The sequence below is a fragment of the Flavobacterium sp. C3NV genome (assembly GCF_046825355.2).
GTDB lineage: Bacteria > Bacteroidota > Bacteroidia > Flavobacteriales > Flavobacteriaceae > Flavobacterium.
This window is the reverse complement of sequence record NZ_JBKQBJ020000002.1, coordinates 1-115,343: the sequence shown is the minus strand read 5'-3', so window position 1 is coordinate 115,343 and position 115,343 is coordinate 1. Positions and strand designations below refer to the sequence as shown.

Sequence of the window (115,343 nt, the reverse complement as noted above, 5' to 3'; positions counted from 1 at the left end):
ATGCTATTAAAAAAGACAGAACTGTAATTATTATTTCGCACAGTATTTCTCAAATTATCGATGCGGCAAATATCATTGTGTTAGAACAAGGAAGGTGTGTCGAAAAAGGAACTCATGACGAATTGTATGATAATAAATCAGTCTATTATCAAATATTTACGGCAATGGCAAATAGTTTGAATATTGATAAAATCACGCAAACGCTGGATTAAAGTTTGTTTTTTAAAGCGATTCTTTCAATTAAAAAAGCTGTAAAAGTTCCAAAAGTATAAGCGAGAATATCACTCCATAAAAAACCTTGACCAAGAACATATCTTCCAAATAGTGTTTTTCTAAGCTCATTAATCCAATCAGCCTGATAGAGTTGGGAAAACTCAATTGTATAGCAAATCAATAATGCGAAAATCAGAATTTGCGTCGCTTTTTTTTCGATCAATAGTATTCTAATAAAGGTATACATCATCACAGCGTAAAGAAAATCTCCTGTACATAATGGTATCTCATCAAATTCTCTGGAAAAGATTCCAAGAAAAATAATCAATAAGAGAATGATGAAATAATAGAGTCGTTTTCTTTTCAAGTGAAATTATATTTAGAGCAAATTTATATTAAATCTTTTATTTGTAGAGACTCTTGATTTTCTCTTTGTCAAAGTTTTGAACTTTGACAAAGAGGAAAGAGAAGAGAAACTATTTGATTTAATATGTTATGTTTTGAAAATCTAGAAAATCTTTGTCAAAGTTTGAAACTTTGACAAAGAGCAACTAAGAAAAAAGGGCCCGGATAGTACAATATTAGGGCACGAAAAATACAAACCTTCAAATAAGTCTGCTTTATTTTATAAATTTATCGATTCCAAAAAAAAAACTAATAATTTTTCTATCTAATTAAATAACCACATGAATACAAGATTTACAGCTTTGATTTTGACCTTATTTTTATTTGTTAGTAACGGTTACTCCCAAAAAAGCAACTCGTTTAATGTAAAAAAACAACTCGAATATTGTGCAGAACAAGCTTCGAAAACTCTAAAGGTAATTCCGAATGATGGAACTTCGCCAAGAACAGTTCCTAACGGAAACAAAGATTGGAAATTTGTTAATTACAAAGACTGGACAAGCGGATTCTGGCCAGGGGAATTATGGTATTTGTACGAAGCAACGGGAGATAAAAAATGGGAAAAAGAAGCAGATAAATTTAGTCAGTTTTTGAAGCCTTTGTCTGTTAGTAAAGCTGCGGATCATGATTTAGGATTTCAGATTTTTAATAGTTTCGGAAACGGTTATCGTTTAACTAAAAACAAAGAATATAAAGAAATTGTTTTAAAAACCGCTGATACATTAGCAACACTGTTTAATCCAAAAGTAGGTACGATTCAGTCTTGGCCACATAATAAAATGGGTGGTCATAATACGATCATCGATAATATGATGAATTTAGAATTGCTTTTTTGGGCTTCTAAAAACGGAGGCAATAAAAAGCTGTATGATATTGCAGTAAAACATGCCGAAACTACGATGAACAATCATTTTAGACCAGATTACAGTTCGTATCATGTTATTATTTATGATTATGAAACTGGTAAAAAAATAAAAGGCAGAACCGCGCAAGGTTATAGCGATGATAGTATGTGGGCGAGAGGTCAGGCTTGGGCGATTTATGGTTTTACAATGGTTTACAGAGAAACAAAGGATCCTAAATTTTTAGATTTTTCGCATAAATTAACCCGAGTTTATTTAGACAGATTAACGACGGAAGATTTAATTCCGTATTGGGATTTTAATGCGCCCGGCATCCCGAATGAGCCAAGAGATGCTTCGGCTGCAGCCATCGTTTCTTCGGCACTTATTGAGTTAAGTTCGTATACAAAAGATGCAAATCTTAAGAAAGAATACTTAACAAAGTCTAAAAAAATGATTGTATCACTTTCAGACCATTATCAGAGTCATGATGTAAATTCGGCATTTTTGCTTCATTCTACAGGACATAAACCTGCCGGAAGTGAAATAGATTGTTCGATAAATTATGCAGATTATTATTATCTTGAAGCGCTTTTAAGACTTCAAAAATTAAAAAAATAATGTTATGATCAAAAGAATTATTCAAATTTCGTGTACGATTGCGCTTGTTCTATTATTGGTAAGCTGTAAAAATGCAAAACAAAAACTGCAGGAATATGTCACCACTTATAATAGTACAGCTGCAGGTTTTAAGGCCGATGATGTTACGCTTACAACGGCGAGAGGTTATATCAATGATGACAAAATCGAATTGCGTTTTGAAACTAATTTAGAGCAAAATGAATCTAATAAAGTAAAAGCCAATACATCGTTTCCTAAGTTGCTGAAAGAAATGATCAGTAAAAACGAAATTCCTAAAGAACTCGTTGAAGAAGGGATTCAGTTTGATGCTTATTTTTTGGCCAATGATAATACGGTTCTTGTAAAAGAGATCATAAACAAAGAATCTATAAAGGAATTATTGCAGTAATAATTGATTGTATAATAGTAAAAAAGCCGCTTTAATCGTTTTAAAGCGGCTTTTTTATTTGCTCCGAATAGTCGGTTTGATAATATTGGGTTTCAATTTTTATTGTAAATGTTTATTTATTTTATGATAATTTATTTGTAGTCAAATAATTACATACTTTATTTTTGCGAAATGATGTTGTTTTTGTTTGAAAAGTTCATTATGTTTGAGTTAAAAAATAACCTAAAACCTAAAAATTTATGAAAAAAATTACCCAAATCGCATTTGCTGTTATGATTGTTTTAGTATTGGTAAGTTGTAAAAATACCAAACAAAAAATTCAGGAACATGTAAGTACTTATAACAATTCGTCATCAATAAAAGGAAGTGGTATTACCAGTACAACGGCAAAAGCATTTTTGAATGACAATAAAATTGAAATTAGAATTGAAACCAATTTAGAGGAAAACGACACCAATAAATTAACTTACAAAGAGTCCTTTCCTGATTTGCTGAAAGAAATGATCAAAAACGATCAAATTTCAAAAGCATTAATCGAAGAAGGAGTAAAATTTGATGTCTACTTTTTAGCTTATAATAATGCTATTCTTGCGCAAAGAGTAGTCGATAAAGAAGAATTGGCTGTTTTAGAAAACGGAGATGCTAAAGAAAAGGTAACAGCAAAACTCTAGTTAAAAAAAAATAATAAAAATAAAGCCTCTTTGTATGATTGCAAAGAGGCTTTATTTTTTTATCGTTTAGTAACATTCGTTAAAATATCCGGAAAATAAGAATCTGATAAATGACTAAACTCATCACCTCGCATAAAGATATTACTATCAACATCAGCAAAACTATTTTTGCCGGCTGCTGCTAAAAGTTCATTCGCGGCATGTAAGGTATTTTTATGAAAATGATATACACGATCTGATTTATCGGTGACAACCAAACCTTTCATCAACATTTTGTTTTGGGTAGCAACTCCGGTAGGGCATTCGTTATTATGACAACGCAATGCCTGAATACAACCTAATGAGAACATAAAACCGCGAGCGCTGTTACACATGTCTGCACCTAGCGCAATGGCGTGTAAGATAGAATAACCTGAAATAATTTTTCCGCTACCAATAATGCGTATTTTATCACGGATATTTAAGCCTACTAAAGTTTTATTTACAAATATTAGGGCAGGTTCAAAAGGCATTCCAACACCATCAGCAAATTCTAACGGAGCAGCTCCGGTTCCGCCTTCAGCACCATCAATGGTGATGAAATCAGGATAAGTATCCTCCGCAATCATTTCATGGCAAATCGCTTCAAATTCGGCAGTGTTTCCTATACATAATTTAAAACCAATAGGTTTTCCGTTTGATAATTCACGTAGTTGTGCAACAAAATGAATAAGTCCTTTTACGTCTGAAAAAGCATGATGACCCGGAGGAGAAAGTATCATCGTATGTGGTTCGACTCCTCTTATTTTAGCGATTTGTACGGTATTTTTAGCTGCCGGAAGTACACCTCCGTGACCTGGTTTTGCTCCTTGCGATAGCTTAATCTCAATCATTTTAACGTTAGGAAGATTGGCTTTTTCTGAAAATTTTTCAGGACTAAAATTTCCTTCAGCATCACGACATCCAAAATATCCGGTACCAATTTGCCAGGTAATATCTCCGCCGCCTTCGAGATGATAATCTGTCAGACCGCCTTCTCCTGTATTTTGGTAAAAGTTTCCTTTTTTCGCACCTATATTAATAGCGCGAACCGCATTTTCGCTTAATGAACCAAAACTCATTGCCGAAACATTAAATAAAGAAGCTAAATAAGGTTGTTTGCAATCTTTTCCTCCAACCATTACACGAGGTAATTCTTCGTTGACTTTTGCCGGAAAAATAGAATGTTTTATCCCTTCATAACTATCATGATTTAGGTTTTGCTGTGTTCCAAAAGGCGTATTCGAATCGATATTTTTAGCTCTTTGGTATACTAAAGAACGCTGATTTCTTGAAAATGGTTTTCCGTCAGTAGATCTTTCGATAAAATATTGCTGAATTTCTGGCGCAATCATTTCAAATAAATACCTGAAATAACCTAAAACAGGAAAGTTTCTTAAAATAGCATGCTTTTTTTGTAGCGTATTGTAAACACCAATAACTAATAATATCGGAATAATAATAACAAGTAAAAAACCGCGCTTGGTGTAAAAATAAATTGTAACAACAATTATAAACAATAAGAATCCGTAAATAAAGAATTTTTTTCTCATGTTCGTAAAAAATTAATGGGTAATAGTTTAATAATTAATTGAATCGCAGACGCACATAAACGTGTTTTATGCCTTTTTTATCTGATTCTCTTTCGTCTATTTCAAGAATATCGGTAAGCGATTTTAACATTGGTGTAAGTTTAGAAAAGCCATAATTTCTTGGGTCAAATTCTGGTTTTTTCTTTACAATTAAATTTCCAACATCTCCTAAAAATGCCCAGCCATCATCATCTTCGATATCTTCGATCGTAGCTTCGATAAGTTCGATAGTGGGAGCATCAATTTTATGTAATGCTTTTTCAGCAGGTTTTTCTACCGGTTTTTTTGCGTCGGCAGCAGCTGTTGTTTTTGGTTTTTTCTTCTGGATCGCACCGTCAAGAACTTCAATATAAATAAATCTGTCGCAGGCAACAATAAAGGAATTTGGAGTCTTTTTTTCTCCAATACCAATTACTTTCATCCCGGATTCTCTTAATCTTATGGCCAAACGCGTAAAATCGCTATCGCTGGAAACAATGCAAAAACCATCAAGTTTTCCTGAATAGAGCAAATCCATGGCATCGATAATCAAGGCAGAATCTGATGAATTTTTACCTACCGTATAACTATATTGTTGGATAGGCGTAATGGCATGTTCTAATAAAACTGCTTTCCAGCCATTAGAATTTGGCTTGGTCCAATCAGCATAAATACGTTTTGTGGTTGGTGTGCCAAATTTTGTTATTTCTTCCATCATGCCTTTTACATTACTGTAAGGCACGTTATCGGCATCAATAAGAACGGCTAATTTGAGATCTTTTGAGTTGCTTAAAGCCATTTTTTAGGTGTTAGAAAAATTAGTACTTCCAAAGGTAAAACTAAAATTGGTTTTTATTAGAATTTGGTCCCGAATTAGTGTTTTGTTTCATATTAATTATTTTGGTTATAAATAAGAGTTTTTTATAATTAAAACTATTAAAGATAAACTTGTCTTTTATATGGATTTTGAATATATTTGTAGTTCAATCAACAAATTTGCCTATGTTTTCAAAAGCCTGCGAGTACGGAATCAGAGCTTCTATATTTATTGCCACTAAATCCTCAAAAGGAATTAGGGTGGGAATAAAAGATGTTGCAAAAGAAATTGATTCTCCGGAACCTTTTACAGCCAAAATAATGCAAATTTTGACTAAAAACGGAATCATAGAATCATCAAAAGGAGTAGGAGGAGGATTTGAAGTTTCTGATAATGCCGTAAAATCGATTAAATTAATTCAGATTGTTGATGCGATAGATGGCGATACTATATATAAAGGTTGTGGTATAGGATTAAAAGAATGTTCAGAAACAAAACCCTGTCCCGTGCACAAAGAGTTTAAAAAAGTACGCGAATTGCTTTTAGAAATGCTTACTAATACCACACTAGAGCAACTTGCATCAGGAGTAAAAACGGGTGATTTTTTTCTTAGAATAAATGATAGAGAATAATATAAAAAATTTAAAATAGTTAGAAATGAATAAAAAAATTAAAATTTCGATTGTATTGCTAATGGGATGTTTGGCAATAACTTCTTGCGGAAAAAAAGATGCTGCAACCACAGACGAACCAACAGAAATAAATGAAACTACATCTGATGAAGGACATCCTGCAGCAGCAAGCAATGTTTTGGTTATTACCGGAAACGATGAAATGCAGTTTAGTACAAATGAATTAAGAGCCGAAACCGGAAAACCAATTACTTTAACCCTAAAACATACTGGAAAAATACCTAAACAGGCAATGGGACACAATGTAGTGATCTTAAAAGAAGGTATTAATGAAGCGGCTTTTGCTGTTAAAGCGGCAGCTGCCCAGGAAACAGATTATATCCCGGAATCAGAAAAAGCTTCGATTATTGCGCACACGAAATTACTTGGCGGAGGAGAACAAGATACAATCGAATTTACTATTGATAAAAAAGGAACATATAATTTTTTATGTTCGTTTCCAGGGCACTTTGCTATGATGAAAGGTGTTTTGATTGTAGAATAAATAAAGGAACTCTAATTCTCTTTTGGGTTAGGGTTTTTTCTTAAACTAATAAAAGATTAATTTGTCTTTTATTAAAAAAGTAGAGATATCAAAGAAAAAAAATATAATGATTATGGAAAATTTAAGAGATAAAACAGTTGGGGCTTTTGTTACAGAGGATTTTAGAACAGCAGCAGTATTTTCAAAATATAAAATTGATTTTTGCTGTAAAGGACACAAGACAATTAATGAAGTTTGCATAAAGCAAAATATAGATACAAGGGTTTTGCTTAAAAAGATCAACGAAGTCTTACTTGCAGAAGATTCAAATACGATCGATTTTAACTCATGGCCTTTGGATCTGTTGGCAGATTATATCGAAAAAACGCATCATCGCTATGTGGTAGATAAATCGGTTATTATAATACAGTTTTTAAACAAACTTTGTAATGTTCATGGAGGCAGACATCCAGAATTGTTTAAGATAAATGAATTGTTTAACCAATGTGTTACTGAATTATCACAGCACATGCATAAAGAAGAAGCCATTTTGTTTCCTTTTATAAAAAACATGGTAAAAGCGAAAGAAAGAGACGAAGCTGTTCTTCAGCCTGGTTTTGGATCAGTGGCTAACCCAATTGCCATGATGACACATGAGCATGAAGTAGAAGGGGAACGATTTAATGAAATTTCTAACCTGACAAATAATTATACAGCACCAACCGACGGCTGTACAACTTATAAAGTGACATTTGCAATGCTAAGAGAGTTTGAGGAAAACCTGCATACACATATTCATTTAGAAAATAATATATTGTTTCCTAAAGCAATTATTTTAGAAAAAGAATTTTCTTAAAAATAAAAAAAATGCGCTGACAGGTTGTTACAACTTATTAGCGCATTTTTTTACTAATTAAAAAGTTGATTACGTTTTCCTGAAATATTTAATCTCATTAAAAAATGAAATTCCTAACTAAAATGAGCCAACAAAAAAGCTGGATAATAGTTTGTTTTTTAAATTTTCTGATAGCTTCACTTATGGGGTTATTAATGCGGTTTTTTTATTTATTTCCTGTAAAGAATGTCAATTACAGCTTCTTGCTTCATGGGCATTCTCATGTAGCGATGTTAGGTTGGACTTATTTGATGATCTATGTTTTAATTGTTTCCTTTTTTATACCCAAACACAAAAGCAGTAAACCAATTTACAATCAATTATTTTGGCTTACTGAATTTTCTGTAATAGGTATGATGATCGCATTTCCTGTTCAGGGATATGCTTTGTTTTCTATTATATTTTCGACATTACATATTATATTAAGTTATATTTTTTGTTGGCTCGTTTGGCGGGATTGCTGTAAAGGCAAAAGAATGGACAAAAAGTTATTGTTAGGTGCCATTTTGTTCATGCTATTTTCTACTATCGGAATTTGGTGTTTAGGGGCGATAATAAGCTTACTGGGTAAACAAAGTATTTTGTATCAAATTGCGATTCAGTTTTTTCTTCACTTTCAATTTAATGGATGGTTTTTATTCGCTGTTTTGGCTTTGTTTTTAAAACAATTTAAAAATGAAATCGAAATAAGCCACTTCAAAGTGTTTTTTACTTTGCTTATCTTTTCAACGATAGCTACAGTAGCATTTCCGGTAAGTTGGTATGTCAAAAATAATGTAATAAGTGTTATAAATGGTATTGGTGTAGTATTGCAGCTTCTTGCTTTTATATATTTTTATAAAATGCTAAAACCACAAATTTCCTGGTTTAAAACTACTTTAAACACTACGGCAAAAAGGGTTTATAGTTTAGCGATTTGTTCCTTAGTCCTTAAAGTGATGGTTCAGTTGCTGCTTCTTTTTCCTGATATAGTTTCATCTTCGCACCAAATTAGAGGTTTTGTGATAGGTTTTATTCATTTAACTACTTTAGGAATTATTACAGGATTTTTACTTGGAATCCTGTTTCAGAACAACTTGCTTTCTGGTAGATCTTCTCTGGTTCGGTCGGGAGTACAATGTTTTGTTTTTGGATATGTTTTTACAGAAATCATATTGTTTTTTCAGGGAGGGCTTTTTTACTTCGGTAAAGGATTGTTGCCGGCGTATTATGAATCTATTTTTGGCGCAAGTGTATTAATTGTTTTAGGTTTGGTTTTGATTATTGCATCAGAAATTAAAATAAAAAAAATAAGGGTAGATTAATTAAAATCACCCTTATCTCTTACTAATGAATCAATCTATTTAAAAAGTATTTTCTGGTTTGTTGTTAATTGTTTTAATGAATAATAAATAGACTTCAAAAATAAGGGATGACTTTGTCTTTTATAATGATAAAAATCATGTTGTAAAATATTAAGATGTTAAATTTAAATTTTTCCTCTTTTCAAATTTTATTTATAGTCGGGAAGCGTTAGAGGCAAATGGATTTCGATGGTTTTATTCTGATTTTTTTAATAAAAATAAGGGGCAAACTCGATTTTAGAATAATAATCATTATTTTTGCACCCTGTTAAATGAAAATTATTACTTCAAAATATATTTATGGTAAAAGATTTATTCGAAAGAATTCAGAACAATAAAGGACCATTAGGAAAATGGGCTTCACAAGCTGAGGGATATTTTGTATTCCCTAAGTTAGAAGGAGAACTTGGTCCAAGAATGAAATTTGGTGGAAAAGATATTTTAAATTGGAGTTTGAATGACTATTTAGGTCTTGCGAATCATCCAGAGGTTCGTCAGGCAGATATTGATGCTGCAACTCAGTTTGGAGCAGCTTACCCAATGGGAGCTCGTATGATGTCAGGACATACTAAATATCATGAGCAATTAGAAAATGAATTAGCTGAGTTTGTAATGAAGCCAGCTGCATATTTATTGAATTTTGGTTATCAGGGAATGGTGTCTACTATTGATGCTTTGGTAACAAAAAATGATATTATAGTTTACGATGTAGATTCTCACGCTTGTATCATTGATGGTGTTCGTTTGCATATGGGTAAACGTTTTACTTACAAGCACAATGATCTTGAAAGTATGGAGAAAAATCTTCAGCGTGCTACTAAAATGGCAACAGAAACAGGCGGAGGTATTTTATTTATTACCGAAGGTGTTTTTGGAATGCGAGGACAACAAGGTAAACTAAAAGAAATTGTTGCTTTAAAAGAAAAATATAATTTCCGTTTATTAGTAGATGATGCACACGGTTTTGGTACACTTGGTAAAACAGGAGCCGGAGCAGGTGAGGAGCAGGGAGTTCAGGATGGTATCGATGTTTACTTTTCGACTTTTGCAAAATCAATGGCAAACATTGGAGCTTTTGTAGCTGCAGATCAGGATATTATTGATTATTTAAAATACAATTTACGTTCTCAAATGTTTGCAAAAGCATTACCAATGATTCAAACTATTGGTTCATTGAAACGTTTAGAATTATTACGTAATCACCCTGAGTTGAAAGACAAACTTTGGGAAAACGTAAATGCATTACAAAACGGATTACGTACAAGAAACTTCAATATTGGAGATACAAATACTTGTGTAACACCAGTTTATTTAGAAGGAAGTGTTCCTGAGGCAATGGTAATGGTAAACGATTTAAGAGAAAACTACGGTATTTTCTTGTCGATTGTAATTTATCCGGTAATTCCAAAAGGAATTATTTTGTTAAGAATGATTCCAACAACTTCACATACTTTGGCTGATATCGATGAAACGTTAACAGCATTTGAAGCAATTCGTGAAAAATTAGAAAACGGTACTTATAAAGAAATCGCAAGCAGAACTACAGTAGATTTAGACGCTTAAATTTCTTGAAATAAATTCCTAATATGGGAATTATGTAAAAAAATCCATTCGTTATGCGAATGGATTTTTTTTATTTGGAGTAATTTTATATTAACTAATTATAAAACAAAAGAACATGAAGAAAATACTAGCCGTTACAATTATTACTTTAAGTGTTTTTGCTTCTTGTAAAAAAGATCAAGTTGCAGAACCAGTAGAAATTACACCAAAAGCACCAAAAGAAGCTCAAATTGTTGAGCCATCAGGAGATCAATGTTATGCGTCGACAGGTGCCAGTAAAATTGAATTGAGTTATAATGTAAACTCACATCAGGAAGTAAATGGAAAATTAAGCTATAATATAGCCGGTAAAGATAAAAATGAAGGAACTTTGATAGGGAATATGAAAGGCGATACTTTGATTGCTGATTATACCTTTATGTCAGAAGGAGTTTCATCTATTAGAGAGGTTGCTTTTATTTCAAGAGAAGGAATTCTTTATGAAGGTTATGGAGATGTTGTAGAAGCAAATGGTAAAGTTTCTTTTAAAGATAAAAAACTACTGAAATTTGATCAAAAAAATACATTAACGAAAGTTGATTGTAAAGCAGAATAAGCTTTTTATTTTGCTATAATTAAAAAATCCATTCTTTGGGGAGAATGGATTTTTTTTAGTTTTTATATTATTTCTGCGATTTTATTTTATCTACATAATCGCTTGAATTTCCGTTCCAGTAACATTTTTTACATCGGTGATTTTCAAATTCATGCTGGCAATTATTATATCCGTATAAAGCACTTGCGCATTCAGGACACAAATTTTCCATTAAAGAAGATGGTTTATAAAACTCACTTTTGCATTCATCGCATATTTTTATGGTTAACATGTAATATTTTTAATGTTTAAACTGAAAACTGAAAACTGAGACTGAAAACTGAGACTGAAAAACGGTATGCTAAAGATATTTTAAATATGTTTTTCTCTGACAATGTATTTTTGGATCAAAGTTTTTCCAAAGTAAATGAATCGCTGTATTCTCGGCTAATTCAGGAGTTCTAATACAATTTTGAATTCCTTTTTCTGAGAACGTTTTATAATATTCATCAAAAATGATAGCAGTAACTCCTTTGTTTTGGTAATCAGGATGAACTCCGATAAGGTAAAAAACAACGTCTTTACTTTGTTTTCTTGCTTTTAGCAAATGAATAAATCCAAACGGAAATAATTTTCCTTTTGCTTTTTGTAAGGCCTCAGAAAAACTTGGCATTACAATACTAAAAGCAACTAATTTATCGTCTTTATCTACCACAAATTTGATGTATTCCGGATTGATAAAACTAATGTATTTCTTCTTAAAATATTCTTTCTGAACATCTGAGATTGCTACAAACGAAGCCAGTTTAGCATAAGATTCATTAAACAAATCAAACATTTTATCCACGTGTGGCATAATGTCTTTTGTTTTGGTGAAAGTTAGAGATCTTAAACCGTATCTTTTTTTGATTAATTCCTGTGCTTTCACAAAAAACTCAGGTTTAACATTCGAAAACGGAAAAATACTTTCGATATATTCCTTTTCTATCTGAAACCCTAGTTGTTCGAAATGAGTAACATAATACGGATTGTTATACCATGTAATCATGGTTCCCATTTGGTCGTAACCTTCTGTAAGAACACCAACTTTATCCAGGTTAGAAAATCCCATTGGACCCTCAACATGTTCCAGACTATGTTGTCTTCCTAATTCGTATACTTTTTCTAATAAAGCTTTTGTTACTTCGATATCATCGATAACATCAAACCATCCAAAACGTACTTTTCTTTTGTGTTGATTGTTTACCTCAGACCAATTGATGATGGCTGTAATTCTTCCAACAATTTGATTGTCTTTGTACGCCAGATAAAAATAAGCTTCGGCGTTATCAAAAGCAGGATTTTTTGTTTTGTCAAAAGACTCTAATTCATCTGCAATAATAGGCGGAACCCAATACGGATTGTCTTTATAGAGAGAAAACGGAAATTTGACATAGTCGGTTAATTCCTTTTTGGTTTTGGCTTCTTTAATTGTAATCATTAAGATTCAGTATGTAAATTGTCTCTTTATGCAGAGAGTTAAAAATTATTCGTATTTCGCTTTACGCTTTCTTTCTTTTGCCTGATAATCGATTTCTCTTTGTTCCATCTGGTTATCCTTGTTCTTTTTTGCTTTTTCCTTGCCCTTAAACTCCATTTGTTTTTCTTTATAACTTCCGTCATAACGCCATGAAACTCCAACTCCTCCATATAAAACCGAAGGTGTGTTTTTGAAATTGGTACTAACAGAAGCGTCAACCTGAAGATTAGAATTGATTAAATAAGCTGCTCCGCCACGAACAATGGCATCGCTGTAGAAATCGCTTTTGTAGCCTTGATTTTCAACAAAACCAGACCATTTATCATTAAATCCGTGGGTTAATGTTAATACATAACCATAACTAGGATAATCTGTTGTAATATAATCGGCAATAATATTGGTTACAAATACCCATTTCCCTCCTCCAAATAAATTTTGCGTAATCAAAGCTACTTTAGGCGATATCGCAGATTGTGGGGAAAAGTAGTAAGGGTTATCAGCACCGGTAAAATTGGCTCCTGCAAATATAGAAACCGCAGGAATTAATTCGTGCCAGTTAAAACTACGATTGGCTTTATAGCTGTATATGTTAGCTTCTTTTTTGTAGTTTTTATAAGGATCGTAAATTAAATATTTCGCTCCTAAAACGGTTTGTCTAAAATTATTCTTTTTATAGCTGGTGTATGGAGTATCAAAATTTTCCATTTGGTATTGTATGTCCAGAATCAATTCTAGTTTTTCTAAAAATGCACCATAGCGAAGGGTTAAATCTGTACCAAAACCGCTTGCATCATAATCTAATAAATCGTGTTTTTCTTTGATGCCGTAAACACCCAATTCTGCCTGAATTACAGATTTTCCAACTGCATAAGCAGACATTGTTTCACCCGGACGATTAGAGTTGATAACGTCAGTATATTGCGCGAAAAATAATTGAGGAACTAAACAAAGAGTTGCAATAAATAAGTTTTTATTTTTTAACATAAACGTTTTTTTTGATTAAAAAGTAATAACGCATTTCAAATGTACTATATTTTATTATTTATTTAAGATTGATATTTTAATTTTAAACAATGGATTTATTAATTTTGGAAAAAAATTATATGATCATGCAAGAAGCATCTTTTACAAATTTGTTTAAAACGATAATGTGGATTATTGCGTTTTATTATATTTTTAAGTTTTTAGCTAAAATCTTTTTACCGGTATTGGTAAAGAAAGCGGTTGAAAAAGCAGGGGAGAATTTTCAGAGACAACAACAATATAGTCAGAGTACTACATGGCAAAAAACACGTACAAATAATGATGAAATCATCATTGATACAGCCAATGCAAAAAAACCGCGCGAAACCAAAAAGGTGGGCGATTATGTTGATTACGAAGAAATAGATTAAGTTTGCGTCCTAGAATTATAGGATTCATCATTTAACCCAAACCAGTCTAAATTGAAAATAGTAAATAAGTTCTATCCGCATGCCCTTGTTATATTGGGCTTTATTATCGTTTCTTTAATTTATTTTTACCCGGTTTTACAGGGAAAACAAATCTTCCAGTCGGATATTGCTCAATATACCGGAATGGCCAAAGAGCAAAATGATTTTAGAGCAACAGAGCATTCTGAGCCTTATTGGACCAATTCAGCATTTGGCGGTATGCCAACCTATCAGTTAGGGGCAAATTATCCTAACGATTTTATAGGACATTTAGATGATATTTTACGTTTTTTACCTCGTCCAGCAGATTACCTGTTTTTATATTTCTTAGGTTTTTACGGGCTATTATTAGTCTTAAAAACAGATCCTTTAAAAGCTTTTATCGGGGCAATTGCTTTCGGTTTTTCTACTTATTTAATCATTATTCTTGGAGTTGGTCATAATGCAAAAGCGCATGCAATTGCTTATATGCCACTTGTTATAGCCGGATTTATACTGGTTTTTCAGAAAAAATATATTTGGGGAGGTTTGCTCACCATGTTTGCGGTTGCATTAGAAATTAATGCCAACCACTTTCAAATGACCTATTATTTATTGATTTTCTTACTGATATTATCAGGCTATTTTGCTTTTAATTTTATTAAGAAAAAAGAATATAAACCACTTTTAACTGCTATTGGAGTTTTGGCTGTGGCAGGAATTTTTGCCATTGGTGCCAATTCTACCAATTTAATGGCAACAAGTGAGTATGCCAAATTTAGTACACGTAGCAACAGCGAATTGACTTTTAATCCTGACGGATCTAAAAAGACAAACGAAAATGCTTTAAGCCGCGAATATATTACAGAATACAGCTACGGAATTCCTGAAAGTTTTAACCTGATTGCGCCTCGACTTTTTGGAGGTTCTAATCATGAAAATGTAGGAACCGACAGCCGTATGTATTCGTTTATGATCGAACAGGGAGTTCCTTCAGAGCAAGCTCAGGATTTTGTGTCAGGAATGCCAACGTATTGGGGAGATCAGCCAATTGTTGCGGCTCCGGCATATATTGGGGTTGTTGTTTTCTTTTTAGGAGTTTTGGCATTATTTATTGATGATAGAAAAATAAAATACGTATTCCTTTCCGGAGCATTAGTAGCATTGGTACTTTCATGGGGTAAAAACTTCTCTTTGTTGACAGACTTTTTTATCGATTACGTGCCTATGTACGATAAGTTTAGAGCAGTTTCGTCGATTCAGGTTATTCTTGAATTGTGTTTTCCTGTTCTGGCTATTATGGGATTACAGTCTTTCTTTAAAGCCAAAGATGAACCTAAATTACAACAGAAAGCCCTTGTTCAAACAGGTGTTTTTGGTATTGGGATAATTATAATTTTAGTATTTGCTAAAGGGATGTTCCATTTTACAGGAAGCAGTGATAATTATTTCTTAGAAAGTTACGGACCCGCTTTTGTCGATGCTTTAAAAGAAGACAGAATGACGTTGTATTCTGCAGATTTATTGCGTTCAGGCTTTTTTATAGTATTGACTTTTGGAATTTTATGGTTGTTCATTAAAAACAAATTAGCTCAAAATACGACATTGATTATCGTTGGACTTTTAATGATTTTCGATTTGTTTTTTGTCGATAAAAAGTATGTTTCGGCCAAAGATTTTGTGAGTCCTGCTCAAATTGCAGCTCCTTTTCAGGAAACGCCATCTGATGCTCAGATTTTAAAAGATACAACGCATTACAGGGTTTTTGAAGTAAACGGCAATATGTCTAGCGCACGTGCCTCTTATTTCCACCATTCTTTAGGAGGATATCATGCTGCAAAGCCTAGAAGAATGCAACAGTTATTCGACTATCAGATTGCAAAAAACAATATGGAAGTTTTGGATATGCTAAATGTAAAATACATTATCCAAACAGATAAAGAAGGAAAAGAATTTCCAACGATAAACCCAAATACAAACGGAAATGCCTGGTTTGTTAGTACCGTAAAATTGGTAAATAAACCAGACGATGTGATGAAAGCTCTTGATCATATTGATACTAAAAAAGTAGCTGTTTTTAATGTTCGTGAACACGAAGGTAAATTTAAAAGCGCCCGATTAAAGAAACAATGGGATACTACAGGAACAATTAAAGTTGTACAATACAAGCCGAATTATATTAAATATCAGTCTGATAATAAAAAAGATGGTTTAGCTGTTTTCTCTGAGATATATTATAAAAATGGCTGGAACGCTTATATTGATGGTGAGCTAACAACGCATTTTCCTGTTGATTATGTTTTAAGAGCTATGGAAATTCCTGGCGGAAAACATACTATCGAATTTAAATTTGAACCTCAGGTTGTTAAAACCGGAAGTATAATAACTTTGGCCAGTTCAATTGGAATGTTATTATTGTTGATTGGCGGATTTTACTTCGAAAGAAAGAAAGCGAAAACAGAAAAATAAAACTCTGGTTTGTTTTAACTAATGAATATGAGATGATTTAGTATCTTTACTGTTGTATTTTAAAAACTAGACAATGAAAAAGAACGTGTTAAGTTTTGGTACTCCACAAGAGTTGGACGCTAAGAGAATAGCTGAAATAAAATCACTTTCTTATTTAGAAAGATTAGAAAGATTAATGGTTCTAATTGAAGTTTCTTATACGCTTAAAACAGCTAAAGTAATCCAATCTAAAAAACGATGAATGAGCAAATAATTGCTATTTGGAATAGTTTTTTTGAAAACAAAGTTAAATACATAACTATTGGTGGATTTGCTGTAAATATCTATGGCTACAATAGAAGTACCGGTGATATTGATATTTACTTAGAGGATACAATTGAAAATAGGATTAATCTAAGAAAAGCTTTAAAGTCAATTAATTTAGGAGATTTTGAAACTATAGAAACAATGCAGTTTATTCCGGGTTGGACAGATTTTAGTTTAAGCTATGGTTTGAGATTAGATGTAATGACTGCTGTAAAAGGTCTGGAAGATAAATCTTTTTCATCATTGTTAGAAGATGCTACAATCGTAATGATAGGCGAAACTCCAGTTTATTTTATTGATTACGATAATTTAATAATTGCTAAAAAAGCATCAAACAGACCGAAGGATATTTTAGATATCGAAGAACTTAGAAAAGCAAATAATAATTCAGAATAACATTCGTAATCTGCATAAACTGATATTTTCAGAAATTAAATAAAATTGGAACAAAAAAAACTCTTAATCATTACTTATTATTTCCCCCCTGCCGGAGGTCCGGGAGTACAGCGTTGGTTAAAATTTGTAAAATATTTACCTGAATTTGATATTCAGCCCATTGTTTACATTCCTGAAAATCCAACATATCCAATAATTGATGAAGGTTTAGTGAGTCAAATCTCTGATAAAGCTACTGTTCTAAAAAATAAAATTTGGGAGCCTTATCAATTGGCTTCCATTTTTTCGAAGAATAAAACCAAGAAAATTAGTTCAGGAATTTTTCCGCATAAGAAAAAACAAACTTTCTTAGATAAAACATTTCTTTGGATTCGTGGGAATCTTTTTATTCCTGATGCGCGTGTTTTTTGGGTAAAACCTTCAGTAGCTTATCTTGAAAAGTATATTAAAGAAAACAATATTGATACCATTGTAACTTCGGGACCGCCGCACAGTTTGCATTTGATTGGTTTAGAATTAAAAGAAAAACTTAATGTAAAATGGTTTGCAGATTTTCGTGATCCGTGGACTACAATCGGTTATCATAAAGCGTTACGCTTATCATCTTATGCAGCTAAAAAACATAAAAGTTTAGAGCATAAAGTACTCAATGCTGCGGATACGATTATTGTAACAAGTAAAACTACAAAAACCGAATTTCAGGCAATTACCAATAAGCCAATTTCGGTAATTACGAATGGTTATGATATCGAAAACGTAGAAAAACAAACTCTGGATACCAAATTTACTCTGGCACATATCGGCTCATTTTTGTCAGATAGAAATCCGAAGTTTTTATGGGAATGTCTCGTAGAGTTGCTTCAGGAAATACCTGATTTTAAACAACATTTAGAAATTAAACTGATAGGAGCAGTAAGTCAGGAAGTTTTAGATGCTATTAGCGAATTTAATTTGAATGATTATTTGAATCTCTTAGGATATGTTTCGCATCACGAAGCCATTGCCCATCAAAAAAAATCGCAGGTTTTACTTTTAATCGAGATTAATTCTGAAGATACTAAAAGTATTATTCCGGGTAAATTGTTTGAATATATGGTGTCTAATCGCCCTATAATTGCGATTGGTCCAAACGGATCAGATTTTGCCGATATCATTAAAGAGACCAATACAGGAGTATTTTTTGATTATTCTGAAAAAGCGAAGTTAAAAAGTGTAATTTTGGACTTTTATAATCAATTTTTGGAAGGGAAATTACAATCTCATGGCGTTGGTTTACAACAATATTCAAGAAAAAGCCTGACTAAACAATTGGCACAATTGATCAATTAAAAAAGCAAAAACAATTTTAAAAATCTATAGAGAGTAGAAATTAGAAATCTAAACTCTACTATCTAAACTCTGCAATCAAAACATGGGTATTGTTTTAAATCAGTCTTTCAAAAATACAATCATTACTTATATAGGTTTCGCTATTGGAGCCATTAATACACTTTATTTATATCCTATTTATCTGGGTGCTACTTATTACGCGTTAACCAATTATATTCTTTCGGCAGCGAATGTTATTATGCCTTTGTTTGCTATCGGAATGCAAAATACGTTAGTCAAATTTTATTCTCAATATAAAACAGAAGAAGAAAGAGAGCAGTTTTTATCATTTACAGCCTTATTTCCAATATTAATGTGTATTCCGTTAGGGATAATCGGAATCTTTTTCTTTGATGATATTACGGCATTTGTAACAAAGAAAAACCCTGTTGTAAAAGAGTTTATGTTTTTAATTCCATTTATTGGGATTTGTATGGCCTATTTCGAAATATTCTATGCCTGGGCGAGAGTTCATATGCATTCTGTTTTTGGAAATTTTATTAAAGAAGTTGGGTTGAGACTGTTTTCGACTTTTGCTTTGGTAGGTTTATATTTTAATTGGATGACACTTATTCAATTTGTATATGTGACGGCAGGAATTTATTTTGTGGCTTTTATAGTAACGATGTTTTATGCTTTCTATGTCAAAAAGCCTAAATTTCAGATCAATATACCTCAAAATGTAAAAGACGTAATGGAATATACCTTTTTCATTATTCTTTCAGGAAGTGTTGCCAATTTACTTTTAGACGGTGATAAATTGATGCTGAATCAATACATGAAAATTGAGAACATCGCTTATTATTCTGTGGCAACCTATATTGCTTTGGTAATCTCGGTTCCGAGTCGTGCCATGCATCAGATTGTATATCCGATTACGGCAAAATTGATGCACGATAACAAACATGATGAATTGAATCAATTGTATAAAAAAACCTCTATCAATCTGCAAATGGTTGGCGGATTTGTAATGTTATGTATTTTTGTCAATATCAATCAATTGTATGAATTAGTTCCAAAAGAATACAGTGGCGGAATCTCTGTTGTATTTATGATTGGATTATCGAAGTATTTCGATTTGATTTTAGGAAACAATAATGCTATCATTTTTAATACAAAATACTACCGAATGGTATTGTATTTAGGATTGCTTTTGGTCTTTTTGACTGTGATCTTAAATATGATTTTTATTCCAATTTTTGGAATTAAAGGTTCTGCGTTTGCGACTTTATTATCGATTACACTATACAGTTTGGCAAAATTGCTTTTTGTTGTCAAAAAGCTTGATTTATATCCTTTTTCTAAAGAAACAATCTATTCAATGCTGTTAACTTTTGCGTTGTTTCTACTGTTTTACTTTTGGGAATTTCCGTTTTATCAATTGATAAGTATTGCGTTAAAATCTATTTTAGTAACGATTTTATACGTTTACTTAAATTATAAGTTTAATATCTCTCCTGATATTAATAAAGTAATTGATATGCTTTTTCGAAAAATAGGAATTAAAATTTAGTACGATTTTATTGAAAAAAGAGAAAGTAATTTAAATTCTAATCTATTTTGTTTTTATATTTGTTAGAAGGATAACCAACTTATTGCTAACAAGATATGAAAAAGAAATTACTTTGTTTTTTAGCGCTCTTTATTGTTTTATCTTCCTCATTGGCTTTTGCTCAAAATGATAGTTTACAAACTTCCAAAAAAGTTGCAACTGAAATAAAACCAAAAGGATATCCTGTAAGCCCATTCAAGGACACGCTTTTTTATGTTTATAATAAAGTAGGTTCTTTTTCTGCCGAAAACAGAGCAAATGCCATTACCGAAAAAATCAGAAAACTATATGAAGATTCTTTTTTTGAAGAAGATTCTATTCTCGTTGTTCCTTCTGATATTTCTCAGGATATCATTTATAAGAATGATTTGATTATCATGTCAGTCCTTGGTGTTGATGCAAAAGCTGAAAATCAAACTAGTGCTTTTATTGCCAAAAGAAATTTGAACGCCATAAAAAAAGCTGTCATTTATCAAAACGAAAATTATTCGATGCTTCCTAAAAGATTGGGATATACTGCATTGCTAATCCTTATCATTGGCATCGTTTTGTATTTTGTAGGTAGGCTTTTCAATAGAATAAGATTGCATATTCTTAAAAACAGCGATAAATACTTTAAAGGTTTTACTTATAATAACATCAGTATTCTTTCGCCACAAAAACAACAAGGACTATTAATGCGATTGTATAGCTTTGTAAAAGGTTTTACTTTGGTTTTGATTGTTTATTTTTCGTTGCCTTTATTATTTAGTATTTTTCCGGCTACAGAAGCTTACACGACAACATTATTACGATGGATTCTTACGCCTGCAAAATCAGCTGTTATGGGATTTGTTGACTTTTTACCAAGTTTTGTTACCATAGTAGTTATTGTTTTCATTTTTAAATACACTATAAAAATAATCCGGTTCTTTTTTGATGAGATAAAAAAAGAGAATATAAAAATTGATGGCTTTTACAGTGATTGGGCGATGCCTACATTTAATATCATTAGGTTTCTATTGTTGGCCTTCATGGTGGTTATTATATTTCCGTATTTGCCGGGATCAGATTCTCCAATTTTCAAAGGTGTTTCTGTTTTTGTGGGGATTTTGTTTTCTTTAGGTTCGTCAAATGCTATTGCCAACATGGTTGCAGGATTGGTTATTACTTATATGCGTCCGTTTAAAATTGGTGATTTTATAAAAATAGGAGATGTAAGCGGAGAAGTGATTGAAAAAACAGCCTTGGTAACCCGAATCAGAACGCCGAAATTTGAAGATATTACGATACCCAATGCCACAGTTTTATCCAGCACTTCTACAAATTATTCTTCGAATACAAAGCATGTTAATAATGGATTACTAATTCATACTGTTGTTTCAATTGGTTATGATGTGCCCTGGAAAGACATTCATAAGGCTTTGATTGAAGCAGCATTAAAAACGGAGATGATCGAGCAGACTCCATCGCCTTTTGTGTTGCAAACCAGCCTGGATGATTTTTATGTTTCATATCAAATTAATGTATATACGAAACACCCTACAAATCAACCAATGATCTATTCCTCATTGCATCAAAATATTCAGGATTCATTTAATGCAGCCGGAATCGAAATTATGTCACCGCATTATAATGCCGTACGCGACGGAAATAATACTACTATTCCGGAGAGTTATTTGAAAAATGATTACGAAGCTCCTTCTTTTAATATTAAGAATAAGAGCTAACAAATTGATAATGTGCTACTAACCTTAAAATTTTAACACTAATTTATTTTGAAGTTAATTTTATAAAAATTAACTTTAGCTAAGAATTTAGCAACACTTTCCTTAATAGGATAAAAAAGATCTCATTTAAGACAATAAAAGTGTGTGTTATTATGTTTATTAAGTTGGATTACTACGCTGAAAATGTTAAAAAGCGTGGAGTAATTTTTGCAGTATTTGGATTAATTTTTTTACGTAATGATTATGAAGAACAATGGACTTAGTCAGGAGCAGAGCTTACAGGTGTTTTCTAATATGATATCAAACAAAGTTCATAACGGATTTACATTAGAAGAGAGAAATGATGAATTCCTTTTTGCAGTCCTTTCCAAGGGCGGGAAAGTAGTAAATCATGGTTTAAATTTCATTATTTTTTGTCTAACCTTAGGATTGTGGTCATTTGCATGGCTTTATCTCACAATTGAGGCATCAAAACAGAAAAAAGTATTAGTTGCCATCGACGAAGATGGTTTCCCCTTTGAAGAACGATGTTTAGTCGCTTAACAAATTTAAATCGCAAAATTTAAAAAAAATCCAAATTCCAATATGATTAATAAGATCATTGGAATTTGGATTTTTTATTTGAAATTTTCTTAACCTTAGAACCTTAGCAACTCAGTCCCTCAGAATCTTTCTCCTATAATTTGTCCTTTAAATAAATACCCGTAACAGATTTCTTTTCTTTTACAACATCTTCCGGAGTTCCTGTGGCTAATAAATAACCTCCGTTTTCTCCTCCTTCAGGACCTAAATCAATAATCCAGTCGGCGCATTTTATAAGATCCAGATTATGTTCGATGACAATGATCGAATGTCCTTTGTCTATTAAAGCATCAAAAGAAGCTAATAGTTTTTTGATATCGTGAAAATGCAAACCGGTTGTAGGCTCATCAAAAACAAATAAAGCTTTGTCTTTTGTAGCCCCTTTTACTAAAAACGAAGCCAGTTTAATACGTTGTGCTTCTCCACCGGAAAGAGTAGAAGAAGACTGACCTAATTGCACATAGCCTAAACCAACATCTTGTAGCGGCTGAAGTTTCTGTGTAATTTTGGTTTGTTTATTTTTATCGAAAAAGGCAATAGCATCATCAATAGTCATCGTTAGAATATCATTGATGTTTTTATCGTCGAAATTGATTTCTAAAATTTCCTTTTTAAAACGTTTGCCACCACAAGTTTCACAAGGTAAAGAAACATCGGCCATAAAGACCATCTCGACGTTTATAGAGCCTTCTCCTTTACAGGTTTCACAGCGGCCACCATCTACGTTAAAAGAAAAATGTTTAGCCTGATAACCTCTTATTTTAGATAATTTCTCTTTGGCATATAAATCCCTGATATCATCATAAGCTTTGATATACGTTACAGGATTTGATCTTGAACTTCTTCCAATAGGGTTTTGATCAACATATTCGATATGTTTTATCTGAGAAAATGAACCTTTAATATCGCTAAACTGACCTGCTTTTTCAGATGCGTTTTCCAGTTTTTTCTGCATGGCCGGAAACAAAATCTTCTTGATCAAAGTACTTTTTCCACTTCCTGAAACTCCGGTAATTACCGTTAGGACATCCAGAGGAAAAGTAACATTAATATTTTTTAAGTTATTTTCTCTCGCCCCAACAATATCAATATGATTTTTGAATTTTCGTCTCTTTTTAGGAACAGAGATTTCTAAATCTCCATTAAGGTATTTAGCCGTTAAGGAATCTGATTTTAAAATTTCATCGTAAGTGCCCTGAGCAACAAGATTACCTCCAAAAGTTCCTGCTTCAGGACCAATGTCAATAATCATATCAGCAGCTTTCATGATATCTTCATCATGCTCAACTACAATTACGGTATTTCCTAAATCACGAAGCGACAATAAAACTTTGATCAATCTTTCAGAATCTTTTGGGTGTAAACCAATACTTGGCTCATCAAGAATATACATCGATCCTACCAAACTGCTTCCTAATGAAGTGGCCAGGTTAATACGCTGTGATTCTCCACCGGAAAGTGTGGCAGAATTTCTGTTTAAAGTCAGATAATCTAAACCAACTTCTGTCAAAAATGATAAACGATTGTTGATTTCGACCATCAAACGTTTTGCAATTTGCTGCTCGTAAACATTTAGATCAATGTTTTTGAAAAAAGTGACCAAATGCTTAATTGGTAAATCGACTAAATCAGAAACCGTTTTACCATTAATTTTTACATATGAAGCTTCTTCGCGTAAACGTTTTCCGCGACACGCGTGACATTTTGTTTTTCCGCGGTAACGCGATAACATTACGCGATTTTGAATTTTATAATTTTTTTCTTCAAGTTCTTTAAAGAAACCGTTTAGACCTTGAAAATAATTGTTTCCTTTCCAGATCAGGTCTTTTTGCTCTTCAGTAAGTTCGAAATACGGTTTATGAATTGGGAAATCAAATTTATAAGCGTGTTTTACCAGTTCGTCTTTATACCAGCTCATACTATCTCCTCGCCACGGATAAATAGCATTTTCAAAAACCGATAAAGAAGTATTTGGCACTACTAAATCAGCATCAATACCAATAATATTTCCGTAACCTTCGCAAACCGGACAAGCTCCGTAAGGATTATTAAAACTGAATAAATGAACGTTTGGTTCTAAGAACGTAATGCCGTCTAATTCAAAATTATTCGAATACGTAAATCTTTTATCTGAGCCTACTTCCTGAAGGTAACAAATTCCTTTTCCTTCAAAAAAAGCGGTTTGTACAGCATCGGCCAAACGATTATAAAACTCTTCTTCGTCTTTAACTACAATCCTGTCAATAATCAATAAAATATCTTTATTGTCTAATTTATGAATTTCTGTAGGCGTAAATTCATCTAAACGTACCATTTCGTTATCGACCAAAATACGTGCAAAACCTTGTTGCAGCAATACTTTTAGCTTGTCTTCGAGTTTCCTTCCTTCTTCAAGATGAATAGGAGACAGAAGCATCCATTTGCTGTCTAATGGCATATTTTTTACATCGGCAACAACATCGGTAACGGTATTTTTTTTGACTTCAAGTCCTGAAATTGGCGAATAAGTACGGCCAATTCTTGCGAATAAAAGCTTTACGTAATCATAGATTTCGGTCGAAGTTCCTACAGTCGAACGCGCGTTCGTTGTATTTACTTTTTGTTCAATGGCAATTGCAGGAGCAATACCTTTTATATATTCTACTTTTGGCTTGTCTAATCGTCCAAGAAACTGACGCGCGTAGGAGGATAAACTCTCTACATAACGGCGTTGTCCTTCGGCATATAAAGTATCAAAAGCCAAACTGGATTTACCTGATCCTGAAAGACCTGTAATTACAACAAGTTTGTTTCTGGGAATAGCCACATCTACATTTTTTAAATTATGTACCTGTGCTCCTTTAATTATAATATTATGTTTTGGGTCGAGTGTAGAAAGATCAATCTGCATACAAAAAGTCAATTTTTACAAAAGTAATCAATTTTGAATTGAGTTTTGTTAATGGGATTGTTCCAAATTTTAACATAATTCCCATTGATATAAAACTTAAGCAATAGCTAAAAGGTGAATTAAATCTGTTTCCAAAGATTAAAACCTTGCGCTATATTTGAGATTCTTTGTTAAACATAGCCAGTGGTTTCAACCAAGGGGATGTAATATGATCACGTCCGAAACCATTGGCTAATTGAGTTACGGTGAAATCAAATCTAATATCTTACATCATATTTATTAAAAATTTGCAGTTTCAATATAAAATAAGCTATTTTAGAACTGTTTTAGTAACAATTCATACCACGGCTCAATTTGAAAACTAAATTTACTTTTCTGCTTTTTTCAATCAGTTTTCTCTTGTTTTCGCAGGAGTTTCCGCCCATTATCAAATATTCATCTTCTGTTTATGGTGCAGGAAATCAAAGTTGGATGATCGCTCAGGACGATCAGAACTATTTGTATTTTGCCAACAATGAAGGTCTCTTAGAATATAACGGCACAAATTGGCAATTGTATCCTACGCCCAATGAAACCATAATGCGATCTGTAAAAGTAATTGGAAATAAAATTTATACTGGTTGCTATATGAATTTTGGCTACTGGACAAGGCAAACAAATGGTAAACTAAAGTATACTTCGCTCAGCGATACCATCAAAAATAAAATTTTGGATGATGAGCAATTCTGGAATATTCTTAAATACGATCAGTGGATTTTATTTCAATCCTTAAACCGAATTTATATTTATGATACCAAAACCGGGAAATTTAAAATCATTGCACCAAAAAATGGCGTGGTTAAATCATTCGCAAATAAAAATGCCATTTATTTTCAAACCATAAAAGAGGGTCTTTTTGAAATAGAAAGCGGCAAAGCCAAATTAGTTTCGGATCATCCCATTCTTAAAAAATTCACGATGGTAAACCTATTTACCACAGAAGATGGTTTACTAATTCAGACACAATTAGACGGTATTTATAAATTATCAGGAAATACTCTAACGCGTTTTGTAACAGATGTTGACGCCGAACTAAAATCGAGTTTTGTATATAGCAGTCAGCTTCTCGAAGACGGAAGTTTTGCCTTGGGCACAGTTTCGAACGGGATTTTTATTTTATCAGATACAGGAAAGATGAAATATCATATTTCGCAAAGCAAAGGACTGAGCAATAATACCGCTTTATCTCTTTTTGAAGATAAGGACCGCAATTTATGGGCAGGACTCGATAACGGAATCAATTGCATCAATATCAACTCGCCTGTGCATAGTTTTACAGATGATACTGGAGTTCTGGGAACAGTTTATGCTTCGGCTACTTTTAATGGTTTGCTGTATGTAGGAACCAATCAGGGATTATTTTACAAAAATATTCAAAGCAATTCTGAGTTTAAATTTATAAACGGAACAAAAGGTCAGGTTTGGTCTCTTTTTGTTTATGATAACACGCTTTTTTGCGGTCACGACTCAGGAACTTTTATTATCACAAACGATTCGGCAAGAAATATCTTTTCTGCTTCAGGAACCTGGAAATTTGAACCTGTCCCAAATGCCAAGAACCAATTACTTCAGGGAAATTATTACGGAATTTCGGTTTTAGAAAAAGTAAACAATCAGTGGATTTTTAAAAATAAAATTCAGGGTTTTGATTATTCTTCACGTTATTTTGAAATTACCAAGAATTTTGATGTTTATGTAAGCCATGAATACAAAGGAATTTTTAGATTAAAACTAGATCAGACTTTATCAAAAACAAATGGATTTTATACTTATAAGTCTCCTAAAAAAGGTAAAAACGCCAGTTTAGTCAAATTTAATAATGTTATTTATTATGCGTACAAAGACGGAATTTTCAAATTAAATCCAACTACAAAACTGTTTGAAAAAGATAATGTATTAAGTTCTATTTTCGAAAAAGACGAATATACATCCGGGAAATTAATCGTAGACAATTCGAACAAAATCTGGTTATTTTCTAAAAATTACATCCATTATTTTTCTGCCAGTAAATTAAGCAATCAGTTAAAGCAGAATGTAATTCCTATTCCGTCTTCTTTGACCAATTCGATGCTGGGTTTTGAGAACATTACTCAAATTTCGAAATCGACTTACTTAATAGGTACTACAGATGGTTATTATACTTTGAATATTGAGGATTTAAGTTTTAAAAACTATACCGTTTTCATAACTGATATTACCATTAATAAACAAAATGAAACCTTAAAGAATGTTGCGATTCAGAACGAAGGAGAATTTAAATCGAATGAAAACAACATCACTTTAAACTACACAGTTCCGGAATATAATAAATACATCAACTCAGAATATCAGTATTTGCTAGAGGGTTTCCAGAACGATTGGAGCGAATGGAGCACAAAAGCTACGGTGAATTTTAAAAACTTAGCGCCGGGAAAATATACCTTTAAGGTAAGGGCGAAATATGCCAATACCATTTTACAAAATACGGCCACCTATACATTTGTGGTTTTAAAACCCTGGTATTTGACGAATTTGGCGTGGTTTATTTATTTTCTTTTAATGATGGTTCTGGCGTATTTTGTAAACAAAGCGTATCTCAATTATTATCGCAAGCAAAAAGAAAAACTAATAGAAGAAAATAATCTTTTACTGGAGATTAAAGAGCTTGAAAATGAACAGCAATTAATGAAGCTTAGAAACGAACAGCTCTCTCAGGATGTTGACAATAAAAATAGAGAATTGGCAGTTTCGACCATGAGTTTAAACAGTAAAAATGAATTGTTGGCTTTTATAAAAGAAGATTTAAAAAAGACCAGTCAAAACGATAGCAGTAATATAAAATCGGTTATAAGCACGATAAACAAAAACATTACCGAAGAAGATTCCTGGAATGTATTCAAAGAAGCTTTTGATAATGCCGATAAAGATTTTCTAAAAAGAATCAAGCAGCTTCATCCCGTACTTACTCCAAACGATTTGCGTCTTTGTGCTTATTTGCGATTGAACCTTTCATCAAAAGAAATTGCTCCTTTATTTAATATTTCGGTTCGAAGTGTTGAGATAAAAAGGTATCGTTTGCGTAAAAAAATGGATTTACAGCACGAAAACGGTTTAGTCGAATATATTTTGGCTGTATAGTACATCAAAAAACGCTTCTAAAAAACTATACATTACCTCAACATTAACGATTTGTTGTGATTTTGTAGTGTTTATGTTAAAGAAATTAACATTCCTAATTTATAGTTAAATAGGGGTGTATTTTGAGATATATTAAATTTACCTGTTATTTTTTTATGATGTATGTTTTTTGTTGAGGTTAAAATTGTCGTTTTCCTAAATGGATAAGATAAATTTATCTTTCAATAAAAACTAACTAATTATGAAATCTAGATTATTACTAACCGTACTAATGCTGTTTACATCTTATGCGTTCTCGCAGTCTTTTGATGTAAGCGGTACAGTATTAGATGGCTCGGGTTTATCACTACCGGGCGTAAATGTAAAAGTTAAAAATTCGTCACAAAGTACAACCACAGACTTCGACGGATCTTTTAAGTTATCAGGAGTTCCTAAAGGAACTGTAATTGTTTTAAGTTATATAGGTTTTAAAACGCAGGAAGTTGCGGTTTCAGGAACCAAAATAACAGTTAAAATGGTTGACGATGCCAGATCGCTTGATGAAGTTGTTGTATTAGGATACAGCAGCAAAAAGAAGAGAGATGTTACCGGAGCAGTTACGGTTGTGTCCAGCAAAACCATCGAAGATCTTCATCCTCTTAAAGTAGAGCAAGCCTTGCAGGGAACCGTTGCGGGTGTTAGCGTTACAGCGCAATCGGGTTCTCCGGGAGCACCAATGAATATAAACATTAGAGGTATTGCAACAAACGGAAATAATGCCGCAACTGTATTTATAGATGGCTATCAGGGAGATTTGAGTATTTTAAATCCAAGTGATATCGAGTCGATAACAGTACTTAAAGATGCGCAGGCAGCAGTTTATGGAGTTTTAGGAGCCAACGGAATCGTATTGGTAACAACAAAAACAGGTAAAAAGAATTCTAAAACCAAAGTTTCTTTCAACTCTTCTTTTGGTACACAGGAAACAAGCAGAAAAATGTCGGTGCTAAATGCTACGGAATATGCTTTATTACTGAACGAAAGTTACGCTAATGGCGGACAAGCATTGCCTTATCCTAATGTTTCAGGATTAGGGAAAGGAACAGATTGGCAAAAAGAAATCTTCAACCCGGCTCCGGTTATTAATAATGATATAGCCATCTCCGGAGGTTCAGATAAAATCACCTATTTATTAAGCGGATCAGATTTAAGTCAGCAAGGTATTATTGGAGGATCAAAATCTGATTTTAAAAGAAATACTGCAAGGCTATCTTTAGGGGCAGATTTAGCCAGTAATATGAAACTGCAAACAAATATTATTTATACGTATCTCGACAGAGATTCATTGAATGAAAATGGTTTGGGTTCGGTACTTTTTAATGCGATCAATACGCCATCGACTTTGCCGGTTCGTGATCAAAACGGAAATTATACTTTAGTTCCTAGTGCACCGGGTTATGGAGTTGAAATTATCAATCCTTTGGCACAAATAGAAAATACTTATAATGATTATAAGCTAAGAAAACTAAACGGAAATGTTAGTTTTATTTATGACATTACAAAAGAGTTTAAATTTACATCTCGTATTGGTTTTAATACAGGAAATAGCATTAGCAGAAACTTTTCTAAACAAGTAAGCTACGGCGGAAAAGTGTTTGATATTACAAGAAGCAGTGTAACTCAAAATACTGTAAACGATAATGATTACACACTTGATCTTATTGCAGAATATAAAAAGACACTTTTTGGAAATCATAATCTTAAAGCAATCCTAGTATCTACAGTTTATAAATCCTGGGGATCCGGACTTGGAGCTACAGGTTATGATGTTCCTAATAATTCATGGAAATATGCCGATATAAACCTTGCAAAAGGAACAAGTCCGGCTGGTGGTCGTGATGTATCGTCGTATGGTTATGATGAAAGAAGGGTTTCTTATGCCGGAATTTTAGAATATGATTTTAAAGGAAAATATCTTTTAAGCGGAGTAATCAGAAGGGATTCATCAACGAAATTTGGCCCGGAGAACAGAGTTGCTTTCTTTCCGTCATTTACGGCAGGATGGGTAGTTTCTGAAGAATCATTTTTAAAAGATAATAGTGTGTTAAACTTCTTAAAATTCAGATTAAGTTATGGAGTTTTAGGAAATGACCAAATACGCCCTAATGGTTATACAGGATTATTAAACGGAGAAGCAACGTATGTATATAATGGCGCTCTGATAAACGGAACAGCAATTGGAGGATTACCAAACCCAAAATTGCAATGGGAAGAAGCCAAAAAGTTTGACGTAGGGATTGATTTTCGTTTATTGAATGATAAACTGGACTTTACAGCTGATTATTTTATTGATACACGAGATAAATTACTGATACCAAAAATTCCGGTTTCGGGAATAACAGGAGTTTATGCTCCGGGAGCTTCTTCACCAACTATGAATGCAGGTTCTGTACGTAACAAAGGATTCGAGTTTGCAGTTAATTATAAAGACAAAATATCAGATAATTTTAATTTTAATATCGGATATAACATTACCACAATCGATAACGAAGTTCTAGAAGTAGCCAATAGTACCGGTTATACAGATGCAGGTGGTTTTGGTGTTGGACAGCCGCTTCTTCCGTCAAGAATGGAAAAAGGACGACCTATTGGATATTTTTACGGATATAAAACAGACGGAATTTTCCAGAACCAGGCCGAAATTGCAGCACATCCATCGCAGGCAGCTTTGGGAGCAGCGACAGCTCCGGGAGATATTCGTTTTAAAGATGTAAATGGTGATGGTGTAATTGATAGTAAAGACAGAGCGTATATTGGAGACCCGATTGCAAGCGTAATAATGGGATTAAATGTAACTCTTAACTACAAAAATCTTGATTTTCTTGCCTATGCCTATGCTTCTATAGGAAATGATATGGTGAGAAATTACGAGCGTACACTTACAGATGTAAACAAATCCAATTATGTTTTAGGAAGATGGACCGGAGAAGGAACGAGTAACACAGTTCCAAGAGTGACAACCGGAGCTACAAACAACAATCTTTTTTCTGATTATTACGTAGAAGATGCCTCTTTCGTAAGAATTCAAAACGTACAATTGGGGTACACATTAAACAAAACATTCTCGGATAAAATCGGGATTTCAAAATTACGTTTGTATGTAGGAGTAAACAATTTGTACACTTTTACCAAATACAAAGGTTTTGATCCGGCCGCTATTACAGGGCCAACAAATGATGATAATATTTCGCAATCGTCTGTAGGATCAGGGATCGATAACGGATTTTATCCAACACCAAGGATTTATACAATGGGACTAAATCTAAATTTTTAAAAACCAAGAAAATGAAAAAGTATATTATAAATATAGGATTAGGAATCGTGCTTTTAGGAGCTTTGAGCGTTTCTTGTTCAGATAATTTTGTAGAACGTGAGCCTGTATATTCAATAGATTCTGAGAACTATTTTAATTCAGAATCAGATTATAACAATGCCTTAATTGGTGCATATGATTTGCTGCAATCTACTTATATAAATGTTTTGTTAGGCGAAATAGCTTCAGATAATACAGCGGCAGGAGGAGAAAGCGCGAGTGACGTAGTTGGTTTTCAGCAAGTAGACGAAATGACGCACACGGCTGTAAACAGCAATATAAAAGATGTCTGGAACTGGATGTTTGCAGGAGTCAACAGAGCAAGTTATATCCTGGAGTTTAAAGATAAAACAGACTTTCCGGGTAAAAACCAAATATTGGCCGAAGCACATTTTTTAAGAGCATATTATCATTTTGAGTTAGTCAAATGGTTTGGTGGCATTCCGTTAAATGGAGATAAGAGGTTTAAATTAGATGACGAGAAAAAAATTCCCCGTTCATCAGTTGCTGAAGTTTACGCTTCTATCGAAGCCGATTTGCTTTATGCTGTCGATAATTTAAACCCTAATGCCCCACAAGTAGGTAGAGCTACAAAAGGAGCCGCACAGGCATTATTAGGAAAAGTGTATTTGTATCAGGATAAATTTGCAGATGCCTCTAAAGTTTTAGATAAAGTAATTGAATCAGGAAAATATTCATTGATAACAGATTATAATACCATTTTTGAAAACGCAGAAGAAAACGGAAAAGAATCAGTATTCGAAGTACAATACAGTGATGCAGAAGGAGCAGGTTTTACTTGTTTACAATGTAGTGAAGGTAACGTAGCAGTAGGTTTTAATGGAATAAGAAATTATGTAGGCCCTATTTTCGATTCAGGATATAGTTTTAATGTACCAACGTCAAAAATTGCCAATGCATTTGAAGTAGGTGATAATCGTAAAAATGTTGCAATTCTGGATATTGTTGCCTGGGCAGCAGCCAATAATGCAACTTACGGTACAGGATATAAACACACGGGATATTTTAACAGAAAATATTTACCACGTCAGGGAGATTCTAATATTGGAGATCAAAACCTGACAAACCCTAATAATTACAGAGCGATTCGTTATGCCGATGTATTATTGATGGCTGCCGAAGCTTATAACAGAGGAGGATTAGGCGATGCTAAAGCAAGAACGTATTTGAATGAGGTAAGACGACGTGCATTTGGAGATACAAATCATGACATCTCAGCTTCAGGACCAGCCCTAACCGATTTTATTTGGTCAGAAAGAAGGTTTGAATTTGTTGGAGAAGGAATTCGCTTTTTCGATTTAGTGCGTACAGGTAAAGCAGCACAGGAAATTGCTGGTTTTAAGGCAGGAAAAAATGAAATATTCCCAGTTCCTATCGAAGAGATTCAATTCGCAAACGGAAACTGGCAGCAAAATCCCCAATATTAAAAAATAGTATTATGAAAAAATTACATTTTATTATAAGTCTGTTCGTTTTGGCAATCGCAACAGGTTGCTCTAATGACAGTAATGGCAGCGATGTCGATATCGATTCGATAGGAGCGCCAAAAAACATATCGGCACTCACAACTATTACTCAGGATAATTCAGGTAAAGTAACTTTTTTACCTAAAGGAGAAGGCGTGACGCAATATCAAATTAATTTTGGAGATGGAAGCCCGGTATCGAGTTATCTTTCGGCAGGAGCAACTGTAGCGCATACTTACAAAGAAGGTATTTACCAGGCTAAGATTATGGCAATGGGAATAAATGGAAAAATTACAGAAGTTACTCAGGAAGTTACAGTTTCATTTTTAGCACCAAGCAATTTGCAGGTTACATTAGCACATGTAGTTGGTGATAATTTATCAGCATCTGTAAGTGCAAAAGCGAGTTTTGAGACCTATTTTCAGGTTTATTTTGGAGAAAATCCAAATGAAATTCCGGTCGACTTTATGGAAGGCGAAACTATTAAACACACCTATGCTAATATTGGAACCTACGAAGTAAAAGTGGTCGCTTTAAGCGGAGGAAAAGCAACAACGGTACATACAGAATCGATTACCATTTCGAACCCAATTTTATTACCGGTCGATTTTGAATCGGCTACATTAAATTATGCCTTTAGTACTTTTGGAGGTGTAGCAACAGTTGTAGCCAATAATCCTAGTGTAGACGCCAGTAATGTTAGTGCAAAAGTGGCTAAATTAACCAAACCGGCAGGTGCAGAGGTATGGGCAGGTTCTTTCTTAGAATTAGGAGAACCAATTAATTTTGCTACTCTGAAAAAAATTAAAATAAAAGCATGGTCGCCAAAAGCAGGAATTGTGGTTAAAATGAAATTAGAAAATTTAGCCAATCCTGATATTAATGCCGAAGTAGATGTTACCAATACAGTAGCAAACAATTGGGAAGAATTGGTATTTGACTTTTCAGCTGTCGATAACGCCAATAAATATCAGAGAGTTGTACTTTTCTTTGACTTTGGTAATGCAGGTACAGGTGTCGATTATTACTATGACGATATTCAGTTAACCTCAGGAGCAGAATCTTTGGTATTGCCATTAACATTCGAATCGACAGCCTTAACTTATGCTTACGGAAATTTTGGTGGTGCCGCAGCGGCCGTAGTGGCAAATCCTGACAAATCAGGAATCAATACATCATCAACGGTAAGTGCTTTAACAAAAAACAATGGTGCCGAAGTTTGGGCAGGTTCATCACTAGCGCTTGAAACGGCGATTAATTTCTCAACATTTAAAAAACTAAAAATGAAAGTCTGGTCACCTCAGGCCGGAATTATTGTAAAATTTAAGTTAGAGAATCTAAATGATGCCTCTATAAATAAAGAGGTAGATGCTACCACAACAATTGCAAATGGTTGGGAAGAGCTAACTTTTGATTTTGATGGAATTGTGAATGCCAATAATTATCAAAGAGTAGTGCTTTTCTTTGATTTTGGAAACAATGGCACAGGCAAAACATACTATTTTGATGATATTAAACAATCCAATTAAAAATATAAGTAATCATGCGTAAAATAATTATAAATATCGTGTCCGTACTTACGATTCTGCTTATGGTAGGTTGTCAGGAAGACGATTTAAAATTCGGGAACTTACAAGCGCCGACAAACCTTGTAATTAAAGCCGAGATTGTAGGTAAAACCGATGCAGATCCTAATGGAGATGGTTCGGGATTAGTAAAACTTGTCGCTACGGCAAATAATGCAATATCGTATAAATATGCATTTAGCGACGGAACCTCAGTAAATGCGCCAGCAGGTACAATTGATAAAAGATTTACCAAACCGGGACTTAATACCTATACCGTAATTGTTATTGCAACAGGAACTGGAGGAGTAGAAACAAATACCTCAATAGATGTTACTGTTCAAAGTGATTTTAGCGATCCTGAAGCAGTAACGTTCTTAACAGGCGGAACGTCTAAAAAATGGTATTGGTCAGCTTCAGAACCAGGACATTTGGGTGTTGGACAAAATGATGGTGATGCAACCAAGAATTATTTTGCTAATTATTATATGGCAGCACCGTTCGAAAAAGCAGCCTCACCGGCAAGTAGTTGTTTGTATGATAATGTACTAACATTCTCTCTGGATGGCGATGTGGTGAAATATCAATTAGATAATGGTGGTTCAACATTCTTTAATGCAGCTTTTGCGAGTGTAGCAGGTGGAAGCTCACCAGACGATGCATGTTTGGCATATGATGCAAGCGGAACAAAAATCGTATCACTAAGCCCTTCAGAATCAGTTGTAATGAACAACCCGGATCATCTTACACAAACCCGAGGAACAGCAATAAACTTCTCTGACGGTGGATTTATGGGCTATTATATAGGACAAAGTACCTACGAAATCATTTCGATAACAGCCAACAGAATGGTAGTAAGAGCCGTTATGGGCGGTAATCCGGCATTGGCATGGTATCATATATTTACCACTACAAAACCTACTCAGGCACCACCGGCTGATTATACAAAGTTAGTTTGGTTTGATGAGTTTAATACAGACGGTGCGCCTGATGCTACAAAGTGGAATTACGATCTTGGCAGAGGAGACAGTGGTTGGGGAAATAACGAAGAACAAAACTATACCAACTCAGCAACAAACGTAATCGTTCAGGGCGGAAACCTGAAAATTACGGCTAAAAAAGAAGCTTCAGGAGGTGCCAACTATTCTTCGACCCGACTAAAAACCGATGGTAAATTTAAATTCACCTATGGTAAAGTCGAGATAAAAGCCAAACTTCCAACAGGAGTAGGAACCTGGCCGGCAATCTGGATGCTGGGTTCAAATTATACCACAAAACCATGGCCGGCTTGTGGCGAAATAGATATTATGGAACATGTTGGTAAAAATCAAAATGTTATTTTGAGTACCCTTCATTATCCGGGACATTCAGGAGGACAAGGCAATACAGGTTCTAAAACGATACCAAATGTCTCAACAGAATTTCATGTTTACAAAACAGTCTGGAGTCCTGCATCAGTAACTACTTTTGTAGATGATGTGCAGATTCATTCTGTTCCTAACGACGGTACTTTACCTTTTAATAGTGACTTCTTCTTAATTTTGAATGTTGCAATGGGAGGTAATCTGGGCGGCAATATTGATCCTGCTTTTACACAATCTTCTATGGAGATTGACTATGTAAGAGTATATCAATAGATTATAAATTAATTAGTAAGAATGAGGTGAGAAGGTCAGTTAAGGCTGGCCTTCTTATTTTGTTAATTTTAAAATGATTGTATGAAAAAAGTAATAATATTATTGATGATAACCAGTTTTAGTTTTGCACAAGAAGTAAAAAGAAAACTAGTTTGGGAAGAAAATTTCAATAAAAAAGAAGTGAATGAAACCTTTTGGAATTTCGAACTTGGCGATGGATGTCCAAATCTATGCGGTTACGGAAATAACGAAAGACAGATTTACACCAAAACAAATCACGAATTCAAGGATGGAAATCTTATTATAGAAGCCAGAAAAGAAGGAGCTAAATACACCTCGACAAAAATAACGACAAAAGGCAAAAAAGAATTTAAATATGGCCGAATCGAAGCCAGGGCAAAACTACCAGTAGGACACGGTTTATGGCCAGCGTTCTGGATGCTTGGTGCGAATATAGATGAGGTAAAATGGCCAAAAACGGGAGAAATCGATATTCTCGAATACATAGGCAGAGATCCACATATGGTGTATACTACTTTGCATACGCAAGCCAGTCACGGAAATACCATCAATACAAAAAGAACCCCTTTTCCTACTATTGAAGAAGGATATCATGTTTACGCAATTGAATGGACAAAAGATAAAATCGACTTTTTTGTAGATCAAACACTAGTCTATACATTTAATCCTGAAGTAAAAAATGAAGATACCTGGCCTTTTGATAAACCATTTTATATTATCCTAAATTTGGCCATAGGAGGAAATTTTGGAGGTCCTGAAGTAGATGATAATGTACTTCCTCAAAAATTTTATATCGACTACGTTCGCGTTTATCAATAGTAAGCACTAACAGGACAAAAGTTTAGTATTAATCAGATGTAAATGAGTTAATCGTTTAGTGTTGAGTTGTTTATGTCTGATTTTTTATGTTAAAAAAAGAGCTTATTTGTGTTTTTTTTGATCATATAATGCCTGAAATTAAGTTTGTTCTGCAAAAATTAACGATTTATTGTTAATTATTCTTCATTTTGTTTGCTTTTTAAAATTATAATTTGTTAAATTTGGTCAGAATATTAACATAACATCATAACCCAAAAGATTCGCCTATTATATAAAACTACTTTTTAGAAAAAATTACTCCAAATTTTAAAACAGAACTAAAAAAAAGTAGTATTATGGCTGATCTGCATATTCCAGACGCTCTATTAGTGAAAAATTATGTCGAAGGCAACGAAACAGCCCTGTCGACATTAATTAAAAGACACGAGTCTAAGATATATGGATTTATATATTCTAAGATTGCTGATAGAGATATTTCAAACGATATTTTTCAAGACACTTTTATTAAGGTAATTAAAACCTTAAAAAGTAATTCCTATAATGAAGAAGGTAAATTTTTACCTTGGGTAATGCGTATATCTCACAATTTAATTGTTGATCACTTTCGTAAAACCAAAAAAATGCCAATGTACAGAGAAACCGAAGAGTTTTCGATTTTTTCTGTAATGTCTGATGATTCCCTGACGATTGAGAACAAAATGATCTTTGATCAGGTCGAAGTAGACTTAAAAAAGATCATAGAAGAGCTTCCCGAAGATCAAAAAGAAGTATTGGTTATGCGTATGTATCAGGATATGAGTTTTAAGGAAATATCTGAAATTACGGGAGTTAGCATCAATACCGCACTGGGCAGAATGCGTTATGCACTAATGAATTTAAGAAAAATAATTGATAAACATCAAATTATTTTAACCAACTAATACTATTTTGAGTAATAGTCCGTTATACTATAATAAAACATTTTGATAGTATGGCGAAAATTTACTCTAAAAAGGCATTAGCTTCTAAAGATTTAAAACCTAAAAAAGAAGTCGTTTCTTTTTTACTAAATTACTCACAAGCATTAACAGTTGTGAAAATTGAAGATAAAAGTTTTGAAATTATAGCTAATTAAACAGCCCACTACATTTGTCGGATGTTTATTTCGAAAGAAAAACCAACTGGTCGTTTGGTTGAAAGCTCACTATTTGTATGCAAATACAGGTAGTGAGTTTTTTTATTTCTACTAATAATTGAATCGCATTAAAAACTTCAATAGATAAGACACAGCCAACCGTTTCAACCGTTGGGACGCAATCTATTCACAATGAATTCCACAATACATTTTTCCATCAGCACTAATTAATAGAATCAATAAATTCTCCTAAAATACGTTTCTTATCATCCGTTCCCCAAGGTTGAAACCTTGGGCTATGTTTGCAATATGGTCATGTAGATAATTTTAAATAATAAAAAATATTCTCAATGAGAGAACATAGCCAACGGTTTCAACCGTTGGGACGTAATCCATCCATAATACATTTCCATAATCCATTCTCAATCCATTTATAATATATTCCACAATCTATTTCCATCATACATACCACAATAATAATCTATTCATTATTGAAGATAGCACCTATTATTGATAATAAATTCACTATAACTTTACAGCCGGTTTGTTAAAATTCTATATTTTAACCGAATATCAAATTTTTATTTTATATTTAGCTTTGTTTTAGTTAAAAACCAGTTTTTTATTTAACAAAAACACTATATAAAAGAAGTTTATGTATTAAAAACCTTTCAATATATAGAAAAATTCAATTTTTAATAATAACCAAAATTAAGTATAACCAAAACCAAATCATCTATGGCCAAAAATTACCCTAATCATGTTTCGTTTGTTGTTCATTTTAATATCTCGTAAAGAATATTAAAAAAATGAGGCTTTGTTGCATATTGATTAAGGCAAGAGTAAAAACTTTTAGCCTTTAAAATCAATGTTTGTGATCAACTCATCATAAGTAGTGCCCGCAATCTATTTAACAACCAAACCTAACCGAAAATGAAAAAGAACTTTAAGATCTTATTACTGCTACTATCAATAAGTATAGGCGCATACGCTCAAAAAGAAGAAATAAAAGAAGCGCAATCTTATTACAGCAAAGGAAAAACACAGGAAGCATTAGCAATTTTAAAGAAAATAGAATACCTAATAATAAATGCACCGGTTGATGTAAAATCAGACTTTTATTTTACAAAAGGAAATGTCTACAAAGACCTGGCAAGCAAAAATGTAGATGCCGCGGCCAATTTTGCTTTAGCAGTAGGAGCTTATCAGGATGTACTGTTATACGAAAATGATTCTCAAATTTACAAATATGCTTTCAAGGCAAGTTTGGCCCTAAAAGAAATGAAATCCAAACTCGTAGACGGAGCGTACAACGATTTCAAAGCAGAAAAATACAAAGAAAGTGCCGATAAAAGTTACGAAGTTTATTTGTTTGATAAAAAAGATATCAGAAACCTGTTCAATGCGGCTTCGGCCTCTTTTGCAGCAAAAGATTACAAGTCAGCCATTAAGTATTTCGAAGAACTTAAAAGGCTAAACTACACAGGCGAGACAGTTATTTTTTATGCGACGAACAAAAAAACAAAACAAGAAGAAGCCTTTATTTCCATGAGTGCCAGAGAAGCAAGTATTCAGGAAGGAATTTATGAAAAACCAAGAAATGTAAATCCGCCATCAAAAAAAGAAGAAATCCTGATCTCTTTAGCCTTCTCTTATATGGAAACCAACGATTATTGTAGTGCCGAAAAATATTATGAAGACGCTTTACAAATCAATCAAAATTGCATGACCTGCTATATCAATCTGGCCTATGTCAAAATACAATTCAAAAAAGAATTACAGGATCTTATGGGCACCTTAGGAAACAGCCCTGCCGACATGCAGCAATATGATAAACTGGATGCCCAAAAAGACGATATTGTAAAAAGTGCAATTCCGTACCTAAAAAAGGCATTGAATATAGAACCAAAAAACGAAAGTGCTACAAAATCACTTCTCGGTATCTACAGATCGCTAAATATGACAGGCGAATATAATGCCCTTAAAAGCAGTATGTAAAAACAGTATTTAAAAAATAGAGAAGAAGCTACTTAACGATCTTTTTAGTAGCTTCTTCCTTTTTCATAGCTTCCTCTATCAGCGATTTTTTGCCAACAGTCCTTGTAATGATATCTTTCTCTAAACTCCAGCCCCTTGCAGGAGAATATTCGCGGCCGTACCAAATAATCTGAAGATGAAGATCATTCCATAAATCTCTCGGAAATAATCTTTTAGCATCTTTTTCCGTTTGCACCACATTTTTTCCGTTCGAAAGATTCCATCTTAGCATCAGCCTGTGAATATGCGTATCAACCGGAAACGCCGGAACACCAAAAGCCTGAGACATTACCACACTTGCTGTTTTATGCCCCACAGCAGGCAATTCTTCAAGAGCCTCAAAACTCTGCGGCACTTTCCCGTCATATTTATCAATCAAAATATGCGATAAACCATAAATTCCTTTCGATTTCATTGGCGACAAACCACACGGGCGAATAATTTCCTTAATTTCCTCAACCGACATTTTTACCATATCATACGGATTATCAGCCTTCGCAAAAAGAATAGGCGTAATCTGGTTCACACGAACATCCGTACATTGTGCCGAAAGCAAAACAGCAATCAATAAAGTATAAGGATCCTTATGATCAAGCGGGACAGGTATAGTAGGGTAGAGTTCTTTTAACGTATTTATAACAAATTGTACGCGAGCTTCTTTATTCATTTCCGTATTTTTAATCCCGTAAAAATAGCATAATTTTCATGATGTGCCTAATCCAGCTTTCCGTTACAACTCCTCATTGTGGCAATAACATTTTTAAGCATTCGCAAGAGCTTCCTCCAGTCGCTTTGCCAATGCAAAAAATGTAAATTACCACAACTCCGGGGTTTTCACTTCAATCTGGGGCATGAAGAAAAGTAATGAGTTTTCAGTCGCAGTTTTCAGCACAAAGCTTTGCGAACTTTACACTAAAAATGTATCTCCAATTAAGAAAGCTTTGTATAAAAACTTTGCGAACTTTACGGTTAAAATTATACAGCATAATACGAAAATCTAAAATCTAAAATCAGAAATCTAAAATAAAAAAATATGACAACATTAAAAGCCGGTGACAAAGCACCAAACTTCTCAGGAGTTGATCAGGACGGAAAAACACATAAACTGGCAGATTACGGCGGAAAAAAATTAGTCGTTTTCTTTTATCCAAAAGCAAGTACACCAGGTTGTACAGCTGAAGCTTGTGACCTAAGAGATAATTTCGAACGTTTTAAAGCCAATAATTACGAACTTCTTGGAGTAAGTGCCGACAGTCAAAAAGCACAGCTAAAATTCAAAGACAAATACGAATTTCCTTTCCCGTTATTAGCCGATGAAGATAAATCAGTAATCAACGCATTCGGCGTTTGGGGACCAAAGAAATTCATGGGGAAAGAATACGACGGAATCCACAGAACCACTTTCGTAATCAACGAAAACGGAATTATTGATGAGGTAATCGAAAAAGTAAAAACAAAAGAGCACGCAGCACAAATTTTGAAATAAAAATTTTTGTTTCAGGTTGTAATCTTGATGCAGAATTTTTTACCGCAAAGGTCGCAAGGTTTTTTTTATAGATTGCATTTACAATGTGCAAAGTTCGCAAAGCTAAAATGAAAAAATGTTTCAACAACTTTGTCAAAGTTTAAAACTTTGACAAAGTTTCACGTCCAGCAAAAATAAGTTAAGTTCGCAAAGCTTAATTTAGATAAAGCTTTACGAACTTAAATTTTGCAAAAAAAGATATAAAAAAAACTTAGCGTGTTTTGCGGTAAAATTCCCATTCCTTCAAAACCTGAAACAAAAAAAAGTCCCAAAAAGAAAAACTTTCTTTTTAGGACCTTTTTGATATTACATATTATTTTGTTCCAATTCAGTTTCCGGATGATATCCAAAAAGATGATGTTCCTTGATAATTTCGGCAACACCAGACGGAAGCATTGGTTCCCAGCCCGTTTTTCCCTGACTGATCATTTTTAAAACTTCTCGGGAGAATACATTTAAGATATTCGGGTTATAATCTACGATATCAACCACTTTTCCGTTGAATTTAAAGAATTTATACAATTCCTTCATTCTAGGATGTACTTTAAGGTTTTCAGAAGTAATAATTTCTCCGTTATCGCCCAACATTGGATACAAGAATACCTTCATGTCACGGTAGAATAATTTTCCAAAAGCTTCAAGAATTCCACCACTTAAATGACGATAGTATTTCTCATCAAAAATATCTACTAAGTTATTTACACCCATGGCCAATCCCATTCTGGCTTTGGTATAATTAGCAAAATATTCAACCACTTTATAATATTCCTGGAAATTAGAAATCATTACAGTCTGACCTAACGAACAAAGCAATTCGGCTCTGTCCATGAAATCGCGTTCATCAATTTCACCATCAGAACGCAAATTCGAAAGTGTAATTTCAAAAACGACCAAAGTATTGTCTTTTTCAACCTTATTTTCTTCAAGAAACATCTTAAGAGACTTCTCGTACATATCAAGGTTTACATTCGTAACCGGGCGAAAACTTCCTCTAAAAGCAAGAAGGTTCTTTTTGTATAAAACGGCAGCCGGTAATACGTTTTTCCCTTCAGGGTTAAACATTACCGCATCAGTCATTCCGTTTTTAACCAGTTGCAAACTCATCAAACGATTATCAACATCAGCAAAACGAGGTCCTGAGAAGTTAATAGTATCAATTTCGAGTTGATCTTTGTCTAAGTGATCGTATAAGTAACGAAGTAATCTTTTTGGATCGTTGTATTTATAAAAAGCACCGTAAATAAGGTTTACCCCTAAAATTCCCAGTGTTTCCTGTTGTAGTCGGGCATCAGTTTCCTTAAAACGAATATGAAGAATAATTTCGTTATAAGCTTCGTCAGGTTCAATTTGGTATCGAATTCCAACCCAACCGTGACCTTTAAACTGTTTGGCAAAATCTATTGTGGCAACAGTGTTCGCGTAACTAAAGAAAAGCTTTGTAGGATGTTTTTCGCGGCTTAATCGTTCTTCGATTATTTGCCCTTCAAGAGTCAGCATTTTCTTTAAACGCTCTTCGGTTACATATCGGCCATCCCTTTCAATTCCATAAACGGCGTCACTGAAATCTTTGTCGTAGGCAGACATTGCTTTTGCAATTGTTCCCGATGAACCTCCGGATCTGAAAAAATGCCTAACGGTTTCTTGTCCAGCACCAATTTCAGCAAAAGTTCCGTAAATATTCTCGTTTAAATTAATGCGTAACGCTTTGTCTTTTATGGAAGGAATCTGTTCGATGACCTTGTCACCCTTGAGTTTTATTTCTGTACCCATTTTATTTTAAATAGATTTGTTACAAAGTTAGCAAATTAGGCTTCTAATGAAAGAGAAATAATCCTATTTTTGTAAAAAAATTAAGTTCAATTGAAGGTATATTTTTTAGGTACTGGTACTTCACAAGGCATTCCGATAATCGGAGTCGATCATCCTGTTTGTAAAAGCACTGATGCTAAGGACAAAAGGCTCCGCGTATCCATATGGATTACATGGGGCGAGCATTCGTACGTTATCGATTGCGGTCCTGATTTCAGGCAGCAAATGCTTTCGTGCGGCTGCAGACATCTCGACGCCATTTTGTTTACACACGAACATGCAGATCATACTGCCGGTTTAGATGATATTCGCCCGTTTAATTTCAGACAAGGGGAAATTCCTGTTTATGCACACCAACGTGTTATTGACAATCTCAAACGCCGTTTCGATTATGTTTTCGAAACCGTAAACAAATATCCGGGCGCTCCAAGCGTTAAAACTATTGAGGTTATCAATAATCAACCTTTTGCTATTGGTGACAAAACCGCAATTCCGGTAAATGTTATGCACGGCGATTTACAGGTTTTTGGATATCGTATAGATGATTTTGCCTATTTAACCGATGTTAAAACAGTTCACGAAACAGAAGTCGAAAAACTAAAAAATCTTAAAGTTTTAGTCGTAAATGCTTTGCGCGTAGAACCACACGACACACACTTTAATTTGCAGGAAGCACTCGATTTTATAAATTTGGTAAAACCTGAAAAAGCTTATTTAACGCACATTAGCCACGTTCTGGGCTTTCATGAAGAAGTGCAAAAACAACTGCCTGAAAACGTTTTTCTGGCTTACGATAACTTAGAAATTACAATTTAATTATACCACAACAATGAAAAAATCCTTAATGCTTTATCTTTTTATCCTTGCGATATTAATGAATGTTTTTACTTATATGTTTTACAGCAGAGAAGTAAAATTTGGTGAGGAAAGATATGATAAAACAACTAAGAAACTAAGAGACAGTATTAATCTGGTAACAACAAAATTAGCTGATGCCGATTATTTCTCTCTGGAACATAATGAGAATGCACAAAACTATTTTGATAATAGCGCTTCTGGAGGAAAAGTAATTTTGTACGAAAAACTGATTCCGGTTGTAACAGAGAAATTATTAGATCTAAATGCAAACCCAAACGGAAATCCTTATACAGGGCAGGATAAAATTGGTCCGAACAAGTTTATCATCAATAAAATTAAAATTTTAAACCACAGATGGATCATTGCAGATTACAGTAATGGAGAATTATGGGGAGAAGTCTTGTTAAAATATTTTGTTGATAACGATGATAATATTACTTTTGAGGTAAATCAAACCTGGTTGTATCAAAAATAGAAACTAATGATCCTATTTTTTGCAATCTAAAATTATAGGACATATGAAAAAGATATTTTTATTTTCAGTTATTATTGGTCTTTCATTTTCTTGCGCTAAAAAAGTGGTACAGGAAAATAATACACCAAAAGAAGAAACAAAAAAAGTTGTTGGCGGAGATGTCGATACTCACGGATGTAAACCTTCTGCAGGTTATACCTGGTCATCACTTAAAAAAGAATGCGTACGTCTTTTTGAGGTGGGAACAAAATTAGCTCATGCCGAAGACGGAAAAACATATTCAACAGTTTCCTATGTTATTTTTGAAGGAAACCAAGCCGAACTTTTTCTTGATACTCAAAAAGATCCAATCCTTTTAGAAAGAAAATCTGAAGGTGATTCCTGGACAAAAGGCGATTATCAATTGATTCCCTGGAAGGGTTATGTGCTGAAAAAAGCAGGTAAAATTATCTATACAGGAGAGTAAAAGTTTACAGTATACAGTCGCAGTTTTCAGTTTGAAAGCTGCGACTTTTTTATTTTAAGAAAAATGCATTGTCATAAAAATGATTACATAAATCCAAAAGTTATATAGAATTGTAAAACCAATACCATATAAGATACTATTTAAGTAATTGCCTTTGCACTTGCCTGATTTTTTAAAGACTAGCCTTAATGCTCTGAAGAATATCCAATAAAGCATTGCGATAAAAGTTAAGATAGAAAACCATACTATGGCACCAAACGCCCAGCATAAGTAACTAATTACAACTGCCATAATAAACCATAAAATTAGGCTTATTATAATTCCAAAAATTCCTTCGCCAACATCTGGTGCATCCTCAATACTGCGGTCTGTAACAGCTTCCTTTATAAAATCAATTTTTGAAGGATCAAAACGATCTGTTATTTCGCCTAGATTATCTCTAAGTTTAATTCCTTTAAATAATCCAATAGATATAAATAAAAAGAATGCTATAGATAAAATTGTTGTTGATAATAGCGAATTTTCAAAAAAAGATCTGTGATCTCCTAGTCCAAAAAGCCAAACAGTAATAATGGTTAGTGTTATAACAATAAGTGTAATGATAAATATATTCCTTGAGTTTAGGATTTTATAGTTACTCGTCAATTTTAATTTACTTCCGTTATTATTCTTTTTTGCCATTAAAAAAATACTTAATCATTTGAGAACATTCTTCAGGATTTCTTTAATGATATTCAAGTATATAAACTATATCTTTTGAGGTATCTAACATAGCTAATATATTGCATCCTCCATTTATAGACATGAATCTTTCTCCCGCAACTCCTGAAATGAACATTTCTTTATTTATATCATATTTGTTTGCTAAGTTGTATTTTAAATTTTTAAAGAATTCTTCCAGAATTGATAATGCATCTTTTTTATCAATTATTAAAGGCTCTGTATTTTTAGCAAAACCTTCTGTTATGACAGATACGTGACTATGTTTAGCATATTTCTCATAGTAAGATTTAGTGAATTCATAACTATAAAAAGCTTCAGCGTAATATATTGCATTTGAAAAATCTTCGAAATTTGAAATTTCTTGTAATTCAAATTCTATATCGCTTAAGTATTTAGCAACACTTGTTTTATTATTAAGATATAAGTCGGAGTTTTTTAGGAAATCCTTTTTTAAAAAAGTATAAAGTTCAGGAACCTTGTCGTATTCATTGAAAACTCTAATATCTCCTAAAAAATCATACGTTCCATTATTGTATTTAAAACCAAAGAAATTGTTTTCAGAATATTTAAATTTTGTTTCGCAAAAAAGACCATCAGTTCCAAGTAAATGAATTTGGTATTTTTTACCTGACACAGATGTATGATACGTTAGTAATGGTTTAAAATATATGGCTAACTCAGGATTGCTAAAAACCTTATCGGCTTTTGGATAGAGTATTATAGTATTTTCTTCCATTTTGTATTACTTTTAATTGATATTTGTAATCACAAATATAGCTAAATGATTAGAGTAGAATTTTCGTACTTATAATGTTTTTTTTTCCGTTTTTCAAACTGAAATTTTGTTTTTAAACTTTATCGCTTACTAAAAAAATCCTTAATCATTTTAGAGCTTTCTTCCGGGCTTCTTAATGAAACTCCTTCACCATTCTCATCTATTGTAAAATGTCCTTTAAAGGCATCGGGCATTGCATTATATTGTGCATTTACCTGATTTAATGTTTCTTTAAAACAATTGTAATTGTATTTTTCGACTAAATAAGACAAAGAATTCTGTCCTCTTAAAAGTTCATATTCCTGATAATTATAAGGCGTTGTTTCCTGTCTTTTAAGTAATGTCAGATTGAATTTCTGTAATAGTTTTTCAATTTCCTTCTCATTTGTAAACTGAGAAAGTCCACGCAGCGCATAGATTTTCATGTCGAGATATCTTTCCTTTTTATATGCATTATCAAAGAAATCCTTTAATTCAGGAAAATCAAAATCATATAATAATCTTAAGACTTTATTTCTAAGATCAAGTTGCTTTGTAGTAGAATAAATCCTTGCTAAGTGAACGAAATTATCCTTATCGATACTGTTTTTGTCTAAAGAAAACAGCGCAGATCTAAAGTCTTTATTGCTGTCCTTTATTTTTTCATCAGTTAGTATACTTGGAAAATTACTCATTGTTAGAATTTAAATGACTGAAAACTGAGCCCGAGACTGAGAACGGCGACTGAATACTGAAAACTACTCCGCCAGCCAATTCTTAAAATCGAAGAAATTCTGAGGTGCCACACCGTGACCAACAGGATATTCTTTGTACGTAACCGGAATATTTAATTTCTCTAAAATAGCAGGTGTTTTTCTAGCCCAATCAATCGGAATTACCTGATCTACAGTTCCATGAGAAGCGAATATTTTCAGGTTTTTGAAGTCGTTTTTCTCGAAACCTTCTTTGATAATTTCTTCGTTGAAATAACCGCTCATTGCTACAACTCTCTGAATTTTTTCAGGATACGAAAGCGCAACTGAATAGCTTAAAATAGAACCCTGGCTAAAACCAACCAAAGTAACATTATTAGCATCAATAGGATAATTTGCAACCAATTCATCAACAAACTTAGCGATCAAATCACGAGAAGTTTTAGCTTGTTCGTTATCTGAAAATTTATTCTGATCAGCATCAAAATTAATAGCGTACCAGGCATATGCGCCGTATTGTAAATCATAAGGCGCGCGGGCTGAAATGATATAATAATTATCAGGAAGTTCTGTGGCAAACGAAAATAAATCGGCTTCGTTACTTCCGTATCCGTGTAATAAAAGTAAAACAGGATTTTTATCTAAAATTACTTTTGGTTCTTGTATTTTATATTCTAAAGATAGATTCATTTTCTTTGGAAGTTATGAGTTATAAGTTTTGAATTATGAGTTTCTTTCGAAGTTGATCTTTGTCAAAGTTTCAAGCTTTGACAAAGTTTTTCAAGTTTGGAATTTGGAATTTGGAATTTTTAAAAATTTGGAATTTTATTAACCTATCGATTTAAACCATTTTTGAAACAAATTACCAACCAACGGAATTGGTCTTGTTTGCCCTTGTATAGCGCTAAAAATACCATATGTCCATAATATCGAAATACAAATCCACATGGGGAAAGTAATCATAAAGCTGTCGAAATTGCTGATAATGGCTCCAAAAGAAATAAAGGCAAGCGATAATCCTAAAGCCTGACGAATATGAAAAGAGGCAAAACTATTTTTATTTTCAGAGTTCATAGACATCGCGATCAAAACACCAATAATTAAAATATAACTGGTAATGGCGATTGATTTTCCCTCTTCGATTGAATTATTCATTGTAATTATTTAGTGATAACAAGTTGATTTTGATTTAAGATTCCGTACACAGAACCTTTAATTTCAGTTCCTAAAAAAGCAGAATTTTTAGATTTTGAAAGGATGTTGGCTTTCGTAAAAGTGGATGTTCCTTCCGGATTGAAGAAAGTAAAATTAGCTTTTGAACCTTCCGCGATTGTACTGCTTTCAATTCCAAAAATAGCTCTACCGGATGTTAGTTTTTCAATTACAGTTTCCAGATGTAATTCAGATAATAAAGCTCCAAAAGCACTTTCTAAACCGATTGTTCCGTTTTTAGCCGTATCAAATTCCATTTTCTTAAATTCAATATCAATCGGGTTGTGGTCTGAAGTAATAATGTCGATTGTTCCGTCTGTAACGCCTTTTAATAAAGCTTGTCTGTCAGCTTCAGTTCTTAAAGGCGGCGTAACTTTAAAACGCGTATCAAAACCTTCCAGTTTTTCATCGGTCAAAACCAAATGATGTACGGCAACGCTGCAAGTTACCTGTAAACCTTTTGCTTTAGCTTCTTTTATCAATTCAACCGATTTTGCTGTAGAAATGGTAGGAATGTGAAGTTTTCCTCCGGTATATTCCAGTAGAAATAAATTTCTTGAAATTTGAAGTTCTTCTGCCAGATTTGGGATTCCTTTCAAACCTAATTTAGTAGAAACAATTCCTTCATTTGCCACTCCATTTCCTTTTATGTTTGGATCCTGTGAGTAGGTAATAACCAATCCGTCAAAATCCTGAACATATTGTAACGCAATTTTCAGTAAGTTGGCATTGTCGATACTTTTATTGTAATCTCCAAAAGCAACAGCTCCGGATTTTTTCATATCAAACAATTCGGCCATATCTTTTCCTTCGCTCGCTTTGGTTAAAGCACCAATTGGGAAAAGTTCTGTAGCAAAACCATTCGCTTTATTTTTTACAAAATTTACCTGTGACTGATTGTCGATAACAGGGAAGGAGTTGGGTTGCAGAGCAATGCCGGTAAAACCACTTTTTGCAGCAACATTCAATCCGTTTGCAATGGTTTCTCTGTCTTCGTAACCCGGTTCTCCAAAAGAAACACTGCTGTCGAACCAACCTTGAGAAAGATGCAGATTATCCAATTTAACTTCGGTTGTATCCTCGATATCCAGAATCGAAGTTCCTATTTTTTCTATAATACCATCTGCAATTAAAAGATCAACGGTCTGATTGTGAAACGGACTTTTTGAATCGATAATTTTGGCGCTTCTGATGATTATTTTCATATGTAGATATTTATTTTGTACTGAAACAATTAAATTATTTTGAAACATGAATGCTTAATATTTCTGAACCATTAAGGAATTAAGTTAATAAAGGAAAAACTCAATATTCTTAATGAACAAAAATATTACTTAAGTCTCTTTTACTATTTAAAATTTAAGACGAAGCTTATTCTTCTTAATCTCTTAATGGTTCAAAAAAAAGTAAAACTTTAAGTTTTACTTTACGAATTTGATGATGGCCATTTCTAATGCTAAAAATAACAGTGCAAAGATAACAAACCATTTCCAAATTTGGCTGTCAGTTCGTTCAGTTTGTAGTGTATTAAAAATGGTCGAAATCGTATCAGCAGTTTTAAAATCAGAAACCACATTGGTGTTTACCTGACTCAAATCGCTTTCGGTTCGTTTATAATTGAAGCTCAGGTTTTCTACCCATTCTTTTTTATCAAAAACACTGTAGTTTCCTGCTGTTTCCGGGAAATCATTAAAGGTTAGTTTTACTTTATTATTTAATATCTGCTGAATCGGAATAAAAGAATCTTCAGTTCCTTTTACTTCCAGAATAGCATCTTTGGTCAATAAAACATCGACAAAATAGGGTTGATTATTGCCAATGGTCAAGGCATTGACACCAGTTTTTTGATTGTTTTGCCCCATTTTATAAAATAACGGAACAATTAAAGGCGATTGTTGAAAGTTTGAATTTGTCGCATTAATTGGCGCTGAAAAAACAGTAATTCCCGAAATCGGATTCTGAATTGCGGTTACAAATACACTTTGATCTTCATACGATAAAACGGCTGGATATGGGCTCGAAATAGCAAATGAACTGTTTGTTTTTGGATATTGGAAATTTGTGATTTTATTCTCGAAAACCCCAGAGAATAAAGGGTGATCAAAATTGATTTTAGTAATTAATTTGCTTTTGCTTTCAAGAGTATTAAACTGAATTTTTCCGAAATTACCCAGAAATGAATTTAGATTTGAAACTGAACTTTTTTCAGAAGGAATCACCACTAAATTTCCGCCTTTAGCAACAAATGCTTTTAAAGTCGTTTGCAAGGCCTGAGGAACTTCGATTAACTCATTTAGAATAATCGTATTCTGTTTGTCTAAACTATTATAATCTAAATTATTAATCGAATAATTGTTATAATTGAATTCTGCAGAAGTATAAATTCTTGATAGAAAATTGCTTTTTTCAGGTTCGCCGATACTAATAACATTTGTTTTTTTATTTTTCGAAATACTAAAATAAAGCTTGTTATCATAAGTAAGGCCGTTATCTTCAATAGTTACGTATCCATGAAAAGCTTCTTTTGGAATCGTAAAATTGACTTTCTTTTTCTTCGCATCAAAATTGATAATGGTTTTGGCAATCAGTTTATTTTGATTGTACAATGCCATCGAAACCGGTTTGAAATCTTCTCCGTAAGCCGAAAGATTTACGCTGATTTCATAGAAATTTTCTAAAGTCTGATTGATGTAAACGCTGTCAATAGCAATGTTGTTTTTTTGTTCCGCCGACGGAATTATAAAATACGGTTTTTCTTCGGTATCAATAGTTGCAACGTCTTTTTCTGCCAGACCTACAGCATCTGTAATAATAACAATGTCTTTTTTATAAGCCGATTTATGGGCTTTTATCTTCGCCATAATCGACGGAAGTTCAAAAGGTGTTGCGCTGTATTTTAGGTTTTGTAAAGCGCTTTTGGATGATTTAATATCCGTATTCCAGTAATTCTCGGTATTGGTTAATAACGAAAATTGAGTGGTTTCAGGAGTATTTTCTAATAATTCCTGAACAGCACGTTTTAGCAATTCGCCTTTTTTGCCCTTGGCTTGCATACTAAACGAATTGTCCAGAATAATATACATTTCGTTAGTGGCATTTTTACTGTCTTTTGCTTCAAAAAAAGGTTGGGCGAAAGCCAAAATAATGCATGTAAGCAATAGCAAACGAGTCGCGAGTAAAAGTCTTTTCTTGATTTTAGAACTTTTTCGGGTTTGAATCGAAAGCTCTTTTAAGAAACGTACATTAGTAAAGTAGGAAGTTTTAAAACGTCGTAATTGAAATAAATGAACCAAAATTGGAACAATCAATAAAAACAGAAAGTATAGAATTTCGGGATGTTTAAAATGCATTCTGGCTTAGATTTATTTCACTACTTATTGTAGATGCTGGTCAAAAATACAAATTTTTAGTCAAACCATATAGTATATTAATTAAACCGTATAAGTAATATAAGTTCATTTAATTTTTACTAAATAAAGTCTTTCTTATAATCTCTTATATCACTTAAATGGTTAAAAATGGTAATGAGTGAGTTTGAATAATGTAACTTTTGTAATTTCTTTTGTAACAAAAAATGACTTTCCGAATGATATTATTGAGTATTTTAGCGTATTCAAAAAACAAATAAACAACTATGAAAAGATTATATATGCTGCTTTTTTCTGCTGTGGCTTTTACAACTTCGCAAGCTCAGAGTAAATTCAATTTATTGGTAGGAACCTATACCAATACTTGCGATAGTAAAGGAATTTACGTTTACGAATTTGATGCAGCTTCAGGTGATTTTAAATTAAAGAATTCTACAGAAAAAGTTGTGAGTCCTAGTTATGTATCAGTTTCAGCAAATAACAAATTTGTTTATGCCGTAAATGAAAACGGAAATCAAAGTGCTGTAACTGCCTTAACTTATGATGCGCTAACAGGTAAACTTAAAGTATTGAATACAAATTCGTCTTTAGGCGCAGATCCTTGTCATTTAATTAATGATGATAAAAATGTAATTGTTGCGAATTATTCAGGAGGAAGTATTGCTGTATTTAAGAAAAATGCTGACGGAAGTATAACTGAAGGTCAACAATTGATTCAGCATGAAGGAAAAGGGCCAAATGTGGCACGTCAGGAAAAAGCGCATGTACATCAGGTTGTTTTTTCTCCGGACAAAAAGTTTGTTTTATCGAATGATCTGGGTCAGGATAAAGTTTTTATCTATAAATACAATCCAGGTGCGAGCCATGAAGTGCTAACTTTAAAAGGATCTGTAGATGTGAAAAAAGGAAGCGGTCCAAGACACTTAACGTTTAGTAAAGACGGCAAATTTGTGTATTTGGTTCAGGAATTAGATGCTACTCTTACTACTTTTAGTTATGATAAATCGGGAAGTTTAAAGTTACTTGCTGAAACCAGTATTCTAGCAAAAGGTTTTACCGGAGGAACAGGTGCAGCAGCAATTAAACTTTCGCCTGACGGAAAATTTTTATACGTAACAGATCGTGTTGATGCCAATAATATTTCGGTTTATCAAATTCAGAAAGACGGAAAAATTAAATTTATAGAACAGCAAAGCACTTTAGGAAAAGGTCCTAGAGATTTTGCGATTGATCCAACAGGGAATTACCTTTTGGTTGGTCATCAATACACAAATGATATTATTATATTCAAAAGAGATAAAGCTACAGGAAAACTTAAAGCTACAGGTAAAAAAATCGAATTGTGTTCGCCTGTGGGATTGGTTTTTACTAAAATTTAGTTGAAAGATTCTAAGATTCTAAGTTGCTAAGGTTCTAAGCTTTTGTTAGATCGTATAATAAAAAAATGGCTTAAAGTTTTAATCTTTAAGCCATTTTTTATATTTTTTACTTAGTGTCTTAGCAACTTAGAATCTTAGAACCTTAAAAAAAACTATTTATTCTTATCTTTTCTCTTCTTGTCTCTCGTTTTCAACATGTTTCGATTGACAGAACCGTGGGTTTTCTTTTTGGTTTTAGAAGGTCCTCCAAGATTGACTTTTTTATTCTTTTTATCTTTTTCATGAAAAGCACCATCACCTTTTAAGCTTTGTTTTTTCATTAAAAACTTAATCGGTTGTTTGTCCTTTTCAGGTTCGATTAATTTAGATGAAATTTCCACTTCTTCAGGGAAATCTGCTATTGCAAGTTCCTGATTCATTAATACTTCAACTTCCACTTTAAATTCTTCTTCACGAGGCGTGATAAAACTAATCGCAGTTCCTGTAGCATCGGCACGACCTGTACGACCAATTCTGTGCATATACAATTCAGGAAATTCAGGAAGTTCGAAGTTGATAACGTGAGAGATATTCGAAATATCCAAACCTCTCGCCATAATATCTGTAGTGATCAAACCACGTAGATTTCCTTCCTGGAATTCGGCCATCGTACTTAAACGATAATTCTGAGATTTATTCGAGTGAATTACACCAAACTGACCTTCAAAATCTTCTTCGATTCTGGTATGAAGCATATCCGAAATCTTTTTATTATTCACAAAAACCAAAACACGTTCCATGCTTTCGTTTGTTTCTAATAAATGTTTTAGCAGATTTACTTTTGTATTAAAGTTAGGTACGTTATACGTAACTTGAGTAATGTTTTCAAGCGGAGTTCCTGAAGCAGCAAGTGTAACTTCTTCCGGGAAATCAAAAAAGTCATTCAAAACAGCATCAACTTCATCCGTCATTGTTGCAGAGAAAAGAATGTTCTGACGTTTGGTTTTCATCATCGCCAAAAGCGCTGTCAATTGTGTGCGGAAACCAAGATTCAGCATTTCGTCAAACTCATCAATTACCAATTTTTGAGTTTCATCAAAACGAATAACGGCATCCAACGCTAAGTCCATTGTACGACCTGGTGTTCCCACTAAAATGTCGACACCTTCGTAAACGGCTTTTTTTTGTGTATTGATGTTTACTCCACCAAAAATACCAAGCGTACTAACCGACATGTATTTAGTTAATTTCTCAACTTCTTCTACAACCTGAACAACTAATTCACGAGTTGGAACCAGAATTACAATTTTAGGTGTATTGGTGGGTGTAAATTTGTATAATTTTAAAAGAGGTAATAAGTAGGCAAATGTTTTACCGGTACCGGTTTGCGCAATTCCCATCATATCGCGGCCAGACATAATCACGGCAAAGGATTTTTCCTGAATAGGAGTAGGCGTAACAAAGCCTAATTCGTCGATTGCTTTTTGTACTGATTTTGGAAGATTGAATTTTTCGAAAGTGCTCATTTACATTAAATTTTGTGCAAAGGTACATTAAAATGGCGGTTAGATTGCTAAAATTTTCGAATCATCTCATAATCAAGTGATTTAAATCCTTGATTGTTAGGTATAAAACTCTTCAAAAACTATATTTATTGATGAATTTAAAGCTTAAATGAAAAAATAAGTTTTGAAAAATAAAAAGTGTCCATTAAATGATTGGTAATTTCTTTTTGAATATTTTTGAAAAAAAATGGAACAAAATCTTCTTATATAAAATACAATGGCAACATTTTCGCAAACAAATATAAAATGCAAAAACGTAGAAACGGTATTGGCAGAGTTAAAAAAGTACTTGCCGACAGGCAGAGAGATCTGGCTTGACACAAGAAAGGAATGGTTTTATAATTTGCCACACGATGAAAATTTATCTGAAGAGAAAAATATAACTCTTGTAATTTCAAAAAATCTGAGTAAAGACTGGGTTGAAGTTGAGTTTGACTTTCAGGGTAATTTATATTTATATGACGAAATTTTAAGACGTATTTCAAAAAATCTGGAGACGGATATTTTGTTAGCTTATTACCAGTCTACATCTGGAGATGGAAGGCTGGCAAAATTTAAAAACGGACAATTGGAATTGTCTTTCTATGAAAAATCATTTTATTATAAATTTCATAGTGATGATTCTCCCCCTATAGACAGACTTTATCTTGCAGACAATTTTGGAGTTATGAACTCTAATATTGAAATGATTAAAAATGCAAAAGTGGGAGAAGATTCCGGATTGATTGAATACGATCTTATAAATGAGTTTTATAAATCAGGAGGTTGGGTACCTGATTTACATGGAGATTTTTCAAATGAAGATTATTTACATGTAGAACAATTAAAATAATTTTCGGTTTAAAAATTAAAACCCTTCAAAAACCCCCAAACCAAATAATGCAAAATCATATTTTACAGGATCTTGCATATCCATTTTGCGGAGTTGTACATCTAATTCTGCCAAAGCTTTTGCGTCGTTTTGCTTACGCGAAAGTATTCCAAGTTTGCGGGCAACGTTGCCGGAATGAACGTCAAGCGGACAAGATAATGCGGCTGGCGAAATGCTTTTCCAGATTCCTAAATCGACTCCTTTGGTGTCCTGACGCACCATCCAGCGCAAATACATGTTGATTCTTTTTGCTGCGGAATTATTTAAAGGATCTGAAATATGTTTCTGAGTTCGTGGCAAATGATCGATTTCGAAGAATATTTTTTTGAATTCGTGAATGCTTTTTTGCAAACTATCTTTTTCCTGATGTTTTGCAAAAACAGCTTCTAAACCGCCGTGATTTTTATAAATGTGCTGCAACCCTTTTGTAAAACCGCCAAAATCTTTTCCGTTGAAAGTTCTATGAACGAAATTCTCCAAACGAACTAAATCATCATCAGAATGTGACATGACAAAATCATAAGGCGTATTGCCCATTAGATCCATCATTTGATGGGAGTTTTTAATAATCATTTTACGATTTCCCCAAGCAATTGTCGCGCTCAGGAAACCGGCGATTTCGATGTCTTCTTTTTGAGAAAATAAATGCGGAATCTGTACAGGATCACTATCAATAAAATCCTGATTGTTATATTGAATGACTTTTTCGTCGAGGAATTCTTTGAGTTCTGCTTTATTCATTTTCTGAAAGTTTTTTGGCGTAAAATCCGTCTTTTAAATCGTTTGTCCGCATTTGCGGAATTGTATTGAAATATTTTTTGAAATATTCAATTTGATCTTTATTCACGCAAGGTAAATCACCATCTCCATTTCCCCAAAAGAAATCGTTGTTTACGGGTGAGTTGTAGTTAAGATTTCCAAGTTTCACAATAATAAAATCAGTATTATTTTTTGTGTTTTTATACGCGAACACAATATTTTTAAAGTTGAAATTGCTAGATTTTCGCATGAAAGGATTATTGGAAAAGCTATTAAAATTTAAAGGAAAAAATAATATAATAAATACTGGGATTAGCGATAGTGTCAATATAAAATTAATTGTTTTCTTATTCTGAATCAAACAAGAGAGACAAAAAAGAGAAAAGAATATTATAAAATTCATGAAAAACCGATATTGCGGTGATGTTACAAAAAGCAAAAGTAATTGTAAAACCATCACGATATAAAGCGCCCAGAGACTTTTTCTATTTTGAAATTTATAGATAAAAAACGGAACAAAAATGACCAGAAAAACACTCAGTAAATTGAATAGACCATGAAGTTTGGGAAGTGTTAACCATTTTAAAAACAAATTAAAAGATGACATTGAATTATATTGCTGAGCAGTAACAGAGTAGCCAAAATGCTTAATTGAGTCATAATAGAAACTTTCGATAGCATCTGGAATGGCATAAACTGTCGATAAATTACTAAAACTTTTGGATGGAAAAATTGGGGATCCGCAAATAATCATATTTTTTATGATAAAGAGGGAGATAACCAAAATTGTTAGTAAAACAGGTTTTAATAATTTTTTTGAAAGCGGTTTAAAATGTAAAGTCAATAATATAATTGGAATTATTGCAAAAGTTAGCATGGTGTTTTTGATGTAAATCAAAAAAAGAACTAAAATTACAATTAGATAAAAAACTTCTGGCGTAGGCTTTTTGAAATTTTCTAAAAAGTAAAAGAAAAGGATTGTTGAAAAAACATAAACAGGAACATCTGGAGAAGGAGCACTTATAAATTGAAATAGAAAAATGTTGAATAATGGAAACAATCCTGCAACAAGATAATTTTTATTATTGTTTGTATAAAAATCATTTAATTTTTGAATTGAAAAAAAGGATCCTAGTAAGAGGCAATAGCCGCTTAAATCATTAAAATTTTTATATAAGAAGGAAAAATTAAAAACACTCTGAGTAACGTGCCAGCCACTAGTTTGTCCTAAAAAGAGATGTAAATTCGCAAGTCCTTTTACAAAACCGTATTCATTAATCCATTTTATAGTTTGAATGTAGTACGATTCGTTGTCTATAATAAAAGGAATTGAAGAGCATTGTGCAATTATTAATAAAGTGGTTATAACAAAAACAATTTTTAGAATGTTTGGTAATTCCTTAAATTGAGATAAAACCATTTTATAAATTGCAATGATTTCATCTTTAAATCGTAAAGAAATAAAGATGTTTAATAAGAGTAAAAAAACATTAAATTCAATATTTATTCTACCAAAAATGGCCCAGATACTTGCTATTATAGTTGTTGCAAATAGACCGAGAATAGATGTAATAGTGAAGTTTTGATTTTTTAGCTGTAATATTCTATCTGTTAGAAAACCTAAATTAATGGTTGTAAAAAGTATATAAATCCAACTAATAAAAATTAAAATCATATTTAAGAAATAATTTGTCCATCAGACATAACTAATTTTCTATCCGCCATATTGGCCAGTTCTTCGTTGTGGGTTACAATAACAAACGTTTGTCCGAATTCGTCACGAAGCTGGAAGAATAACTGATGCAGGTTTTCGGCAGAATGAGTGTCCAGATTTCCTGAAGGTTCATCGGCAAAAATAACATCGGGTTTGTTGATTAAAGCTCTTGCAACAGCAACTCTTTGTTGTTCTCCGCCTGAAAGCTCGTTTGGTTTATGATGTATTCTGTGTGATAAACCTAAATATTCTAAGATTCTTTTGGCTTCTTTTTCGGTTTCTGCTTTTGGTTTGTTTGCCATAAAGGCGGGAATACAAACATTTTCCAGAGCGGTAAATTCAGGTAAAAGCTGATGAAATTGAAAAATAAAACCAAGATTTAAATTCCTGAAATTAGATAATATTTTGTCTTGTTTGCTTTTCTTTTTGAAATAACGATTCATATAAATCGCTAGTACTAAAAGAGGCAGTAATAAAGCTGCGATCGTGATGTATCTAAAGAGATCATCAAATATTGTAAGTTTAAAGAATACTAAAAAAGCAAGTAAACATAAAGTATAAATGCCGCCTATCCAGGAAACCCATTTAAATGTTTTTTCCTGTTTTGAATTGTCGGTTTCTACATCCTGCAATTTCAATACATTTTCTCCGTTTATAATAAGGGACGATTCTGGGTTTATTTCAGGTTTATCCAGTGTTCCTAAAATTTGTAAAAGAGTTGTTTTTCCTGCACCTGAAGCACCAACAATAGAAACAATTTCTCCTTTTTTGATATGCAAATCAACTCCCTTTAAAACCTCTAATTTATCGTAGAACTTATGTATATTTTTTGCGTGAATCATTTTGAAACTGTTTTTACAAAGAAACAAAGATTCTGCCGATATAAAAATGTGTTGTAACAGAATTTTATGAAGAATGTTATTTAAACAGGTATTGAAATTTTATTTTACATTTATAAGAAATTATTCTAAAAATATGAAAATAAAAATAGGGTTGTTAGTTTTGATAATTATGCTTCCAGGCTTGTTTATTGGCGCAAAAGTATATGCTGATGATTCTTTTTTGGTGTACAAAGCCGACCTTCAAAAGCAAGATTTAAAACTATACTGGAAGAATAATAAGGATGAGAATTTTGGAAGTATCCAAAACTTAAAACTTTGGATCGAAAAAAATAAGATGACTTTAAAATTTGCGATGAATGGCGGAATGTATAAAAAAGATAACTCACCACAGGGACTTTATATCGAAAAACAAAAAGTTTTGGTTGCTTTGGATACCCTAAAAGTGTCTGGCAATTTCTATTTAAAGCCCAATGGCGTTTTTTATCTCACAACGAAAAGAATTGCCGGAATTTGTAAAACAGAAGATTTTCGTAATGATGGAAAAATAGAATATGCGACTCAATCCGGGCCAATGTTAGTTATTGACGGAAAAATTCATCCCGATTTTACAAAGGGATCAAGTAATTTGAACATTCGAAACGGTGTGGGCATTCTGCCAGACGGAAAAGTTGTTTTTGTATTGTCGAAAAAAGAAATAAATTTTTATGATTTTGCCAGCTATTTTAAAAGCCTAGGCTGCAAAAATGCTTTATATCTCGACGGATTTGTATCACGTGCTTATGCACCATCAGAAAATTGGATTCAGACCGATGGAAATTTTGGTGTGCTATTTGCTATAACAGAAAAAAAGAATAATTAAAGAGTTTATTAGATGGGAATTAAGAAATAAAATTGCCTTAATCAATAAGTTCAGTTGAATCATTTTTTATAAATTCGAATAATATCTAAACGAAATGAAAATGCAGGAAGTAAAAACAATAAACGAAAGCGACAGAACCAGAAAACTCCTTTTGGGTTTGCTTTTGGACGGTGTTGGAATGATATCCTTTACAATTCCGTGGATTGGAGAATTCTCAGATGTAATCTGGGCGCCCGTTGCCGCATTTATTATGACCAGAATGTACAAAGGCAGAGTTGGGCGAGTGGCGAGTGTTTTAACTTTTATAGAAGAAGCATTGCCTTTTACAGATATAATTCCGTCGTTTACATTGACGTGGATTTATACTTACTATTTCCAAAAAGGAGAAAATTAAAATCGTAACAATTTTATAAATGACAAATGGCAACCTTAAAAAGTTGCCATTTTTTATTTTATTGAGATTGTGAAATCTGTTGTAAGCATTTATAAAATTAATCTTTGAATAAAAATCCTAATCCCATATTTTTAAGCATTTTCTTTTCGAAATTCCAAAAGAAACGGAATTGTCCAAAAACAGTTCCAATAGCAACAAGTAGTACCTGATAAATAGGGAAAATAATCAATAAACGGATTAGAGTAAACCATCCGCCAAAGTCTTCTTTGGTGATGCCCAGTAAAACGCAAAAAGGTTTAGACAACCATGCAGATGCCGATCCTGTGATGGCAAAAACAATCAATATAATTATGGCTTGTAGATTTGAGGTAATACCCCAACGTTTCTTTAATCGATTCATTTTTATTTGCAATAATTACAAATATAAGAACATTATCTTATAGGAACATACCCTGAAAGCTTTTGTTTGTATGTATTTTGAAAATAAATCATATAATTATAAATCAGGTAATTTACTTCATATCCGTAATGAATATTTGGCTGATAATCTATCCTCATTTCGTATAAATTGGGACTATAACGCTGCGGTTGCAAAACACGATTATTCCATTCATTTACATATAAATTATTTTTGTTTTCAAGATATGATAAAGAATAATAATTACGCGGAAGCGCTGTTGCAGCCAGCCAGGTACTAAAACCGTTATCTATAATAATAACTTCATATTCTAGTGAGTCATTGGCGATCCTTACTGTATCATTTACAGCAACCTTTGGCGGGTGAACAGAAGTATTTGCTGCGACACTGCTTTTTGTAGCAGTAGAACATGCTACTATGGTAAATAAGAGGATTAGAGCGTAAATGTAATTTTTCATGACTTTGAAATTTCGAACTTAAATTTACAAATAAAGCAGTCAGCTATTTTGTTATTTAACAGCACTTTGTAGTTTTAGACTGCAGATTTAAGCTTATTTAAAACTTAGAATATCAAAACCTTTGCCATTTTTAGGTGTGATACAAAAAAAGCTGTTTATGGTAAATAAACAGCTTTAAAATATATTTCATTTAGCACTTAGCATCTTAGCCTCTCAGAACCTTAGCCTCTCAGAATCTTAGTATCTCAGAAAATTAGTAACTTAGAACCTTACTTACTTCCAAACAATTTTCCAATAAAACCTGCAATTCCACCTTTGCTTTTAGTGACCACAAGAACATCAGTTACATCTACCTTTCCGTCATTATTTTGGTCTAAACCAAACTGCATTCCGTATTTATTAATTGTTTCCATGATACCAGAAGCTTGTCCGCTATTTCCGGTAAGAGAACCAATAATATCAGAAATCTGAAAACTATTGTCATTAGGATCTTTTGCTTTATTAACCAAAGAACTTAATATTTGCGGAATCATACTTGCTGCAACTCCTGAAGAAGCATCACTGCTCAATCCAAATTTTTGTCCAAGACTTCCTGATAATTGTTGTGTTATTTGCTGTACAACAGGGTTCGAACTATCTATAGAAGATTTACCACTAAACAAACCGGCAAGTTGTTCACCGCCGCCTTCTGTAGCAATTTTTTTCAGTCCTTCAAATATCGAAGTACTTGTTTCGTTTATTACCGCCTCGTTTTGTTCATTAGGAACGGCAGAGTTGTTTACTACGGCATTACCTCCGTATTGTTGTACTAATTGAGTTAATTGCTCAAACATAATGTTTAGATTTAGATTAAACGACAAATTTAATAAAAAGAAAGATATTTACTACAAAGTAATAATAAATACGTCTAAAGTTAATCTATTTTTTAATTACTTGCTCAACAATTTAAGAAATTACTCAAACGCTTACATAGGGCTAACTTAAAGATAATGTTATAGTTAGTTGTTTAGTGTTTTCACTTCGCACCAGGTTTTGATATCTTCAGGATTAAATCCAGGGCAATTTTTGATGTTCTTTTTAGGAAAAAATAATACATCATTATTAAATGTACTTAGATTAAAGTAATAATTGCTGCGATCTTCACCATATCTCCAAACATCACTAGAGCCGCTATTACCAACTGTCTCTGTAAATGTAAAAATAGAAGATTGCTTTGGTATAAAATATTCTTTTTCGATAACAAGCATCAATATATTTCCAAAGATAGAAGTGCAGAATAAAGCAATTATAGCTGTGAGTGCAATCAAACGAAAGATCCACTTGCGTTTAGAATTTATTTTGTCTGTTTTCATATTTCGTTTAATTACACGCCAAAATTAGAAAAAAAGAAAAGGGATTTACTACAATTAAGCAGCAAATCCCTTTAAATGATTTAATCTATTTGTTTAGCTCAACAAAGTAATAATTTGTGAAGCCAATTCTGTACCAATTCTGTCTTGTGCCTCTCCGGTTGCAGCTCCAATGTGCGGAGTCAACGAGATTTTAGTGTGCATTAAGATCGCCATTTCTGGTTTTGGTTCACTTTCAAAAACGTCTAAACCTGCAAAAGAAACTTTTCCAGAATCTAAAGCTTTTACTAAAGCTACTTCATCGATAACCCCACCACGAGCACAGTTTACGATTCCAACACCATCTTTCATGATCGCCAATTCTTTTTCTCCAATGATGTAACCATCCTGAGCAGGAACGTGCAGTGTAATGAAATCAGCTTCTTTAAACAAAGATTCTAATGATTGAGAAACGATAGTTGTAGTGATTGACTGACCATCAAAAAACTCAACCTTAACATCTACAGACGGAATAAAACTATCTGCAGCAATTACTTTCATTCCTAAACCAAGAGCCATTTTTGCAGTAGCTTGTCCGATACGACCAATACCAACAATACCTAAAGTTTTTCCTCTTAATTCAGTTCCGTTTGCGTATGCTTTTTTCAAACCATCAAAGTTTGAATCCCCTTCAAGAGGCATATTTCTGTTAGAGTCATGTAAGAAACGAACACCAGAAAACAAGTGTCCAAATACCAATTCAGCAACAGATTCTGATGATGAAGCCGGAGTATTAATTACATGAATTCCTTTGCTTTTAGCATAATCAACATCAATATTATCCATACCAACACCACCACGACCAATAATTTTAAGTCCAGGGCAAGCATCGATAATATCTTTACGAACTTTAGTTGCGCTACGCACTAAAACTACGTCTACATTATTTTCATTCACAAAATTAGCTACTTGTTCCTGAGCTACTTTTGTAGTTATAACTTCAAATCCACCTTTTTCTAAGGCAAGAATTCCACTTTTAGAAATTCCGTCATTTGCTAATACTTTCATTGTGTGTTTATTTTGTTTATTTGTTTAACTGTTTAATCGTAAAGATTATTGGATAAACAGATATTATGATTTTTCTTTTTTTGATTTAGGAGCTAATCCCGCTATTCGTTCCAATCTTTTATTTTTTTAAAGAAAAAAAATAAAAGGATTTCCACTGCTATCGGGGCTAGGATTCTAGTATTCAATTCACATTTTCGGCAAACTAAAAGCTGAAAACCGAGACTGTGACCGTAAACTAAACTTTAGACTCCAAAGCTTTCATTACATCTACTAAAACCTGAACACTTTCGATAGGCATAGCATTGTAAATAGAAGCTCTGTAACCACCCACAGAACGGTGTCCTGGCAATCCTGAAATTCCTGCAGCTTTCCATAAAGCATCAAAAGTTTCTGTATGATCAGCGTTATTCAATAAGAAAGTAACATTCATTTTAGAACGATCTTCAACCGCTGCAGCACCTTTGAATAATGGGTTTCTGTCGATTTCAGTGTAAAGTAAATCAGCTTTTGCGTCGTTTAATTTCTCAACAGCAGCGATTCCGCCTTTTTCTTTAATCCACTGTAAAGTTAGTAACGATACATAAACAGCAAAAACAGGAGGAGTATTGTACATACTTTCTGCTTTAATATGTTTAGCATAATCTAACATACTAGGGATAGTTTTTCCGTTTTTCTCTAAGATTTCTTCTTTAATAACAACAAGAGTTGTTCCTGCAGGACCCATATTTTTTTGAGCTCCGGCGTAGATTAAATCAAATTTAGAGAAATCTAAATTGCGTGAAAAAATATCAGAACTCATATCGCAAACAACAGGAACGTTAGTTGCAGGGAATTCTTTCATTTGAGTTCCAAAAATAGTATTGTTACTAGTACAGTGAAAATAATCTGCATCACTTGGTATTTCGTATCCTTTTGGAATATGGTTATAATTTTGTTCTTTCGAAGAAGCTACAACAATAGTTTCTCCAAAATATTTTGCTTCTTTTATTGCAGCAGTTGCCCAGGTTCCGGAATCTAAATAAGCGGCTTTTCCACCTTCTTTCAATAAATTATACGGAGCCATTAAGAAAGCGGTACTTGCACCACCTTGTAAAAATAGTGCCTGATATCCTTTTCCTGTAAGTCCTAATAACTCTAAAGCAAGGGAACGAGCTTCATCCATAACGGCAACGAAATCTTTACTTCGGTGCGAAATTTCAAGAATAGAAAGTCCTGAATCATTAAAATTTAATATAGCTTTTGATGCTTTTTCAAAAACCTCTTGAGGTAAAATACTTGGTCCTGCGCTGTAGTTGTGTTTTTTCATGGTTGTTGTTAAAAGTCGAAAATTTTAAAGAGGCAAATTTCGGCAATAGGAGCTGAAAAAGCGATAAATTATTCGAAATAATTAAACATATTTTTACTTTGTTGTTAACAAAAACGTTATAGTATCTACGTTATCTGCATAATCCCACAATTGAGGATTTTGAGTTTGTCCGAATGGGATACTATTTTTGATCAAATCATTGCTAACAATACACTGAATTTGTTCAGCATCAGCTTCAAGACGAGTTTGTAATTCGTCTATGTTTTCGTAAAATTCATAAAAAACACTCGAAATAGGAGAGGCGTAGCTAGGATCTTCTTTTATGGTTAGAAACCCGTTATCGAGTAATTTAAAATTACTCATTAAAAATACCGCCTTATTATAATCGTAATTATTAGCGTATTTCTCGTAATGAATAACGTCCTGATATTTGAAAATTGCTTCAAAAAAAGCATCAAATGTATATCCTTTAGGTACAAAAAGCTTGGAGACATTGCGGCATCCCAGACCAAAATACCTGAAAATATCTTCACCTAAATTTTCTAAATCTTCTTTAGTTTCTTTTCCGTTTAAAACCGCAACCGAATTTCTGTTTTTTCGAATGATCGAAGGTTTATCTTTAAAATAATATTCAAAATATCTCGCAGTATTATTGCTTCCGGTGGCGATTACAGTATCAAAGTTTTCCAGTTTTCCTTCCACGAAAGTGATCTTATCTTTTAAGCTTTCATCAACAAAAACTAAATATTTTGCTAAAAACGGCAATAAATGCTGATCGTTTGAAGATGTTTTTATTAAAGCTTTATTTCCTGTAATTAAAACAGATAAGAAATCGTGAAAACCTACCAGCGGAATATTTCCCGCCAGAATTAAAGCGACATTTTTTTCAGTATTGTCATTCTGGGCAAATTCTGTTGCGTATTGAGAAAGCCATTTTGTAATGTTTTCTTCGGTCAGCGCATCGGCCCATGATTTTATAGCAAAGTATACTTGTTCAGGTGTATACCATCCGTTATGAGATTGTGATAAAAGGATCAGTTTTATAAAATCATCAAAAAACAAGTCATTGCCTAAAACGGAAGGATTTTGTGTATTATCTGTTTCAGAAAACTGATTTAGGAATTTACCTAATTCAACAAAAACACTTTTTTTTGTTTCTAATGTCATAATGTTTGTTTATGAATTGTTTTGATTGTAATTTTGCACAAAAATAAGCTATATTACGTTATAAGGCAAAGCAGAATGAAATCTTTGGTATTTTAAACTCAAAGCCTGTAACTTTTAACATGTAACCAAGAACAAGATGGCAATAATTATAACTGACGAATGCATAAACTGTGGAGCTTGTGAACCAGAGTGCCCAAATACAGCAATTTATGAAGGCGCTGATGATTGGAGATATAAAGACGGAACAAAACTTTCAGGAAAAATAATCTTACCGGACGGAACTGAGGTTGACGCAGATGATGCTCAAACACCAATTTCTGACGAAGTATATTATATTGTTCCTGGAAAATGTACAGAGTGTAAAGGTTTTCATGATGAACCTCAATGTGCTGCTGTGTGTCCTGTTGATTGTTGTGTGCCAGACGATAATCACGTAGAAGATGAAGAAACCTTGTTGAACAGACAAGCGTTTTTACATGGTGATGAATAAACATTTATTGTAGAAAATATAAATCCTGAGTTAGTACTCAGGATTTTTTTTTGCTCAAATTTTTAAATTTTGACATTTGGTAGTTTGTTGATTTTTAAGGTTTTATTTTTTTAATGTTAATTTATTAATAAAAAATCAATACTTTAGTTGAAAATTTAACAACGCCTATGAAGAGAGTGATACTTTTATTTATTGTGTTTTTTACTGTTAATACTTTTGCTCAAAATATAGAATATTCTATCATTGTAAAAGATATAGAAACACAATTGCCTATAGAAAATGCAATGGTTGTTATACTTAAAACCAAACAGGTTTTGTTAAGTAATGAAGACGGAAAAGTTACTTTTATGCTAACCGGAGCTTCGAATGTTCAGGTTTCTGAAATGAATTATGAAAATTTAACCTTGCGCTGGGTAACTTTAAAAGAAGATCAATTTGTAGTTTATCTAAAAAATAAGAACAACAAATTAGATGAAATTGTCTTGTCTAAAGAAAATCCACAAAAAATATTGCAACGAATTGTGTCTAATTCAATAGCAAAATTAACAACACCTTATCGACTTAAAGTTTACGTGAGAGAGTTTTTTATGCTCGATAATAAATACTCCTATTATAATGACGGACTGGTAAATTTTCAGTTTTCAGGAAATAAAAAGTCAACCACTACATTATTAGTAGAACAAAACAGATCTTATGGTTTGCTTGAAACAGATGTAAGTGCAGATTTAAGAGGTTATAATCTCAATAATATCATGGAGAATTATTCGAACTTAAATTATTTTCGTCCCGTTTTAGATTCAAAAGCAAAAAAAGAATATGATTATATTATAAAAGGCCATCCTAATAATAAAGACTATTATATAATGAAAATTACTGCTCTTGATAAATCTAAAAAAGATGCAGATAGTTTTGAGGTTATTTATGATCCTGTAAAAAAACTTATTGTAGAATTTTCGTGTGTTTTTACGCCTGGAGATCCTGATAAAATCGAAGAAAAACCTGCAATAGGCTCAAAGAAAATCACCAGATCTTTTGTAAAAGTAGATTATAGATTAGATGGTTCAGATTATTATTTGTTAAGTTCGAACGAAGAAATAGCTTATGATCTTACCTTAAAAGATCGGGTTAAGAATATTCAGGTTCGAAATAATTTTATTACCACCAGTTATAACAAACAAAAGTTTACCTACAATGAAAGTGATGTTTTTAAAGAGAAAACACTTTTTAATAAACAAAATAAAATCCTAACCAAGTATTGGGATATTTCAGGATTTACAGCAACCGACGAAGAAAAAGCAATCATTGCTTCCTTAGATTTTAAGCTATGATCTTTAATGAATAAAAAAATCCTGAGTTTAACGCTCAGGATTTTTTGTGTTTTATTATCAGATTAAGACAAAGCCTTTCTTTAAATTAAAAATTAAATCCAAGCCTTGCGTAGTAATAAGCTCCGTTGAAACCCATTTGTACAGCATCCCAATATCCTCCGGCTTCAACCCAGTCGTCTTGCTGGTCAGGATAGATATTTAATAAGTTATTGGCTCCAATGCTAATTTTGGTAGACTTTGAAACTTTAAATCCTAAAGTTAAGTCGGTTACAATTTTTGCCCCGTACGTATCTGTAGCAGCTTTCTTTTGGTTGGCAAAAACCTGAGCATCAGTTTCGGTTGGAGATGTTCTGTAATCTTCAGGATCTTCATCCATTTGGTAATCCAGCAATTTTACCTCGCTAAATCTGGTAAAAGCCAAACCTGCATCAAACCATTTTCTTCCGTAATTAAGATTTAAACCAAATTTATTTGGCGGAGCAGAAGCCAGTAAGAAAGCTTTGTCACGTTCTCCGAAGAATGTTTTTTCATCTAAAGTACCATTTTTTACTTTGTCGATTTTCATGTCATTGATGTTTCCAACAAGCGTTGCACCCAATCGATTCTCGTTTATTGTTTTTTTCCATGCCAAAACAACATCAAGTCCTGTCGTTTTTGTATCAACGCCATTTACAAAAAACTGAGCTTTATCTACATTACCAGGCAAAGCCGATGCATCAAAATAACCCGTTAATACAATTCTGTCTTTTACATTAATCAAATAACCATCGACAGTTGCGGTAAAATCGCCAAAATTAGCTGTAAAACCCAAAGAAGCATTTAAAGCTTTTTCTTCGTTTAATTTCTGAATTCCAAAAGCTCTGGTGATTTCGCTATCATTAGGAGCCAGCAAAACTTCGGTTGCTCCGGCAGAACTAAAGTTGGTAAAACGTAAATTGTAATAAATTTGGGCTAATGACGGAGCGCGAAATCCGGTACTTACAGAACCTCTTAGGTTAATATTATCTGTAATTTTAAGTCTCGAAGCCAGTTTTCCATTTACTGTACTTCCAAAATCACTGTAATTTTCATAACGAACAGCTCCGCTTAGCATCCATGCTTCTGTAACGTCTAGTTCAGCATCGGCATATAAAGAGAAGTTGGTGCGGCTTTTATTTACTTCATTTGCCGGACTATATCCCGGGAAACCCTGAGAACCACCAGGTCTTGGAATCGTTGGTGAAGAAGTTGGATCTGTAGGGTCGTAATCAGGATTTGGAACCGTAGGAGCACTTTGGGTTGTTGGGTCTGTAATTGGTACTCCGTTAGTATCATAAGTAGCGTATGAACCTTCTTCTCCGGCAAAAATTTCGAATTTTTCTACTCTGAATTCAGTTCCAAAAGCAATATTTAATCCGCCAAGAATATCACCGTAATTTTTTGAAACATCCAAATTAGTAGTGTTTTGAAGTAAACTGTGTCCACCTGCATCAAATTCTCGTGGAGATTTATCTTCAAGAGAAGCATTGATCGTTCCTTTTATATCATAATGAAATTTGTTCTTACCAAATGTGTTGCTTAAATCCCATTTCCAGCCAGCTGAAGTCTCTGTTCTAATTCCTGCAGCAATCGAATTGTCATTTATTTTTGAGGTAATTCTAGGCGTATATCCGCCAGGATAAATAGATTCTACGACTCTTTCTCCATCGTTTCGGGTAAAAGCGTAAGCATCTGTATCTCTAAAGTTACTTCCTCCAAAAGCATAAAATTGCGTCTTGTCAGAAATTGGGATCGCAAGATTTACAAATAAATTCACACCCTGAATCTCAGCTTCTCCAAATCCTTTTCTAAAATCAAAACCAGGACGTAATGTTTTGTTTTTATTCAAAAATTCTCCGGTCACATTCACATAGCCTCCTTTAGATCCTATTGCAGTACCGTAGTTGGCAGAAACTTTTAGAGATCCTCCGTCAAAATTTTGGTTTTTCCCAAATGAGTTTCCGTTACCTTTTTTGTCTAATCTAAAATCTTTAGTGTTTGCTGTACCATCAGGGAAATCTCCTTTTGCATCTGTATTAAATGCACCATAAGTAATGGCTCCGGTAAATTCGTTTATATTATCATTGGTAACAATATTGATAACTCCTGCAATGGCATCAGAACCATATTGTGCCGCGGCACCATCTCTTAGAATCTCAATTCGCTTAATAGAGGCAGCAGGAATAGCATTCAAATCAGTTCCGGTATTTCCACGTCCGCGAGTTCCAAATAAATTAATCAATGACGATTGATGTCTTCTTTTTCCGTTAATTAAAACCAAAGTCTGATCAGGTCCCATTCCTCTTAAAGAAGCCGGATCAACGTGATCTGCTCCATCAGAACCGGATTGTTTATTCGCATTAAACGAAGGGGCTACATATTGTAGTAATTCATTAATTTCCAGTTTTCCGCTTTGCGTCGTAACATCTTTTACATTAATAACATCAATAGGAACAGCCGAATTTACAACCGTTCTTTTTGCATTTCTCGAACCCACAACAACGACATCGCTCAAAATTTGGCCGCCGCTTTCATCTAAAATAACCTCTATTTTATCGCCTGTAACTTTTTTTTCGATAGAAGAATAGCCAACATAGCTAAAAATTAATGAAGCTCCTTCTTTGACTTTTATACGATAACTTCCTTCAAAATCAGTCGATACGCCGTTTGCAGTTCCTTTTTCAAGAACATTAACACCCGGTAAAGGCGCGCCGGATTTGTCTTTTACAACACCTGAAATTTCTTTTTGTGCAAAAAGAAACACCGTATTCATTAGAAATAAAAATAACGCAATCTTTTTCATGGTTTTGTGAGTTTGGTTTATTGTTTTGTTTTGATCGTTGATAAAAGTAATATTTTTTAACAAAATATTAATAAAAAGTTTAATTATTTTAAAGAAGGTGTTTTAAAATACATTAATCGTCATTTTTACTTCACTTACGAGCTATTAAATCTTATATTTGCAAAATTTTAAAGCCAAAAAATATCATTTCGGCAGAAATAAAAAGTCAATACATAAATTATACATCATTAAAGTAACCGCCTATATATTAAGGTAGAAGCTAAATGACAAGACCTGAGAGAATCAGGATCTAATAAAAAATAAATAGAAACAACAGATGAAAGCAGGAATTGTAGGATTACCAAATGTTGGAAAATCAACATTATTTAATTGTTTATCTAATGCAAAAGCGCAAAGTGCCAACTTTCCGTTTTGTACAATCGAACCTAATATTGGTGTTGTAAACGTTCCGGATCCAAGAATCAATAAGTTGGAAGAATTGGTAAAACCAGAGCGCGTACAAATGGCAACAGTAGATATTGTTGATATCGCAGGTTTGGTAAAAGGAGCAAGTAAAGGTGAAGGTCTTGGAAACCAATTTTTAGGAAACATTAGAGAGTGTAATGCTATTATTCACGTTTTGCGTTGTTTTGATAACGATAACATCGTACACGTAGACGGAAATGTAAACCCAATTCGTGACAAAGAAACGATTGATATCGAATTACAGTTAAAAGACTTAGAAACGGTTGAAAAACGTTTAGAAAAAGTAAACCGTGCCGCTAAAACCGGAAATAAAGAAGCGCAAACTGAAAAAGCACTTTTAGACAGAATCAGAGAAGCATTATTACAAGCTAAATCAGCTCGTACTATTACACCTCAAGGAAACGACGAAGAAGTTTTAATGGAATCTTTTCAGTTAATTACTGCAAAACCAGTTTTATACGTTTGTAATGTTGACGAAAACTCAGCAGTAAACGGAAACAAATATGTAGATCAGGTTCGTGAATTAGTAAAAGACGAAGATGCTGAAGTTATTATCCTTTCGGTAGGAGCAGAGGCAGATATTACAGAACTGGAAAGTTACGAAGAGCGTCAGGTTTTCCTTGAAGATATGGGATTAACAGAACCTGGAGCATCAGTTCTTATTCGTGCAGCTTACAAATTATTAAAACAACAAACGTATTTTACCGCAGGTGTAAAAGAAGTTCGTGCCTGGACCATCAACATTGGTTCTACAGCGCCACAAGCCGCAGGAGTAATTCATACTGATTTCGAAAAAGGATTTATTCGTGCAGAGGTAATTTCATACGAAGATTACGTACACTATGGTTCAGAAGCAAAAGCAAAAGAAGCAGGAAAATTCAAAGTCGAAGGAAAAGAATATGTAGTAAAAGATGGTGATGTAATGCACTTCCGTTTCAACGTATAAATTTCTGGAGAATAGAATAAAGAATAAAGAATAAAGAATATAGAATATAGAGAATAGACTAAACTGCTGAAGGAATTCAGCAGTTTTTTTATGCTCAAAAAAGAAATTAGAAAAGAAGTAAATAAAAAAATAAGAGTAAAAAAATCCGTGCAAATCCGCGCTTTCGCGTTAGCGAATCCGTATCATCCGTGTGCCATTTTTCAGGACCAATTTCCAGCTTTACCCTCCAAGATTTTTCCTGAATTTATTTTTTTGTCCGGCATAAAAAGAGCTTCCTCCGGTCGCTTTTTTATCGCCACAAAAAATATAAATTCAGAAAAAATGCTTTCCGTTTCAATCTGGGGTAGTCAGCAAAAACAGCACCTTTTGTTTGAATCATTAAATTTGCAAAACAAAATTATTAGCTTTTATTTTTTTGGCTCAAAAATTGGTTAGAGAAATTTAACCAATAACTAATTTAAAAAACAAACCAATTAAAATGCTAAAATCAACTTTCAAATTTCTAGGCTGGACTATTCTCGGAGTCATTATTTTTCTTGTTCTGTATCTTATTTCAGTCTATCTGATTTCTAAAATCACTGTCAATTCAGATGTTGCACAAGTAGAAGAAAAAGATGCAGTTCCTATCTACATTCTCTCAAACGGAGTTCATACAGATATTGTGGTTCCAATTGTAAATGACATTAAAGATTGGCGAAACGAAATTCAGTTCAGTCAAACACAATCAAAAGATTCTTTGATGAATTATATCGCTTTTGGCTGGGGCGACAAAGGTTTTTATCTCGATACACCAGAATGGTCAGACTTAAAAGCAAGTACGGCCTTAAAAGCAGCATTTGGAGTAAGTTCATCTGCGATGCACACCACATTTTTTAAACAATTAAAAGAAGGCGATGATTGCAAGCGCATTTTAATTTCAAAAGAAAACTATCAAAAATTAGTCACTTTTATTTCAGACAGTTTTACTGATTCCATTCATCCACAATGGATAGAAGGTCACAGCTACGGAAGAAAAGATGCTTTTTATGAAGCAAAAGGAAGTTACAGTTTGTTTTATACTTGTAACACCTGGGCAAATTGCGCTTTAAAAGCTGCTAATCAAAAAGCCAGTTTATGGACGGTTTATGATAAAGGGATTTTTTGCCATTATCAATAAGACAAGCTATGAAAAAAATAATATTGATAATAGTAGTAATTGTATTAATATCTTGTAAAAAAGCTGATGCTACTGCAACATGTGATAGTTGTTTAGCCTTTTATTTTGAAAATCCTCAACCAGTAAATAATTCTGAATTAAGAAGCTTTCCTTCTAAATTTAAAGGATTATATATGACTTCAGATTCTACTTTTTTAAGAATTGAAGATGATAAAATTTTAAGAGAATACTTTTTTAAATTTAAGGTTCACAGACAAGAAATGGATTCTTTAAAATCTGAATATGATCTTGTTGATGGGAAATTAATTACTAGAGATACAAAGGATAAATTTGATGTGTTTAAAAAAGGTGATTCAATTGAGTTGGTAAAGAAAAGTATCGATACATTATTCAGATTATCTTATAATCAGAAGATAAAACGTATTTATGGTCATTTGGTTTTAAGTACAAGAAATTCTGTTTTTTGGAAAATAGAAATAGTATCATTAGAAAAAAATGTTCTTAAATTTAAAACTATTTATTTACCAGAAGATCTCAAGAAATTAGATTCGGTTACAGATATAAAAGGGAAAATGTTAGATTCGCTTTCTTATTTGATAAAGCCAACAAGGAAAGAATTTAAGAATATTTTAAAAACTAAAAATCTTGGAGATGATCGCCAGTATATAAAAGTTTCAAAATAAAATTTATTTATTATTAAAACATGTGTAGTCCCTACGGGACAAAATTTACGTTTGTTGTTGTTCTTCCAACATGTAATCTCTACGAGATATCTCTATTATAAATACTCCGTTAGGAGTTAACTGTTGGTAGAAAAACAGAGAAAAGGTTAAAGTCTGTGTCCCGTAGGGACTACACATCGTAAAATATTCAAAGTATGACATGGGAAAAATGTAAAATCCACCAAAAAAGCAAGAATCCTCATTTTTTTATAATTCCTTAAATTTGAGAGTATATCTAAAAACCAGAAGTATCGTGAAAATCAAAAATATATTCTCCAAGTCATGGTTTCTGCTCAAGAATACCTTTTTAGAATTCAATGATGACAATGCTATTAAGCTAAGTGCAGCATTATCGTATTATACCATATTTGCATTACCACCTTTATTAATTATTATTATTACCATTTGTGGCTTTTTCTTTGGCGAAGATGCCGTAACGGGCCAGCTTTATGGGCAAATAAATGGCTTGGTGGGTAACGGCGCCGCAATTCAGATTCAGGAAGCGATTAAAAATGTGCAATTATCAGGAGATAATGTTTTTGCGACTATATTTGGGATCGCAATGTTGCTAATTGGAGCTTCCGGAGTTTTTGCCGAAATACAAAGTTCTATCAACTTTATTTGGGGCTTACGTGCAAAACCGGATAAAGGCGTTAAAAAGTTCATTCAAAATCGTTTAATGTCATTTTCAATGATTGCATCAGTTGGTTTTTTAATGTTGGTCAGTCTTTTTATAAGTACCACATTAGATTTAGTAAGTGCACGTTTAAAAGTATATTTCCCGGAAAGCACCGTTTATCTGTTTTATGTAGTGAATACCGTTATTGTATTGGCTAGTATAACATTGCTTTTTGCAATTATTTTCAGAACATTACCGGACGGAAAAATAAGATGGAAAGATGCTTTTATAGGATCAACCGTAACAGCAATATTGTTTATGATTGGTAAATTTGCCATCGGATTTTATTTAGGAAGTTCTACAGTTGCTTCGGTTTACGGTGCAGCAGGTTCTGTAATAATTATTTTGGTTTGGGTCTATTATTCGGCAATTATTCTGTATTTTGGAGCAGAATTTACCAAAGTATATGCAAAATCTTACGGAGGTAAAATTTACCCGAATGAATACTCAGTAGAAATTCAGAAAGAGATTTACGAAATCGAAAAACCAAATAAAATATAATTAACCATAAAAGTTATATAAGATAATTTAAGCTTGTCGAAACTAATTTTGATAAAGTAATTCAATGTACTTATATAACTTATACGGTTTAATTAATAAAAAACAAACATATGAAAATTATAGCCTTTGGAGGAAGTAACAGTCAGCATTCTATCAATAAACATTTAGCCACTTATGCTGCAGGTTTATTCGAAAATGCAGAAGTTGAAGTATTGGATTTGAACGATTTTGCAATGCCATTATTTAGCGTTGATCTTGAGAAAGAAGTGGGGCAGCATGAAAAAGCAAAAGCATTTTTGGGCAAACTAGAAAGTGCGGATATTTTAGTAGTTTCTCTGGCAGAAAATAACAACAATTATTCTACAGCATTTAAAAATATATTCGATTGGTCTTCCCGAATTATCAAAGACGTATTTCAGAAAAAGCCAATGTTGTTAATGGCAACTTCGCCAGGAACAAGAGGTGGTGCTTCGGTTTTAGAAATAGGACGTAATGCTTTACCAAGATATGGCGCCGAAATTAAAGCTACATTTTCATTACCTGCCTTTAATGCTAATTTTGATTTAGAAGAAAATAAAATTTCTAATGCAGAATTAGACAAAGAATTAAAAGATCTTATAAAAGAATGTTTTTAAATCTATGAAAATAAAAAATATTGCCTTTATAATTCTTCTTCTTAATGTTCTCTTTTCGCATTCCTCATACTCCCAAAAGTTTAGTGATGTTGATAAAATAGTGGCCAAATATCCTAAAAACTTTAGTGCTACAAACAATTTGGCGGAGAGAATTCAGGACGATTTTTCTTCAGAACAGGATAAAGCACGCGCTATTTATACGTGGATTGCTCTTAATATAAAATATGATTACAAAGTTTATTTAAATCCACCCAGAACTCAGGGGTTTACTTATTCGACCGAAGCTGAGAAACAAAGGAAAATAAAACAAATCAACGATAAACTGATTCAGAAAACTTTTGATTCTCAAAAAGCAGTTTGCGAAGGTTTTACAGCTTTGTACCAACATTTGGCAGGACTGGTTGGCTTGAAATCAGAAATAATTAGAGGAGATTCAAAAACAAGACTGGCAGATATCGGTCGAAAAAACACTTCTTCAAATCATGCGTGGAATACCGTTTTAATTGATAAAAAGTGGCGACTGATAGATGTTACCTGGGGTCAGGGATATTATGACAGCAGTAAAGGCAGAATGGTAAATGATTTTGATCCCATTTATTTTGATACAGATCCTGATTATTTTTTTGCCAAACATTTTCCTGATTCGGGTTCTTATCTGGGGAGTAAATTAAATAAAGAAGAATTTCTAAACGGCCCTTTGATTTATAATAAAACAATCGCAGGAGATTATAAAATTAAATCACCGGATTCCGGAATAATTGAAGCCAAATATGGCGATAAAATCACGATTGAAATCAAAAACGTTTCAAAGTCAAATGTCGTTTTTTATTTAAATAAAAAGAATCAACCCGTTAAAATTCAGAATTCTAAAGAAAAGCGTGGTGGTTTAGAATTTCAAATCACCTATGACAAAAATATAGGTGATTATATTACTATTTATCTTGATACTGCCAGCATTGTTTCGTTTAAAATAATTCGGAAATAAAATATAATTAAGAGGTTTGTTTTAAAGAATTTTCTTGTTTTATCGAATTGCCGTATCTTAGCCGGAAAGAGATGAGATTTAATGATAACAGTCGATTGAGCTGTTAAAATGTGATTATGAGTATGGAGACAACTTTCCTGAAATCAATTTTAGATAATGATTTCTATAAATTTACGATGCAACATGCTGTAATAAAACTTTTTCCAAAAGCAAAAGTACGTTATGGTTTTATAAATAGAGGAAAGCATATTTTTCCTCCCGGTTTTGCTGATTTACTTCGAAAATCAGTAGATGCAATGGCCGATTTACGGTTGACTAAGGATGAAAAGAAATATTTATCTAGATTTTGCCCTTATCTTGATCCTACTTATTTAGACTTTTTACAGGGATATACTTATGATCCGTCAGAAGTTCAGATTACTCAGGAAGGATCAGAAATAAAAGTTACTATTGAAGGTTTTTGGTACCGTACAATTTTATGGGAAGTGCCTTTGATGGCCTTAATTTCGGAACTTTTTTATAAATCAAATCATCTTATTCGCCTAAATGATGAGGCTATAAAAACTTTAACCAAAAACAAAATTGACAACTATAATAGTTTAGGAGTTTCAATTTTAGAATTTGGTACAAGACGCCGTCATTCTTACGATGTGCATGTTTTAATCAATGACACATTGCAAACTTTTGGTTCACAAAGTTTTATCGGGACCAGTAATGTTCATTTTGCAATGGTCAATAATATTCGTCCTTTGGGTACTCATGCCCACGAATGGTTTATGTTTCATGCGGCGCAATATGGTTTTAAAATGGCCAATTTAATAAGTTTGGAACATTGGACAAAAGTTTACGGAGGTGACCTCGGGATTGCCCTGACAGACACTTATACCACAGATGTTTTCTTTGAACAATTTGACAAAAAGTACTCCAAACTTTTTGATGGTGTGCGTCATGACAGCGGAGACCCGATTGAGTTTGCACAAAAAGTAATTTCGCATTATACCAAAATGGGAATTGACCCAAAATCGAAAGTGATTGTTTTTTCAGATTCCTTAAATTATGACAAAGTAAAACTTATAACCGATTTTTGTAAAGACAAAATAAAAATGTCATTTGGTATTGGGACCAATTTTACCAATGACGTCGGTTTGCCTCCCATGAATATGGTTATAAAATTAACGGAAGTTAAGCTGGACAATACACATTGGCAGGGTGTCGTAAAACTTTCTGACGAAAAAAACAAAAATACGGGAACGCCTGAAATGATTGCTTTAGCGAAGCAGGTTTTAGGAATCAAATAGTGTTTTTTTGTTTCAAAGCTGATTTTTTATATTTTTATCGGCCGTATTATTTTAAAATCAATTTAAATAGAATTCAAAGCTGTTATTAATCATAACAAAAAAGAAATACGCTTTCATTTTTTGACTATAAATGGTACATTAGCCAAAAATCCAATTCACTTTATGCTAGAGCAAAATCAATATACCGAAGATAATATTCGATCACTCGATTGGAAAGAACATATCCGTATGCGTCCCGGAATGTATATCGGGAAATTAGGAGATGGTTCTTCACCTGATGATGGTATTTATATTCTTTTAAAAGAGGTTTTAGACAACTGTATCGATGAGTTCGTGATGGGGTCGGGAAAAACTATTGAGGTGACTATCAGGGATAAAACGGTTTCAGTTCGTGATTACGGACGTGGAATTCCGTTAGGAAAGGTAGTCGATGTAGTTTCGAAAATGAATACCGGAGGAAAGTACGATTCTAAAGCTTTCCAGAAATCCGTAGGTTTAAATGGTGTCGGAACAAAAGCAGTAAATGCACTTTCGAGTGCTTTTCGTGTAGAATCTGTTCGTGATGATAAACAAAAAGCTGCCGAATTTTCAGCAGGAAATCTGATTCTTGAAGAAGATGTAATTGATACAACAAAACGAAAAGGAACAAAAGTTACCTTTACACCAGATGAATCGATCTTCAAAAACTATAAATTCCGTTTAGAATATGTAATCAAAATGGTAAAGAACTATTGTTACCTAAACAATGGTTTGACTATTATATTCAACGGCGAAAAATACCTTTCAGAAAATGGTCTTCGTGATTTATTAGAAGAAACAATCAGCGAAGAAGATCTTGAATATCCAATTATTCACCTGAAAGAGCATGATATTGAGATCGCTTTAACGCACAGTAAAACGCAATATAGCGAAGAATATCACTCTTTTGTCAACGGTCAGAATACCACACAAGGAGGAACGCACTTAGCAGCTTACAGAGAAGCAATTGTAAAGACCATTCGTGAGTTTTACAACAAAAATTTCGAAGCCTCTGATGTTCGTAAATCGATCGTGAGTGCGATCAGCATCAAGGTAATGGAACCTGTTTTCGAATCTCAGACCAAAACCAAATTAGGTTCTATGGATATGGGTTCTGATGACGGAACACCGCCAGTATCAGTTCGTACTTTTGTAAACGACTTTATTAAAACCAAATTAGACAATTATTTACATAAAAATCCTCCAACAGCAGAAGCTTTATTGCGTAAAATTTTGCAGGCTGAACGTGAGCGTAAAGAATTATCGGGAATTAGAAAACTGGCAACAGATCGTGCTAAGAAAGCCAATCTTCATAATAAAAAATTAAGGGATTGCCGAGCACATCTTCCGGATACTAAAAACCCAAGAAACTTAGAAAGTACACTTTTTATTACCGAGGGAGATTCGGCTTCCGGATCGATCACAAAGTCACGTGACGTGAATACTCAGGCAGTTTTCAGTTTACGTGGTAAGCCTTTGAACTCGTACGGAATGACAAAGAAAATTGTGTACGAAAACGAAGAATTCAATTTACTGCAAGCCGCATTAGATATCGAAGACGGATTGGAGAAATTGCGTTACAACAATATCGTAATCGCAACCGATGCCGATGTCGATGGAATGCACATTCGTTTGCTGTTGATTACTTTTTTCCTTCAGTTTTTTCCTGAATTAATTAAAGAAGGACATTTGTATATTTTGCAAACACCGCTTTTCAGGGTTAGAAATAAAAAAGAAACGATCTATTGCTATTCTGACGAAGAAAGAAAAGATGCGATCGAAAAATTAAAACCAAAACCGGAAATCACGCGATTTAAAGGCTTGGGAGAGATTTCGCCCGATGAGTTCAAGAATTTCATTGGAGAAACCATTCGACTCGACCCGATTATGATGGATAAAAATACCTCAATCGAGCAATTGTTGTCTTTCTATATGGGAAAAAATACTCCGGACAGACAAGAATTTATTATCAAGAATTTGAAGGTGGAGTTGGATGCGGTTGAAGCGGAAGTTTAATTTTATGAGAAAAACTATTCTGGGTTTATTGATAATCGCTTTATGTTTTTCTTGTCAGTCAAAAAATGATGAGAAGAAATCAGTAATTGTTCCTAAGCCTGTAAGTGAAGTAAAAATTGAAGAAAAAAACGAGAGTTTAATTTATAAAATTAAAGAAAATACAATAGTAATAGGTGGTGATACATTAAAAATCGAAGCTCCTTTTATCTATTCTTTTGAAGGGAAATTAGATAATGATAAAAAAATTCAAATTCATATTTCTAATAAATTAACTGAAGAATTTGGAGGATATTGGAAGTCAGGTAATCTTTATATTGATGGAGAAAACCAAATCTTTGGCTTTGGATTAATAAAAAATGACAAAGAGGATTTCTACACAGGCGAAGTGTATTATGACAGGAATGAAAACGAGAAAACTATTTGCAATCTTACATTATACCATTTATTCACTAATGAAATGTTTATAGAGTGCATCTATAATAAAAAAACATATAAAATTTATCCAAGTAAAAAATTTCCATCTTATAAATGCTTTGATAAAATTGATTATACATTATTTGATACCAGAAAAACTTATAAAAAAGGGGTAGCAAGAGATTATACCCCATCAAGGGATTATATTTTTTTAGGAGAAATTTTATCAAACGATAAAAGCTTTGAAGCTTTAAGTTCAAATTTAAAGTATTTGCCTATTGATTCGGTTAGTATAAAAAATCATCATAAATGGAAACATAATTTTGATATTAAAAAAGCGGTAAGTAATGAGGATAATTACACTACAGAAAGTTTATCTGTTAGTTCGCCTATTTTTATTGATTCAAATATTTATGTAGTTTCTGATTATTGGTACAATTATATGGGTGGAGCACACGGTATGTATCATACATCATATTATAATTACGAAGTAAGTACTGGAAAAAAAATAGAAATAGCACAAATTCTAAACACAAAAGATGAAAATTTTATTGATTTTTATGGAAATAAGATAAGATCAGATTACGGTGATGAATTATTAACTCCAATAAAACTTGCTAACAATTTTTATATTTTACCAACAGGAATTACCTTTTCTTATGCTCCATATGAATTATTAGGTTTTGCAGGCGGAGAACCTGAGATTTTTTTTAGTTATAAAGAATTAAAACCGTATATTTTAAAAAATAGTATTCTGGATAAGTATAATTCGAATTAAGAATATACTAATTTTGATTTGATTAGGAGATCAAATTTTTCAGAACAAAAATACAAATTTATAATTTCGAATATAAATAAATGAAAGACGAAGAAGACGATAACATCATTCCAAACGACGACGAGAATAATTCTGAAGAAAACCAGTTTGATGACAATCAGGACGGAGATGATTCTGAAGAAATTATCAGCGTAAATGCGAAGAATTTTGAAGGACAGCATTTTTACGAAAATCAGGAAGAAGAAGGAGAAGACGTTATTACCAAAGTAACGGGTATGTACAAAGACTGGTTTTTGGATTACGCTTCTTATGTAATTCTTGAACGTGCAGTTCCGGCTATTGAAGATGGTTTTAAACCGGTTCAGCGTCGTATTATGCACTCTTTGAAAGAGTTGGATGATGGTCGTTATAATAAGGTTGCCAATGTTGTAGGTCACACCATGCAGTATCATCCACACGGAGATGCGAGTATTGGTGATGCTATGGTACAAATTGGTCAGAAAGATTTATTAATTGATTGCCAGGGAAACTGGGGAAATATCTTAACAGGCGATGGAGCTGCGGCTTCTCGTTATATCGAGGCACGTTTATCTAAATTTGCTTTAGAGGTTTTGTATTCTCCAAAAATTACCGATTGGGGTGTTTCATACGATGGTCGTCGTGCAGAACCCAACAATCTTCCGGTAAAGTTTCCGTTGCTTTTGGCACAGGGAGCAGAGGGAATTGCAGTGGGTCTTTCGACTAAAGTTTTACCACATAACTTCAATGAGCTAATTGATGCTTCGATCAAGATTTTAAAAGGAAAAGCTTTTACATTATATCCTGATTTCATGACACAAGGTATTGCTGATGTGTCGAATTATAATGACGGACTTCGTGGCGGACGTGTGCGTGTACGTGCTAAAATTGCGCAATTAGATAAAAATACCTTGGTGATTACGCAAATTCCGTTTTCGACCAATACGACTACTTTGATTGATAGTATTTTGAAAGCCAATGATAAAGGTAAAATCAAAATCAAAAAAATCGAAGACAATACCGCGGCAGATGTTGAAATTTTAATTCACCTTTTCCCGGGAGTTTCTCCGGACAAAACAATTGATGCTTTGTTTGCTTTTACTGCTTGTGAAACTTCTGTAGCACCTTTAGGTTGTGTTATTGAGGATAACAAACCTTTGTTTATTGGAGTTTCTGAAATGTTGAAAATTTCGACACACAGAACTGTTGATTTGCTCAAACAAGAATTAGAAATTCAGTTAGAAGAATTAAAAAATAAATGGCATTTTTCTACTTTAGAAAAAATCTTCATTCGTGAAGAAATGTACATCGATTTCAAACTGTATTCAGATAGAGAATCACTTTACAAATATTTATACGATCGATTCGAGCCTTTCAAAAAATCATTCGTCAGAGAAATCAACGATGATGATTTGCAGCGTTTGACTCAAATCCCTATGATTCGTATTACTCGTTTTGACTCTGATAAAGCCGATGATTTCATCGCTAAGTTAGAAGACGAAATGAAAGAAGTACAGCATCATTTAGAAAATCTTACCGATTTTGCTATTGCTTACTTTACTAAATTAAAAGAGAAATACGGAAAAGGCCGCGAACGTCAGACAGAACTTCGTGTTTTTGATAACGTTGAGGCTACAAAAGTGGTTTTACGTAACACGAAATTGTATGTAAACCGCGAAGAAGGTTTCGTTGGAACCAGCCTTAAAAAAGACGAATACGTAGGCGATTGTTCTGATATTGATGATGTTATTGTGTTTTTAAGAGATGGAACATTGATGGTAACAAAAGTGGATGCCAAAACGTTTATCGGAAAAGATATTATTCATGTTGCTGTTTTTGATAAAAGTGATAAACGTACGATTTATAATATGATGTATCGTGATGGTAAATCCGGTCCTTCGTATATCAAACGTTTCAATGTTTCGGGTGTTACCAGGGATAAAGCGTATGATTTAACTAATGGAACGAATGGTTCTCAGGTTGTTTATTTTTCACATAATCCGAATGGAGAAGCTGAGGTTGTAACAATCTTATTGCGTCAGGTAGGAACAATCAAAAAACTGAAATTCGATATTGATTTTGCTAAGCTTGCCATTAAAGGCAGGGCTTCAAAAGGAAATTTGGTAACAAAATATCCAATCAAGAAAATCGAGCTAAAAGAAAAAGGAATTTCGACTTTATTACCAAGAAAAGTTTGGTTTGATGATACCGTTAAACGTTTGAATGTTGATGCCAGAGGTGAATTGTTAGGCGAGTTTAAACCAAGTGATAAAATCCTAGTAATTAGTCAGGCAGGTAAATTAAAAGTCATTATTCCGGAATTGTCAACGCATTTCGAGGAAGATATGATTGTTTTAGAGAAATTTAATCCTAAAAAACCAATTTCGGCGATTTATTATGATGGAGAAAAAGAACGTTATTATCTGAAACGTTTCCTTGTAGAAAATGAAGGAAAAGAAGAAAGCTTTATTACAGACCATCCAAATTCGCAATTAGAAATTGTATCAACAGATTATCGTCCGGTAGCACAACTAATATTTGCAAAAGTAAAAGGAGTTCAGAAAGAAGATTTACATATTGACGTTGAAGATTTTATTGCTGTAAAAGGCTTTAAAGCATTAGGAAATCAACTGACAACTGATAAGTTAAAACAAGTTAATTTATTGGATCCATTACCATATGAAGAACCCGTTGAAGAAGTTCCTGAAAAACCGGAATTAGATGAAGACGATTCGGTAGAAACAGAATTAGATGACGACGGCCAGATTGGTTTGGTTTTAGAATAATATGCAAACAAAAAAACGCTAAGATTTTTATCTTAGCGTTTTTTATATAATAGCTGTACTAGTTTAGTTTTCAAGCACGTTTGCCATTTCTTCCTTAATCCATTTTACCTCGTCATTTTCAATAATAACAGTCATAGTGTCACCGTCTTTTACTTCTCCGGAGATTATTTTCTTAGCCAAAGGTCTTCTTAAATGACTTCTTATAATGCTTTTTATAGGCCTTGCCCCATATTTAGCGTTATAGCCATTTTCTGCAAGATATAGTTTTGCTTCCATTGGAATTTCAACTTTAATATTGATATTCTTTAACAAATCCATAAACTCTTTTTTAAGGTGGATTTCGAATATTTTTAAGGCATTTTCTTTGCTGATAGGAGCAAAAGGTACTATTTCGGTTAATCGCCCTAAAAATTCAGGTCTAAAGTAATTCCCCATAATTTCCATTAAGGAAGTTGAAGTTGGAATTTTTCCACTATTGAAGGTTTCAACAATATGATCAGCACCAATATTTGACGTAAATAAGATAATAGCGTTCGAGAAGTCACCCTCTTTTCCTAATCGGTCGTGTAGTTTTCCTTCATCCATAATTTGAAGAAAAACATCATAAACCGATGTATGTGCTTTTTCTATTTCATCAAATAAAACAATTGAATAAGGTTTTTGCCTGATTTTATTTACTAACAATCCACCTTCTTCATAACCAACATATCCCGGAGGAGCACCATTGAATGGGATTATTTATGTGATAGTTTTATGAAAAATTTAAAAAACAGATCATCAAACGTATTCCCGTATCGACTGTTTATAGAAGAGTAATTTACTAAAAAGCCTGATTTTAAAAATCAGGCTTTTTATTTAAACAAAGCATTCAAATTAACGTGTTTCTTCTCTTTCAGTTTTTTTACAATTTTCAAAAAAGCAATTGAGGTAATATACGCATCGCCCAAAGCGGTGTGGCGGTCTTTTTTAGAAATATCAAATTTGTCTGCCAGATCGTCTAGGGTATAGTGATCTTTTCGCTCAAACAAATGAGACTTAATCAGTGTTTTTTTGTATAAAATAGCGGTGTCTAAGCGCTTGTTCGTTAATTCAGGTAAACCATTTCGATCAAGGGCTTTGTTGATCATGGTCACATCAAAAACAGTATGATGTGCAATAATAATCGAATCGCCTAAAAAATCCAAAAACTGTTGCAAAGCTTCTAATTCGGTGGGGCGTTGGATAACGAAAGCTTTTAATATGCCATGAATCTGAGCTGTCGATTTATCGTAATGATCCTGTTCTATATAAACCTCAAGACTATCCTGAATAGCAATTGTTCCGTTTTGCAGGACCAATGCGCCAATGCATAATATACGGTCATTGTCATAATCAAAACCAGTAGTTTCGGTATCCAGAACCACAAAACGCGTTTCTTCTATCGAAATATTTTCAGCAAAGAGATCTTCTTCTTTTTTCCAAAAATTAAATAAACTCATAACTATACCAGATTTGAAACATTAAAACGTACCGAAATCAATTCCTGAAGTTCCTTAATGGTTTTAAAAGTTCTTTTCAGTTTAATTTTTTCCATTTTCGATAACGATTCCAAAGCAATAAATTGTCCAGAATCATGATGTAAAAGTCCTTGTTTGGTTCTGAATTTAAGTAAAGCCTTAAACGAGTACGAACACGATAAATACAATTCCCTGTTATTAGGTTCTAGTTCGGCCAGTTTTTCAAAACGTTCCGCGGTATTGCTGATCGATTTAACCGAATGTGATAAAATCAAAACTCGAGCAGCATCTGTAAGTGGCATCAAGGCCCTTCTTTTGATATCAAAATGATCTTTATTCGCTCCGTCTTGCTCTACCAGAAATTGTCTGAAAAAGCCTGTTGGTGAAGGACTTTGCAAAGCACCACTAACCAGGTGAACATAAAAAATAGGATTTGCTTTTACATTTTCAAAAATAGATTCCGAAAGTTCATCCACAATCGCAGCATCGCCATATGTCAAACTGTAATCAAAAAATATAAACGACAATAAAACTTCATTTTTCCCCGGATTGGTAATCCAATGATGTACCTGATTTTTCCATTCCTCCAGACTCATACACCATTTTGGGTTTGAGGCCATCATTTCGGCAGGACAATAATCATAGCCAATTTCAAAAAGCCCTTTATTGACAAGAGCGGCAAATTTTAAGAAATACACTCTGGTTTCATCCTTAAAAACGTCGGAAACATTTTCGTAAACAATCGCATTATCCTGATCCGTATGCAGCATTTGTTCGCTTCGTCCCTGACTTCCTAAAGCCAGCCAGGCAAATTTTACAGGCGGCGGACTGCTCATTTTTTCTAACGAAATTTCGATAACACGCGTTGTACAAGCTTCATTAAGTTCTGTAATGATTTTCGAAATCAGCGTCATCGGGATGTTCTGGTCTAAATATCCCTGAAGCAATTGCATAATTCTTGCCCTGATAGGTTTTATTTCCTTTGCCTTTTTAGCTCTTTTAAGTGCTTTTATTAGTACAGCAGGATTATTTCCTAAAGCCACCATAACATCATGCTTCGATAAAATGCCAACCGCTTTGGTATTTGTTGTTCCGTCTTTGGTTAAACATAAATAACTAATGTTACTTTTCATCATGGCCATTTGAGCCTCTGTAACCGTCATTTTTTTAGGATACGTAATAACGGGTTTGGTCATTATGGTTTCTGCAGTTGTCAGGATCGAATAGTCGCCGGTAACGATTTTATTCCTTAAATCTTTATCAGTAATAATCCCTATTGGCAACATTTCGTCAACGATCAATATGGCTCCAACTTTTTTCTTAGTCATGATTTTTGCAATATCCCTCGCAGTGGTTGATGGTCCGCAGGTGACAATTTTCTTCGAATATTTGATAGGTTGTAAATCAAAAGAATCTCTTTCAGAATTATTGTCGTGCAATAAATCATCACCATATAATTTATCTTTATGAATATCTGAATACGGATTTCGGGTGTTAGACGCGTAACTTTCGATCAGGAAATTACCAACCGTTCTGTTTTCAAGTGCATAAGGTTTAAAAACGGCAATAGGAATGGCGTACAATATCGTCTCTTCATGCGCTACGGCCTCCATAATATAGTTTTCCTGAGCCAAAAGCGGACGCAAGCCAAAAATATCTCCTTCATCGCACATGTCCAGAACAGTGTTCTTTTGGCTCTTTTTAAGCGCAACAGCACCTTTGTGTACTACATAAAACGAATCGTGAGTTTCTTCGTTTTCTGCAAAAATTACAGCATCTTTATCTTTATAAACAATAGAAATTTGTTCGGATAATTTTTCTAAATCCTTTTGGTGCAAAAAGCTAAAAGGAGGGAAACCCTTTAAAAAGTCGGCAACTCTGTGCGAAATGGTATTTTTCATGCGTAAGATTTAGGTTCTAATGTAATACTTAAAATAGAAATGTAAAAGAAACACACTTAAACTTTTTTGGTTTTGGCACAAAGTCACAAAGGCACGAAGTTTTGTTTATTCTTCGTGTTTTATACAACGTGACAAGTACTTATTGTTTTCTAAGAAATGCTGATATAAAAAAAGTTCCATGAATGGAACTTTTTTAAATTATGATTTATGATTGTTTCTTTCGAACTTTCATATTGATAAACTCAACAGCAAGCGAAAATGAAATCGCAAAATACAAATACCCTTTAGGAACCGCGCCAATGTGTTCGCCTGCAAGCGCAGCATTCGATAAATGCATACTTTCGGTAATTAGCATAAAGCCAATTAGTATTAAAAACGAAAGCCCTAATATTTGAATAGAAGGATTTTTATTCACGAAATTTCCAACCGGAACCGCAAACAGCATCATTACCAAAACTGAAATAATAACTGCAGTAATCATAATTGTCAGTGCGCCATTTACGCCATTCGTCATACCAACAGCAGTTAAAATAGAATCGACAGAAAAAATCAAATCGATTAATAAAATCTGGACAATAACATTCGAAAAAGATTTTTTTGCTGCTGTGCCAATTGTTTTTTCTTCATCCCCTTTATGATCTACTTTTTCGCTAATCTCTTTGGTGCTTTTATAAATTAAAAACAAACCTCCCACAAATAAAATTAAGGCCTGACCTGTAAAATCCCCTTCAAACCAACCCCAGTGAATACTAAAGATCGTGGCTTTCATAGCAATCAAATACGAGATTCCCATTAGCAAAGCAATACGCATAAACATGGCTAAGAATAAACCAATTCGGGTTGCTTTTTTTCGATCTTCTTCGGGTAGTTTACCCGTTACAATCGAGATAAAGATAATATTATCAATTCCTAAAACAATTTCAAGAAAAGTCAGTGTCAATAAGGCAATCCAGGCATCGGGATTCAAAAATACTTCCATTCTAAAAAAGTTTTATTAAATTACTTAATCCAATTTTACAACAGTTCCGCGTTGTTTTTGGTCAGAACCTACCATTCCAAATTCAAAAGTATAAGAATCTTTAGATGTCGTTAAGATCTTCATATTGATTGCTTTCTCTTCGGCCATATTTTTTGGATGTTTCTTTTGCAAAATATATTCGCAATCACTTACCCAGCGTACGGTTGAGGTATCTGTTTTTCCTTCAAAAGTTTCGATTTCTATACCGTCTTTACGCTCAAAAATAGTTGTTTTTTTTACGCCATTTACGTCAAACTCAAATTTGAATTTCCCGTTTTTAAAATCTTTACAATTGTGTTCGGCATCATAACAAGAGACTAAGGCAAGTAACGGAAGTAAGAATACTATTTTTTTCATTTTAAATAATTTTTTTTAGGAGCTAATCCTGCTTTCCATTTCAATCTTTTTATTTTTTAAAGAAAAAAATAAAAAGGATTTCCATTGCAATCAGGGCTAGAGCTACACTTTGTCATCCTGAGCGAAGTCGAAGGATATCGTTTTCATTAGGTCTTCGACTTCGCTCAGACGGACAATTGGGATCAATAGTTTATTTCAATTTTTTTAATTCATCATCTGTAAAGTTCTTGATTTCTTTTTCCTTGGCAAACTTTTCGGCATTATAATTTCCTGATTTATTTTTAGGGATCGATAAACTATTCCATTCGCTATTTTTTAGTTGTTTGGCATAAAAAACGATTTGCCCAACGTGATAAGGATAATGTGCCAGTTGGCGATTTATAGCTTCAATAACAGTATGACCTTCGTTACGGATGTAAATAATATCCGAAAGTTGTTCTGGTTTTAAGTCGTTTAAAGTATTCAGGAAACAATCCCAACCTTTGTTCCAAACAGTAAGAACTTCTTCTTTAGATTGAAGGTCGTTTTCAAATTCAGCATCGCGGTTGCGCCATTCTTTTTCACCATCAGAAGTTAAAAAGTCTGTCCATCGCGACAACATATTACCCGAAATATGCTTGATTATAGTAGCAATACTATTGGTGTCTTCATTGACCGAAACAAAAATCTGATGAGGTTCTAATTGATTTATCGCTTTTTCGCCCAGCATTTTATAATATAAAAACTGCTTTTTAACGCTTTCTAAATAAGAGATATTTGCTTCCATAATTATTTATTTTTTCACCACGAATTTCACAAATTTTCACCAATTAAAATTTAACTGTTGCTATTTAAAATATAATTCGTGAAAATTTGTGGAATTAGTGGCGTTCTTTTAAAATTATTTGCGTCACTATTTTTTATACAATTTTAATATCGTATTTATCTAAAAGTCCCACAATTCCATCATTAGAAAATTGCGCTTTTCGCATAGGGTTAAATTCCGGATCGATTTTGTAATTATAAGCCGTTTTAAAATTAACTGCTGCCAATTGTGTATCATTAAAAATAGCACCTTCTAAATTACAATTATCAAAAACCGAACTCGTCAGGTTGGTTCCTATAAAAGTAACCTCGCGAACAGAACAATTTATAAACTTGGTTTTAGGCATTTTTTTGTTCGAAAAGATGGCGTAATCTAAAGTGCTTTCTTCAAAATAAACCTGAAACAAAAAATCGTCACATTCGTTAAAAGCAATTCCTAATAGTTTACAATTTTTAAAACTCACATTTTTTAAGTTCGTACCGAATAAACTCGTCATCGACAAATTGCAATCGATAAATTCGCAGTCTAAAAAAGTATTGTAAGCAAAGTTACTGTTAGAAAAGTCACAGTTTTTAAAAACACAATCTTCAAACTCCCGATTGTTGATTTTTTTGTCAATATAGACGACTTTCTCGAAGGTTTTCTGAATGTGAATTAGACTTTCCATTTTTTGTATGGGATAAAAGGTAAAATTTTTTAATTTAAGGAATGGTTTAAACCCGACAGGTTTTTAAAACCTGTCGGGTTTGCTTAGGCGACCACATTAGTCATTAAACAAACCCTTCATAATAATTTTCAATCCGTAAAAAATCAAAAACATAGCGCTTAAACAAGCTACAATCCCGATTCCTAAAACGAGATAATGCCAATTTGTATGTTGATTCATAAAAGCATTATATATCAACGAAGGACCAATAAACAATAGAGGTAATGAACCTGACATATATTTAATTCCTTTTCCCAGTAATTCTTTATTTGTTGCCATTTGTTTTTTGTTTCAGGTTTTGGAAAGTTTCAGGTTTCACGTTTTTTTAGTTTCACGTTTGTTGGAACTTTGTCAAAGTTTAAAACTTTGACAAAGTTTGACAGTGAGAGTTTCATCCTGATACTTTGCGAGCTTTGCGTAAAACCTTGCGTTCTCTGCGGTTAAATCAAAACTCTTTTTGCAAATTATAATTATCGACAGCATTTCGCACGCTGCCGTATTTTTTTAATAGTTCACTTGCTTCTTCATATGAAATTGGAATTTCTCCCATGATCATTTTCACGCCGCGGTCTACCAGCTTAATATTGCTCAATTGCATATCGACCATTTTGTTGCCTTTTACTTTCCCAAGCTGAATCATGGCAGCAGTCGAAATCATATTCAGAACCAATTTTTGTGCTGTTCCGGCTTTCATTCTTGAGCTTCCGGTAACAAATTCAGGGCCTACAACTACTTCAATAGGATATTGGGCTGTTAATGCCAACGGACTTCCTGCATTATTAGTAATACAACCGGTAAGAATATTGTTTTGATTACAGGTTTCTAAACCGCCAATTACATAAGGAGTTGTTCCAGATGCTGCAATACCAATTACTACGTCGTTTGCACCAATATTATTGTTTTTAAGATCAATCCAGGCTTGTGTTGCATTGTCTTCGGCATTTTCTACCGCACGACGAATGGCAGTGTCACCACCGGCAATTATTCCGTTTACTAAATCAAAAGGAACACCAAAAGTAGGAGGGCATTCTGAGGCATCAACAACGCCTAATCGACCGGATGTTCCGGCTCCAATATAAAACAAACGTCCACCCAGCTTCAATTTAACTACAATTTGTTCGACTAAAGCTTCAATTTGAGGAATTGCTTTTTCAACTGCATTGGGAACAGTTTTGTCTTCCTGATTGATATTGGTAAGCAATTCATAAACCGACATTTTTTCTAGATGTTCGTATTTGGATGCTTGTTCTGTAATTTTTGTAAAGGTCATTTTCAGTATAATTGGTCGGGTCAAAATTAATCTTTTTTATTGCAATCTCGAAATTTAGAAGATAAACTAACAGTACTTTATAAATCTTTTTCCTTATAATTTTATTCTTTAGGGACTGTTTTTTTTAAAGTTTGTTACACCGGCTAAAATATTCTGTTTGACGGTGATTAAAAGTTAATGGTGAAAATAATGAGATAATTAGAAAACGAGATAGTTTGTCAATTAGAAAAATTAAAATTGAATAGGTATATCTTAAAAGTTTTTATACGTAAAGTTTTTTGGTGAAGGATAGGAGCAATCCGCCACGGCCGAACAGATAGCCTGACCGGATTTGAGAAAGGCGCACATAAGCGGTTGGTTAAATCGCACCTTTTGTAAATAGTGTCACGCCTTAATTATAAAAAGAATGCCAGTAAAATTCCCAGAACAATCATAGAAACTTTTGCTACATTGAATTTGTGACCTTCGCTGCTTTCGAAAATAATGGTTGATGAGATATGAAATAAAATCCCGATCACAACAGCGGTGATTTCTGTATAATAATCGTTTAAAAAAGGCAAAAAGTCGGATGCAATTGTGCCAAGCGGTGTCATGATTGCAAAAGTAAGCATGAAAGCAAAAATGGCTTTTTTATTGAGGTTTGCATTGATAAAAAAGGTGGTCAGGATTACGGCAATTGGCAGGTGGTGAATGGCTATACCAAGTGCTAAATCGTGATGGTGACTTACAGGAAAACCTTCCAAAAACGCGTGAATACAAAGACTTATAAATAGCAACCACGGAATCTGACTCATTTGTGCATGTCCGTGCACGTGCCCGTGTTCGGCGCCTTTTGAGAAAAATTCTAATATGATCTGGAATAAAATTCCGACCATGATGAAGATACCAATATTGTGATTGTGTGTTGCATAAACGTCAGGCAGTAAATGCATAACGGTTAGGGATAACAAAAATGAACCGCTAAAAGCAAGCAATAGTTTTAGATTGGTTTTGCTTTTTGGTTTTAAAAACAAAGCCACTATATAACCTAAAAGTACAGAAAATAAGGGTAATAGATAATTCATTTCGTTTTGGTGTAATCGTTGATTTGTTTAATCGGTTAATCGAATAATTGTTTTGTTTTTCTAACGATTAAACAAATTAACAGTTAAACAATTAAACCTATTTAAAAATCATGATTAATCGTTCGCTTTCGGTTTTATGAAACTTTTTGAGTTTATAATCTCCAAAAATATCTAAGAGATAAATTCCGGCTTCGTCCATTAATTCCTGAAAGTCTTTGAGGGTAAGGGCTTTTACTTTTTCGGTAAAATGATACTGACGTCCCTGGTCTTCAAAATCTATTTCTTTAAAAATATGTCCGTCCTGAACGTATCTTTTTATTTTAAAATCGATATCATCTACTGTTTTTACTTCTTCGGGAACCAAAGTTTCGATTACATTGGCGACGTTCATAAAGTCTATAACAGCAAAACCATATTCAGACAGGCTTTCTTTGATGGCTTTTAGGGTGGTAAGGTTATCATCGTCACTTTCGAAATAGCCAAAACTGGTAAACAGGTTAAAAATAGCATCGAACTTTTCTTCAAAAGGTTCGCGCATATCGTGCACTTTAAAATGCAGGGTTTCGTTGCTGTTTTTGCTGGCTTCGGCAATACTGTTTTCAGACAAATCGGCGCCTAAGACATTAAAACCTAATTGATTTAAATAGATAGAATGACGTCCTTTTCCGCATGCTAAATCCAGCACTTTTGCTTTTTCAGGCAGATTAAGATAATGCGTAAGATTATCCATGAAAATCTGTGCTTCGCGATAGTTTCTATCTTTATAAAGTATGTGGTAATATGGAGTATCAAACCATGAGGTAAACCAATTTTCGGTGTTACGTTCCTGATTTGGTGTTGATGAGTTTGGTGCTTCAGACATTTATTCTATTTCAATTAATTCAAAGTCCCGCAAATTTAGTGTATTTTTGCCGAAAAATAACTATTTCGTGAGGATACCTGAATAATCAGATATTGGTTTGCGATCGGAGTTTTTTTTAATACAAAAATAAAGATGGAAGAAAATTTTAGAATGATAGCCAAATGTTTTTTTGGTTTCGAAGAAATATTAGAAAAAGAATTGCGTGATCTTGGTGCTCAGGATGTCGAAAAAGGAGTGAGAATGGTGAGTTTTAAAGGTGATAAGGGTTTTATGTACAAAGCCAATTTATCTCTTAGAACTGCACTTAAAGTGTTAAAACCTATTTACTCGTTTAGAGCCAATAATGAGCAGGCATTATATAAAGGAATTTCTGGTGTAAACTGGTCTAAATTATTAAATGCGAACCAAACTTTTGTAATTGATGCAACGGTGCATTCGACTTATTTTAATCATTCTGAGTTTGTTTCTCAAAAATGTAAGGATGCTATCGTAGATCAGTTTAGAGAAAGAACGGGACAACGCCCAAGTATTGATAAAGCTTTTCCTGATTTACGAATCAATGTGCATATCGATAAAGATCAGGTTTCTGTGGCTTTAGATACTTCCGGGAATTCATTGCATCAGCGTGGATACAGAACAGCTACGAATATTGCGCCTATCAACGAGGTTTTGGCAGCAGGAATATTGTTATTATCCGGTTGGGAAGGACAAAGTCATTTTCTGGACCCAATGTGTGGTTCAGGAACTTTCCTTGCAGAAGCGGCTATGATTGCTTGTAATATTCCGGCAAACATAAATCGTAAGGAATTTGCTTTCGAAAAATGGAAAGACTGGGATAACGATTTGTTCGAACAGATTATAAACAGTTTAATGAAAAAAACAAAAGAGTTTCATTATACTATAAAAGGTTTTGATAAAGCGCCAAGTGCGGTAAATAAAGCCAAAGACAATATCAGAAATGCTAATCTGGAAGATTATGTTACGATCAAAGAAGAAAACTTTTTTGATACGGAAAAAGAGGTAGAAGGAAAATTGCATATGGTTTTTAATCCGCCTTATGATGAGCGTCTGGACATTCATATGGAAGAATTCTACAAAAATATTGGTGATACCTTAAAGAAAAGCTACCCGGGAACAAATGCCTGGTTTATTACGGCAAATCTTGAAGCATTGAAATTTGTGGGATTAAAACCTTCAAGAAAAATCAAACTCTTTAACGCAAGTCTTGAAGCGCGTTTGGTAAAATACGAAATGTACGAAGGAAGTAAGAGAACGAAATTTCAAGTTTCTGAGTAAGGTTCTGAGTTTCTAAGATGCTAAGGATCTAAGTTTTTTTAGCTTTGCTTATAATTATTATAATATAAAAATCTTAGAACCTTAGCATCTTAGCGCCTTAGAAACTTTAAAAAAAATAATTTAAGGTTTAGAAAAAATAAGCTTCTAAAGAAAAAACTTAGAATCTTAGCCTCTCAGAACCTTAGCAACTTTCAAAAAAATGTCAAAACTACAAGTAAGAGCTTTTTTATACCAATTAGGATGTTTTGCAATTTTATTTATTGCAGGACGATATATAGTAGCAATGTATACAGGATTAACGGGATTTTGGATTCCGATGACTGCTTTTATTGTGGCTACTTTGATTTCACCTAAATTTCAGGCAGTAAAAACTAAAGATGGTGAAAAGCTGTATATGAAATGGATTTTTATAAAAGGAATCAGAGAAATAGGATAATTTAGTTAGCCAGAGAATTAAAGGATTATAAAGATTTTTTATTTCACGCAGATTTAGCAGATTTGAGCAGATTAAAATTCAGATAATTTATCTGTGTAGATTTGCTTGGTTTAGTAAAACAGAAAGCTTTGCGGACTTATATTGTGTAAACACAACTTAAATCTTTGTGAACTCTGCGAATCCCGACGGCTATCGGGATTGCATTCTCTGCGTTAAAAAATAATTAAGCAATATAAAAAATAGTTATTTATGAAGATAATTGGTCTTATAGGCGGCATCAGCTGGGTTTCTACAGCTGATTATTACAAGCTTATAAACGAGGGAATAAATGAGAAACTGGGAGGTCTTAACTTCTCAGAATGTTTGATTTACTCTTTTAATTATGCTGATATAAAAAAGAATAACGAAAATAACGATTGGGATTCGACTTTTAATATGTTGTTAAAAGCTAGCCAGTTCCTGAAGCATGGCGGAGCAGAAGCCATTGTTTTGTGTGCTAATACAATGCACTTTATTGCGGACAGACTCGAAGCGGCTATAGATTTGCCAATTATTCATATTGCCACTGCTACTGCTGTTGAAATCGAGAAACAGGAATTTAAAAAAGTAGGTTTGTTAGGTACTAGGTTTACTATGGAACTTGATTTTTTTAAGGATAAGCTTCTCGCGAAAGGAATTGAAGCTATTATTCCGAAAAGTGAAGAGGATAAAGATTTTATTCACACTACCATTTTTGAAGAATTAGGAAAAGGTCTTGTGACTGATGAAACTAAGAAACGTTATCTGGAAATTGCTAATCAATTGATAAAAGACGGAGCTGAAGGAATTATTTTAGGCTGTACCGAAATTCCGTTAGTGATAAAACCCGGAGAACTTTCGGTGCCAATTTTTGATACAGCTTTGATACATTCAAAAGCAGCTGTTGATTTTCAGTTGTCTTAAGAGTTTTTATAGAATAGAAAAAGCCATGAACTTATTAATTTAAATTCATGGCTTTTTTTATTTTTGATATTCTTTGACTTTTACTGACTTATTGTTTTTTATTTCATACTCAGTATAAGTTGTTTTATCGTTGTCTTCAAAACTTTGAACTTTTTTAATCAAGTAGAAATTGTTATTCGACCATTTGTAATAATAGTCGGTTTCGTTTCCGCTTCCGTCAGCTTCAAATTTTACAAATTCTTTGTTTTTTTGGTCGAAATGTAAAGATTCTAAAGTTTCAAGTTTTGTATTTCTAATAAATTGTTTTTTAGTTTTATCATAAACAAAATATAGGTAACCACTATCAAATTTAATTCTATCCGGAAAATAGATGGGAATTTTAATGTCCAGAAGTCCGTCAAAATTTAGATCTTCTAATTCTACTGTTGCGTCTTTTTCGTAAATGGCTTTATTAAAGCCGGAAATTGTTTGTACTTTTTCTTTTTTAGAATTATAAATATCCAGTTTACTGATTAAGAAATTATCAGTTGGTTCGCCATTTGTGTTTTCGGCTTTACCCTTATATTGGTTTAATTTATAACTGTAATTTTTTGGATTAAACGAAGATAAATCTTCCAGACAAGAAAGAGTAGTATTAAGTTTTTTATCTTTCTTTACGTTTTGCCATATCCCGCTTAGTTTATACTCACTGTCTAATTGTAATAAAAAGGAGCCTGTTTTTTGAGGTACGTTTCCTGTTTTAGTTGCAATATAGGTTGTTTCGTCAAGTTTTATTTCGCCTGCTTTATAGATGCCTTTTGTAAAAATAGGCATGTTTTGTTTCTTTTTCCCGTAATAATAGCTTCCTGAAACAGAATCTTTTCCCTGAATGAATTCGATAGTCATTTCTATAGGATATTTGTCTATTTTTCCGGAGAAATGCAACGAAGTCTTCACAATCGTTTTTTGAGCAAAAGCGATTTGGCTAAAAGCAAAAAGAATAAGGATTTTGTTCATTTAGCTCAAAACTAATTTGTAGGAGTTTCTATAATTTGCGGAATAATAGTTTTTTTCTTGTAAAGCGGAATGAAATAGGAAACGGTGTAATTGAAACCTACTCCAAAACTTCCGTCATAAGTTCTGTTAAATCCTGGTATGTATAAATTGTCAAATCCTGATGGTTTTGAGTTCGCTACGAGCATTTTTAGCTGAACGCCAAACCCAACAAATACATTATTAAAAACTTTCGCTTTTAAGCCCAGGGCAACTTCCAGCCATCCCGCCGTTAGCCCGGTATATTTTTGACCATCAGCAATTGGGGGCTGTTCTCCCCAATACGGATTTGCATTGTATATTTTATAACTATTAAGCTGCTGACTAAAAGTACTAAAACCTCCTCGTAAACCTATTGTAATTAAGTTTTCCATGTCGAGCCAGTTTTGATACAAATTGTAGTCAAAACCACCTTTTATGTAGGTTCCTATAGCGGTCGAGTTTAATCTGTCATCATCTGTAGTTTTATCTTCAAAACCCAGTTCGGCTGCGATAAAGTATTTTTTCGTTAAACGAAAATCACCTACAATTTCAATTCCTTTATAATCTTTGTCATAAAGACCGCGGGTCAGTTTGTACAAATCTACACCTACGCGAAGACCATAGCGATCTGTTTTGATGCTGTCTTTTTTTACTTCCTCAAGAGCAGGTTTTGCAGTTTCGGTTTTAAGCTTTTCTTTTGTTACTGTTTTAGTTGTTGTTTCCTGAGTATGGCCCAAAAACATTGAAAACAATAAGACAGAACTAAAAATATACTTCAAGGTGTGTTTCATTTTCAGATTCAATGTTACGGGTTTTTACAAAAATTTCCTGCATCCAGTTACCATCGCCATCCGGATCTGTTCTTTCGAAAGGATTTACCGGAGCGAGTGTAAATGTGGTCTTAAAACCGCATGCTCTCGATACATATACATTTTGATGTGTATAATCAATTTTTAGAACATCGATATTTATGGCAGCTGCATTTGGACTTAATGAGTTATAGACAAATTTATATGTTGTCGAAATCGTGTCTGTTCGCAACGGGACAGAAACTGTACTTGCATTTGTAACATATTTTGTTGTGTCTGTCACGCTTTTGTTGAAAATAATTCCCTCTGTTTTTCCTTTTCCAATAACCATTAAATTATTTACATTTCTAGGTTTTGACGGATCATTAATATCATAAAATGAAATTACTAATCGGGGAGTGGTGGGCGTATTTGCATCACAAATATCATCTTTCTCACAGCTGGATAAACCAAACGTAAAGACCAATAAAAGAGAGATTATTTTTTTCATTTATATTTTGTTAGCGAAGTTCTAAAAGTACAACATTTTCGACATGATGTGTTTGCGGAAACATATCAACTGGTCTAACGCGCGTAACTTTGTATTTTTCGTCCATTAAAGCTAAATCACGTGCTTGTGTTGCTGAATTACAACTTACATAAACTACTTTTTTAGGAGCAATTTTTAATATTTGATCGATAACTGCTGCATGCATACCATCTCTTGGCGGATCTGTAATAATTACATCCGGTTTTCCGTGTTGGGCAATGAAGGCTTCATTAAATACTACTTTCATATCACCTACAAAAAACTCACAATTCGTTATATTATTGCGTTCTGCATTGGCTTTAGCATCTAAAATCGCTTCGGGAACACTTTCTACACCAATTACTTTTTTTGCTTTTTTAGAAACAAATTGTGCAATAGTTCCGGTTCCTGTATATAAATCATAAACGGTTTCATCGCCAGAAAGTCCTGCGAAATCACGTGTTATTTTGTACAATTCATACGCCTGGTCAGAGTTGGTCTGGTAAAAAGATTTAGCATTGATGCTGAATTTTAAACCTTCCATTTCTTCCAGGATATAATCTCTACCTTTATATAGTTTGATATTCTGATCGTAAATAGTATCGTTTTGTTTTGAATTTACGACATATTGCAATGAAGTAATTTGCGGAAACTTCTCGTAAAGATGATCTAAAAGCAGTTCACGATTTGCTTTATCATTTTCGTAAAACTGAATCAAAACCATGATTTCACCAGTCGAAGCGGTACGAATCATAAAAGTTCTCAATAATCCTGATTGCTCTCTTGGATTAAAGAATGCTAAATTATTTGCGTTAGCAAAATCTCTAATTTCGTTTCTAATGGCATTCGAAGGATCTTCCTGTAAGTAACATTTTTGAATGTCAAGAATTTTATCCCACATTTTAGGGATATGAAATCCTAATGCATTTCTGTTTCCAAGATCTTCAGTGCTTTCAATTTCTTTTTCGGTTAACCAACGAGCGTTAGAAAACGAAAATTCCATTTTATTTCTGTAGAAAAATTGTTTTTCTGAACCTAAAATAGTTTCGAATTCAGGAAGTTCTACTTTTCCTATACGCTGCAAATGATTTTTTACTTCGTTTTGTTTGTAATACAACTGTTGGCTGTATTTCATATTTTGCCATTTACAACCTCCACAAACACCAAAATGATCGCAAATAGGTTCAATGCGATGTTCTGATAATTCATGAAATTTTACGGCTTTGCCTTCATAATAGGCTTTTCTTTTTTTGAAAGTTTGAACGTCAACAACATCACCCGGAACCACGTTCGGTATAAAGATTACTTTTCCGTCAGGAGCCTTTGCTACTGATACACCTTTTGCTCCGGCATCAAGAACCTGAATCTGATGAAAGACAACTTTGTCTGTATTTTTTCTTCCCATAGCGCAAAAATAAGTGTTTGTAAACTTTTTCAAATTTAATTTTCAAAATATTTTATCAAATTGTTTAATTTATTATTTTAATTGACATTAAAAGTTAACTTTGTTTTTAGCAATTAGCCCAAATCTGCTATTTTTAATTCATTGATTGTTATATTTTTATGAAGTTATATCATAACCTTTCACAAATTGGCTTTTTGAAAAAAAGTTATGCTTTCAAATTTTTATTTGTTGCTTTTATAGGAATTCATATTCCGTTGATAGGGATTTTATTTTTTGTACTTTATTACAACCACATTGTTTCGCCTACTTCGATTTTGATTTTCTCTTTGATTATGACTTTACTGGCTACTTTGATAACGCTTTTGGTTTTAAATCAGTTAATTAGACCCATATCGCTTGCTTCAAAATCATTAGACGATTACAGGAATAATAGAAAACTATCTATTTTGCCCACTGAATATACAGATGAAGCCGGTTTGTTATTGTGCAACATTCAGGAATCGATCTATGAAGCCGAGAGTTTTATCAACGAAAAACAGGATTTGATTTATATGCTGTCGCACGATTTGAAAAATTTTGCAGGAAATCCGCAAGGTCTGGCAAATTTAATTATAAGCGAAAAACCATCTGAATCTGTTCGCCAATTAGCAGAATTGATTCGGGAATCTACTAATTTGCAATTTCGATATATCGAAAATTTTATAAAATTATTACAGGAACAGGATCGTGTTGTAAAAGGTAATCAGGAGATGAGGACAATTTTATTGCATGGTATTTTACCTTTTATTAATGAACAGGTAGAACAGCGCCTGATAGATAAAAATATAAAACTGAGTCTGAATCTGGAAATTACTGAGGTTAACTTAAGGTTAGATGAAGGTTTACTGGTTCAGGTTTTAGTCAATTTAATTAGTAACGCTATTAAATTCTCTTATTTTGATAGTGAAGTTAAAGTTAGAATCTACAGCGAAAACTCAAAAGTAATAATTACGGTTGTAGATAAAGGAATTGGTTTTGATAAACATCAAATTGATGAGCTGTTTAAGAAATTCACCAAAATGAGCCGATTAGGAACCGCAAATGAATCTTCGACCGGAATTGGATTATACCTCTGCAAAAAAATCATCGAAAAGAACAAAGGAACATTAAGCGCAACAAGCGAAGGTAAAAACAAAGGTGCCGAGTTTAGAATCGAGTTTGAAGCTTGAGAAGTTGTGAGTTTTGAGTTATGGGTTATGAGTTATGAATGTAAATTGAAATTGGCAGTCTTTTTTTTTAAAACAAAAAAAAGGCGCTAGATTCAGAAAAAAAACTTAGAATATTAGCGCCTTAGTATCTTAGAAACTAAACAACTACCATAACTGATGTACGGAAGGTTTTATGTATTCTTCGTAAATATTGTTCATCGCTTCGATTTTTTCCGGAGTTAATTCAGGTAAATCATAAACTGATAAATTCGACATTACGTGATTTGCCGTCGAGGCTCCCGGAATAATGCAGCTAATATCTTTAAAACTCAAAATCCACTGTAAAGCAATAGGAGCAAGGTTGGCTGTCTCAGGAAATAATGCTTTTAATTTTTCAACTGCTTCCAAACCTAAATTATAATCGATACCCGAAAAAGTTTCTCCTTTGTCAAAAGCATCTCCGTTACGATTAAAATTACGATGATCCTGAGCATCAAAAGTAGTTTTAGTATCAAATTTACCAGTCAAAAGTCCGCTGGCTAGAGGAACTCTCGCAATTATCCCAATATCTTTCTTTCTGGCTTCAGAAAAAAATAATTCAGAAGGACGCTGACGAAACAAATTAAAAATAATCTGAACCGTTGTTACATTCGAATATTCAATTGCTTTTAACGCTTCTTCGACTTTTTCAACGCTTACGCCAAGATTTAAAATTTTCCCCTGATCTTTTAATCGATCGAACATTTCAAAAATTTCCGGTCGGTAAAAAACTTCCGTTGGAGGACAGTGCAACTGAATTAAATCCAATGTTTCTAATCCCATTCTTTTCAAGCTGTCTTCAACATATTTTTGAAGTACTTTTGGCTGATAACCTTCACTCACATGAGGATTTATATGACGTCCGCATTTTGTAGCGACATAAATACGTTCAGAGCGGGAACGAACAACTCTTCCAACAGCTGTTTCGCTCAATCCATTTTCATAAACATCGGCAGTATCAATAAAATTCACGCCGTTGTCTATTGCCGTATTTATAAGTTCATCGGCAGTTTTATCATTAAATCCTGATCCCCATTTTCCTCCCACCTGCCAAGTGCCAAGAGAGATTTCGGATATATTAAAGTTTGTTTTTCCTAGTTTTCTGTAGTTCATTTTTTTTTAAGGTGCTAAGTTTCTAAGGTTCTGAGAGGCTAAGTTTTTTTTTTTAAGATGCTAAGTTATAAAGGTTCTGAGTTGCTAAGGTTTTAATTAAAAGTTGAAAAACTTAGAATCTTAGCAACTCAGAACCTTAGCATCTTTTTTCCTAGTCAAATAAATCCGAAGATAAATATCGATCACCGCGATCGCAGATAATGGCAACGATAACTCCGGATTCTAATTTTTCGGCGATTTTTAGGGCAACGGCAACAGAACCTCCGCTGCTCATTCCTGCAAAAACACCTTCCTCGAGTGCTAAACGCTTGGTTATTTCGCGCGCTTCTTCTTCGCTTACGTCTACAACGGTATCTACTTTCGAAGCGTCGAATATTTTAGGCAAATATTCCTGTGGCCATTTACGAATTCCCGGAATTTGAGATCCGTCGCTTGGTTGCGCACCAATGATCTGAACGGCGGGATTTTTTTCTTTTAAATAAGTCGAAGTTCCAATGATCGTTCCCGTTGTTCCCATTGCCGAAACAAAATGCGTTACCGTACCATCAGTGTCATTCCAGATTTCAGGACCTGTGGTTTTATAATGCGCTTTCCAGTTGTCGTCATTTGCAAACTGATTTAGCATGATATATCCGCCTTCTGCCACTTTTTTATCGGCATAGTCCCTTGAGCCAATAATTCCTTCGCTAGCAGGCGTTAAAATAACTGTAGCGCCATAAGCACGCATGGTTTGAGTTCTTTCTTTTGTAGAATCTTCCGGCAAGACCAATTCGATCTCGATTTGAAACAATTGCGCAATCATGGCCAGGGCAATTCCGGTATTACCGCTTGTCGCTTCAATCAGTTTATCGCCTTTTTTAATATCGCCTCTTTCAAGAGCTGCGGCAATCATATTATAAGCTGCTCTGTCTTTTACGCTTCCGCCCGGATTATTTCCTTCCAGCTTCAGTAAAAGTTTTACATTTTTATTTTTAACCAAATTGACAGTTTCCATCAAAGGAGTATTTCCAATCAGGTTTAGCAATTTTTGTGCGTTCATTATTTTTTTTCTTTTATTTTAACTTCAGTTGTAGTGGTATTGATTACGATAGAACCTTCAGGAATCGATTTGGTCACCCATGCATTTCCTCCAACAATGCTATTTTCTCCAATCACGGTTTCGCCTCCCAAAATTGTAGCATTTGCATAAATACAAACATTAGCTTCTACAGTTGGATGTCTTTTGGCGTTTTTCATGTCTTTACTCACGCTCAAAGCACCAAGAGTTACACCCTGATAAATCTTTACGTGTTTTTTTATTACTGTCGTTTCGCCAATAACAATTCCGGTAGCGTGATCGATAAAAAAAGGAGAAGCAATATCAGCCCCGGCGTGAATATCAGTTCCGGTAATTCGGTGTGCATATTCGCTCATTAATCTCGAAAACAGCAATAAGTCTAAATGGTATAATTCGTGACTTAAGCGATAAATTGCAATTGCATAAAAACCGGGATAACCTAAATAAACTTCGTCGATACTGTTTGATGCCGGATCATTTTCAAGAATATATTCAGCATCCTGATTTAGTTTTTCCAGAACACCTGGAAGTTTTTCTAAAAATCTGTCCCAGATTGATTCGCATAAATTTTGTGGTTTTTTGCAGGCTAAAACAGCAATTTCTTTAAACCTGATTTCAAGTTCATCGATACTCTCGTCTAAGGCGGCATTCGAATCAAAAAGGGTATAGAAAAGCTTCTCGGTAAAATCTTCTGTTTTGGTTTTGATACCGTAATTTATATTAGAATGGCTTTTTAAAGCTTTTATATTTTGTATGATAGTGTCTTTTGTCACAATTGAAAAATTGAGTGGATAATTTAAAACGTTAAAAGTAGTGCGTTTTTTGTAAATAAGAACACGAATTAGATAAAGAAATTTTGTTTTGAGAATTGTATTTGTGATAAATAAAATAAAAATAAAGACGATTTTTTTATCGGATTCTTAAGAAGTTAAATGCGTAAATTAGCCAGTAAAATTTATAAAAATGAAAAACAATTCGACTTTTAAAAGTGCTATTTCTAATATTTCCTTTCCGGAAAGCGAGAAAATTTGGGGCAAATCTATTCATGATCCAATTTTAGGGCTTATTATAGAAGACTTTCCTTCTTTTAGCGATCAGGATTGTATAGCAGTAAAAGAATTAAATGATTACCGTCAAAAATACATTTCGAGATATTTGTCCACAGAAATAGGAACGCTTTCTGATCTTGAAAAAAGTGTTATTGATTCTCTAAAAGAAGATAAATCGATAGTTAGTATTGCTGAAGATGAGGAAGAGGTGAGAAGTTTTGGACAAAAAATAGCCGATAAAGTGGCTGACTTTGGCGGAAGCTGGACTTTTATTATTTCGTTTTTGCTTTTTATCGTCGTCTGGATTGGTGCCAATGTTTATATTTTGGTCAATAAAGGTTTTGATCCGTATCCGTTTATTTTGCTGAATTTGATTTTATCCTGTATTGCCGCTTTGCAGGCTCCGGTAATTATGATGAGCCAAAACCGACAAGAAGAAAAAGATAGAAATCGTGCCAAAAAAGATTATATGATTAACCTGAAATCAGAATTAGAAATTAGAATGATTCATGATAAGATAGATCATATGATTATGCATCAGCAACAAGAATTAATCGAAATTCAGAAAGTACAAATCGAAATGATGAACGATATTCTGAATCAGATAAAAAAATAATTCCAGAAGAATTTTGACTTAGAAAAAATCAACTTAAAATTAGAAAATATACTTTTTTATGAAAATGTAAAATCAATTTTTTTTGAAGGTTTTTGGATTTTTATAAAACTTAAAAGTTGCTAAAAACTGGAATAAAACAGAGAGGCAAAGAAGATGAATTGAAGAAATTATTCCTGAATAAAAAGTAAGAATAAAACGGGGTTTAAAGTGGTTTTTCATGACTCGCAAAAGAAGCCATTTTTTGATGTTTTATAGAACGTCATTTTGGCCAGTTTTGCTATGAGTATTTTAGGTTATTTCACCAAAGAAATATTGGATTCGTTTTAGAGAGTGGTGAAGTCCTATTTTAAAGTTTCATACTTTTGAATTCTTAATACATAGAAAATGAAAACTTTTAAAATTTTAATAATGATTCTTGCCATTTCGGTTGCGTTATATGAGCAGGTTTCAGCAGATAAAAATATTTATATAACGGTAATTGCGATTGTAGTTTTCATGTTTGGAATGATGCAGCTGAGCGCAAAAACACCTAGTAAAAATCAAGATAAAGAGGAGCAAGATGTTGACTAAAGGAGATAAGGTTTCTGTCTTAGACGAAGCCATAAACGGAACAGTGATTTCGGTAAAAAACAATGAAGTTTTGATCGAAACTGAGGATGGATTTACGATGACATTTTTTGTCAACGAGTTACTTAAAATACAAGAATCCAGTAATTTAATGAATTCTATTAAAAGAATTGATTTAGATGCGGTTTCAAAAGAGAAAGAAGAGCCAAAAGCAAGGAGTTTTGTCAAAGAAAAGAAAGATAAACGCGAAATTGCAGCGCCGGAATTTGATTTGCATATCGAAAAACTGGTTCCTAATAAACGCGGAATGTCAAATTATGACATCCTGACTTTGCAAACAGAAACGGCAAAAAGACACATCGAATTTGCGATCCGAAACCGCATTCCTAAAATTGTTTTTATTCATGGTGTTGGTGAAGGAATTCTAAAAGCCGAACTTGATTTTTTATTAGGCCGTTACGACGGAATAGATTTTCAGGATGCCAATTATCAAAAATATGGCTTAGGTGCCACTGAAGTTTATTTTAGGCAAAACAATAAATAACACGCTTTTTTGCGCTTAAATTTATTCGTTTTAGAGCATAAAAAAACATCCGTTTTTCATTCTAATTTTGTATTGAAATTAGTCTTGAAAAATGGATGTTTTTTGTAGGAATTAAATCTTGTTTTTAAATCTTAAAAACAAGATTTAAACTAGGGCACCACAACTTCTAAATTTCCTAAAACATAATTTGTAGGCAGTCTAAAAGTACTGTGATCTTTTTGTAATGTTACGCTTTTAAGAACAATAGTGTGAGTGAAAACTTTATTGACATTTGTTGTCGTTACTTCTATAATTCCGCTTTCTCCAGCAAGCCCATCCTGGGCAATCCATGTTTCGCTTACTGAAGGACTTGATGGTATTGTTGTGTTACAAAAGTAACTTTGCGTTAGCGTACCGTTTATATAAGTACGCAATAAAACTTTGTTTGTTGTACCATTTGCATTGATAAGGCCTGTTCTTGGTGTAGTTGTTATTTCATTAACAATTAATGCAGGATCTATATTGTCAATCGTTAATGCTGATGATGCATTGAAATTGTAAACCTGTTTTGAAGTATTTGTACATTGCTGTACAGGATTGGTAAAAGCTGTATTTGGTGAAGTATACGTGGTAGCGAAATCTCCAAATACGTATTCGGCTTCAACCTGGTCTCCGGCAGGTTTAGCAAAAGTGATGTTTCTAAAAACAATAGTATGATTGTAGCCTATAATTTTGGTACTTCCATCAGTTGCGGTTAAGTCTGTATTCTGAGTGGTAGTGATCTCTATTTTTCCGGCTGTTCCAAGCCATTCTTCTGTAATGTTTGGTGTTTTTGGTGGTATTGTACCACATATGTTGGCAGTGGCAACAGTACCATCGTAAGCTCTGTATACCACACGATATAAACTATTATCGATGTCATAAGAGTAAACAGACGGATCATTTATAATTTTATTGTCAGGTAATTGCAGTAATAAAGATTCCTGAGGTTTAAGTTTATATATTAGTTTATTCGTTAATGGATCACAAGTTTGAGCTTTAATACTCTCGTTGCTAAAATCAATAGTATCTACTGTTAAATCACCATCATCGCAACCGTTTAGAAGTAGGGCGAACAATAGAAGGCTTGCATATTTTTTCATCGTAATTTTATTTGACGTCAAAAATAGTGAAAAATTTGGCAAATGATATTTAAGATTAGACAATTGATATTTCATAACTTTGCAGTAATGAAAAAAGTATACCTCGATAACGCCTCTACAACCGCTATGCGTCCTGAAGTTATTCAGGAAATGACTAAAGTAATGACAGAAGATTTTGGTAATCCCTCTTCTACACATAGTTTTGGAAGAAACGGAAAGACTATTCTAGAGCTTTCCAGAAAAAGTATTGCCAAACATTTAAACTGTTCTGCACAAGAAATTATTTTTACTTCAGGAGGAACTGAAGCGGATAACTGGATTCTGCGTTCAGCAGTAGAAGATCTTAAAATTGAGCGTATCATTACTACAAAAATTGAGCATCATGCCGTTTTGCATACTGTTTTAGTATTAGAAGCTGAATATAATGTTCAGGTTGATTACGTAAAAATAAACCCTGACGGAAGTATCGATCTTACTCATTTGTCTAATTTATTGGCAGAAGAGAAAAAGACTATTGTGAGTTTGATGCATGTAAATAACGAAACGGGAACTATTCTGGATTTAGACAGAGTTGGGGTAATCTGTAAACAATACAATACTTTGTTTCATTCAGATACTGTACAGTCTGTTGGTAAAACCGAGATTGATTTGCAGAAAACGCCAGTCGATTTTATTATTGCAAGTGCACATAAATTTCATGGTCCAAAAGGAATTGGTTTTGCTTTTGTTCGAAAAAATTCTGGATTGCAACCTCTTATTTTTGGCGGAGAACAGGAAAAAGGTCTTCGTGCAGGAACCGAAGCTGTGCATCAAATTGCGGGTATGGCAAAAGCTTTGACTCTGTCGTATGAGAATTTAGATCAGGAAAGAAAATATATTACAGATTTGAAAATGTATCTGATTGATCAGTTAGAAATTCATTTTCCAGACTTTAGAATAAATGGTAAAAAAGATGACTTTTATAATATCATTAATATCATATTACCTTTTTCTGCAGATAAAACTTCGATGCTTTTGTTTAGTTTAGATATGAAAGGAATTGCAGTTTCGAGAGGAAGTGCCTGCCAGTCCGGGAGCATAAAACCTTCGCATGTTTTAAAAGAAATGCTTTCGGAGACGGATTTAAAATTACCAAATCTCCGAATTTCATTTAGTCATTATAATACCAAAGAAGATATCGATTGGCTGATGGAAAGTTTGAAAGCTCTTTAAAGTTTCTGAGATACTAAGTTTCTAAGACGCTAAGTTTTTTGCAGATTTTAAGTAATCTAAAATCTGCAATCTAAAAATATAATGTTCTAAAACTATTTACGTATCACTTTCACCTGCGAATCATTTGTTAGTTTGATGATTGTTGATGGTTTTCCGGCTAATTTATCTTGGTTTAGTTTTACTACGTAATCAACTCCTTTGATGATTTCAGGATTAATGTCCTTGAACGCGATAGGAGTAGGTTGCCCTGAAATATTTGCCGAAGTTGAAACCAAAGGCTTTTTCATTCTTTCTAATAATTTAAAGCAAAAAGGCTCTTTTACTAAACGAACTCCTAACGATTTATCTGCGGCAATAATATTTGCTGCTACATTTCTGGGTTCATCTAAAATTAATGTAGTAGGTTTTTCAGATAAATCCCAAATTTGCCACGCAACTTCCGGAATATTTTTGAATACATTGTACATCATTTTTTCGCCATTCATCAAAACAATCATACTTTGTGTTTCGGCACGTTGTTTCAATTTATATATTTTGGCAACAGCTTCCGGATTAGTTGCATCGCAGCCAATTCCCCAAACTGTATCGGTTGGGTAAAGTATGATTCCGCCTTCTTTTATGACTTCGTAGGCGTTTATTATTTCTTCGTTCATTTGTTTTAATTTAAATCTAAAAACTCATTTGAATTAAGTTGCAAAAGTATTTAATTTAAGTTTAAGATTTTTAATTCGGCTTAGATTTGTCGATTCAAAAAGAATTAATTGCTTTTACTTATATTTGGAGTCTAATTACAGTTTAAATGAAAATTACTAACTCAGATATTTTAGTTTCAGTTATTGTCCCAATTTATAATGCAGAGAGATATATTTCTGAAACTATAGAAAGTATTTTAAATCAGAGTTTAAAAAATATTGAAATTATTTTAGTAAATGATGGTTCAACAGACAGTTCATTAATAATTTGTGAACAATATTTGCAAAAGGATTCCAGAATAAAATTTGTAAATCAAAATAATTCGGGAGTTTCAATTGCAAGAAACAATGGTTTAAAGCTGGCAAATGGAGAATATGTTTTTTTTATGGATTCTGATGACACCATTGATTCAAATTTTCTAAATACTTCTTATAATGTTGCTAAAAAGCAAGATTTTGATATTGTTGTTGTGGGAGAATATTGCTGTCAGCGTTTACCAAATGCTTTTGCATTGCCAACGTGGGGGCAATTTTTAAGACATGATTTCTTGAAACAACATTCAGATATTAGATTTCCTGAAAATATTCAGCCTTGCGAGGATGGATTGTTCTCGAACCAGCTATTGGCTTTAACAAAAAATATTGGAGCTAATCCTGCCGGGGTATATAATTACAGACATCATGAGGAACAGAATCACAAAAAAAATAATGATAATGTAGAGAAAGTACTGGCTCAAATTCCGAGTTGGTTTAAAATTCTCGAAGATTTCTATAAAAAACATAATTTGTTTGAATCTCATGCGTTGCATTTGGCACTTTTTATGGAACATGAACCTCTTCAATTGAGGTATCTGTCTATGGCATTAAATGAAAATCAAAAAACACATTTGCACGAATTGATAAAAGGGTTTATGCAAAAAAATGTATTGCCTTTTTTGAAAGATGAGGATAAGAAGAAATTGAGCAAGTATTTTTTATTTTTTATAGCGGCTAAGAATTATTTGGAATTTGACAATTACTATCAAAAATTAAAAATTAAAAATAAGCTACAACTATTTTTAATTAAGTTTATGCCAATTTCAAAAATTAGAAAAAGAGTACGTAAAGAATTAAGGTTAAGTATTTATAGATGAAAATAGTTGTAATTCAGCACTCAGGATTTTTAAATGGCACAGGCGGAACAGAAAAAATAGGCTGCTTTTTATCTAATATTTTAAGCGAAAACAATTTTGAGGTAGAAATTGCGACGAATCAGGAAAGTGGCGGAAAGCCTATGTTTCAGTTGAATGAAAAGGTAAAAATCACTAATATTTTTGATAAAAATGTTCCTCAGAAAAAACTATTAGAATTATACAATTATAAAGGCAGAAATCCATTTTCTTGGATCTATTACAAAATTCAAAAAAAATATTATAAAGCCTATAATAAGAAGTTTTTAAAGAAGATGAACGGTATTGATGAATTTAATAAATTTAATCTATACCAGCGTTCTCAGGCATGGAAAAATTATATTGTAAAATCTAATCCGGATTTAATAATCACAATGACAATTAATTCGTTGTTAGAGATTACATTCGGGAATGAATATAATATTCCAATAATAAACTCGGTAAACGGCCGCCCGGATTATGATTATTCAGATATCTTATGGTATCGTTCTAAATCAGATATGGAACTTCTAAAGGATTCTTATAAACACTTAACTGCAATACAAGTTTTATTTGATAGTTATAAAAACTATTTGCCTGATACTTTCAAAGGAAAATCTTTTACTATTCCAAATCCTGTATTTCAGATTGATGATTCAGAAATTGTTAATCATTATAAAGAGAAAGAAAGGTTTAAGATTTTAAATGTTGCTTCTCTGGTTACAAGTTGCAAACAGCAGGATATTGCTATTAATGTGTTTTCTAGAATAGCAGCTAAATATTCAACTTGGGATTTGCATTTTTGGGGAATTGGTGATGATTTGGAAGCATTGCAAAATCAGGTAGATCAATTAAAACTTGAAGACAGAGTGTTTTTTAATGGGTTTACAAAAAATCCGATTGCTAAAATGAAAGAATCCGATGTGTTTATTTTTCCAAGTAAATATGAAGGTTTTCCTTTAGCGTTGACTGAGGCTATGTCTGTTGGTTTACCTAGTATCGGTTTTCAAACTTGTTCAGGCGTGAATGAACTTATTGAAAACAATGTTAATGGATTTTTGGTAAATAATGAAAGTGAGTTACAGGAATCTTTAGAAAACTTAATCGTTAACAAAGATTTAAGAAAACAATTTGGGGCCAATGCCCATCACATGATGAAAAAATTTAATGAAAATAATGTATCTGATAAATGGATAGATGTGATAAATCAAATTTTGACCAAGTAAGATATTTTAAAAATTAAAACGATTAGAATGCGTATTTTATATTTCTATCCAGAAAATCCATTATCTTTTAGTCAGGGAAATAATTCGAGAGCTTTATCTCTGCTTCATTATTTTAAAAATCGCAATATTGATATCGATCTTGTTGGAGAAGAATCGAAAGAATTTGGTCAAGATTCTATAAATGAATTAAAAAGTGAAGATTTAATCAAACATGGATATCTTTTAAAGAAAGAAAAGAAAAGCAGTAATATTGTGAAATATTATCTGAATTATTCTTTTCCAAAAAAGTTCAATAGCAAGTTTAAGGATTTTGACCGAACAAAATTTGGGTACAAAGAGCAATTTTCAAAAATATTGAAAGATAATGAATATGATATTATAATCATTTCATACGTCTACTGGTCTCCACTTTTAGATAATGTCACAAAAGGAACCAAAACAAAATGGATTGTAGATACGCATGATTTTTTAACTTCTCAATTTCAGGATCATAAAAAGTTTGCTTTAGACAGGTATTTTAAAAGAGAAATCAATTTGATGCAAAAATTTGATGATGTTTGGGTAATATCCAATGAAGAAAAATATCTTTTTTCTCAGTTTGTCAAAAGCCCTGTAAGTTTAGTTACGCATGGTTTACCCAATAATATTGAAACTTCATCAAAAACAGAAAAAACAATTGATCTTGTTTATGTTGCCAGCGAGAATTTTCATAATATAAAATCAGCAAACTGGTTTTTTAAAGAAGCATACCCTTTCTTATCATCAGATATCAAAATTACTGTAGTTGGAAAAATCGGCAATCATATTCCAAAGTTTGAGAATGTTGAAAATTTAGTATTTGTAAAAGATTTGGACGAGGTTTATAAAAAATCTAAAATTGCGATTTGTCCTATGTTATCTGGTACAGGAGTAAAAATAAAAGTAATAGAATCGTTATCGCACGGAATACCGGTTGTTTGTACAGAAAGAGGTGTTGATGGCTTATTAAATAAAACGAACAACGGATGTTTGACTACGAATGATCCTTCCTTGTTTTCAGATTATATTAATAAACTTTTAAATGATGCTGAATTTTATAAACAAAATCATTTAGAAGTGAAAAAGTTTTTTGAAGATAATTTTGACATCAAAAAAACATATAACGTACTTGATGGTATTTTCAAAGCAAATTAAAATAATAAAACACAATCCATTTCAAATGTTCAAATCAATTAAATTATATTTTAGGTTAAAATCATTGGCCAAAAAACTGAGAAAACAAAATAAGGAAGTTGATTTTACCGGTAATTTAAAATATGATAAAAACGTTATTATAATTGATACTAAAGTTCCGGAATATAATAAGGATTCAGGTTCAAGACGATTAACAGAAATTATAAAATTACTTATTAAAAATAACGTTGGTGTTTTTTTAATGGCAGATTTTAAGGAATACCGTTTTACAACAGATTACCTACAGTATTTTAAAGATTTAGGTGCTGTAGTTTATGAACCTGGCATAGATAAGTCCGGCAAATTAATTGCTAAAAATGATTTTATAAAACAGGTTCTTCCTTTTGCAGATTTTGTATGGCTGCACAGACCTGAAATTTTTGCCAAATATCATCCGGTTGTCAAAAAAATTAAACCTACAGCAAAAGTATTTTTTGATATGGTTGATTTTCACTATCTGAGATTTAAAAGAGAATCTGAGCTAACCGGAAATGCTGATATCTTGAAAAAAGCCGATAAATACCTGAAATTAGAACTTGATAATTGCAAAAAAGCAGATAAAATTATTGTAATCTCTGATGTTGAAAAAGAAAGCATAAAAGAATTTTACAATGAAGATGCTAAAATAATCAGCATTGGTAATATTCATCAATTTATAGAAAATGAAAATCCGGTTTCTTTTGAAAATCGTAAAGATTTATTGTTTATTGGAGGTTTTGATCATAAACCAAATGTAGACGCTGTAAATTATCTGGCAGAAGAAATCATGCCTTTGTTATGGAAATCAAATCCGGGAATATCAATTTCTATTATAGGAAGCAATCCCCCGGAAACAATTGAAAAATTGAATTCTGAAAAATTCAGAGTGATAGGGTATGCAGAAGATGTTGCTCCTTATTTTTATAACTCACGAATTTTTGTAGCACCGCTTCGTTATGGTGCGGGAATTAAAGGTAAAATTGGGCAAAGTTTAGAATTTGGACTTCCGTTGGTTACAACAAATATTGGAGCCGAAGGTTTTGATTTTCAGGAAAACAGGACCATCATGGTTGGAAACACAAGTCAGGAAATTGTGGATAATATTCTTTCATTATACCAAAATAAAGAAGTCTGGCAAAAAATTAGTTCTGATTCTAAAAAGGTAATCGAACCTTTTTCTAATTATACAATAGAACAGAAAATATTAAGCCTGATTAAATAATTTAGTCAAGCTTAAAAACTGTTTTTACCCAATTCTGAATCGTGTATTTGTGATATATTTCGTCACTTAAAGGTTCGTAAGGTGTTGTGAAAAAAGCAGGATTTATATTTACAGGTTTATCCTCATCAAGGATGAAAATATTATTTGGGTTGTAAAAATCGTAGCTAATAATTGATTTGTTGGTAGTGATTATTTTCTTTTGCATAGCTAAAGCTTCAAATATTCTAAAGCTTAGACCATTATGTCCATGCCTGATTAAATCCAGGTAAAAGTTTGAGTTTTCTAATTCACCCTTTAATTCATCAATAAAAATAGGATACTTAGTATAAATGATATTACTGTTTATGTTCTTTATTTTTTTCTTTCCTGTAATAATAAATTTATATTGAATTCCGATTTTAGATAGGTGATTAGCAATTTTGTTTAAAAAATCTAACCGCTCATCTATTGATAAAATAATAAAAACAGTATTATTTGTTTGCGAAAGTGGCTGAATTTCTTTCTTCTCTAAATATATATAATTAGTAATAAAATTAAAACCGAATGTTTTACAATCTTTTACGTCAAAAGAATAGATAGTATCAAAAATGTCTTCTTTTAATAAATGATCTATTGGAAATCTTGCACAGCTATCATAAATATAGCTAATGTATTTGTCTGTATATTCTTTTATTTTAGAATGAGTTTGTTTTGTTATGCGATCTGGGCGAATTATTAATATGATATCCTGATGACCTAATTTTTCAAGGTGGTTAATAATATTATTTTCTAATTCAGTTTTTTTTATATTTTTTTTAAATAAAATTTTATTGATAAAATTGGTTACTTTAGAAAAAACAGAAGGATAATGATATTTGTATTTAGATATATCAATATGATGTGCGTCTATATTTCTTCGTTTTAATTCTAGTATAAT

At 33.0% G+C, this 115,343-nt stretch carries 107 protein-coding genes and 3 pseudogenes (1 of these 110 running past the window's edge); 60 read left to right on the top strand and 50 right to left on the bottom strand.

Annotation, left to right across the window (positions count from 1 at the left end; all coding sequences use genetic code 11):
• A protein-coding gene (locus ACIDC4_RS03375; protein WP_412041747.1) for an ABC transporter ATP-binding protein crosses the window boundary here: on the top strand, positions 1–212 show its 3' end. Its footprint begins 1,567 nt before the window's first position; the window shows 212 of its 1,779 coding nt (coding positions 1,568–1,779); its start codon lies off the left edge, out of view; it ends in the stop codon at positions 210–212.
• Here ACIDC4_RS03375 and ACIDC4_RS03370 read toward each other — a convergent pair.
• Positions 209–580: a ribosomal maturation YjgA family protein gene (locus ACIDC4_RS03370; protein ID WP_412041746.1), complete on the bottom strand. Its 372-nt coding sequence runs from the start codon at positions 578–580 to the stop codon at positions 209–211. The two genes, ACIDC4_RS03375 and ACIDC4_RS03370, sit on opposite strands and share 4 nt — an antisense overlap.
• Positions 581–899: 319 nt before the next feature.
• Here ACIDC4_RS03370 and ACIDC4_RS03365 point away from each other — a divergent pair, with 319 nt between their 5' ends.
• From ACIDC4_RS03365 to ACIDC4_RS03355, 3 genes are all read left to right on the top strand, one after another.
• Positions 900–2,081, top strand: coding sequence for a glycoside hydrolase family 88 protein (locus tag ACIDC4_RS03365; RefSeq protein WP_412041745.1), 1,182 nt, complete (start codon positions 900–902; stop codon positions 2,079–2,081).
• Positions 2,082–2,085: 4 nt separating this feature from the next.
• Entirely contained in the window at positions 2,086–2,490 is a 405-nt protein-coding gene (locus tag ACIDC4_RS03360) for a hypothetical protein (protein ID WP_412041744.1), read from the top strand.
• Positions 2,491–2,729: 239 nt separating this feature from the next.
• Positions 2,730–3,161 (top strand): hypothetical protein, encoded by a 432-nt coding sequence (locus ACIDC4_RS03355; protein WP_412041743.1) that lies wholly within the window; start codon positions 2,730–2,732, stop codon positions 3,159–3,161.
• A 59-nt stretch (positions 3,162–3,220) separates the two neighbouring features.
• Here ACIDC4_RS03355 and ACIDC4_RS03350 read toward each other — a convergent pair whose 3' ends face one another.
• A complete protein-coding gene (locus ACIDC4_RS03350; RefSeq protein ID WP_412041742.1) occupies positions 3,221–4,732 on the bottom strand; it encodes an FMN-binding glutamate synthase family protein in 1,512 nt (503 codons plus the stop codon).
• A 34-nt stretch (positions 4,733–4,766) separates the two neighbouring features.
• Positions 4,767–5,549, bottom strand: coding sequence for an NYN domain-containing protein (locus ACIDC4_RS03345; RefSeq protein WP_065447804.1), 783 nt, complete (start codon positions 5,547–5,549; stop codon positions 4,767–4,769).
• A 203-nt stretch (positions 5,550–5,752) separates the two neighbouring features.
• Here ACIDC4_RS03345 and ACIDC4_RS03340 point away from each other — a divergent pair, with 203 nt between their 5' ends.
• From ACIDC4_RS03340 to ACIDC4_RS03315, 6 genes are all read left to right on the top strand, one after another.
• Positions 5,753–6,199, top strand: a complete 447-nt coding sequence (locus ACIDC4_RS03340) for an RrF2 family transcriptional regulator (protein WP_230036763.1) — start codon at positions 5,753–5,755, stop codon at positions 6,197–6,199.
• A 25-nt stretch (positions 6,200–6,224) separates the two neighbouring features.
• Entirely contained in the window at positions 6,225–6,743 is a 519-nt protein-coding gene (gene azu / locus ACIDC4_RS03335; RefSeq protein ID WP_412041741.1) for an azurin, read from the top strand.
• A 112-nt stretch (positions 6,744–6,855) separates the two neighbouring features.
• On the top strand, positions 6,856–7,578 hold the full coding sequence (gene ric / locus ACIDC4_RS03330; RefSeq protein ID WP_412041740.1) for an iron-sulfur cluster repair di-iron protein: 723 nt from the start codon (positions 6,856–6,858) through the stop codon (positions 7,576–7,578).
• A gap of 182 nt (positions 7,579–7,760) precedes the next feature.
• Positions 7,761–8,921, top strand: a complete 1,161-nt coding sequence (locus tag ACIDC4_RS03325; RefSeq protein WP_412041739.1) for a hypothetical protein — start codon at positions 7,761–7,763, stop codon at positions 8,919–8,921.
• Positions 8,922–9,260: 339 nt separating this feature from the next.
• Positions 9,261–10,523: a cysteate-C-fatty acyltransferase gene (gene capB / locus ACIDC4_RS03320; protein ID WP_412041738.1), complete on the top strand. Its 1,263-nt coding sequence runs from the start codon at positions 9,261–9,263 to the stop codon at positions 10,521–10,523.
• Between the two features lie 115 nt (positions 10,524–10,638).
• Complete coding sequence (locus ACIDC4_RS03315; RefSeq protein WP_412041737.1) at positions 10,639–11,118, top strand: hypothetical protein; 480 nt, start codon at positions 10,639–10,641, stop codon at positions 11,116–11,118.
• A 67-nt stretch (positions 11,119–11,185) separates the two neighbouring features.
• Here ACIDC4_RS03315 and ACIDC4_RS03310 read toward each other — a convergent pair whose 3' ends face one another.
• From ACIDC4_RS03310 to ACIDC4_RS03300, 3 genes are all read right to left on the bottom strand, one after another.
• On the bottom strand, positions 11,186–11,389 hold the full coding sequence (locus ACIDC4_RS03310; RefSeq protein WP_412041736.1) for a hypothetical protein: 204 nt from the start codon (positions 11,387–11,389) through the stop codon (positions 11,186–11,188).
• A gap of 69 nt (positions 11,390–11,458) precedes the next feature.
• On the bottom strand, positions 11,459–12,577 hold the full coding sequence (locus tag ACIDC4_RS03305; RefSeq protein ID WP_412041735.1) for a GTP cyclohydrolase: 1,119 nt from the start codon (positions 12,575–12,577) through the stop codon (positions 11,459–11,461).
• A 45-nt stretch (positions 12,578–12,622) separates the two neighbouring features.
• Positions 12,623–13,600 (bottom strand): transporter, encoded by a 978-nt coding sequence (locus ACIDC4_RS03300; RefSeq protein WP_412041734.1) that lies wholly within the window; start codon positions 13,598–13,600, stop codon positions 12,623–12,625.
• A gap of 89 nt (positions 13,601–13,689) precedes the next feature.
• Between ACIDC4_RS03300 and ACIDC4_RS03295 the strand changes: the two genes are divergently transcribed.
• The 8 genes from ACIDC4_RS03295 (at position 13,690) to ACIDC4_RS03260 (ending at position 22,371) form a co-directional block, all read left to right on the top strand.
• Positions 13,690–14,010 (top strand): DUF4834 family protein, encoded by a 321-nt coding sequence (locus tag ACIDC4_RS03295; protein WP_412041733.1) that lies wholly within the window; start codon positions 13,690–13,692, stop codon positions 14,008–14,010.
• Between the two features lie 51 nt (positions 14,011–14,061).
• On the top strand, positions 14,062–16,497 hold the full coding sequence (locus tag ACIDC4_RS03290) for a YfhO family protein (protein ID WP_412041732.1): 2,436 nt from the start codon (positions 14,062–14,064) through the stop codon (positions 16,495–16,497).
• A gap of 73 nt (positions 16,498–16,570) precedes the next feature.
• The gene (locus ACIDC4_RS03285; protein ID WP_412041731.1) at positions 16,571–16,738 is read left to right on the top strand and encodes a hypothetical protein; all 168 of its coding nucleotides are present in this window, start codon (positions 16,571–16,573) and stop codon (positions 16,736–16,738) included.
• Positions 16,735–17,199: a DUF6036 family nucleotidyltransferase gene (locus ACIDC4_RS03280; RefSeq protein ID WP_173972362.1), complete on the top strand. Its 465-nt coding sequence runs from the start codon at positions 16,735–16,737 to the stop codon at positions 17,197–17,199. Before ACIDC4_RS03285 ends, ACIDC4_RS03280 begins: the two co-directional genes overlap by 4 nt.
• Before the next feature lie 45 nt (positions 17,200–17,244).
• Positions 17,245–18,528, top strand: coding sequence for a glycosyltransferase family 4 protein (locus ACIDC4_RS03275; protein ID WP_412041730.1), 1,284 nt, complete (start codon positions 17,245–17,247; stop codon positions 18,526–18,528).
• An 82-nt stretch (positions 18,529–18,610) separates the two neighbouring features.
• Positions 18,611–20,080 carry a lipopolysaccharide biosynthesis protein gene (locus ACIDC4_RS03270; RefSeq protein ID WP_412041729.1) on the top strand — a complete coding sequence of 490 codons (1,470 nt, stop codon included), beginning with the start codon at positions 18,611–18,613 and terminating at the stop codon, positions 20,078–20,080.
• A gap of 95 nt (positions 20,081–20,175) precedes the next feature.
• Entirely contained in the window at positions 20,176–21,828 is a 1,653-nt protein-coding gene (locus tag ACIDC4_RS03265) for a mechanosensitive ion channel family protein (RefSeq protein WP_412041728.1), read from the top strand.
• A gap of 243 nt (positions 21,829–22,071) precedes the next feature.
• Positions 22,072–22,371, top strand: coding sequence for a DUF8108 domain-containing protein (locus ACIDC4_RS03260; protein ID WP_065447970.1), 300 nt, complete (start codon positions 22,072–22,074; stop codon positions 22,369–22,371).
• Between the two features lie 133 nt (positions 22,372–22,504).
• Here ACIDC4_RS03260 and uvrA read toward each other — a convergent pair whose 3' ends face one another.
• Positions 22,505–25,300, bottom strand: a complete 2,796-nt coding sequence (uvrA, locus tag ACIDC4_RS03255; protein ID WP_412041727.1) for an excinuclease ABC subunit UvrA — start codon at positions 25,298–25,300, stop codon at positions 22,505–22,507.
• 354 nt (positions 25,301–25,654) lie between these two features.
• Here uvrA and ACIDC4_RS03250 point away from each other — a divergent pair, with 354 nt between their 5' ends.
• The 9 genes from ACIDC4_RS03250 (at position 25,655) to ACIDC4_RS03210 (ending at position 40,449) form a co-directional block, all read left to right on the top strand.
• Positions 25,655–28,456, top strand: a complete 2,802-nt coding sequence (locus ACIDC4_RS03250) for a triple tyrosine motif-containing protein (RefSeq protein ID WP_412041726.1) — start codon at positions 25,655–25,657, stop codon at positions 28,454–28,456.
• Between the two features lie 241 nt (positions 28,457–28,697).
• Entirely contained in the window at positions 28,698–31,769 is a 3,072-nt protein-coding gene (locus tag ACIDC4_RS03245; RefSeq protein WP_412041725.1) for a SusC/RagA family TonB-linked outer membrane protein, read from the top strand.
• Positions 31,770–31,780: 11 nt separating this feature from the next.
• On the top strand, positions 31,781–33,256 hold the full coding sequence (locus tag ACIDC4_RS03240) for a RagB/SusD family nutrient uptake outer membrane protein (RefSeq protein ID WP_412041724.1): 1,476 nt from the start codon (positions 31,781–31,783) through the stop codon (positions 33,254–33,256).
• Between the two features lie 11 nt (positions 33,257–33,267).
• Complete coding sequence (locus ACIDC4_RS03235; protein WP_412041723.1) at positions 33,268–34,824, top strand: hypothetical protein; 1,557 nt, start codon at positions 33,268–33,270, stop codon at positions 34,822–34,824.
• A gap of 14 nt (positions 34,825–34,838) precedes the next feature.
• Positions 34,839–36,497: a glycoside hydrolase family 16 protein gene (locus tag ACIDC4_RS03230; RefSeq protein WP_412041722.1), complete on the top strand. Its 1,659-nt coding sequence runs from the start codon at positions 34,839–34,841 to the stop codon at positions 36,495–36,497.
• Positions 36,498–36,578: 81 nt separating this feature from the next.
• Positions 36,579–37,337, top strand: a complete 759-nt coding sequence (locus ACIDC4_RS03225; RefSeq protein ID WP_412041721.1) for a glycoside hydrolase family 16 protein — start codon at positions 36,579–36,581, stop codon at positions 37,335–37,337.
• A 335-nt stretch (positions 37,338–37,672) separates the two neighbouring features.
• Complete coding sequence (locus ACIDC4_RS03220) at positions 37,673–38,257, top strand: RNA polymerase sigma factor (RefSeq protein WP_412041720.1); 585 nt, start codon at positions 37,673–37,675, stop codon at positions 38,255–38,257.
• 50 nt (positions 38,258–38,307) lie between these two features.
• Positions 38,308–38,451, top strand: a complete 144-nt coding sequence (locus tag ACIDC4_RS03215) for a hypothetical protein (protein WP_165689754.1) — start codon at positions 38,308–38,310, stop codon at positions 38,449–38,451.
• Positions 38,452–39,384: 933 nt separating this feature from the next.
• Positions 39,385–40,449: a tetratricopeptide repeat protein gene (locus ACIDC4_RS03210; RefSeq protein WP_412041719.1), complete on the top strand. Its 1,065-nt coding sequence runs from the start codon at positions 39,385–39,387 to the stop codon at positions 40,447–40,449.
• 28 nt (positions 40,450–40,477) lie between these two features.
• Here ACIDC4_RS03210 and ACIDC4_RS03205 read toward each other — a convergent pair whose 3' ends face one another.
• Entirely contained in the window at positions 40,478–41,155 is a 678-nt protein-coding gene (locus ACIDC4_RS03205; protein ID WP_230036808.1) for an endonuclease III domain-containing protein, read from the bottom strand.
• A 366-nt stretch (positions 41,156–41,521) separates the two neighbouring features.
• Here ACIDC4_RS03205 and bcp point away from each other — a divergent pair, with 366 nt between their 5' ends.
• Entirely contained in the window at positions 41,522–41,974 is a 453-nt protein-coding gene (gene bcp / locus ACIDC4_RS03200) for a thioredoxin-dependent thiol peroxidase (protein ID WP_412041718.1), read from the top strand.
• 345 nt (positions 41,975–42,319) lie between these two features.
• On the opposite strand, the gene ACIDC4_RS03195 is transcribed toward bcp, so the two are convergent.
• On the bottom strand, positions 42,320–43,783 hold the full coding sequence (locus tag ACIDC4_RS03195) for a TonB-dependent receptor (RefSeq protein WP_230036814.1): 1,464 nt from the start codon (positions 43,781–43,783) through the stop codon (positions 42,320–42,322).
• Positions 43,784–43,873: 90 nt separating this feature from the next.
• Between ACIDC4_RS03195 and ACIDC4_RS03190 the strand changes: the two genes are divergently transcribed.
• Genes ACIDC4_RS03190 through ACIDC4_RS03180 form a run of 3 tightly spaced genes read left to right on the top strand, consistent with a single transcriptional unit; the run spans position 43,874 to position 45,621 of the window.
• The gene (locus tag ACIDC4_RS03190) at positions 43,874–44,638 is read left to right on the top strand and encodes an MBL fold metallo-hydrolase (RefSeq protein ID WP_230036816.1); all 765 of its coding nucleotides are present in this window, start codon (positions 43,874–43,876) and stop codon (positions 44,636–44,638) included.
• 13 nt (positions 44,639–44,651) lie between these two features.
• Entirely contained in the window at positions 44,652–45,155 is a 504-nt protein-coding gene (locus ACIDC4_RS03185; RefSeq protein ID WP_230036818.1) for a hypothetical protein, read from the top strand.
• Positions 45,156–45,198: 43 nt separating this feature from the next.
• Complete coding sequence (locus ACIDC4_RS03180; RefSeq protein ID WP_412041717.1) at positions 45,199–45,621, top strand: hypothetical protein; 423 nt, start codon at positions 45,199–45,201, stop codon at positions 45,619–45,621.
• A gap of 54 nt (positions 45,622–45,675) precedes the next feature.
• Here the strand turns inward: ACIDC4_RS03180 and ACIDC4_RS03175 are convergent, their stop codons facing one another.
• The 7 genes from ACIDC4_RS03175 to ACIDC4_RS03145 form a co-directional block, all read right to left on the bottom strand.
• Positions 45,676–46,302 (bottom strand): hypothetical protein, encoded by a 627-nt coding sequence (locus ACIDC4_RS03175; RefSeq protein ID WP_412041716.1) that lies wholly within the window; start codon positions 46,300–46,302, stop codon positions 45,676–45,678.
• Positions 46,303–46,345: 43 nt separating this feature from the next.
• Positions 46,346–47,080 (bottom strand): hypothetical protein, encoded by a 735-nt coding sequence (locus ACIDC4_RS03170; RefSeq protein WP_412041715.1) that lies wholly within the window; start codon positions 47,078–47,080, stop codon positions 46,346–46,348.
• Between the two features lie 119 nt (positions 47,081–47,199).
• Complete coding sequence (locus ACIDC4_RS03165) at positions 47,200–47,793, bottom strand: hypothetical protein (RefSeq protein ID WP_412041714.1); 594 nt, start codon at positions 47,791–47,793, stop codon at positions 47,200–47,202.
• A gap of 63 nt (positions 47,794–47,856) precedes the next feature.
• Entirely contained in the window at positions 47,857–48,501 is a 645-nt protein-coding gene (locus ACIDC4_RS03160; protein WP_412041713.1) for an alpha/beta hydrolase, read from the bottom strand.
• Positions 48,502–48,639: 138 nt separating this feature from the next.
• Positions 48,640–48,966, bottom strand: a complete 327-nt coding sequence (locus ACIDC4_RS03155) for a hypothetical protein (RefSeq protein ID WP_055098245.1) — start codon at positions 48,964–48,966, stop codon at positions 48,640–48,642.
• A gap of 5 nt (positions 48,967–48,971) precedes the next feature.
• Entirely contained in the window at positions 48,972–50,228 is a 1,257-nt protein-coding gene (locus ACIDC4_RS03150; RefSeq protein WP_412041712.1) for a dihydroorotase, read from the bottom strand.
• A 216-nt stretch (positions 50,229–50,444) separates the two neighbouring features.
• Complete coding sequence (locus tag ACIDC4_RS03145) at positions 50,445–52,373, bottom strand: BatA domain-containing protein (RefSeq protein WP_412041711.1); 1,929 nt, start codon at positions 52,371–52,373, stop codon at positions 50,445–50,447.
• A gap of 284 nt (positions 52,374–52,657) precedes the next feature.
• Here ACIDC4_RS03145 and ACIDC4_RS03140 point away from each other — a divergent pair, with 284 nt between their 5' ends.
• Positions 52,658–53,770 carry a lactonase family protein gene (locus tag ACIDC4_RS03140; RefSeq protein WP_412041710.1) on the top strand — a complete coding sequence of 371 codons (1,113 nt, stop codon included), beginning with the start codon at positions 52,658–52,660 and terminating at the stop codon, positions 53,768–53,770.
• 152 nt (positions 53,771–53,922) lie between these two features.
• Here the strand turns inward: ACIDC4_RS03140 and ACIDC4_RS03135 are convergent, their stop codons facing one another.
• Positions 53,923–55,275 carry a DEAD/DEAH box helicase gene (locus ACIDC4_RS03135; protein WP_230036834.1) on the bottom strand — a complete coding sequence of 451 codons (1,353 nt, stop codon included), beginning with the start codon at positions 55,273–55,275 and terminating at the stop codon, positions 53,923–53,925.
• Between the two features lie 256 nt (positions 55,276–55,531).
• On the opposite strand from ACIDC4_RS03135, the gene ACIDC4_RS03130 reads away from it, so the two are divergent.
• Entirely contained in the window at positions 55,532–56,146 is a 615-nt protein-coding gene (locus tag ACIDC4_RS03130; protein WP_412041709.1) for a hypothetical protein, read from the top strand.
• A gap of 15 nt (positions 56,147–56,161) precedes the next feature.
• On the opposite strand, the gene ACIDC4_RS03125 is transcribed toward ACIDC4_RS03130, so the two are convergent.
• The 4 genes and pseudogenes from ACIDC4_RS03125 to ACIDC4_RS03110 form a co-directional block, all read right to left on the bottom strand.
• On the bottom strand, positions 56,162–56,926 hold the full coding sequence (locus ACIDC4_RS03125; protein ID WP_412041708.1) for a TIGR02757 family protein: 765 nt from the start codon (positions 56,924–56,926) through the stop codon (positions 56,162–56,164).
• Positions 56,919–58,619 carry an LIC_10190 family membrane protein gene (locus ACIDC4_RS03120; RefSeq protein ID WP_412041707.1) on the bottom strand — a complete coding sequence of 567 codons (1,701 nt, stop codon included), beginning with the start codon at positions 58,617–58,619 and terminating at the stop codon, positions 56,919–56,921. The genes ACIDC4_RS03125 and ACIDC4_RS03120 overlap by 8 nt, the downstream gene beginning before the upstream one ends.
• A 2-nt stretch (positions 58,620–58,621) precedes the next feature.
• Positions 58,622–59,071: pseudogene (locus ACIDC4_RS03115) on the bottom strand (ABC transporter ATP-binding protein); the annotation flags it as partial.
• A gap of 204 nt (positions 59,072–59,275) precedes the next feature.
• A pseudogene (locus ACIDC4_RS03110) lies at positions 59,276–59,500 on the bottom strand (ATP-binding cassette domain-containing protein); the annotation flags it as partial.
• Positions 59,501–59,633: 133 nt separating this feature from the next.
• Between ACIDC4_RS03110 and ACIDC4_RS03105 the strand changes: the two are divergent.
• Together ACIDC4_RS03105 and ACIDC4_RS03100 are read left to right on the top strand one after the other, a co-directional pair.
• Entirely contained in the window at positions 59,634–60,359 is a 726-nt protein-coding gene (locus ACIDC4_RS03105) for a phosphodiester glycosidase family protein (RefSeq protein ID WP_412041706.1), read from the top strand.
• Positions 60,360–60,459: 100 nt separating this feature from the next.
• Positions 60,460–60,753: a hypothetical protein gene (locus ACIDC4_RS03100; RefSeq protein ID WP_230036852.1), complete on the top strand. Its 294-nt coding sequence runs from the start codon at positions 60,460–60,462 to the stop codon at positions 60,751–60,753.
• Positions 60,754–60,850: 97 nt separating this feature from the next.
• Here the strand turns inward: ACIDC4_RS03100 and ACIDC4_RS03095 are convergent, their stop codons facing one another.
• From ACIDC4_RS03095 to ACIDC4_RS03065, 7 genes are all read right to left on the bottom strand, one after another.
• Positions 60,851–61,153, bottom strand: a complete 303-nt coding sequence (locus ACIDC4_RS03095) for a DUF6787 family protein (protein WP_412041705.1) — start codon at positions 61,151–61,153, stop codon at positions 60,851–60,853.
• A 32-nt stretch (positions 61,154–61,185) separates the two neighbouring features.
• Positions 61,186–61,629, bottom strand: a complete 444-nt coding sequence (locus ACIDC4_RS03090; protein ID WP_412041704.1) for a DUF6146 family protein — start codon at positions 61,627–61,629, stop codon at positions 61,186–61,188.
• A 269-nt stretch (positions 61,630–61,898) separates the two neighbouring features.
• Positions 61,899–62,462: a hypothetical protein gene (locus ACIDC4_RS03085; protein WP_412041703.1), complete on the bottom strand. Its 564-nt coding sequence runs from the start codon at positions 62,460–62,462 to the stop codon at positions 61,899–61,901.
• Between the two features lie 165 nt (positions 62,463–62,627).
• Positions 62,628–62,981 carry a hypothetical protein gene (locus ACIDC4_RS03080; protein ID WP_412041702.1) on the bottom strand — a complete coding sequence of 118 codons (354 nt, stop codon included), beginning with the start codon at positions 62,979–62,981 and terminating at the stop codon, positions 62,628–62,630.
• Positions 62,982–63,074: 93 nt separating this feature from the next.
• Complete coding sequence (locus tag ACIDC4_RS03075; RefSeq protein ID WP_083691695.1) at positions 63,075–64,025, bottom strand: D-2-hydroxyacid dehydrogenase; 951 nt, start codon at positions 64,023–64,025, stop codon at positions 63,075–63,077.
• Between the two features lie 235 nt (positions 64,026–64,260).
• Positions 64,261–65,331 (bottom strand): 3-phosphoserine/phosphohydroxythreonine transaminase, encoded by a 1,071-nt coding sequence (gene serC, locus ACIDC4_RS03070; RefSeq protein ID WP_412041701.1) that lies wholly within the window; start codon positions 65,329–65,331, stop codon positions 64,261–64,263.
• Positions 65,332–65,424: 93 nt separating this feature from the next.
• Positions 65,425–66,498 carry an acyl-CoA reductase gene (locus ACIDC4_RS03065; protein ID WP_412041700.1) on the bottom strand — a complete coding sequence of 358 codons (1,074 nt, stop codon included), beginning with the start codon at positions 66,496–66,498 and terminating at the stop codon, positions 65,425–65,427.
• A gap of 136 nt (positions 66,499–66,634) precedes the next feature.
• Here ACIDC4_RS03065 and ACIDC4_RS03060 point away from each other — a divergent pair, with 136 nt between their 5' ends.
• Positions 66,635–66,988: a 4Fe-4S dicluster domain-containing protein gene (locus ACIDC4_RS03060; RefSeq protein WP_271335551.1), complete on the top strand. Its 354-nt coding sequence runs from the start codon at positions 66,635–66,637 to the stop codon at positions 66,986–66,988.
• Positions 66,989–67,155: 167 nt separating this feature from the next.
• Positions 67,156–68,316, top strand: a complete 1,161-nt coding sequence (locus tag ACIDC4_RS03055) for a peptidase associated/transthyretin-like domain-containing protein (RefSeq protein WP_412041699.1) — start codon at positions 67,156–67,158, stop codon at positions 68,314–68,316.
• Between the two features lie 85 nt (positions 68,317–68,401).
• On the opposite strand, the gene ACIDC4_RS03050 is transcribed toward ACIDC4_RS03055, so the two are convergent.
• The gene (locus ACIDC4_RS03050) at positions 68,402–71,137 is read right to left on the bottom strand and encodes a TonB-dependent receptor (RefSeq protein WP_412041698.1); all 2,736 of its coding nucleotides are present in this window, start codon (positions 71,135–71,137) and stop codon (positions 68,402–68,404) included.
• 316 nt (positions 71,138–71,453) lie between these two features.
• On the opposite strand from ACIDC4_RS03050, the gene ychF reads away from it, so the two are divergent.
• From ychF to ACIDC4_RS02995, 11 genes are all read left to right on the top strand, one after another.
• Positions 71,454–72,548, top strand: a complete 1,095-nt coding sequence (gene ychF / locus ACIDC4_RS03045; RefSeq protein WP_230036873.1) for a redox-regulated ATPase YchF — start codon at positions 71,454–71,456, stop codon at positions 72,546–72,548.
• A gap of 90 nt (positions 72,549–72,638) precedes the next feature.
• Positions 72,639–72,983, top strand: a complete 345-nt coding sequence (locus ACIDC4_RS03040; protein ID WP_412041697.1) for a hypothetical protein — start codon at positions 72,639–72,641, stop codon at positions 72,981–72,983.
• Between the two features lie 43 nt (positions 72,984–73,026).
• A complete protein-coding gene (locus tag ACIDC4_RS03035) occupies positions 73,027–73,704 on the top strand; it encodes a TIGR02117 family protein (RefSeq protein ID WP_412041696.1) in 678 nt (225 codons plus the stop codon).
• Between the two features lie 8 nt (positions 73,705–73,712).
• Positions 73,713–74,387 (top strand): hypothetical protein, encoded by a 675-nt coding sequence (locus tag ACIDC4_RS03030; protein WP_412041695.1) that lies wholly within the window; start codon positions 73,713–73,715, stop codon positions 74,385–74,387.
• Between the two features lie 292 nt (positions 74,388–74,679).
• A complete protein-coding gene (locus tag ACIDC4_RS03025) occupies positions 74,680–75,606 on the top strand; it encodes a YihY/virulence factor BrkB family protein (RefSeq protein WP_412041694.1) in 927 nt (308 codons plus the stop codon).
• Positions 75,607–75,716: 110 nt separating this feature from the next.
• A complete protein-coding gene (locus ACIDC4_RS03020) occupies positions 75,717–76,241 on the top strand; it encodes an NADPH-dependent FMN reductase (RefSeq protein WP_412041693.1) in 525 nt (174 codons plus the stop codon).
• A 4-nt stretch (positions 76,242–76,245) separates the two neighbouring features.
• Positions 76,246–77,226 carry a transglutaminase domain-containing protein gene (locus ACIDC4_RS03015; protein WP_412041692.1) on the top strand — a complete coding sequence of 327 codons (981 nt, stop codon included), beginning with the start codon at positions 76,246–76,248 and terminating at the stop codon, positions 77,224–77,226.
• A 122-nt stretch (positions 77,227–77,348) separates the two neighbouring features.
• Positions 77,349–78,524, top strand: a complete 1,176-nt coding sequence (gene pncB, locus ACIDC4_RS03010) for a nicotinate phosphoribosyltransferase (RefSeq protein WP_412042017.1) — start codon at positions 77,349–77,351, stop codon at positions 78,522–78,524.
• A 162-nt stretch (positions 78,525–78,686) separates the two neighbouring features.
• The gene (locus ACIDC4_RS03005; RefSeq protein WP_194615454.1) at positions 78,687–80,558 is read left to right on the top strand and encodes a DNA topoisomerase IV subunit B; all 1,872 of its coding nucleotides are present in this window, start codon (positions 78,687–78,689) and stop codon (positions 80,556–80,558) included.
• Between the two features lie 4 nt (positions 80,559–80,562).
• Positions 80,563–81,750: an RsiV family protein gene (locus ACIDC4_RS03000; protein ID WP_412041691.1), complete on the top strand. Its 1,188-nt coding sequence runs from the start codon at positions 80,563–80,565 to the stop codon at positions 81,748–81,750.
• Between the two features lie 80 nt (positions 81,751–81,830).
• Positions 81,831–84,554, top strand: coding sequence for a DNA gyrase/topoisomerase IV subunit A (locus ACIDC4_RS02995; protein ID WP_412041690.1), 2,724 nt, complete (start codon positions 81,831–81,833; stop codon positions 84,552–84,554).
• Positions 84,555–84,617: 63 nt separating this feature from the next.
• Here ACIDC4_RS02995 and ACIDC4_RS02990 read toward each other — a convergent pair.
• The 11 genes and pseudogenes from ACIDC4_RS02990 to ACIDC4_RS02940 all read right to left on the bottom strand — a co-directional run.
• Positions 84,618–85,277, bottom strand: a pseudogene (locus ACIDC4_RS02990) (AAA family ATPase); the annotation flags it as partial.
• Between the two features lie 128 nt (positions 85,278–85,405).
• On the bottom strand, positions 85,406–86,032 hold the full coding sequence (locus ACIDC4_RS02985; RefSeq protein WP_412041689.1) for a 3'-5' exonuclease: 627 nt from the start codon (positions 86,030–86,032) through the stop codon (positions 85,406–85,408).
• 2 nt (positions 86,033–86,034) lie between these two features.
• Positions 86,035–87,951, bottom strand: a complete 1,917-nt coding sequence (locus ACIDC4_RS02980) for a DUF294 nucleotidyltransferase-like domain-containing protein (protein WP_412041688.1) — start codon at positions 87,949–87,951, stop codon at positions 86,035–86,037.
• 205 nt (positions 87,952–88,156) lie between these two features.
• Positions 88,157–88,930 (bottom strand): TerC family protein, encoded by a 774-nt coding sequence (locus tag ACIDC4_RS02975; RefSeq protein ID WP_230036923.1) that lies wholly within the window; start codon positions 88,928–88,930, stop codon positions 88,157–88,159.
• A gap of 24 nt (positions 88,931–88,954) precedes the next feature.
• Positions 88,955–89,326, bottom strand: a complete 372-nt coding sequence (locus tag ACIDC4_RS02970) for a DNA topoisomerase IV (protein WP_412041687.1) — start codon at positions 89,324–89,326, stop codon at positions 88,955–88,957.
• Between the two features lie 190 nt (positions 89,327–89,516).
• Positions 89,517–90,092: a DUF1572 family protein gene (locus tag ACIDC4_RS02965; protein ID WP_412041686.1), complete on the bottom strand. Its 576-nt coding sequence runs from the start codon at positions 90,090–90,092 to the stop codon at positions 89,517–89,519.
• Between the two features lie 133 nt (positions 90,093–90,225).
• Positions 90,226–90,798 (bottom strand): pentapeptide repeat-containing protein, encoded by a 573-nt coding sequence (locus ACIDC4_RS02960; protein WP_208681592.1) that lies wholly within the window; start codon positions 90,796–90,798, stop codon positions 90,226–90,228.
• 96 nt (positions 90,799–90,894) lie between these two features.
• A complete protein-coding gene (locus ACIDC4_RS02955) occupies positions 90,895–91,116 on the bottom strand; it encodes a DUF6095 family protein (protein ID WP_072955827.1) in 222 nt (73 codons plus the stop codon).
• Positions 91,117–91,282: 166 nt separating this feature from the next.
• Positions 91,283–92,107, bottom strand: a complete 825-nt coding sequence (murQ, locus tag ACIDC4_RS02950) for an N-acetylmuramic acid 6-phosphate etherase (protein ID WP_412041685.1) — start codon at positions 92,105–92,107, stop codon at positions 91,283–91,285.
• A 395-nt stretch (positions 92,108–92,502) separates the two neighbouring features.
• Positions 92,503–93,171: a ZIP family metal transporter gene (locus ACIDC4_RS02945; protein ID WP_121318961.1), complete on the bottom strand. Its 669-nt coding sequence runs from the start codon at positions 93,169–93,171 to the stop codon at positions 92,503–92,505.
• Positions 93,172–93,268: 97 nt separating this feature from the next.
• Positions 93,269–94,033, bottom strand: coding sequence for a class I SAM-dependent methyltransferase (locus ACIDC4_RS02940; protein ID WP_412041684.1), 765 nt, complete (start codon positions 94,031–94,033; stop codon positions 93,269–93,271).
• Positions 94,034–94,165: 132 nt separating this feature from the next.
• On the opposite strand from ACIDC4_RS02940, the gene ACIDC4_RS02935 reads away from it, so the two are divergent.
• From ACIDC4_RS02935 to ACIDC4_RS02925, 3 genes are all read left to right on the top strand, one after another.
• Positions 94,166–95,329, top strand: coding sequence for a THUMP domain-containing class I SAM-dependent RNA methyltransferase (locus ACIDC4_RS02935; protein WP_412041683.1), 1,164 nt, complete (start codon positions 94,166–94,168; stop codon positions 95,327–95,329).
• A 199-nt stretch (positions 95,330–95,528) separates the two neighbouring features.
• Positions 95,529–95,765, top strand: a complete 237-nt coding sequence (locus ACIDC4_RS02930) for a hypothetical protein (RefSeq protein ID WP_412041682.1) — start codon at positions 95,529–95,531, stop codon at positions 95,763–95,765.
• Between the two features lie 249 nt (positions 95,766–96,014).
• Positions 96,015–96,707 carry an aspartate/glutamate racemase family protein gene (locus ACIDC4_RS02925; protein ID WP_412041681.1) on the top strand — a complete coding sequence of 231 codons (693 nt, stop codon included), beginning with the start codon at positions 96,015–96,017 and terminating at the stop codon, positions 96,705–96,707.
• Positions 96,708–96,764: 57 nt separating this feature from the next.
• Here ACIDC4_RS02925 and ACIDC4_RS02920 read toward each other — a convergent pair whose 3' ends face one another.
• Genes ACIDC4_RS02920 through rlmD form a run of 4 tightly spaced genes read right to left on the bottom strand, consistent with a single transcriptional unit; the run spans position 96,765 to position 100,443 of the window.
• A complete protein-coding gene (locus ACIDC4_RS02920) occupies positions 96,765–97,703 on the bottom strand; it encodes an XAC2610-related protein (protein ID WP_412041680.1) in 939 nt (312 codons plus the stop codon).
• Between the two features lie 11 nt (positions 97,704–97,714).
• Positions 97,715–98,512: a DUF6048 family protein gene (locus ACIDC4_RS02915; protein ID WP_412041679.1), complete on the bottom strand. Its 798-nt coding sequence runs from the start codon at positions 98,510–98,512 to the stop codon at positions 97,715–97,717.
• Positions 98,484–99,020 (bottom strand): DUF6452 family protein, encoded by a 537-nt coding sequence (locus ACIDC4_RS02910; RefSeq protein ID WP_412041678.1) that lies wholly within the window; start codon positions 99,018–99,020, stop codon positions 98,484–98,486. Before ACIDC4_RS02910 ends, ACIDC4_RS02915 begins: the two co-directional genes overlap by 29 nt.
• A gap of 10 nt (positions 99,021–99,030) precedes the next feature.
• A complete protein-coding gene (gene rlmD / locus ACIDC4_RS02905) occupies positions 99,031–100,443 on the bottom strand; it encodes a 23S rRNA (uracil(1939)-C(5))-methyltransferase RlmD (RefSeq protein ID WP_412042016.1) in 1,413 nt (470 codons plus the stop codon).
• A gap of 194 nt (positions 100,444–100,637) precedes the next feature.
• Between rlmD and ACIDC4_RS02900 the strand changes: the two genes are divergently transcribed.
• Positions 100,638–101,651 carry a sensor histidine kinase gene (locus tag ACIDC4_RS02900; RefSeq protein WP_488381126.1) on the top strand — a complete coding sequence of 338 codons (1,014 nt, stop codon included), beginning with the start codon at positions 100,638–100,640 and terminating at the stop codon, positions 101,649–101,651.
• A 144-nt stretch (positions 101,652–101,795) separates the two neighbouring features.
• Here the strand turns inward: ACIDC4_RS02900 and ACIDC4_RS02895 are convergent, their stop codons facing one another.
• The 3 genes from ACIDC4_RS02895 to epsC all read right to left on the bottom strand — a co-directional run bounded on the left by ACIDC4_RS02895 (position 101,796) and on the right by epsC (position 104,612).
• Positions 101,796–102,782: an aldo/keto reductase gene (locus ACIDC4_RS02895; protein ID WP_412041676.1), complete on the bottom strand. Its 987-nt coding sequence runs from the start codon at positions 102,780–102,782 to the stop codon at positions 101,796–101,798.
• Positions 102,783–102,933: 151 nt separating this feature from the next.
• A complete protein-coding gene (gene cysM / locus ACIDC4_RS02890) occupies positions 102,934–103,821 on the bottom strand; it encodes a cysteine synthase CysM (RefSeq protein ID WP_412041675.1) in 888 nt (295 codons plus the stop codon).
• The gene (gene epsC / locus ACIDC4_RS02885) at positions 103,821–104,612 is read right to left on the bottom strand and encodes a serine O-acetyltransferase EpsC (protein WP_412041674.1); all 792 of its coding nucleotides are present in this window, start codon (positions 104,610–104,612) and stop codon (positions 103,821–103,823) included. The genes cysM and epsC overlap by 1 nt, the downstream gene beginning before the upstream one ends.
• Before the next feature lie 190 nt (positions 104,613–104,802).
• Between epsC and ACIDC4_RS02880 the strand changes: the two genes are divergently transcribed.
• The 3 genes from ACIDC4_RS02880 (at position 104,803) to ACIDC4_RS02870 (ending at position 106,615) form a co-directional block, all read left to right on the top strand.
• Positions 104,803–105,504, top strand: a complete 702-nt coding sequence (locus ACIDC4_RS02880; RefSeq protein ID WP_412041673.1) for a DUF1003 domain-containing protein — start codon at positions 104,803–104,805, stop codon at positions 105,502–105,504.
• Positions 105,505–105,888: 384 nt separating this feature from the next.
• Positions 105,889–106,074, top strand: coding sequence for a hypothetical protein (locus tag ACIDC4_RS02875; protein ID WP_412041672.1), 186 nt, complete (start codon positions 105,889–105,891; stop codon positions 106,072–106,074).
• On the top strand, positions 106,064–106,615 hold the full coding sequence (locus ACIDC4_RS02870) for a Smr/MutS family protein (RefSeq protein ID WP_412041671.1): 552 nt from the start codon (positions 106,064–106,066) through the stop codon (positions 106,613–106,615). Before ACIDC4_RS02875 ends, ACIDC4_RS02870 begins: the two co-directional genes overlap by 11 nt.
• A 149-nt stretch (positions 106,616–106,764) precedes the next feature.
• Here ACIDC4_RS02870 and ACIDC4_RS02865 read toward each other — a convergent pair whose 3' ends face one another.
• On the bottom strand, positions 106,765–107,736 hold the full coding sequence (locus tag ACIDC4_RS02865; RefSeq protein WP_412041670.1) for a hypothetical protein: 972 nt from the start codon (positions 107,734–107,736) through the stop codon (positions 106,765–106,767).
• Between the two features lie 87 nt (positions 107,737–107,823).
• Between ACIDC4_RS02865 and ACIDC4_RS02860 the strand changes: the two genes are divergently transcribed.
• Entirely contained in the window at positions 107,824–108,948 is a 1,125-nt protein-coding gene (locus ACIDC4_RS02860) for a cysteine desulfurase family protein (RefSeq protein WP_412041669.1), read from the top strand.
• Between the two features lie 92 nt (positions 108,949–109,040).
• On the opposite strand, the gene ACIDC4_RS02855 is transcribed toward ACIDC4_RS02860, so the two are convergent.
• Entirely contained in the window at positions 109,041–109,601 is a 561-nt protein-coding gene (locus ACIDC4_RS02855; protein ID WP_412041668.1) for an L-threonylcarbamoyladenylate synthase, read from the bottom strand.
• A gap of 146 nt (positions 109,602–109,747) precedes the next feature.
• Between ACIDC4_RS02855 and ACIDC4_RS02850 the strand changes: the two genes are divergently transcribed.
• From ACIDC4_RS02850 to ACIDC4_RS02835, 4 genes are read left to right on the top strand one after another with little or no spacing between them, the layout of a single operon-like run.
• Positions 109,748–110,773: a glycosyltransferase family 2 protein gene (locus ACIDC4_RS02850; RefSeq protein WP_412041667.1), complete on the top strand. Its 1,026-nt coding sequence runs from the start codon at positions 109,748–109,750 to the stop codon at positions 110,771–110,773.
• Entirely contained in the window at positions 110,770–112,014 is a 1,245-nt protein-coding gene (locus ACIDC4_RS02845; protein WP_412041666.1) for a glycosyltransferase, read from the top strand. Before ACIDC4_RS02850 ends, ACIDC4_RS02845 begins: the two co-directional genes overlap by 4 nt.
• Before the next feature lie 27 nt (positions 112,015–112,041).
• Positions 112,042–113,187 carry a glycosyltransferase gene (locus ACIDC4_RS02840; protein ID WP_412041665.1) on the top strand — a complete coding sequence of 382 codons (1,146 nt, stop codon included), beginning with the start codon at positions 112,042–112,044 and terminating at the stop codon, positions 113,185–113,187.
• A gap of 25 nt (positions 113,188–113,212) precedes the next feature.
• A complete protein-coding gene (locus ACIDC4_RS02835; RefSeq protein ID WP_412041664.1) occupies positions 113,213–114,427 on the top strand; it encodes a glycosyltransferase in 1,215 nt (404 codons plus the stop codon).
• Position 114,428: 1 nt separating this feature from the next.
• Here ACIDC4_RS02835 and ACIDC4_RS02830 read toward each other — a convergent pair.
• A partial coding sequence (locus ACIDC4_RS02830; RefSeq protein ID WP_412041663.1) for a WaaS/CpsH family glycosyltransferase occupies positions 114,429–115,343 on the bottom strand: 915 nt, incomplete at its 5' end.

Bases quoted from the DNA above. Each gene is read 5' to 3' on its own strand.
- ACIDC4_RS03365 (WP_412041745.1), top strand. From the start codon at position 900: ATGAATACAAGATTTACAGCTTTGATTTTGACCTTATTTTTATTTGTT.
- ACIDC4_RS03360 (WP_412041744.1), top strand. From the start codon at position 2,086: ATGATCAAAAGAATTATTCAAATTTCGTGTACGATTGCGCTTGTTCTA.
- ACIDC4_RS03355 (WP_412041743.1), top strand. From the start codon at position 2,730: ATGAAAAAAATTACCCAAATCGCATTTGCTGTTATGATTGTTTTAGTA.
- ACIDC4_RS03350 (WP_412041742.1), bottom strand. From the start codon at position 4,732: ATGAGAAAAAAATTCTTTATTTACGGATTCTTATTGTTTATAATTGTT.
- ACIDC4_RS03345 (WP_065447804.1), bottom strand. From the start codon at position 5,549: ATGGCTTTAAGCAACTCAAAAGATCTCAAATTAGCCGTTCTTATTGAT.
- ACIDC4_RS03340 (WP_230036763.1), top strand. From the start codon at position 5,753: ATGTTTTCAAAAGCCTGCGAGTACGGAATCAGAGCTTCTATATTTATT.
- azu (WP_412041741.1), top strand. From the start codon at position 6,225: ATGAATAAAAAAATTAAAATTTCGATTGTATTGCTAATGGGATGTTTG.
- ric (WP_412041740.1), top strand. From the start codon at position 6,856: ATGGAAAATTTAAGAGATAAAACAGTTGGGGCTTTTGTTACAGAGGAT.
- ACIDC4_RS03325 (WP_412041739.1), top strand. From the start codon at position 7,761: ATGGGGTTATTAATGCGGTTTTTTTATTTATTTCCTGTAAAGAATGTC.
- capB (WP_412041738.1), top strand. From the start codon at position 9,261: ATGGTAAAAGATTTATTCGAAAGAATTCAGAACAATAAAGGACCATTA.
- ACIDC4_RS03315 (WP_412041737.1), top strand. From the start codon at position 10,639: ATGAAGAAAATACTAGCCGTTACAATTATTACTTTAAGTGTTTTTGCT.
- ACIDC4_RS03310 (WP_412041736.1), bottom strand. From the start codon at position 11,389: ATGTTAACCATAAAAATATGCGATGAATGCAAAAGTGAGTTTTATAAA.
- ACIDC4_RS03305 (WP_412041735.1), bottom strand. From the start codon at position 12,577: ATGATTACAATTAAAGAAGCCAAAACCAAAAAGGAATTAACCGACTAT.
- ACIDC4_RS03300 (WP_412041734.1), bottom strand. From the start codon at position 13,600: ATGTTAAAAAATAAAAACTTATTTATTGCAACTCTTTGTTTAGTTCCT.
- ACIDC4_RS03295 (WP_412041733.1), top strand. From the start codon at position 13,690: ATGGATTTATTAATTTTGGAAAAAAATTATATGATCATGCAAGAAGCA.
- ACIDC4_RS03285 (WP_412041731.1), top strand. From the start codon at position 16,571: ATGAAAAAGAACGTGTTAAGTTTTGGTACTCCACAAGAGTTGGACGCT.
- ACIDC4_RS03280 (WP_173972362.1), top strand. From the start codon at position 16,735: ATGAATGAGCAAATAATTGCTATTTGGAATAGTTTTTTTGAAAACAAA.
- ACIDC4_RS03270 (WP_412041729.1), top strand. From the start codon at position 18,611: ATGGGTATTGTTTTAAATCAGTCTTTCAAAAATACAATCATTACTTAT.
- ACIDC4_RS03265 (WP_412041728.1), top strand. From the start codon at position 20,176: ATGAAAAAGAAATTACTTTGTTTTTTAGCGCTCTTTATTGTTTTATCT.
- ACIDC4_RS03260 (WP_065447970.1), top strand. From the start codon at position 22,072: ATGAAGAACAATGGACTTAGTCAGGAGCAGAGCTTACAGGTGTTTTCT.
- uvrA (WP_412041727.1), bottom strand. From the start codon at position 25,300: ATGCAGATTGATCTTTCTACACTCGACCCAAAACATAATATTATAATT.
- ACIDC4_RS03245 (WP_412041725.1), top strand. From the start codon at position 28,698: ATGAAATCTAGATTATTACTAACCGTACTAATGCTGTTTACATCTTAT.
- ACIDC4_RS03240 (WP_412041724.1), top strand. From the start codon at position 31,781: ATGAAAAAGTATATTATAAATATAGGATTAGGAATCGTGCTTTTAGGA.
- ACIDC4_RS03235 (WP_412041723.1), top strand. From the start codon at position 33,268: ATGAAAAAATTACATTTTATTATAAGTCTGTTCGTTTTGGCAATCGCA.
- ACIDC4_RS03230 (WP_412041722.1), top strand. From the start codon at position 34,839: ATGCGTAAAATAATTATAAATATCGTGTCCGTACTTACGATTCTGCTT.
- ACIDC4_RS03225 (WP_412041721.1), top strand. From the start codon at position 36,579: ATGAAAAAAGTAATAATATTATTGATGATAACCAGTTTTAGTTTTGCA.
- ACIDC4_RS03220 (WP_412041720.1), top strand. From the start codon at position 37,673: ATGGCTGATCTGCATATTCCAGACGCTCTATTAGTGAAAAATTATGTC.
- ACIDC4_RS03215 (WP_165689754.1), top strand. From the start codon at position 38,308: ATGGCGAAAATTTACTCTAAAAAGGCATTAGCTTCTAAAGATTTAAAA.
- ACIDC4_RS03210 (WP_412041719.1), top strand. From the start codon at position 39,385: ATGAAAAAGAACTTTAAGATCTTATTACTGCTACTATCAATAAGTATA.
- ACIDC4_RS03205 (WP_230036808.1), bottom strand. From the start codon at position 41,155: ATGAATAAAGAAGCTCGCGTACAATTTGTTATAAATACGTTAAAAGAA.
- bcp (WP_412041718.1), top strand. From the start codon at position 41,522: ATGACAACATTAAAAGCCGGTGACAAAGCACCAAACTTCTCAGGAGTT.
- ACIDC4_RS03195 (WP_230036814.1), bottom strand. From the start codon at position 43,783: ATGGGTACAGAAATAAAACTCAAGGGTGACAAGGTCATCGAACAGATT.
- ACIDC4_RS03185 (WP_230036818.1), top strand. From the start codon at position 44,652: ATGAAAAAATCCTTAATGCTTTATCTTTTTATCCTTGCGATATTAATG.
- ACIDC4_RS03180 (WP_412041717.1), top strand. From the start codon at position 45,199: ATGAAAAAGATATTTTTATTTTCAGTTATTATTGGTCTTTCATTTTCT.
- ACIDC4_RS03175 (WP_412041716.1), bottom strand. From the start codon at position 46,302: ATGGCAAAAAAGAATAATAACGGAAGTAAATTAAAATTGACGAGTAAC.
- ACIDC4_RS03170 (WP_412041715.1), bottom strand. From the start codon at position 47,080: ATGGAAGAAAATACTATAATACTCTATCCAAAAGCCGATAAGGTTTTT.
- ACIDC4_RS03165 (WP_412041714.1), bottom strand. From the start codon at position 47,793: ATGAGTAATTTTCCAAGTATACTAACTGATGAAAAAATAAAGGACAGC.
- ACIDC4_RS03160 (WP_412041713.1), bottom strand. From the start codon at position 48,501: ATGAATCTATCTTTAGAATATAAAATACAAGAACCAAAAGTAATTTTA.
- ACIDC4_RS03155 (WP_055098245.1), bottom strand. From the start codon at position 48,966: ATGAATAATTCAATCGAAGAGGGAAAATCAATCGCCATTACCAGTTAT.
- ACIDC4_RS03150 (WP_412041712.1), bottom strand. From the start codon at position 50,228: ATGAAAATAATCATCAGAAGCGCCAAAATTATCGATTCAAAAAGTCCG.
- ACIDC4_RS03145 (WP_412041711.1), bottom strand. From the start codon at position 52,373: ATGCATTTTAAACATCCCGAAATTCTATACTTTCTGTTTTTATTGATT.
- ACIDC4_RS03140 (WP_412041710.1), top strand. From the start codon at position 52,658: ATGAAAAGATTATATATGCTGCTTTTTTCTGCTGTGGCTTTTACAACT.
- ACIDC4_RS03135 (WP_230036834.1), bottom strand. From the start codon at position 55,275: ATGAGCACTTTCGAAAAATTCAATCTTCCAAAATCAGTACAAAAAGCA.
- ACIDC4_RS03130 (WP_412041709.1), top strand. From the start codon at position 55,532: ATGGCAACATTTTCGCAAACAAATATAAAATGCAAAAACGTAGAAACG.
- ACIDC4_RS03125 (WP_412041708.1), bottom strand. From the start codon at position 56,926: ATGAATAAAGCAGAACTCAAAGAATTCCTCGACGAAAAAGTCATTCAA.
- ACIDC4_RS03120 (WP_412041707.1), bottom strand. From the start codon at position 58,619: ATGATTTTAATTTTTATTAGTTGGATTTATATACTTTTTACAACCATT.
- ACIDC4_RS03105 (WP_412041706.1), top strand. From the start codon at position 59,634: ATGAAAATAAAAATAGGGTTGTTAGTTTTGATAATTATGCTTCCAGGC.
- ACIDC4_RS03100 (WP_230036852.1), top strand. From the start codon at position 60,460: ATGCAGGAAGTAAAAACAATAAACGAAAGCGACAGAACCAGAAAACTC.
- ACIDC4_RS03095 (WP_412041705.1), bottom strand. From the start codon at position 61,153: ATGAATCGATTAAAGAAACGTTGGGGTATTACCTCAAATCTACAAGCC.
- ACIDC4_RS03090 (WP_412041704.1), bottom strand. From the start codon at position 61,629: ATGAAAAATTACATTTACGCTCTAATCCTCTTATTTACCATAGTAGCA.
- ACIDC4_RS03085 (WP_412041703.1), bottom strand. From the start codon at position 62,462: ATGTTTGAGCAATTAACTCAATTAGTACAACAATACGGAGGTAATGCC.
- ACIDC4_RS03080 (WP_412041702.1), bottom strand. From the start codon at position 62,981: ATGAAAACAGACAAAATAAATTCTAAACGCAAGTGGATCTTTCGTTTG.
- ACIDC4_RS03075 (WP_083691695.1), bottom strand. From the start codon at position 64,025: ATGAAAGTATTAGCAAATGACGGAATTTCTAAAAGTGGAATTCTTGCC.
- serC (WP_412041701.1), bottom strand. From the start codon at position 65,331: ATGAAAAAACACAACTACAGCGCAGGACCAAGTATTTTACCTCAAGAG.
- ACIDC4_RS03065 (WP_412041700.1), bottom strand. From the start codon at position 66,498: ATGACATTAGAAACAAAAAAAAGTGTTTTTGTTGAATTAGGTAAATTC.
- ACIDC4_RS03060 (WP_271335551.1), top strand. From the start codon at position 66,635: ATGGCAATAATTATAACTGACGAATGCATAAACTGTGGAGCTTGTGAA.
- ACIDC4_RS03055 (WP_412041699.1), top strand. From the start codon at position 67,156: ATGAAGAGAGTGATACTTTTATTTATTGTGTTTTTTACTGTTAATACT.
- ACIDC4_RS03050 (WP_412041698.1), bottom strand. From the start codon at position 71,137: ATGAAAAAGATTGCGTTATTTTTATTTCTAATGAATACGGTGTTTCTT.
- ychF (WP_230036873.1), top strand. From the start codon at position 71,454: ATGAAAGCAGGAATTGTAGGATTACCAAATGTTGGAAAATCAACATTA.
- ACIDC4_RS03040 (WP_412041697.1), top strand. From the start codon at position 72,639: ATGCTCAAAAAAGAAATTAGAAAAGAAGTAAATAAAAAAATAAGAGTA.
- ACIDC4_RS03035 (WP_412041696.1), top strand. From the start codon at position 73,027: ATGCTAAAATCAACTTTCAAATTTCTAGGCTGGACTATTCTCGGAGTC.
- ACIDC4_RS03030 (WP_412041695.1), top strand. From the start codon at position 73,713: ATGAAAAAAATAATATTGATAATAGTAGTAATTGTATTAATATCTTGT.
- ACIDC4_RS03020 (WP_412041693.1), top strand. From the start codon at position 75,717: ATGAAAATTATAGCCTTTGGAGGAAGTAACAGTCAGCATTCTATCAAT.
- ACIDC4_RS03015 (WP_412041692.1), top strand. From the start codon at position 76,246: ATGAAAATAAAAAATATTGCCTTTATAATTCTTCTTCTTAATGTTCTC.
- pncB (WP_412042017.1), top strand. From the start codon at position 77,349: ATGGAGACAACTTTCCTGAAATCAATTTTAGATAATGATTTCTATAAA.
- ACIDC4_RS03005 (WP_194615454.1), top strand. From the start codon at position 78,687: ATGCTAGAGCAAAATCAATATACCGAAGATAATATTCGATCACTCGAT.
- ACIDC4_RS03000 (WP_412041691.1), top strand. From the start codon at position 80,563: ATGAGAAAAACTATTCTGGGTTTATTGATAATCGCTTTATGTTTTTCT.
- ACIDC4_RS02995 (WP_412041690.1), top strand. From the start codon at position 81,831: ATGAAAGACGAAGAAGACGATAACATCATTCCAAACGACGACGAGAAT.
- ACIDC4_RS02985 (WP_412041689.1), bottom strand. From the start codon at position 86,032: ATGAGTTTATTTAATTTTTGGAAAAAAGAAGAAGATCTCTTTGCTGAA.
- ACIDC4_RS02980 (WP_412041688.1), bottom strand. From the start codon at position 87,951: ATGAAAAATACCATTTCGCACAGAGTTGCCGACTTTTTAAAGGGTTTC.
- ACIDC4_RS02975 (WP_230036923.1), bottom strand. From the start codon at position 88,930: ATGGAAGTATTTTTGAATCCCGATGCCTGGATTGCCTTATTGACACTG.
- ACIDC4_RS02970 (WP_412041687.1), bottom strand. From the start codon at position 89,326: ATGAAAAAAATAGTATTCTTACTTCCGTTACTTGCCTTAGTCTCTTGT.
- ACIDC4_RS02965 (WP_412041686.1), bottom strand. From the start codon at position 90,092: ATGGAAGCAAATATCTCTTATTTAGAAAGCGTTAAAAAGCAGTTTTTA.
- ACIDC4_RS02960 (WP_208681592.1), bottom strand. From the start codon at position 90,798: ATGGAAAGTCTAATTCACATTCAGAAAACCTTCGAGAAAGTCGTCTAT.
- ACIDC4_RS02955 (WP_072955827.1), bottom strand. From the start codon at position 91,116: ATGGCAACAAATAAAGAATTACTGGGAAAAGGAATTAAATATATGTCA.
- murQ (WP_412041685.1), bottom strand. From the start codon at position 92,107: ATGACCTTTACAAAAATTACAGAACAAGCATCCAAATACGAACATCTA.
- ACIDC4_RS02945 (WP_121318961.1), bottom strand. From the start codon at position 93,171: ATGAATTATCTATTACCCTTATTTTCTGTACTTTTAGGTTATATAGTG.
- ACIDC4_RS02940 (WP_412041684.1), bottom strand. From the start codon at position 94,033: ATGTCTGAAGCACCAAACTCATCAACACCAAATCAGGAACGTAACACC.
- ACIDC4_RS02935 (WP_412041683.1), top strand. From the start codon at position 94,166: ATGGAAGAAAATTTTAGAATGATAGCCAAATGTTTTTTTGGTTTCGAA.
- ACIDC4_RS02930 (WP_412041682.1), top strand. From the start codon at position 95,529: ATGTCAAAACTACAAGTAAGAGCTTTTTTATACCAATTAGGATGTTTT.
- ACIDC4_RS02925 (WP_412041681.1), top strand. From the start codon at position 96,015: ATGAAGATAATTGGTCTTATAGGCGGCATCAGCTGGGTTTCTACAGCT.
- ACIDC4_RS02920 (WP_412041680.1), bottom strand. From the start codon at position 97,703: ATGAACAAAATCCTTATTCTTTTTGCTTTTAGCCAAATCGCTTTTGCT.
- ACIDC4_RS02915 (WP_412041679.1), bottom strand. From the start codon at position 98,512: ATGAAACACACCTTGAAGTATATTTTTAGTTCTGTCTTATTGTTTTCA.
- ACIDC4_RS02910 (WP_412041678.1), bottom strand. From the start codon at position 99,020: ATGAAAAAAATAATCTCTCTTTTATTGGTCTTTACGTTTGGTTTATCC.
- rlmD (WP_412042016.1), bottom strand. From the start codon at position 100,443: ATGGGAAGAAAAAATACAGACAAAGTTGTCTTTCATCAGATTCAGGTT.
- ACIDC4_RS02895 (WP_412041676.1), bottom strand. From the start codon at position 102,782: ATGAACTACAGAAAACTAGGAAAAACAAACTTTAATATATCCGAAATC.
- cysM (WP_412041675.1), bottom strand. From the start codon at position 103,821: ATGAACGCACAAAAATTGCTAAACCTGATTGGAAATACTCCTTTGATG.
- ACIDC4_RS02880 (WP_412041673.1), top strand. From the start codon at position 104,803: ATGAAAAACAATTCGACTTTTAAAAGTGCTATTTCTAATATTTCCTTT.
- ACIDC4_RS02875 (WP_412041672.1), top strand. From the start codon at position 105,889: ATGAAAACTTTTAAAATTTTAATAATGATTCTTGCCATTTCGGTTGCG.
- ACIDC4_RS02870 (WP_412041671.1), top strand. From the start codon at position 106,064: ATGTTGACTAAAGGAGATAAGGTTTCTGTCTTAGACGAAGCCATAAAC.
- ACIDC4_RS02865 (WP_412041670.1), bottom strand. From the start codon at position 107,736: ATGAAAAAATATGCAAGCCTTCTATTGTTCGCCCTACTTCTAAACGGT.
- ACIDC4_RS02860 (WP_412041669.1), top strand. From the start codon at position 107,824: ATGAAAAAAGTATACCTCGATAACGCCTCTACAACCGCTATGCGTCCT.
- ACIDC4_RS02855 (WP_412041668.1), bottom strand. From the start codon at position 109,601: ATGAACGAAGAAATAATAAACGCCTACGAAGTCATAAAAGAAGGCGGA.
- ACIDC4_RS02850 (WP_412041667.1), top strand. From the start codon at position 109,748: ATGAAAATTACTAACTCAGATATTTTAGTTTCAGTTATTGTCCCAATT.
- ACIDC4_RS02845 (WP_412041666.1), top strand. From the start codon at position 110,770: ATGAAAATAGTTGTAATTCAGCACTCAGGATTTTTAAATGGCACAGGC.
- ACIDC4_RS02840 (WP_412041665.1), top strand. From the start codon at position 112,042: ATGCGTATTTTATATTTCTATCCAGAAAATCCATTATCTTTTAGTCAG.
- ACIDC4_RS02835 (WP_412041664.1), top strand. From the start codon at position 113,213: ATGTTCAAATCAATTAAATTATATTTTAGGTTAAAATCATTGGCCAAA.